This window comes from Streptomyces sp. NPDC014006, assembly GCF_043088925.1.
Classification (GTDB): Bacteria; Actinomycetota; Actinomycetes; order Streptomycetales; family Streptomycetaceae; genus Streptomyces.
Genome location: NZ_JBICAJ010000010.1, coordinates 1 through 114048, shown reverse-complemented (window position 1 = coordinate 114048; position 114048 = coordinate 1). Strand labels below are relative to the sequence as shown.

The 114048-nt window shown below is 72.6% G+C and carries 96 protein-coding genes and 4 pseudogenes (1 of these 100 only partly in view); 37 read left to right on the top strand and 63 right to left on the bottom strand.

Annotation, left to right across the window (positions count from 1 at the left end; genetic code table 11):
• Positions 1 to 82 carry the 3' portion of an SDR family NAD(P)-dependent oxidoreductase gene (locus ACF1GV_RS30170; RefSeq protein ID WP_391686730.1) on the top strand. Its footprint begins 692 nt before the window's first position, so 82 of the gene's 774 nt are visible here — the last part of the coding sequence; its start codon lies off the left edge, out of view; the stop codon is at positions 80 to 82.
• An 86-nt stretch (positions 83 to 168) separates the two neighbouring features.
• On the opposite strand, the gene ACF1GV_RS30165 is transcribed toward ACF1GV_RS30170, so the two are convergent.
• Together ACF1GV_RS30165 and ACF1GV_RS30160 are read right to left on the bottom strand one after the other, a co-directional pair.
• Positions 169 to 1467 (bottom strand): phosphatase PAP2 family protein, encoded by a 1299-nt coding sequence (locus tag ACF1GV_RS30165; protein WP_391686727.1) that lies wholly within the window; start codon positions 1465 to 1467, stop codon positions 169 to 171.
• A gap of 211 nt (positions 1468 to 1678) precedes the next feature.
• Positions 1679 to 2224, bottom strand: coding sequence for a helix-turn-helix domain-containing protein (locus tag ACF1GV_RS30160; RefSeq protein WP_391686724.1), 546 nt, complete (start codon positions 2222 to 2224; stop codon positions 1679 to 1681).
• A gap of 156 nt (positions 2225 to 2380) precedes the next feature.
• Here ACF1GV_RS30160 and ACF1GV_RS30155 point away from each other — a divergent pair, with 156 nt between their 5' ends.
• The 3 genes from ACF1GV_RS30155 to ACF1GV_RS30145 all read left to right on the top strand — a co-directional run bounded on the left by ACF1GV_RS30155 (position 2381) and on the right by ACF1GV_RS30145 (position 7247).
• The gene (locus ACF1GV_RS30155; protein ID WP_391686721.1) at positions 2381 to 3655 is read left to right on the top strand and encodes a benzoate/H(+) symporter BenE family transporter; all 1275 of its coding nucleotides are present in this window, start codon (positions 2381 to 2383) and stop codon (positions 3653 to 3655) included.
• Between the two features lie 25 nt (positions 3656 to 3680).
• Positions 3681 to 4352 carry a 1,4-alpha-glucan branching protein gene (locus tag ACF1GV_RS30150; RefSeq protein WP_391686718.1) on the top strand — a complete coding sequence of 224 codons (672 nt, stop codon included), beginning with the start codon at positions 3681 to 3683 and terminating at the stop codon, positions 4350 to 4352.
• Positions 4353 to 4592: 240 nt separating this feature from the next.
• Positions 4593 to 7247: a WD40/YVTN/BNR-like repeat-containing protein gene (locus ACF1GV_RS30145; protein ID WP_391686715.1), complete on the top strand. Its 2655-nt coding sequence runs from the start codon at positions 4593 to 4595 to the stop codon at positions 7245 to 7247.
• Between the two features lie 71 nt (positions 7248 to 7318).
• Here ACF1GV_RS30145 and ACF1GV_RS30140 read toward each other — a convergent pair whose 3' ends face one another.
• The 4 genes and pseudogenes from ACF1GV_RS30140 to ACF1GV_RS30125 form a co-directional block, all read right to left on the bottom strand.
• The gene (locus ACF1GV_RS30140) at positions 7319 to 8425 is read right to left on the bottom strand and encodes an XdhC family protein (RefSeq protein ID WP_391686712.1); all 1107 of its coding nucleotides are present in this window, start codon (positions 8423 to 8425) and stop codon (positions 7319 to 7321) included.
• Positions 8426 to 8941: 516 nt separating this feature from the next.
• Positions 8942 to 9097, bottom strand: coding sequence for a hypothetical protein (locus tag ACF1GV_RS30135; protein WP_391687335.1), 156 nt, complete (start codon positions 9095 to 9097; stop codon positions 8942 to 8944).
• A gap of 101 nt (positions 9098 to 9198) precedes the next feature.
• Positions 9199 to 9809 (bottom strand): annotated as a pseudogene (locus tag ACF1GV_RS30130) (MFS transporter); the annotation flags it as partial.
• Positions 9810 to 10002: 193 nt separating this feature from the next.
• A complete protein-coding gene (locus ACF1GV_RS30125) occupies positions 10003 to 10419 on the bottom strand; it encodes a hypothetical protein (protein WP_391686709.1) in 417 nt (138 codons plus the stop codon).
• Between the two features lie 641 nt (positions 10420 to 11060).
• Between ACF1GV_RS30125 and ACF1GV_RS30120 the strand changes: the two genes are divergently transcribed.
• On the top strand, positions 11061 to 11399 hold the full coding sequence (locus tag ACF1GV_RS30120) for a hypothetical protein (RefSeq protein ID WP_391686706.1): 339 nt from the start codon (positions 11061 to 11063) through the stop codon (positions 11397 to 11399).
• Positions 11400 to 11652: 253 nt separating this feature from the next.
• Here the strand turns inward: ACF1GV_RS30120 and ACF1GV_RS30115 are convergent.
• From ACF1GV_RS30115 to ACF1GV_RS30075, 9 genes and pseudogenes are all read right to left on the bottom strand, one after another.
• Positions 11653 to 11872: pseudogene (locus ACF1GV_RS30115) on the bottom strand (hypothetical protein); the annotation flags it as partial.
• Between the two features lie 134 nt (positions 11873 to 12006).
• Positions 12007 to 13167 (bottom strand): enolase C-terminal domain-like protein, encoded by a 1161-nt coding sequence (locus tag ACF1GV_RS30110; protein WP_391686703.1) that lies wholly within the window; start codon positions 13165 to 13167, stop codon positions 12007 to 12009.
• A 129-nt stretch (positions 13168 to 13296) separates the two neighbouring features.
• Positions 13297 to 14160: an alpha/beta hydrolase gene (locus ACF1GV_RS30105; protein WP_391687287.1), complete on the bottom strand. Its 864-nt coding sequence runs from the start codon at positions 14158 to 14160 to the stop codon at positions 13297 to 13299.
• A gap of 205 nt (positions 14161 to 14365) precedes the next feature.
• Complete coding sequence (gene mshA, locus ACF1GV_RS30100) at positions 14366 to 15616, bottom strand: D-inositol-3-phosphate glycosyltransferase (RefSeq protein ID WP_391687285.1); 1251 nt, start codon at positions 15614 to 15616, stop codon at positions 14366 to 14368.
• A gap of 56 nt (positions 15617 to 15672) precedes the next feature.
• A complete protein-coding gene (locus ACF1GV_RS30095; RefSeq protein ID WP_391686701.1) occupies positions 15673 to 17055 on the bottom strand; it encodes an L-serine ammonia-lyase in 1383 nt (460 codons plus the stop codon).
• 79 nt (positions 17056 to 17134) lie between these two features.
• Positions 17135 to 18310, bottom strand: a complete 1176-nt coding sequence (locus ACF1GV_RS30090; protein WP_391686698.1) for an NAD(P)/FAD-dependent oxidoreductase — start codon at positions 18308 to 18310, stop codon at positions 17135 to 17137.
• 260 nt (positions 18311 to 18570) lie between these two features.
• Positions 18571 to 19704, bottom strand: coding sequence for an aromatic ring-hydroxylating dioxygenase subunit alpha (locus tag ACF1GV_RS30085; RefSeq protein ID WP_391686695.1), 1134 nt, complete (start codon positions 19702 to 19704; stop codon positions 18571 to 18573).
• A 23-nt stretch (positions 19705 to 19727) separates the two neighbouring features.
• On the bottom strand, positions 19728 to 20876 hold the full coding sequence (solA, locus tag ACF1GV_RS30080; RefSeq protein WP_391686692.1) for an N-methyl-L-tryptophan oxidase: 1149 nt from the start codon (positions 20874 to 20876) through the stop codon (positions 19728 to 19730).
• Positions 20877 to 20981: 105 nt separating this feature from the next.
• Positions 20982 to 22070 carry an S-(hydroxymethyl)mycothiol dehydrogenase gene (locus tag ACF1GV_RS30075; RefSeq protein ID WP_391686689.1) on the bottom strand — a complete coding sequence of 363 codons (1089 nt, stop codon included), beginning with the start codon at positions 22068 to 22070 and terminating at the stop codon, positions 20982 to 20984.
• A gap of 344 nt (positions 22071 to 22414) precedes the next feature.
• On the opposite strand from ACF1GV_RS30075, the gene purU reads away from it, so the two are divergent.
• Positions 22415 to 23287 carry a formyltetrahydrofolate deformylase gene (gene purU / locus ACF1GV_RS30070; protein WP_391686686.1) on the top strand — a complete coding sequence of 291 codons (873 nt, stop codon included), beginning with the start codon at positions 22415 to 22417 and terminating at the stop codon, positions 23285 to 23287.
• A 99-nt stretch (positions 23288 to 23386) separates the two neighbouring features.
• Positions 23387 to 24184 (top strand): IclR family transcriptional regulator, encoded by a 798-nt coding sequence (locus ACF1GV_RS30065; protein ID WP_391686683.1) that lies wholly within the window; start codon positions 23387 to 23389, stop codon positions 24182 to 24184.
• Positions 24185 to 24253: 69 nt separating this feature from the next.
• On the opposite strand, the gene ACF1GV_RS30060 is transcribed toward ACF1GV_RS30065, so the two are convergent.
• From ACF1GV_RS30060 to betA, 14 genes are all read right to left on the bottom strand, one after another.
• Positions 24254 to 25504 (bottom strand): MalY/PatB family protein, encoded by a 1251-nt coding sequence (locus tag ACF1GV_RS30060; protein ID WP_391686680.1) that lies wholly within the window; start codon positions 25502 to 25504, stop codon positions 24254 to 24256.
• A gap of 148 nt (positions 25505 to 25652) precedes the next feature.
• Entirely contained in the window at positions 25653 to 26498 is an 846-nt protein-coding gene (folP, locus tag ACF1GV_RS30055; RefSeq protein WP_391687282.1) for a dihydropteroate synthase, read from the bottom strand.
• Between the two features lie 79 nt (positions 26499 to 26577).
• On the bottom strand, positions 26578 to 27180 hold the full coding sequence (locus ACF1GV_RS30050) for a sarcosine oxidase subunit gamma (protein ID WP_391686678.1): 603 nt from the start codon (positions 27178 to 27180) through the stop codon (positions 26578 to 26580).
• Entirely contained in the window at positions 27173 to 30514 is a 3342-nt protein-coding gene (locus ACF1GV_RS30045; protein ID WP_391686675.1) for a sarcosine oxidase subunit delta family protein, read from the bottom strand. Before ACF1GV_RS30045 ends, ACF1GV_RS30050 begins: the two co-directional genes overlap by 8 nt.
• Before the next feature lie 10 nt (positions 30515 to 30524).
• The gene (locus ACF1GV_RS30040) at positions 30525 to 31757 is read right to left on the bottom strand and encodes a sarcosine oxidase subunit beta family protein (protein ID WP_391686672.1); all 1233 of its coding nucleotides are present in this window, start codon (positions 31755 to 31757) and stop codon (positions 30525 to 30527) included.
• Positions 31754 to 33037: a serine hydroxymethyltransferase gene (gene glyA, locus ACF1GV_RS30035; RefSeq protein ID WP_391686669.1), complete on the bottom strand. Its 1284-nt coding sequence runs from the start codon at positions 33035 to 33037 to the stop codon at positions 31754 to 31756. The genes ACF1GV_RS30040 and glyA overlap by 4 nt, the downstream gene beginning before the upstream one ends.
• Complete coding sequence (locus ACF1GV_RS30030) at positions 33034 to 33894, bottom strand: bifunctional methylenetetrahydrofolate dehydrogenase/methenyltetrahydrofolate cyclohydrolase (protein ID WP_391686666.1); 861 nt, start codon at positions 33892 to 33894, stop codon at positions 33034 to 33036. The genes glyA and ACF1GV_RS30030 overlap by 4 nt, the downstream gene beginning before the upstream one ends.
• A gap of 22 nt (positions 33895 to 33916) precedes the next feature.
• Entirely contained in the window at positions 33917 to 36355 is a 2439-nt protein-coding gene (locus ACF1GV_RS30025; RefSeq protein WP_391686663.1) for an FAD-dependent oxidoreductase, read from the bottom strand.
• 217 nt (positions 36356 to 36572) lie between these two features.
• Complete coding sequence (locus ACF1GV_RS30020; protein WP_391686659.1) at positions 36573 to 37535, bottom strand: ABC transporter substrate-binding protein; 963 nt, start codon at positions 37533 to 37535, stop codon at positions 36573 to 36575.
• Between the two features lie 13 nt (positions 37536 to 37548).
• Positions 37549 to 39525, bottom strand: coding sequence for an ABC transporter permease (locus tag ACF1GV_RS30015; RefSeq protein ID WP_391686656.1), 1977 nt, complete (start codon positions 39523 to 39525; stop codon positions 37549 to 37551).
• The gene (locus ACF1GV_RS30010) at positions 39525 to 40616 is read right to left on the bottom strand and encodes a glycine betaine/L-proline ABC transporter ATP-binding protein (RefSeq protein WP_391686653.1); all 1092 of its coding nucleotides are present in this window, start codon (positions 40614 to 40616) and stop codon (positions 39525 to 39527) included. Before ACF1GV_RS30010 ends, ACF1GV_RS30015 begins: the two co-directional genes overlap by 1 nt.
• A gap of 20 nt (positions 40617 to 40636) precedes the next feature.
• Positions 40637 to 42106: an aldehyde dehydrogenase family protein gene (locus tag ACF1GV_RS30005; RefSeq protein ID WP_391686650.1), complete on the bottom strand. Its 1470-nt coding sequence runs from the start codon at positions 42104 to 42106 to the stop codon at positions 40637 to 40639.
• A gap of 147 nt (positions 42107 to 42253) precedes the next feature.
• On the bottom strand, positions 42254 to 43087 hold the full coding sequence (locus tag ACF1GV_RS30000) for a 5,10-methylenetetrahydrofolate reductase (protein ID WP_391686648.1): 834 nt from the start codon (positions 43085 to 43087) through the stop codon (positions 42254 to 42256).
• A 3-nt stretch (positions 43088 to 43090) separates the two neighbouring features.
• The gene (gene betA, locus ACF1GV_RS29995) at positions 43091 to 44761 is read right to left on the bottom strand and encodes a choline dehydrogenase (RefSeq protein ID WP_391686644.1); all 1671 of its coding nucleotides are present in this window, start codon (positions 44759 to 44761) and stop codon (positions 43091 to 43093) included.
• 155 nt (positions 44762 to 44916) lie between these two features.
• Here betA and ACF1GV_RS29990 point away from each other — a divergent pair, with 155 nt between their 5' ends.
• A complete protein-coding gene (locus tag ACF1GV_RS29990; RefSeq protein ID WP_391686641.1) occupies positions 44917 to 45714 on the top strand; it encodes an IclR family transcriptional regulator in 798 nt (265 codons plus the stop codon).
• A gap of 130 nt (positions 45715 to 45844) precedes the next feature.
• Here ACF1GV_RS29990 and ACF1GV_RS29985 read toward each other — a convergent pair whose 3' ends face one another.
• The 5 genes from ACF1GV_RS29985 to ACF1GV_RS29965 form a co-directional block, all read right to left on the bottom strand.
• Positions 45845 to 46978: an aromatic ring-hydroxylating dioxygenase subunit alpha gene (locus ACF1GV_RS29985; RefSeq protein WP_391686638.1), complete on the bottom strand. Its 1134-nt coding sequence runs from the start codon at positions 46976 to 46978 to the stop codon at positions 45845 to 45847.
• A 160-nt stretch (positions 46979 to 47138) separates the two neighbouring features.
• Positions 47139 to 48299 carry an NAD(P)/FAD-dependent oxidoreductase gene (locus tag ACF1GV_RS29980; RefSeq protein ID WP_391686636.1) on the bottom strand — a complete coding sequence of 387 codons (1161 nt, stop codon included), beginning with the start codon at positions 48297 to 48299 and terminating at the stop codon, positions 47139 to 47141.
• A complete protein-coding gene (locus tag ACF1GV_RS29975) occupies positions 48296 to 48658 on the bottom strand; it encodes a bifunctional 3-phenylpropionate/cinnamic acid dioxygenase ferredoxin subunit (protein WP_103782795.1) in 363 nt (120 codons plus the stop codon). The genes ACF1GV_RS29980 and ACF1GV_RS29975 overlap by 4 nt, the downstream gene beginning before the upstream one ends.
• Before the next feature lie 286 nt (positions 48659 to 48944).
• The gene (locus ACF1GV_RS29970) at positions 48945 to 49580 is read right to left on the bottom strand and encodes an MBL fold metallo-hydrolase (RefSeq protein ID WP_391686633.1); all 636 of its coding nucleotides are present in this window, start codon (positions 49578 to 49580) and stop codon (positions 48945 to 48947) included.
• Positions 49577 to 50662 (bottom strand): S-(hydroxymethyl)mycothiol dehydrogenase, encoded by a 1086-nt coding sequence (locus ACF1GV_RS29965; RefSeq protein WP_363262814.1) that lies wholly within the window; start codon positions 50660 to 50662, stop codon positions 49577 to 49579. The genes ACF1GV_RS29970 and ACF1GV_RS29965 overlap by 4 nt, the downstream gene beginning before the upstream one ends.
• 416 nt (positions 50663 to 51078) lie before the next feature.
• Between ACF1GV_RS29965 and ACF1GV_RS29960 the strand changes: the two genes are divergently transcribed.
• The 3 genes from ACF1GV_RS29960 to ACF1GV_RS29950 all read left to right on the top strand — a co-directional run bounded on the left by ACF1GV_RS29960 (position 51079) and on the right by ACF1GV_RS29950 (position 53473).
• Positions 51079 to 51804 (top strand): GNAT family N-acetyltransferase, encoded by a 726-nt coding sequence (locus ACF1GV_RS29960; protein ID WP_391686630.1) that lies wholly within the window; start codon positions 51079 to 51081, stop codon positions 51802 to 51804.
• 69 nt (positions 51805 to 51873) lie between these two features.
• Entirely contained in the window at positions 51874 to 52968 is a 1095-nt protein-coding gene (locus ACF1GV_RS29955) for a PP2C family protein-serine/threonine phosphatase (protein WP_391687279.1), read from the top strand.
• A gap of 187 nt (positions 52969 to 53155) precedes the next feature.
• Complete coding sequence (locus ACF1GV_RS29950; RefSeq protein WP_391686627.1) at positions 53156 to 53473, top strand: ANTAR domain-containing protein; 318 nt, start codon at positions 53156 to 53158, stop codon at positions 53471 to 53473.
• A gap of 22 nt (positions 53474 to 53495) precedes the next feature.
• On the opposite strand, the gene ACF1GV_RS29945 is transcribed toward ACF1GV_RS29950, so the two are convergent.
• Complete coding sequence (locus ACF1GV_RS29945) at positions 53496 to 54449, bottom strand: helix-turn-helix transcriptional regulator (protein ID WP_391686624.1); 954 nt, start codon at positions 54447 to 54449, stop codon at positions 53496 to 53498.
• Between the two features lie 278 nt (positions 54450 to 54727).
• Here ACF1GV_RS29945 and ACF1GV_RS29940 point away from each other — a divergent pair, with 278 nt between their 5' ends.
• Entirely contained in the window at positions 54728 to 55081 is a 354-nt protein-coding gene (locus tag ACF1GV_RS29940; RefSeq protein ID WP_391686621.1) for an STAS domain-containing protein, read from the top strand.
• Positions 55082 to 55112: 31 nt separating this feature from the next.
• Here the strand turns inward: ACF1GV_RS29940 and wrbA are convergent, their stop codons facing one another.
• Positions 55113 to 55721 (bottom strand): NAD(P)H:quinone oxidoreductase, encoded by a 609-nt coding sequence (wrbA, locus tag ACF1GV_RS29935; protein WP_391686617.1) that lies wholly within the window; start codon positions 55719 to 55721, stop codon positions 55113 to 55115.
• Between the two features lie 141 nt (positions 55722 to 55862).
• Between wrbA and sigJ the strand changes: the two genes are divergently transcribed.
• Together sigJ and ACF1GV_RS29925 are read left to right on the top strand one after the other, a co-directional pair.
• Positions 55863 to 56798: an RNA polymerase sigma factor SigJ gene (gene sigJ, locus ACF1GV_RS29930; RefSeq protein WP_391686614.1), complete on the top strand. Its 936-nt coding sequence runs from the start codon at positions 55863 to 55865 to the stop codon at positions 56796 to 56798.
• A gap of 54 nt (positions 56799 to 56852) precedes the next feature.
• Entirely contained in the window at positions 56853 to 57044 is a 192-nt protein-coding gene (locus tag ACF1GV_RS29925; RefSeq protein ID WP_391686611.1) for a hypothetical protein, read from the top strand.
• 153 nt (positions 57045 to 57197) lie between these two features.
• On the opposite strand, the gene ACF1GV_RS29920 is transcribed toward ACF1GV_RS29925, so the two are convergent.
• Positions 57198 to 57674, bottom strand: coding sequence for a (2Fe-2S)-binding protein (locus ACF1GV_RS29920; protein ID WP_391686608.1), 477 nt, complete (start codon positions 57672 to 57674; stop codon positions 57198 to 57200).
• 9 nt (positions 57675 to 57683) lie between these two features.
• Positions 57684 to 60014 (bottom strand): molybdopterin cofactor-binding domain-containing protein, encoded by a 2331-nt coding sequence (locus ACF1GV_RS29915; RefSeq protein WP_391686605.1) that lies wholly within the window; start codon positions 60012 to 60014, stop codon positions 57684 to 57686.
• A 174-nt stretch (positions 60015 to 60188) separates the two neighbouring features.
• On the opposite strand from ACF1GV_RS29915, the gene ACF1GV_RS29910 reads away from it, so the two are divergent.
• A complete protein-coding gene (locus tag ACF1GV_RS29910) occupies positions 60189 to 61397 on the top strand; it encodes a PucR family transcriptional regulator (RefSeq protein WP_391686603.1) in 1209 nt (402 codons plus the stop codon).
• Between the two features lie 99 nt (positions 61398 to 61496).
• Entirely contained in the window at positions 61497 to 62246 is a 750-nt protein-coding gene (locus ACF1GV_RS29905; RefSeq protein ID WP_391686600.1) for a hypothetical protein, read from the top strand.
• Positions 62247 to 62254: 8 nt separating this feature from the next.
• On the opposite strand, the gene ACF1GV_RS29900 is transcribed toward ACF1GV_RS29905, so the two are convergent.
• Complete coding sequence (locus tag ACF1GV_RS29900) at positions 62255 to 63892, bottom strand: sigma-70 family RNA polymerase sigma factor (protein ID WP_391686596.1); 1638 nt, start codon at positions 63890 to 63892, stop codon at positions 62255 to 62257.
• Between the two features lie 479 nt (positions 63893 to 64371).
• On the opposite strand from ACF1GV_RS29900, the gene ACF1GV_RS29895 reads away from it, so the two are divergent.
• Positions 64372 to 65880: an MFS transporter gene (locus ACF1GV_RS29895; protein WP_391686593.1), complete on the top strand. Its 1509-nt coding sequence runs from the start codon at positions 64372 to 64374 to the stop codon at positions 65878 to 65880.
• A gap of 82 nt (positions 65881 to 65962) precedes the next feature.
• Here ACF1GV_RS29895 and ACF1GV_RS29890 read toward each other — a convergent pair whose 3' ends face one another.
• The 6 genes from ACF1GV_RS29890 to rpmG form a co-directional block, all read right to left on the bottom strand.
• Positions 65963 to 68719: an alkaline phosphatase family protein gene (locus ACF1GV_RS29890; RefSeq protein WP_391686590.1), complete on the bottom strand. Its 2757-nt coding sequence runs from the start codon at positions 68717 to 68719 to the stop codon at positions 65963 to 65965.
• 4 nt (positions 68720 to 68723) lie between these two features.
• Entirely contained in the window at positions 68724 to 70082 is a 1359-nt protein-coding gene (locus ACF1GV_RS29885) for an ABC transporter permease (protein WP_391686587.1), read from the bottom strand.
• Positions 70079 to 71023, bottom strand: coding sequence for an ABC transporter ATP-binding protein (locus ACF1GV_RS29880; RefSeq protein WP_391686585.1), 945 nt, complete (start codon positions 71021 to 71023; stop codon positions 70079 to 70081). Before ACF1GV_RS29880 ends, ACF1GV_RS29885 begins: the two co-directional genes overlap by 4 nt.
• Positions 71024 to 71370: 347 nt before the next feature.
• Complete coding sequence (locus ACF1GV_RS29875; RefSeq protein ID WP_391686582.1) at positions 71371 to 72318, bottom strand: hypothetical protein; 948 nt, start codon at positions 72316 to 72318, stop codon at positions 71371 to 71373.
• A gap of 288 nt (positions 72319 to 72606) precedes the next feature.
• Positions 72607 to 73140, bottom strand: coding sequence for a VOC family protein (locus ACF1GV_RS29870; protein WP_391686579.1), 534 nt, complete (start codon positions 73138 to 73140; stop codon positions 72607 to 72609).
• A 210-nt stretch (positions 73141 to 73350) separates the two neighbouring features.
• Entirely contained in the window at positions 73351 to 73515 is a 165-nt protein-coding gene (rpmG, locus tag ACF1GV_RS29865; protein WP_366841512.1) for a 50S ribosomal protein L33, read from the bottom strand.
• Between the two features lie 43 nt (positions 73516 to 73558).
• Here rpmG and ACF1GV_RS29860 point away from each other — a divergent pair, with 43 nt between their 5' ends.
• Positions 73559 to 74464: a tetratricopeptide repeat protein gene (locus ACF1GV_RS29860; protein ID WP_391686576.1), complete on the top strand. Its 906-nt coding sequence runs from the start codon at positions 73559 to 73561 to the stop codon at positions 74462 to 74464.
• On the opposite strand, the gene ACF1GV_RS29855 is transcribed toward ACF1GV_RS29860, so the two are convergent.
• Complete coding sequence (locus ACF1GV_RS29855; RefSeq protein ID WP_391686573.1) at positions 74410 to 74967, bottom strand: pyridoxamine 5'-phosphate oxidase family protein; 558 nt, start codon at positions 74965 to 74967, stop codon at positions 74410 to 74412. The genes ACF1GV_RS29860 and ACF1GV_RS29855 overlap by 55 nt on opposite strands.
• 155 nt (positions 74968 to 75122) lie before the next feature.
• On the opposite strand from ACF1GV_RS29855, the gene ACF1GV_RS29850 reads away from it, so the two are divergent.
• The 5 genes from ACF1GV_RS29850 to ACF1GV_RS29830 all read left to right on the top strand — a co-directional run bounded on the left by ACF1GV_RS29850 (position 75123) and on the right by ACF1GV_RS29830 (position 81001).
• Complete coding sequence (locus tag ACF1GV_RS29850; protein ID WP_391686570.1) at positions 75123 to 76382, top strand: MFS transporter; 1260 nt, start codon at positions 75123 to 75125, stop codon at positions 76380 to 76382.
• Between the two features lie 202 nt (positions 76383 to 76584).
• A complete protein-coding gene (locus ACF1GV_RS29845; protein ID WP_391687277.1) occupies positions 76585 to 77187 on the top strand; it encodes a phosphatase PAP2 family protein in 603 nt (200 codons plus the stop codon).
• A 303-nt stretch (positions 77188 to 77490) separates the two neighbouring features.
• Positions 77491 to 78819 carry a uracil-xanthine permease family protein gene (locus ACF1GV_RS29840; protein WP_391687274.1) on the top strand — a complete coding sequence of 443 codons (1329 nt, stop codon included), beginning with the start codon at positions 77491 to 77493 and terminating at the stop codon, positions 78817 to 78819.
• A 30-nt stretch (positions 78820 to 78849) separates the two neighbouring features.
• The gene (locus ACF1GV_RS29835) at positions 78850 to 80259 is read left to right on the top strand and encodes an amidohydrolase family protein (protein WP_391686567.1); all 1410 of its coding nucleotides are present in this window, start codon (positions 78850 to 78852) and stop codon (positions 80257 to 80259) included.
• Positions 80260 to 80290: 31 nt separating this feature from the next.
• The gene (locus ACF1GV_RS29830; protein ID WP_391686564.1) at positions 80291 to 81001 is read left to right on the top strand and encodes a TSUP family transporter; all 711 of its coding nucleotides are present in this window, start codon (positions 80291 to 80293) and stop codon (positions 80999 to 81001) included.
• A gap of 109 nt (positions 81002 to 81110) precedes the next feature.
• Here the strand turns inward: ACF1GV_RS29830 and ACF1GV_RS29825 are convergent, their stop codons facing one another.
• The 3 genes from ACF1GV_RS29825 to ACF1GV_RS29815 form a co-directional block, all read right to left on the bottom strand.
• Positions 81111 to 82172: a LacI family DNA-binding transcriptional regulator gene (locus ACF1GV_RS29825; protein ID WP_391686561.1), complete on the bottom strand. Its 1062-nt coding sequence runs from the start codon at positions 82170 to 82172 to the stop codon at positions 81111 to 81113.
• 122 nt (positions 82173 to 82294) lie between these two features.
• Positions 82295 to 82801, bottom strand: a complete 507-nt coding sequence (locus tag ACF1GV_RS29820; protein WP_391686558.1) for a GNAT family N-acetyltransferase — start codon at positions 82799 to 82801, stop codon at positions 82295 to 82297.
• A 404-nt stretch (positions 82802 to 83205) separates the two neighbouring features.
• Positions 83206 to 84867, bottom strand: a complete 1662-nt coding sequence (locus tag ACF1GV_RS29815; RefSeq protein WP_391686555.1) for a glycosyltransferase family 2 protein — start codon at positions 84865 to 84867, stop codon at positions 83206 to 83208.
• Between the two features lie 469 nt (positions 84868 to 85336).
• On the opposite strand from ACF1GV_RS29815, the gene ACF1GV_RS29810 reads away from it, so the two are divergent.
• From ACF1GV_RS29810 to helR, 3 genes are all read left to right on the top strand, one after another.
• The gene (locus ACF1GV_RS29810; protein WP_391686552.1) at positions 85337 to 85696 is read left to right on the top strand and encodes a hypothetical protein; all 360 of its coding nucleotides are present in this window, start codon (positions 85337 to 85339) and stop codon (positions 85694 to 85696) included.
• A gap of 34 nt (positions 85697 to 85730) precedes the next feature.
• A complete protein-coding gene (locus tag ACF1GV_RS29805) occupies positions 85731 to 86015 on the top strand; it encodes a hypothetical protein (RefSeq protein WP_391686549.1) in 285 nt (94 codons plus the stop codon).
• Positions 86016 to 86245: 230 nt separating this feature from the next.
• Complete coding sequence (helR, locus tag ACF1GV_RS29800; protein ID WP_391686545.1) at positions 86246 to 88438, top strand: RNA polymerase recycling motor ATPase HelR; 2193 nt, start codon at positions 86246 to 86248, stop codon at positions 88436 to 88438.
• A 289-nt stretch (positions 88439 to 88727) separates the two neighbouring features.
• On the opposite strand, the gene rox is transcribed toward helR, so the two are convergent.
• Complete coding sequence (gene rox, locus ACF1GV_RS29795; protein ID WP_391686542.1) at positions 88728 to 90155, bottom strand: rifampin monooxygenase; 1428 nt, start codon at positions 90153 to 90155, stop codon at positions 88728 to 88730.
• Between the two features lie 164 nt (positions 90156 to 90319).
• Positions 90320 to 90508 carry a hypothetical protein gene (locus ACF1GV_RS29790; RefSeq protein ID WP_391686539.1) on the bottom strand — a complete coding sequence of 63 codons (189 nt, stop codon included), beginning with the start codon at positions 90506 to 90508 and terminating at the stop codon, positions 90320 to 90322.
• 95 nt (positions 90509 to 90603) lie between these two features.
• On the opposite strand from ACF1GV_RS29790, the gene ACF1GV_RS29785 reads away from it, so the two are divergent.
• The 3 genes from ACF1GV_RS29785 (at position 90604) to ACF1GV_RS29775 (ending at position 95007) form a co-directional block, all read left to right on the top strand.
• On the top strand, positions 90604 to 91401 hold the full coding sequence (locus tag ACF1GV_RS29785) for an SAM-dependent methyltransferase (protein WP_391686536.1): 798 nt from the start codon (positions 90604 to 90606) through the stop codon (positions 91399 to 91401).
• A 276-nt stretch (positions 91402 to 91677) separates the two neighbouring features.
• On the top strand, positions 91678 to 92772 hold the full coding sequence (trpS, locus tag ACF1GV_RS29780) for a tryptophan--tRNA ligase (RefSeq protein ID WP_391686533.1): 1095 nt from the start codon (positions 91678 to 91680) through the stop codon (positions 92770 to 92772).
• Between the two features lie 81 nt (positions 92773 to 92853).
• Positions 92854 to 95007, top strand: coding sequence for an FUSC family protein (locus ACF1GV_RS29775; RefSeq protein ID WP_391686530.1), 2154 nt, complete (start codon positions 92854 to 92856; stop codon positions 95005 to 95007).
• Between the two features lie 149 nt (positions 95008 to 95156).
• Here the strand turns inward: ACF1GV_RS29775 and ACF1GV_RS29770 are convergent, their stop codons facing one another.
• Positions 95157 to 96164, bottom strand: coding sequence for a hypothetical protein (locus tag ACF1GV_RS29770; protein ID WP_391686527.1), 1008 nt, complete (start codon positions 96162 to 96164; stop codon positions 95157 to 95159).
• 88 nt (positions 96165 to 96252) lie between these two features.
• Between ACF1GV_RS29770 and ACF1GV_RS29765 the strand changes: the two genes are divergently transcribed.
• Together ACF1GV_RS29765 and ACF1GV_RS29760 are read left to right on the top strand one after the other, a co-directional pair.
• Positions 96253 to 96612, top strand: coding sequence for a DUF6233 domain-containing protein (locus tag ACF1GV_RS29765; protein ID WP_391686524.1), 360 nt, complete (start codon positions 96253 to 96255; stop codon positions 96610 to 96612).
• Positions 96613 to 96723: 111 nt separating this feature from the next.
• Positions 96724 to 97910 (top strand): annotated as a pseudogene (locus tag ACF1GV_RS29760) (Ku protein).
• 43 nt (positions 97911 to 97953) lie between these two features.
• On the opposite strand, the gene ACF1GV_RS29755 reads toward ACF1GV_RS29760, so the two are convergent.
• Positions 97954 to 100404 (bottom strand): ATP-binding protein, encoded by a 2451-nt coding sequence (locus tag ACF1GV_RS29755; protein WP_391686521.1) that lies wholly within the window; start codon positions 100402 to 100404, stop codon positions 97954 to 97956.
• 181 nt (positions 100405 to 100585) lie between these two features.
• Here ACF1GV_RS29755 and ACF1GV_RS29750 point away from each other — a divergent pair, with 181 nt between their 5' ends.
• Both ACF1GV_RS29750 and ACF1GV_RS29745 read left to right on the top strand, forming a co-directional pair.
• Positions 100586 to 101041, top strand: a complete 456-nt coding sequence (locus tag ACF1GV_RS29750; protein WP_391686517.1) for a carboxymuconolactone decarboxylase family protein — start codon at positions 100586 to 100588, stop codon at positions 101039 to 101041.
• A gap of 165 nt (positions 101042 to 101206) precedes the next feature.
• Complete coding sequence (locus ACF1GV_RS29745; protein WP_363263204.1) at positions 101207 to 101602, top strand: DUF1801 domain-containing protein; 396 nt, start codon at positions 101207 to 101209, stop codon at positions 101600 to 101602.
• A gap of 57 nt (positions 101603 to 101659) precedes the next feature.
• Here the strand turns inward: ACF1GV_RS29745 and ACF1GV_RS29740 are convergent, their stop codons facing one another.
• The 3 genes from ACF1GV_RS29740 to ACF1GV_RS29730 form a co-directional block, all read right to left on the bottom strand.
• Positions 101660 to 102934, bottom strand: coding sequence for a hypothetical protein (locus tag ACF1GV_RS29740; RefSeq protein ID WP_391686514.1), 1275 nt, complete (start codon positions 102932 to 102934; stop codon positions 101660 to 101662).
• 77 nt (positions 102935 to 103011) lie between these two features.
• Positions 103012 to 103584 (bottom strand): dihydrofolate reductase family protein, encoded by a 573-nt coding sequence (locus tag ACF1GV_RS29735; RefSeq protein WP_391686511.1) that lies wholly within the window; start codon positions 103582 to 103584, stop codon positions 103012 to 103014.
• A 140-nt stretch (positions 103585 to 103724) separates the two neighbouring features.
• Positions 103725 to 104150: an OsmC family protein gene (locus tag ACF1GV_RS29730; RefSeq protein ID WP_391686508.1), complete on the bottom strand. Its 426-nt coding sequence runs from the start codon at positions 104148 to 104150 to the stop codon at positions 103725 to 103727.
• A 244-nt stretch (positions 104151 to 104394) separates the two neighbouring features.
• Between ACF1GV_RS29730 and ACF1GV_RS29725 the strand changes: the two genes are divergently transcribed.
• Entirely contained in the window at positions 104395 to 105315 is a 921-nt protein-coding gene (locus ACF1GV_RS29725; RefSeq protein ID WP_391686505.1) for an LLM class F420-dependent oxidoreductase, read from the top strand.
• Between the two features lie 7 nt (positions 105316 to 105322).
• On the opposite strand, the gene ACF1GV_RS29720 is transcribed toward ACF1GV_RS29725, so the two are convergent.
• Positions 105323 to 105781, bottom strand: a complete 459-nt coding sequence (locus tag ACF1GV_RS29720; RefSeq protein ID WP_391686502.1) for a GNAT family N-acetyltransferase — start codon at positions 105779 to 105781, stop codon at positions 105323 to 105325.
• A gap of 57 nt (positions 105782 to 105838) precedes the next feature.
• Between ACF1GV_RS29720 and ACF1GV_RS29715 the strand changes: the two genes are divergently transcribed.
• On the top strand, positions 105839 to 106756 hold the full coding sequence (locus ACF1GV_RS29715) for an aminoglycoside phosphotransferase family protein (protein WP_391686499.1): 918 nt from the start codon (positions 105839 to 105841) through the stop codon (positions 106754 to 106756).
• Between the two features lie 114 nt (positions 106757 to 106870).
• Here the strand turns inward: ACF1GV_RS29715 and ACF1GV_RS29710 are convergent, their stop codons facing one another.
• Positions 106871 to 108319 carry an MFS transporter gene (locus ACF1GV_RS29710; RefSeq protein ID WP_391686496.1) on the bottom strand — a complete coding sequence of 483 codons (1449 nt, stop codon included), beginning with the start codon at positions 108317 to 108319 and terminating at the stop codon, positions 106871 to 106873.
• 140 nt (positions 108320 to 108459) lie between these two features.
• On the opposite strand from ACF1GV_RS29710, the gene ACF1GV_RS29705 reads away from it, so the two are divergent.
• Positions 108460 to 109074 (top strand): hypothetical protein, encoded by a 615-nt coding sequence (locus ACF1GV_RS29705; RefSeq protein ID WP_391686493.1) that lies wholly within the window; start codon positions 108460 to 108462, stop codon positions 109072 to 109074.
• On the opposite strand, the gene ACF1GV_RS29700 is transcribed toward ACF1GV_RS29705, so the two are convergent.
• From ACF1GV_RS29700 to ACF1GV_RS29690, 3 genes are all read right to left on the bottom strand, one after another.
• The gene (locus ACF1GV_RS29700; protein WP_391686490.1) at positions 109059 to 110294 is read right to left on the bottom strand and encodes an NUDIX domain-containing protein; all 1236 of its coding nucleotides are present in this window, start codon (positions 110292 to 110294) and stop codon (positions 109059 to 109061) included. The two genes, ACF1GV_RS29705 and ACF1GV_RS29700, sit on opposite strands and share 16 nt — an antisense overlap.
• Entirely contained in the window at positions 110291 to 110542 is a 252-nt protein-coding gene (locus ACF1GV_RS29695) for a hypothetical protein (protein WP_391686487.1), read from the bottom strand. The genes ACF1GV_RS29700 and ACF1GV_RS29695 overlap by 4 nt, the downstream gene beginning before the upstream one ends.
• A gap of 62 nt (positions 110543 to 110604) precedes the next feature.
• Positions 110605 to 111345, bottom strand: coding sequence for an SDR family NAD(P)-dependent oxidoreductase (locus ACF1GV_RS29690; protein ID WP_391686484.1), 741 nt, complete (start codon positions 111343 to 111345; stop codon positions 110605 to 110607).
• Positions 111346 to 111521: 176 nt separating this feature from the next.
• Here ACF1GV_RS29690 and ppk2 point away from each other — a divergent pair, with 176 nt between their 5' ends.
• The gene (gene ppk2 / locus ACF1GV_RS29685; RefSeq protein ID WP_391686481.1) at positions 111522 to 112325 is read left to right on the top strand and encodes a polyphosphate kinase 2; all 804 of its coding nucleotides are present in this window, start codon (positions 111522 to 111524) and stop codon (positions 112323 to 112325) included.
• 79 nt (positions 112326 to 112404) lie between these two features.
• On the opposite strand, the gene ACF1GV_RS29680 is transcribed toward ppk2, so the two are convergent.
• Positions 112405 to 113304 (bottom strand): universal stress protein, encoded by a 900-nt coding sequence (locus ACF1GV_RS29680; protein ID WP_391686478.1) that lies wholly within the window; start codon positions 113302 to 113304, stop codon positions 112405 to 112407.
• A 177-nt stretch (positions 113305 to 113481) separates the two neighbouring features.
• Positions 113482 to 114048 (bottom strand): annotated as a pseudogene (locus ACF1GV_RS29675) (hypothetical protein); the annotation flags it as partial.

Sequence of the window (114048 nt, the reverse complement as noted above, 5' to 3'; positions counted from 1 at the left end):
CGTCTGGCTCGCCTCCCCGGCCGCCGAATGGGCGTCGGGCACGATCCTCGACCTCAACGGGGCGTCGCATCTGCGGACGTGACCGTCACGGCCGCCGTTTCCGTCTGCGCCCACCCATACGTGAGCGGCGCCCCGGGTCTCCCCGTGGCGCCGCTCGGACAACGTGTCTCACACCAACTCCGGTTGCGGCTGGGGCTGCTGGGCCGGCGCGGCCTTCGGTTCCCACAGACCGGTGGTGCGTACATAGCCGTAGACCACGGACGCCATGGCCGCGAGGAGAAGCGGGCCGCTCACCCAGGGGTGCCGCGCCATCTGCATCGGCAGATAGCGATACGACGCGAGGAGCGCCACGAAGACGACTGTGCCGTGGACGACCAGCTGGATTCCCGCACGGTCCCATCCACGGTCGAACGCGCGCAGGGCCGCCTCGACGGTGAATGCGAACACCACACCGGCCACGAGATCCACGCCGTAGTGGTAACCGAATCCCAGGGTCGCGGTGAGGGTGGCGATCAGCCAGAACGTGCCCGCGTATCGCAGGAGTTTCGGGCCCTTGCGGGAATGGAGGAAAATCGCCGTGGCCCACGCGGTGTGCAGGCTGGGCATGCAGTTGCGCGGGGTGATCTCGTCGTAGGGCATCCAGTGCGGGGCGCTCAGCGCCGGCACGGTGTGGGGCCACAGGTCGGCCACCGCCCAGTGCAGACCGCCGGTGCCGAACGCGCCGGTGCCGTAGGCGAAGACCGGCCCGACCGTCGGGAAGATCATGTAGACGGCCGGCCCGACCAGACCGATGACCAGGAAGGTGCGCACCAGATGGTGGGCCGGGAAGCGGCGGTCACGGGCGACGTGGCGCAGCTGGTACAGCGCGACGACGACCGCTGCCACCGCGAGCTGGACGTAGACGTAGTCGAGGACGTGTGCGCCGATCGGGCCGGTGGCTTCGACCATGCGTCCCACCAGCCAGGACGGGCTGCCCAGCGCCCGATCGGCCACGGCCACGTACTGGTCGAGCACCGTCGGGCGGGTCTTCGACGTGATCAGCAGCCAGGTGTCGCCCGTCTTGCGGCCCGCCACCAGCAGCAGGCCCAGTCCGACGCCCTTCAGCAACAGCACCCGCTCCGGGCCGGTGCGACGCGTGACGGCTATGACCCCATACCCCAGTACGACCCACAACGCGCCGGTGCCGAAGGGATGGCCGTGGGTCGCCTCCGCGCCGGCCGCCCAGCGCACCAGCCACAGGACGACGTCGACACCGATCGCCACGCCGGCCGCTGCCAACCGTTCCCGCCGACTGAGCACCACCATCATCAACGCCATACCGGCGTACAGCAGTGGCCCCGATTTGGGCGCGAACAACAGCTCTCGCGCCTGATCGGTGATCGGCCCCGGCTCCCCGTAGTGACGTGCGGCGATCTCCAGGGTGATGAGGAAGGCGAAGGTCACCACGCCCATCGCGGTCCACAGCATCGCCGGTCCCGGACGCCACGCGGCGGACTCTATTGTGTTGTTTCTTTGCGAAGGAATCCGCGATGGTCTGGATATCAATTTTTCAGCCGTTTTGTCAGATATAAAAGCGATCGTTTTCAGTTCGATCATGTTAGCGGAGTAGGTGCCTTTCGTGGCCCCTACGGCGGAAATGCGCGAAGCGGCCGTTCCCACCGGGCCCTTCACCGGCACCTCACAGTGCGGCGGCCGAATAGCGCACGAAGAGTATGCCGTGGACGTCGCCGTGCGGGGCGCTGTAGAGGTGCGGGGTGTCGGCCGGCCAGGACACCGGCATGCCCGGTCCGGCCGTGACCGGATCGTCCAGGACGCCGACGACGGCCGTGCCGCTGAGGATCATCAGGGTCTCGCTCGTGCCCGCGACGTGCGCGGCCGACTCCTGCGTGGCGCCCGCGGCAATGGTGACCCGGAAGATGTCGGTGACCGCGTCGGCGTCCTCGTGCCGTTCGATCAGGGCCGCCGTGACCGCGCTGCCGGAGACCGCGCCCTCGTGCTCCTCGGCCCGTGCGGGCGGGGCGTCGCTGAGAACCGCGCTGAGCGGCCGGTTCAGTGCCGTGGTCAGCGCATAGAGGGTCTCCAGGGTGGGGTTGCGGGTGCCGCTCTCGAGTTCGGAGAGGGTGCCCTTGCCCACTCCCGAGCGACGCGCCAGCTCGGAGAGCGAAAGGCCCCGCTCCCCGCGCAGTTCCCGGAGCCTGCGCCCCACCTCGTCGTTCAGCCCCATCGCCGGATCCCGCTCCCGCTCTCGTCCGCCGCGGTTGACGGCCTCGGCGCTCCTCCCTAGTGTTCCACATACAGAACGTTCCGTTTACAGAACGCTCCGAACTGCAGAACGTTCCGTCAGAACGCCGGAACACCCCTCCTCCCTGAGAAGTCGCCCATGCTCTCCTTCACCACCCGCCTGCGCGCGGCCGCGCCGCCGTCGGCCGTGGCCGCCGGGCTGATCGCCGTCACCGTGGGCGTCACCAGTTCCGCCGCGCTCGTGTTCACCGCTGCCAGGGCCGCGGGGGCGGGCCCGCGGGAGATCGGCTCCTGGATGCTCGCGCTCGGCGTCGGGCTCGCCGTCACCTGCGTCGGTCTCTCCCTGCGGTATCGCGCCCCCGTCGTCACCGCCTGGTCGACGCCCGGCGCGGCCCTGCTGTCGACGAGTCTCGCCGGGGTGCCGATGCGGCAGGCGGTCGGCGCGTTCGTGTTCTCGGCGCTGCTCGTCCTTGTCACCGGCCTGACGGGCTGGTTCGCCCGCGCCATGGACCGCATCCCGGTGCCGCTCGCCTCGGCTCTGCTCGCCGGGGTGCTGCTGCGGTTCGGCACCGGTCTCTTCAGCACGATGCACGGCCATTTCGCGATCGCCTTCCCCGTGTTGGCGCTGTATCTCCTGGCGCGCCGTTTCGCAGCCCGGTACGCGGTGCTTCTCGCGCTCGCCGGCGGTGTCCTCGCCTCGGTCGTCACCGGCGGCTGGCACATGGACAGGCTGCGGGTCTCGCTGGCCGCACCGGTCTTCGTCGCGCCGGACTTCGACTGGAAGATCCTCGTCAGCGTCGGTGTGCCGCTGTTCGTCGTCACCATGGCCTCGCAGAACCTGCCCGGAGTCGCCGTCCTGCGCGCCTCGGGCTACGACGTCCCCGTGTCCCCCCTGATGTCCTGGACCGGTGCGGTCAACGTCCTGCTGGCCCCGTTCGGCGCGTTCGGACTGAACCTCGCCGCCATCACCGCCGCCATCTGCACCGGCCCGCAGGCGCATCCGGACCGCGCCAAGCGGTACGTCGCCGGCGTGTGGGCCGGGATCTTCTACCTCTGCGTCGGTGTCTTCGGCGCCACGGTCGCCTCGCTGCTCACCGCCATGCCGCAGGCGCTGGTCCTCGCCACCGCGGGCGTCGGCCTGCTGGCCACGATCGAGAACTCGCTGACCACGGCCCTGTCCGACAAGGAGTCGCGGGAAGCCGCCGTCATCACCTTCCTCGCCACCGCGTCCGGAGTCACCCTCCTCGGCATCGGCTCCGCCTTCTGGGGCCTGCTCGCGGGCGCCCTGACCACCGTCATCGCCCGCGCCGGGCGGCGTGGCAGACCCGCACCGGCAAACCCGTCGCCGGCTCCCGCTGACGAGCGCACATCCGACGCCCCGGCGCCGCTCCGGTGCGAGGATGTCGGGACTTGATCACCTCACGGAGGGAGACCTCGGCATGGCCGTCATCCACAAGACATTCGTGAAGCCGACCAAACTGGAACTGCTCACCTCCTGGCTGCCCTCCCGTCCGTGGTACCGCGGCGCCGCGGCCGCACCGGACCTGGCCAAGGCCGGAGGCTTCCGGCTGGACGACCCCGACGGCGCGGTCGGGATGGAGTTCATGGTGGTCACCGACGTCTCGGCTTCCGGACCGACCACCTACCTGGTGCCGCTCACCTACCGCGGCGGCCCGCTCGACGGGGCCGAGCACGCCCTCGTCGGCACCATGGAACACGGAGTGCTCGGCCGCCGCTGGGTCTACGACGGCTGCCACGACCCCGTTCTGGGCGCGCAGTTGCTCGCCCTGGTCCAGGGCGCGGCACAGGCCCAGGACCAGAACCTTACCGACACTCCCGACCCGACGGTCATCGGCTCCTACACCGGCGAGGGCCCGCTCGCCATCGACCCCGCCCAGGCTCCCGCCGACGACCGGGACGGCACCGAACTGCCCCTGCCGCAGGGCGCGACGCTTCGTCTGCACCGGATCCTGCGGCCGGCGCCGGACGGCACGCCCGTCGCCCCGCAGGGAGCGATCGGCCACGTCGCCGCGCCCTACCACCTGCCGGACGGCACCCGAGTCCAGGGGCTGTTCGCCGTCCTGCACACCGGTCTTCGGGCCCAGGGGTGACACATCCCGGACCGCGCGCGCTGTAACCCATAGGGGGCGACGGCCCCTTGAGAGGTATGAGCGGTGACGCGCCGAACGAGCCTGTTTTTGCCAATCATTACGATTGTCAGACTCTAAAGTCGCTGTAAACCCCTGTGATCGGTACACGCCACAGGAGTACGGTTCCGGCGCTCGGCAGTAAGAGATCCCGCGGCCGTAGGGGCGGCCGCCCCTTACTCCGAAGAACCCGGAGACAAGTCCATGGGTGTGTTTTCCGCACGGCGCAGACCGCGCCGCGCCGCGGAGGGTGGTGGCAGACCGGTGATCGCCGTCGCCGCCGCCGCGCTTCTGCTGGCGGGGGCGATACCGGTCGCCGCCTACGGGGTGGACGCCGACACGGGGTCCGGCCGCCATGACGTGGCGGGCGAGGAGTCCCACGAACTGATGGAGTCCCTCGACTCGTTCAACGAGCCGAGGCTCTCCCCCGACGGCCGCATCGCACCGGGCGCCTACGCCGACGCCTGGGCTCACATCAAGAACATGCCGGTCAGGCCGGGCAGTTGGAGCGAGGTCACCACCGCGCCGTACAACGAGGACGCGCTGCACTACCGGGACCGGTCCGCCTCCAACTCCGGTGGGGGCGCAGGCTACTCGGCGGGCCGGATCGCCGCCCTGGCCACCGACCCGACGCACCAGGGCGTGGTCTACGCTGGCGCCGCGGGCGGCGGTGTGTTCCGCTCCACGGACGACGGACGGACCTGGACGCCGATCGCCGACCGGCTGCCCGCCCTGTCCGTGGGCGCCCTCTCCGTCGCACCCGACGGCTCGCTGTGGCTGGCCACCGGTGAGGCGACCACCGCCTCCGACAACTACCTGGGCAGCGGCGTCTACCGGCTCGCGGACCCGGTCACCGGCGCCTTCACCGAGACCGACAAGGTGGGCGGCACCGAACTGGACAGCAGCTCCGTCCACACCCTCACCTTCGACAAGGCCGCCGGCTACGTCTTCGCCGCCTCCTCGCACGGCGTCTTCCGGCGCCCGCTGTCGGCGGGGCAGTCCACCGCCTGGACGAAGGTCCTGGCCCCGTGCGCGGGCGTCGGCATCAGCGGCGTCAGCTGCGGGGTGGACAGCCACTACGCGGACATCGCCAACGACATCGCCGTACAGCCCGGCAGCGACGGCAGGAAGCTGCTCGCCAACGTGGCCTGGCGCAGCGGCGCCGGCTACAACGGCTTCTACTACTCCGACGACGCGGGCACCACCTGGAAGCGCGCCAACCCGACCGGCGCGATCAACCCCGCCGAGATCGGCAACACCGCCTTCGCGTACGCGGCCGACGGCAGCCGGCTGTACGTCTCCATGGAGTCCCCGAAGCTGCTGAACAAGTCCTCCGGCTCGGGCGTGTACTCGGTGCTGGCGGGTGTGTACGTCAGCGGGAGCGGCAACGCGAGCGGCTCGTTCAAGCAGCTCGCCACGTCCTCGGCGCTGTCGGCGGCCGGTTCCGCGATGAGGATCAACGAGATCGGCAGCGGCTACCAGCCCGGCTCCCAGGCCTGGTACGACCAGGTCATCGCCGTCGACCCGAGCGACCCGGACCACGTCTACCTCGGCCTCGAGGAGATGTTCGAGTCCCGGAACGGCGGCGCGACCTGGAAGGCGATCGGCCGCTACTGGGACTTCGGCATGCCGTGCTTCTCGTACGACCCGGCCGAGAACTCCTGCGACGGCGACGTGATGCACTCCGACCAGCACGCCCTCGCCTTCTCACAGTGGAAGAGCGGTACGCCGGAGGTGTTCGTCGGCAACGACGGCGGCGCCTACGCCCGCCCGACCACGCAGACGACGGCCGGCTGGCGCAACCTCAACGAGTCCGGCACCCTGCGCAATCTCCAGTACTACTCGGTGCGCGCGGGCCGGATGACCGACGGCAGCGGCGACGCCGTCTGGGGCGGTCTGCAGGACAACGGCGTCTCGCTGCTCACCCCCAAGGGCGCCACCTACCAGGGGCAGCGGCTGAACCCGGACGGTGAGATGGTCTCGCCGTTCGGCGGAGACGGCGGCGACCAGCTGGTCAACCCCGCCAACGGCTGCCAGACCGTCGGGGAGTACGTCGACCTCGCGCTGCAGATCACCGGCAACTGCGGCTACACCGCGAGCGACGACGGCTCCGAGAACGTGATCACCGACATCGCGCCCGGCGACCCGGGGGCCCGCTTCATCGCCCCGTTCGCCGCGGACGAGACCGACCCGAACGGTCTGTGGGTCGCGGGCGGCCAGTACGTCTGGGGCAACACCAGGACCTGGCAGAGCACCTCGGGCGCCGACTGGACGCGGCTGTTCGACCTGGGCGCCGGTCATTCCGCCTCGGCCGTCGCCAGCCGGGGCCACGTGACATGGGCGGCATGGTGCGGCCCCTGCTCCGCGGTCGACGGGACCTTCGGACGCGGTGTCGCCACCAACTACGGCGGCGCCTGGCACCAGGTGAGCCTGCCCGCCGCCTTCCCGAACCGCTACATCTCCGGTCTGACCATCGACCCGTCCGACGCCTCCGGCAAGACGGTCTACGCGGTCGTCAACGGCTTCTCCCGGCACTGGAACGAGGGCCCCGGGGCCGGATACGGCCACGTCTGGAAGACCACCGACGGCGGCACGACCTGGACGGACGTCAGCGGTGACCCCGCGGCCGCGGACTCCTTCCCGGACGCCCCGGCCAACGCGGCGCTCATCACCCGGGACGGCACCCTCGTGGTGGCCACCGACCTGGGCGTGTTCACCAGCACCTCGGCGGGCCACTGGACGCGCCTGGGCACGAACCTGCCCACCGCGCCGGCGGTCTACCTCGCCCCGAGTCCCGACGGCGGCCAGGTGTACGTGGCCACGCACGGCCGTGGCATCTGGAGGACGCCGACGCCGTGACCCCCTGCCGGCCGGGCGAGCCCTCTCCGGCCTCGCCCGGCCGGCAGCCCGCCCGCTGAGCCGGCTCGCCGTCAGGTGGCCGCGGGCGGGTGGATGGCCCCGCTCGTCGCGGTGAGCGGTGTCCCGGTGCCGCCCCAGCGCAGGGCGACGATCTCGGCGGCGACGGACACCGCGACCTCCTCGGGGGTGCGGGCCCCCAGGTCGAGGCCGAGCGGCGAGCGCAGCCGGGACAGTTCCCGCGCCGTGACACCGGCCTCCATGAGCCTCGCCAGCCGGTCGTCGTGGGTACGGCGGCTGCCCATCGCGCCGATGTAGGCGGCCGGCCGGCGCAGCGCCTCCTCGAGAAGCGGCACGTCGAACTTGGGGTCGTGGGTGACCACGCAGATCACCGTGCGCTCGTCGGTGACGGTCCCGGCGAGATAGCGGTGCGGCCAGTCCACGACGACCTCGACGCCGGCCGGGAAGCGCTTGGGTGTGGCGAAGACGGGGCGGGCGTCGCACACGGTGACCCGGTAGCCCAGGAAGTCGCCGATCCGGGCCACGGCGGCCGCGTAGTCGATGGCGCCGAAGACCAGCATGCGCGGCGGCGGCGCGTAGGACTGCAGGAAGACGGTGACCTCGTCCTCGCGGCGCTCTCCGCGCGGCCCGTAGTGCCGCTGGACCGTGGCACCGAGGGCGAGTTCGCCGCGCGCGTCGGCGGTGACGGCCGCGTCGAGGCCCGGTGTGCCCAGCGTGCCGGCCACGCGATCCGCCCACACCGCGAGAGTGGCCCCGCGCGGGGCAGGGCCGTCGACGACCATGGCCAGGGTCACCGGTTCCCGGGCGGCGACGGACGCGGCGAGCGCCCCGAACACCGGGTCCGCCGCCGGGGTCACGGGCCGCACCAGCAGGGTGATCTCGCCGCCGCAGGTCAGCCCGACCGCGAAGGCGTCCTCGTCGCTGTATCCGAAGGTCGCCAGGCGGGCCTCGCCGCTCGCGACGACCTCCTGCGCGAGTTCGAACACCGCGCCTTCCACACAGCCGCCGGACACGCTCCCCACGACCTCGTCGTCCGGCCCCACGGCCATGGCGGCGCCGGGCTCGCGCGGCGCACTGCGGCTGACCGCGACGACCGTGGCGAGCCCGAACGGGACACCGGAGGCGTACCAGCGTTCCAGCGCCGGCAGGATGTCACGCACGCTGCACTCCTTGGGGAGGAGACCGACCGGTCCGGTTCGACGTAGGTCACTGTAGAGCCGCCTCCCGCACGCAGCGAGCGCTCGTCCCAGGCCCTCGTCGCGGAGTGCGCCGGCACGCATCGCCACGCCGGCACCGCGGCGGTCAGACAAGCGAGCGCTCCGATGGCCATGCTGTGCCGCAGCCCGGCCGCGTGGTCGGCGGTGGCGAGCAGGCTGCCGCCGAACGCGACGCCGGTGGCGCTGCCGATCTGCCGGGTGGTGTTGAACCGGGCAGAGGCCGTCCCGGCATGGTCCGGGGGCGCGGCGGCCATCACGGTGGTGGTGCAGCCGGTGAGGGCGAAGGAGGTGCCGAAGCCGGCGGCCGACATCGGGGGCGATCAGCAGCGCGTAGGCGGGATGGTCGCCCGCCGCCGCCCATCCGGCCAGCCCCAGGGAGGCCAGGAGCATGCCACAGACCACCAGTGGGCGGTCCCCGGTACGGCGGGCCGGCCGCCCGGACAGGACGGACGAACATGGTCATCGCCGCCGCCGGGAACAGCGCGGGACCGGTGCCGAGGGCGCTGTAACCGCGCTGTTGCTGAACTCCAGGCTGGCGGTGAACACCATGCCGTAGAAGGCGAAGTTGAACAGCAGGCCGATGACGGCGGCGCCGCCCATCGGGCGGGAGCGCATGCCCGGCGGAAGGGCGGGCAAGCGGGCCGGCCGCTCAGTACCGCGAACGCCGCGGCGGCCGCCCCGGCCAGGAGGAGTCCGGCGAGAACGGCCGGGTCGGACCAGCCGCGCCGGCCCGCCTCGTTGAGTGCCGCGGTCAGCAGGACCACCGTCGACACCACCGCGCACTGCGCCGGCCGGTCCAGGGACCGGGTGGCGCGCCGGGGCGAGGGCGCGACGTACCGCAGGGTCAGCAGCAGGCAGGCTGCTCCGACGGGCAGGTTGACGAGGAACACCCAGCGCCGGCCGACCGTGGCGGCCAGCGGGCCGCCCAGCAACGGTCCGGCGGACGCGGCGATGCCAGCCATGGAACCCCACAGCCCGAAGGCGCGCGAGCGTGCCGCCGGCCGGGGGTAGGCCTGCTGGAGCAGGGCCAGGGAGCCGGCACGATCAGCGCCGCACCGAGGCCCTCCACCAGCCGTGCGGCCACCAGGAACAGGGTGCCCGGCGCCGGCGCGCACGCGGGGGAGGACACGGTGAACACCGCCACACCCGCGCAGAAGACGCGGCGGTTGCCGAGCCGGTCACCGAGTGCGCCGGCGGTGAGCAGGAACCCGGCGAAGACCAGGGTGTAGCCATCGGTGATCCACTGGACGCCGGTGAGGGACGCCGACAGCTCCCGTCCGATCACCGGCACGGCGACGTTGATGACGGTCAGGTCGAGGATGACCATGAAGTACCCGGCGCACACTGCGAGCAGCGGTGCCCAGGACCGCCGCCCGCTTTCGCGGGACGGTACGTTCTCGCCGCCGGCCTCCGCGAACGCCACGGTGCCCACCCCTTTTCGTTCACGGACGTACGGCGGCGATCGTCACCGTAAGGGACACCGTGCTCACGCACCGGGCATCGGCTCCGCGGCGCTCCAGTCATCCCTGCCGCGGCTCGCCGTCCCGTGTCTCGTCGAGGGCGTCCCGCAGCAGTCGCAGGCGGTCGGCGGGCCGTCCCAGGCCGTTCAGTTCCAGCCGTGCCGCCTCGGTGCGGGCGTCGGGGTGGATGGTGAACGCCAGGTTCAGGGCCTGGTGCACCATCCACTGGTGGTAGGCCAGCAGCCTGCCCGCGTCGTCCCGCGCGTCCACCAGATCGGGCTCGCTGATCGGCAGCTCGTCCAGGCGTGCGCGCAGCCGGTGGAAGCCCCGGGCGGCTCGTCCGCAGCCCTGAGCGGCCTGCCACGTCGCACCGTCCGGCGCCCCGCACGCGGCGACCGCGACGTCGGCAGACGACAGCGCCGCCACGGCGTCGTCCAGCACCGCGACCAGCATGCGCAGCTGTGACGCGCGGGGCACCCGGCCGACGGGCACAGGGCGGCGGCGCCTGAGACGGCGCAGGGTGCGACGCCACGGGCCGGCGGTCCGGGCGGACCCAGGTGGGGCGGGCGAGCCGGGATCGGGCATGGCACCTCCGCGGTCGGCCCGGCCGCCGCCTTCCGCGGGACCGGCACCGCTCTGGGACCCCTACGGGTGGATGTACTCCAGTGTGCAGCGCCCTGCACGTGAGGACGGCGGCCGGGCCCGGGCGGAGGTGGTGCCCGGCGATCGCCGCGGTACGGGATCGGGACACGGTGTACCCGTAGGGGGTATCGAACGGTGCTCGTCGGGCCGTTCCGCGATCTTCGCGACCGGTCCGCTGCCGTGCGCGCCCGGCATCGAGTCCGGCCGTGGGCCGGCGCGCCGCCCCGCGGGCCGTGCAGGGGGCAACCCACCGCCTCCGTACGAGGGTTGGCCCCAGCGGCGAGCCGCCTGCCAGCCGAGTGAGCGGCGCCGGGCCCCGCTCTAGCGTGAAGGTCCCTTGACGAACCGGGTCCCGGACGCGCTGCCCGCCGGACTCGGCTTCCTCGACACCGTCCAGGCCCCGTTCCGCGCGGACCGGCCCCCGGACGACACCGAAAGGACCCGACCGTGACCAAGTCCCCGTTACCCGCCCGAGGTTGGCGTGCCAGGGCGGCCACCGTCGGTGCGGCGGCCACCCGCTGACCGGTCACCGGGTCCCGAGCGTCGACCCGGCGCTGTTCCGGTCGGGCAGGCCCGTCCTGCTCGACCTCGCCGGGATCCTCCCGCCCGGTCTCGGCGCCGTCCGCGCGGAGCCGGTGGACGGGCTGCCCGGTGCCGTGCTGGTCCGCCCCGACGGCTACGCGGCCTGGGCGGCGGACACGGACCCCGACCTGGACGCCCTCACCGGCGATCCCTGCTTCTCCCTCCTGCGGGCGGCCTGGCAGGTCGCACCGCCCCTGCGGCGGGGACCGCGTGCCCTCAGAGGACCGTGGTGAGCCCGGGCGTGGGTGGCAGTGTGGACGGATGGCCTAGGGCCTCTCGTTTGGATCATGCCGGGCTCGCGGGGTCTGGCACCGCGCCTCGCCGCGTTGTCGTCGGTTGCCATGGCGCCCTCCTCCGCCTTGCGATCCACGGCTGCCAGACCCCGCTCCCTGATCCGGCCTGATCCAAACGAAAGACCCTGGGGCCACGTGCAGGAGTCGGGCGGCGCCCCGGACGGCCGCGGTGTGCGGGGCCGGGACCACGCGCGGCGGTGCCCCGCGCGGTGGGGACGGTCAGCACGGTCTGCGGGCGCAGTGCCTCGACCGCGGTGCGGGCCTGGGCGCGGTAGGCGACGCCGTCCAGGCCGGGGGGTGGTGACGAGGACCATCGGGCGGACGGAACGGGTCAGATGGTCGCCCAGCAGGCGCTGCACGATCCGCGCGCGGCCCGGGGTGTCGATGATGGCGCCGCGCTGGATGGGATGCATCGCCCCGGTGCCGGGACGGGTGACGGTCGGCACCTGCTCCGTCTTCACCGCGGCTCCGGCCGCGCTCGTGCTCCAGCGGCGCGGCGCCGGGGCGCGTCCGGGTGATCGCGGCTCCGGTTCTCGGGGACCTGGGATCAGGCCTTCCGGGACCCGTACACGCGGTAGCGCTCGGCGTCGGGCCACTTGACCTCCAGGCCGAGGCCGGGGCGGGAGGGGTCGGGGCGCAGGGCGCCGCCGTCGGGGGACAGCGTGCCGTCGAACAGCAGGTGCTCGACACGGACGTGGTCGTGGAAGTACTCCAGGTGCCGCAGCCGGCGTACGGCGCAGAACGCGTGGGCCGAGAGCGCCGGCGCGCAGTGGGCCGACAGGTCCAGGTGGTGGGCGGCTGCCAGGCCGGCCGTCTCGAGGACGCCGGTGATGCCGCCGCAGCGGGTGACGTCGGCCTGGAGGCAGTCCACGGCGGGGCCCTCGACGAGGTTGGTGAAGTCCTGGGTGGTGTAGGCGTACTCCCCCGCCGCGATCTCCAGCCGTCCGGGGCCCTGTTCGCGCAGCCTGCGCAGGCCCTCCAGGTCGGCGGAGGAGACGGGCTCCTCGAACCACCGCACGTCCCACTCCTCGTGGAACCGGCGGGCCCAGTACAGCGCCTCCTTGCGGCTCAGCGCCCCGTTGGCGTCGGTGAAGATCTCGGGTGCGTCGCCCACCGCCTTGCGTACGGCCGTCAGCCGCTGCGGGTCGCGCTCCGGCTCCCGCGAGGTCTTCAGCTTGACCCGCGGGATGCCCTGGTCGGTCCACGCGCCGAGTTGCTCGGCGAGCCGGTCCAGGGGGTAGTTGGTGAAGCCGCCGCTGCCGTACACCGGGACACGGTCGTGGAATGCGGGCAGCACGTGCAGGAGCGGCAGGTCCAGCAGCCGTGCCTTGAGGTCCCACAGGGCGACGTCCACGGCGGAGAGGGCCATGGCACCGACGCCGGGGCGGCCGGCGTTGCGGATCTGCCGCCCCATGCGGTGCCACAGCGCCGGCGGTGAGGTGACCTGCTGCTCCTTCAGGAGGGGAGCGAGGAGGGACTCGACGAACGCGGCGACCGACACGTCCCCGTAGGTGTAGCCGAGGCCGCAGGTGCCGCCGGCGTGCACCCTGACCAGCACCATCGTCGTGGAGTCCCACTCCAGGGTGCCGTCCTGCTCCGTGCCGTCGGGGCCGTCGGTGGGCACCTCGAAGGCGTGTACGTCGACGGCGTCGACGCGGCACTCGTCGAGCCCTGCCGGATCGTTCCCTGTGGCCGTGCTGTCCACCACGACGGACTCCCTCCACGCGCCTGTGTCCTCAAGGGGTGACCCGTGGGGCCGGCAGGTAAACGGCCGTTGGTCGCATCGCCCCGGCCGGTCGTCGGCCGGCGGCCTCGGGCAGGCCCTCGGCAGGACCGGTCAAGCGGTGCGCCTCAGGCACTCCTCCGCGAACGCCAAGGCCCTGAGGTGATACGTCCGCGCGGCCCAGCCGAGGCTGATGTTGTGGCCCGCGCCGGGCATCCGGTCCACGCGCACGCGGGGCGCGGCGGTCAGCCGGCCGACCATGTCGGCGACGTCCTCGTCGCCGTGCCGCCACCACGCCTCGTGCTCGGCGAACGTCAGCCGGACGGGCACCCTGACCCGGGGCAGCACATCGGCCGACAGCCGCTCCCAGTCGCCGGCCGACTCCGCCTCGCGCGGCGGCATCGGGGCGACGACCGTCGCGGCGGCCTGGAAGGTGGCGGGCGGGTACAGGCTCAGCGGCCCCCAGTTGAGCCGCCGCCCGTTCCGGCCGTGCCGCACCTGGTCGTAGGGCACGGCGAGTCGAGTGCCGCATCCCGACACGTCCAGGCCCAGCAGCATGCCCGGGGCGTGCTCGGCGGCGAGCAGGAAGGCCGGCTTGCCGGCGAAGGAGTGGGCGAGCAGCAGGACACCGCCGCCCACGGGGCCGTCGCAGGCCAACTGCCGTACCGCGGCCGCGATGTCGGCCGCCTGCTCGACGAGGGTCCGCCCCTCGGGCAGTTCGGCGGCGGACGCGCCGTATCCGGGGCGGTCGAGTGCGACCACCCGGTGTCCGAGGTCCGCGCCGAGGGTCAGCAGGGACAGGTCGGGGTGCGCCTGCCCGTCGAAGTACCCCGCGCTCGTGCCGCCGCCGTGCAGGGCGACGACGAGAGCGCGGGGCGGCCCGTGCGGGGGCTCGCTGCTGAGCCCGGAGAGGGTGACGGGGCCGGCCTGCACCGTGATGCGGCGCACGCCCCGCGAGACGGGAGCCGCCGGTGCCATACCGATGGGGGTGCCGGAGGGCACGGTGGTCTCCGAGAGGTCTGCCATGGGTCGGTCCTTGCTGTTCGCGGATGCGGCGCCCGAGGCGGGATGTCCAGAATCGGTCGGCAGGGGTGGCCGATCAAGCACCGCGGGCGCCGCGTTCAAGCCGCGGGTGACGCGTTCGAGCCGCGGGCGAGCCGGCGGCCGGAGCTCATGGTCGGCTTCAGCCGCGCGGACCGCGCTCCCGCAGGGCTTGCGTGTACACCTGTGCCGTCGCGGCCGCGGCCGCGTCCCAGCCGAAGGAGCGGGCGTGGCGGGCCGCGGCCGTGCCCATGCGGGTCGAGAGGGAGGGGTCGTCGGCGAAGCGGCTCAGTACGCGGGCGTAGTCCGCCGGGTCGTGGCCCGGTACGAGGACGCCGCTCACGCCGTCGCGCACGGCCACCGGCAGGCCGCCGACGCGGGCGGCGATCACCGGGGTGCCGCAGGCCTGGGCTTCGAGGGCCACCAGGCCGAAGGACTCGCTGTGGGAGGGCATGACCAGGACGGACGCCGCCCGGTACCAGTCGGCGAGGCGGTCCTGGCCGACCGGTGGCCGGAACAGCACGACGTCGGAGATGCCGAGCGCGGCCGCCAGTTTGTGCAGTCCCTCAGGCCGGGCCAGGCCGCTGCCGCTCGGCCCGCCCACGACCGGTACGACGATCCCCTCGCGCAGCCGCGGCCGCTCCCGCAGCAGCCGGGCCACCGCGCGCAGCAGCACGTCCGGTGCCTTCAACGGCTGGATGCGCCCCGCGAACAGCGGGATCAGCGCGTCCTGCGGCAGCCCCAGGCGCGCCCGGGCCGAGGCCCGGGCCCGGGCCGCATCGAATGCGCCGGGCCGAAAGCGGTCCAGGTCGACGCCGGGGTGGACGACGGCGACCCGGCCGGTGTCGGCGCCGTAGTGGCGCAGCAGGTCGTCCGCCTCCTGCTCGGTGTTGGCTATCAGCCGGTCGGCGGCCCGTACGACCTGACTCTCGCCGGTCACCCGGATCGCGGGCTCGGGGGTGTCGCCGTCGGCGAGGCCGGCGTTCTTGACCTTCGCCATGGTGTGCATGGAGTGCACCAGCGGCACGCCCCAGCGCGCTGCGGCGAGGCGGCCGACGTGACCGGAGAGCCAGTAGTGGGAGTGGAGCAGGTCGTAGTGGCCGGGGCGGTGGCCGGCCCACGCACGGATCACCCCGTGCGTGAAGGCACAGAGCTGGGCCGGCAGATCCTCCTTGGCCAGGCCCTCGTACGGGCCGGCGGTCACGTGCCGCACCAGCACGCCGGGGGTGAGGGTGACGTCGGCCGGGAGGTCGGCTGAGGTGGCCCGGGTGAAGATCTCCACCTCGATGCCGCGGGCGGCGAGGCGTTGGGCGAGCTCGACGACGTAGACGTTCATGCCGCCGGCGTCCCCGGTGCCGGGCTGGTGCAGCGGCGAGGTGTGCACACTGAGCATCGCGACGCGGCGGGGGCGGCGTCCGGGAGAAGCTCTCACGCGCGTGCCTCGGTTCCTCAGCACTCGATGACGTTGACGGCGAGGCCGCCGCGGGCGGTCTCCTTGTACTTGACCTTCATGTCGGCGCCGGTCTCCTTCATCGTCTTGATGACCTTGTCGAGGGAGACGTGGTGCCGGCCGTCGCCGCGCAGGGCCATGCGGGCGGCGGTGACCGCCTTGACCGCGGCCATGCCGTTGCGTTCGATGCACGGGATCTGCACCAGGCCGCCGACCGGGTCGCAGGTCAGGCCGAGGTTGTGCTCCATGCCGATCTCGGCGGCGTTCTCCACCTGCGCGGGCGTGCCGCCCAGCACTTCGGCGAGACCGCCGGCGGCCATGGAGCAGGCGGCGCCGACCTCGCCCTGGCAGCCGACCTCGGCGCCGGAGATCGAGGCGTTCTCCTTGAAGAGCAGGCCGATGGCGCCGGCCGCGAGCAGGAAGCGGACGACGCCGTCCTCGTCCGCGCCGGGCACGAAGGTCAGGTAGTAGTGCAGGACCGCGGGGATGATGCCGGCCGCGCCGTTGGTCGGGGCGGTGACGACCCGGCCGCCGGCGGCGTTCTCCTCGTTCACCGCCATCGCGTACAAGGTCACCCACTCCATCGCGCGAGCCGCCGGGTCGCCCTCGCTGCGCAGCGCCCGGGCCGCCGCCGCGGCGCGCCGGCGCACCTTCAGCCCGCCGGGCAGGATGCCCTCGCGGGACAGGCCGGTGGCGACACAGCCCTCCATCACCCGCCAGATCTCCAGCAGTCCGGCGCGGATCTGTGCCTCGGTGCGCCAGGCCTTCTCGTTCTGAAGCATCAGCGCGGAGATCGACAGCCCGGTCTCCTTCGTCAGCTCCAGCAGTTCGTCTCCGGTGCGGAAGGGGTGGGTGAGCGGTGTGTCGTCGGGTCTGATCCGGTCGGCGCCCACGGCGTCCTCGTCGACGACGAAGCCACCGCCGACGGAGTAGTACGTCTTCTCCAGCAGCGGCACGCCGTCGGCGTCGTAGGCGAAGAGGGTCATGCCGTTGGCGTGGTACGGCAGGGAGCGGCGGCGGTGCAGGACGAGCTGGGTCGCGGGGTCGAAGCCGATCTCGTGGGCGGGGCCGATCTCCGCGCCGAGCAGGCGGATGCGGCCGGTGGCGCGGATGCGCTCGACGTCCAGGTCGGCCTGGCCGACGTCGACCGTGTGCGGCCTGTTGCCCTCCAGGCCGAGCAGGACGGCCTTCGGGGTGCCGTGGCCGTGGCCGGTGGCGCCGAGCGAGCCGAACAACTCCGCGCGTACGGCGGCGGTCTGGGCGAGCAGGCCGTCGGTCTTCAGCCGTGCGGCGAACATCGCGGCGGCGCGCATGGGGCCGACGGTGTGCGAGCTGGACGGGCCGATGCCGATGGAGAACAGGTCGAAGACGCTGATAGCCACGCCATACTCCGGGGGACGGGCGGGGCGTGTCACGGGGCACGCCCCTGCGGGGTGGGGTTGTCGCTTGCGGGCCCGCGACTCAGACGGCAGCGGGCGCGGCGGCGGGGACGAGGGTGCGGCGCAGGCGGTTGAACAGCTTCGTCTGGTTCAGGGAGAGCACCGCGACCGGAGTGTTCTCGCGCCGGTAGACGGCGGTGAAGCAGCGGCTGTCGACGTCGCCGTCGACGACCTCGGGTACGGCGCCGGGCGCGACATGTCCCGCGAGCTGGATGCGCACCTGGTACTGGTCGGACCAGAAGTAGGGCGCGGGGCGCGGGACGGACGCCGAGACCCCGGTCAGCAGGGTGCGGGCGGCGGCCGTCGCCTGTTCGGTGGCGTTGCTCCAGTGCTCGATGCGGGCGTAGCGGCCGGTGAAGGGGTGCGGGCAGCGGGCCACGTCACCGACGGCGACGACGCCGGGGACACTCGTGGCGCAGCCGGCGTCGCACACCACGCCGTCGTCGGCCTGGACGCCTGAGCCGGCGAGCCAGTCGGTGGCGGGCCGCACGCCGACGCCGACCACGACGATGTCGGCGGGCAGTTCACGCCCGTCCGTCAGCCGGACCCCGGTGACCCGGCCGTCGCCGGTGAGTCCGGCCACGCCGGTCCCGGTGAGCAGGCGCACTCCGTGATCGGTGTGCAGGGAGGAGCACACCCGGCCCATGGTGCGGCCCAGTTGGCGTTCCAGCGGTACGTCGAGCGCCTCGACGACGGTGACGTCGAGGCCGAGCCCGCGGGCGGTGGAGGCCACCTCGGCGCCGATGAAACCGGCCCCGATCACCACCAGCCGTCCGCCGAGGGCCAGTTCGTCCCGCAGGGCGCGGGCGTCGTCCAGGGTGCGCAGCGTGTGGACGCCGGCCAGGCCGTCCGAGCCGGGCAGGGCGCGGGGGCTCGCGCCGGTCGCGACGACGACGCCGTCGGTGTGCAGCCGGCGCCCCGAGGCGAGGGTCACCGAGCGGTCCGCGGGATCGAGGCGCACCGCGCGCTCGCCGAGCAGCCACCGCACGTCCAGGTCGTCGTACTCCGCGGGGTCGCCGAGCGCGAGCGCGTCCGCGTCGAGGGTGCCCTTGAGGAAGTCCTTGGACAACGGCGGCCGGTCGTAGGGAAGGTGGCGCTCCTCCCCCACGACGGCGATCCCGCCGTCGTATCCCTCCGCGCGCAGGGCCCGGACCGTGCTCAGTCCCGCCAGCGACGCTCCGACGACGGTGATGCTCATGGGGACCTCCGGGGTGCCGTTCAGGCAATATGTTTCAGATAGCACAACGACGATCGTTATACGCAACATGCTTTCGGCGTCGACGGAGGCCTGTCAAGAGGAGGGGCGCCATCAGTTCCGAATGGCGCAAGTCGTTGCGCCTGTCGCATCACACCGGTCACAGTTCCGCGTCGCCCGTTCGCTCCGGATGACCTTGCCGCGGACCGTGCGGCGCACGCACCAGCGCCGGGCGAGCGGGGCGGTACGAGGAGCGGCCGGGGTCAGCCCACCGGGTGGACGTCGAGCCTGTCCTGCAGCCAGGTGTGGAAGGCACCGATATGGTGCTCGCTGGGCACCAGCACGCCACCCTTGGCGTACGCCCGCGAGCTCATCCCCGGCTGGGTGCGCTCACAGGCGTCGAAGTCCTGCTGGTTGACCCGGTGGAACAGTTCCACCGAGCGGTCGACGTCCGTGCCGCTCTCCACGACGTGCGGCAGGTACAGCCAGTCGCACTCGACGACCGTGCGGTCGTGCGCCAGCGGGTACATCCGGTGGAAGATCACATGGTCGGGCACCAGGTTGATGAACACCTGGGGCTTGACCGTGATCGCGTAGTAGCGGCGGTCCTGCTCGTCCGCGACCCCGGGGATGCGGTCCAGGCCCTCGCCGCCGTCGACGGTGAAGCCCTTGACCTCGTCACCGAACTCGGCGCCGTGGCCGACGTAGTACTGCGCGGCGTAGCCGTCGGCGAACTCCGGCAGGACCTCGGTCAGTTCGGGATGGATGGTCGCGCAGTGGTAGCACTCCATGAAGTTCTCGATGATGAGCTTCCAGTTGGCCTTCACGTCGTACGTGATGCGCCGGCCGACCCGCAGGTCCTCGATCCCGTAGTTGTCGATCGACTCGGTGTCACCGAGCCGCTCGACCACCGCGCCGATGACGTCCTGTTCGAAGGACGGCGGCGTGTCGGCGAGGCACACCCACACATAGCCGAGCCACTCGCGCACATGGACGTTGATCAGGCCGTACGCGGTGCGGTCGAGGTCCGGCATCGAGGTCAGGTTGGGTGCGGCGACCAGCTTGCCGTCCAGGCCGTAGGTCCAGGCGTGGTACGGGCACTGGAAGGCGCGCCTGACCTCGCCGGACTCCTCTGTGCACAGCTTGGCGCCGCGGTGCCGGCAGACGTTCAGGAACGCCTTGGCGGAGCCGTCCCGGGAGCGGGAGACCAGGACGCTCTCCCGGCCCACCTGGACGGTGCGGAACTGGCCGGGCTTCGCCAGCTCCGAGGCGCGGGCCACGCAGAACCACATGGTCTCGAAGACGCGTTCCTGCTCCAGGGCGAAGACCTCTGGATCGGTGTAGTACTCCCCCGACAGGGTGGCGATCAGGCTGGACGGAAGGCTGGTGGTCGTCATGGCGGTCACCTCGGAAGTGGGCGTCAGACCCGCACACGGCGCGGGTCGAAGAGGGCGATGGGGTGTTCGGTGGTGCCGGCGGTGGCCAGGTCTGCGATGATCTCGCCGATCACGGGGACGAACTTGAACCCGTGTCCGGAGAAGCCGCAGGCCACGGTCACCTGCGGGTGGTCCGGGTGCTGGGCGAGGACGAAGTGCTCGTCCGGGGTGGTGCTGTACATGCAGGCCGCACCCTTGAGGAAGCGGCCGGGCAGAGAGGGGATGCGCGAACGCAGGTACGCGGCCATCGCCGCGACCTCCTCCGCGTGGATCTCCCGGTCGAGGGTGTCGGGGTCGGCGGCGCCGCCCTTGCGGAAGAAGGCGACCTTGGCGCCGCCGCCGGGGCCGTCCAGCGCGGGAAAGCCGTAGATCTGGGTGCCGTCGGGGTCTTCCCAGATGTAGACCGGGTGCCGGTCGGTGGTGAACGGGCCGGTGCCGCCCTCGGGCTGGAACCAGTACATGACCTGACGCTCCACCGTCACCGGCACGCCCAGGCCGGACAGCAGCCTGGGCGCCCAGGCGCCGGGTGCGAACACCAGTCGGTCGGCGGTGTAGGCGCCGCGGTCGGTGACCACCCACGCCTTGCGGCCGGGGCCGTCGGCCTCCCAGCCGAGGACGAGTTCGGCGAAGTGCAGGTCGGCGCCGTGGGCCCGCGCCAGCTCCAGGTGGGCAGTGACGGTGGCCTCCGGCCGGGCCACGCCGGCCCCGCGCTCGAAGAAGGCGACGTCCTCGGGCGCCGGCGTGAACGTCGGGAAGCGGCGCCGGAGGTCGGCGGCGCCGAGGACCTCGTGGTCCAGGCCCCACTCGTGCGCGCTGCGCAGGGTGCCGGCGAAGGCGGCGCTGTCCTCCCGGCCGATCATCAGACCGCCGGTCTCGGTGAAGACCTCGCGGCCGGAGTCGACGGCCAGCTTCTCCCACAGGTCACGGGCGCGCAGCAGCAGCGGCACATAGGCCGGGTCCTCGAAGTAGGCCTGCCGGTAGATCCGGGAGCCGCCGTGACTGGAGCCGAGGTCGTGGGCGGGGCCGAAGCGTTCCAGGCCGAGCACGCGCTGCCCGCGGGCGGCCAGGTGGTAGGCGGCCGCGCTGCCCATCCCGCCCAGACCGACGACGATCACATCGTAGGAAGTGGCCATCTGTCCCTCTCCTGAAGTCGTGCCGATGGTGGGGTCTTTGCTCGTGCCCGGCTCAGCGCCGGACGCGGTGCCGGCGGACGGTGGCGGGGCGCCCGGTCCGCGCCGTCACAGGACGACCACCGAGCGCAGGACGTCACCGCGGCGCATGCTGTCGAACGCGGCTTCGACGTCGTCCAGGACGATCGTCTCGGTGACGAAGTCCTTCAGATCGAAGCGGCCCTGCAGATAGAGGCCGATCAGTGCGGGGAAGTCCCGGGAGGGCAGGCAGTCGCCGTACCAGGAGGACTTCAGTGCCCCACCGCGGCCGAAGACGTCCAGCAGGGGCAGTTCGACGGCCGACCCCGGCGCGGGCACACCGACCAGCACGACGGTGCCGGCGAGGTCGCGGGCGTAGAAGGCCTGCCGGTACGTCTCGGGGCGGCCGACCGCGTCCACGACGACATCGGCGCCGAAGCCGCCGGTGAGGCCGCGGACGGCCTCGACGGCGTCGGTCCTGGAGGAGTCGACGGTGTCGGTGGCGCCGAACCGCTCGGCCCACTTCAGCTTCCGCTCGTCGACGTCGACGGCGATGATGCGGCGCGCTCCGGCGGCCCTTGCGCCCGCGATCGCCGCCATGCCCACGCCGCCGCAGCCGATCACGGCGACCGAGTCGCCACGGCCGACGCCGCCGGTGTGGACGGCGGCACCGAAACCGGCCATCACCCCGCAGCCGAGCAGCCCGGCGACGGCCGGGGAGACGGCCGGGTCGACCTTGGTGCACTGGCCGGCGGCGACGAGGGTCATCTCCGCGAACGCGCCGATGCCGAGCGTCGGGGAGAGCTCCTGGCCGGTGGCGGCGAGGGTCATCTTCTGCGAGGCGTTGTGGGTGGCGAAGCGGTACCAGGGCCGGCCACGCAGACAGGCCCGGCACTGGCCGCACACCGCACGCCGGTTGAGGACCACGAAGTCGCCGGGCGCGACGTGGGTGACACCGTCGCCGACGGACTCGACCACGCCGGCCGCCTCGTGCCCGAGCAGGAAGGGGAAGTCGTCACTGATCCCGCCCTGCTTGTAGTGCAGGTCGGTGTGGCAGACGCCGCAGGCCTCGACCTCGACCAGGACCTCACCGGGGCCGGGGTCCGGCACCAGGACGGTCTCCACCGAGACCGGGGCGCCCTTGTGCAGGGCGACGGCGGCGCGTACCTCGTGTGTCACTTGCCGATCTCCTCGTTGGCGTCGCCTTGTTGCGCAATAAGGAATGAACTTCGCCATAAGAAACAGCCACACTGTCGTCCCTGTGGCTGAGCAGTGTCAAGTGATGAGCGGGGCCGGGTTCAGAGCCGAGCACAGGCCGCCGATGAAGATGCCGACCGGGGCGGCGGCGCCGTGTTCCCCGTGGTCAGGTCGGGTTGTCGTGACTTCTGCGTCGCCGCCAGTTGTTGCGCACTGTGCATCGCAGCGCACTCTGCAGGACGTACCCCTTGACCGCCACCCGCCCCCACGGGACGATGTTGCGTATCACTCTCACTGTTGCGTATTACGCACCCTCGGAGGATGCCATGTCTCCTCGCCCGCAGCCCGGCCGCGAGTTCGTCCTCACCCTCTCGTGCCCCGACCGGGCCGGCCTCGTCCACGCCGTCACCAGCTTTCTGGTCCGGCACTCCGGCAACATCCTGGAGAGCCGGCAGTTCGACGACCGTCTCCAGGACCGCTTCTTCATGCGGGTGCACTTCGACGTCTCACATCCGGGCGTCAGTCTTGACCAGCTGCGCACCGGCTTCGGCCCGGTCGCCGAGGCCTACCGGATCACCTGGCAGCTGCACGACGCGGCGACCCCGCCCCGGACGCTGATCATGGTGTCGAAGTTCGGCCACTGCCTGAACGACCTGCTCTTCCGCCAGTCCACGGGCGCGCTCAACATCGAGATCCCGGCGATCGTCTCCAACCACCGCGACTTCGAGCCGCTGGCCCGTAACTACGGCATCCCCTTCCATCACATCCCGGTCACCAAGGACACCAAGGCGCAGGCGGAGGCCAGGCTGCTGGAGCTGGTCGGCGAACTCGGCATCGACCTGGTGGTGCTCGCCCGCTACATGCAGATCCTCTCCGACGACCTGTGCAAGCAGCTCGACGGGCGGGCCATCAACATCCACCACTCGTTCCTGCCGAGCTTCAAGGGCGCGCGGCCCTACGTCCAGGCCCATGAACGCGGCGTCAAGCTCGTGGGCGCTACGGCGCACTACGTCACCCCGGACCTCGACGAGGGCCCGATCATCGAGCAGGACGTGGTCCGCGTCGACCACTCCCACGCGCCGGACGACCTGGTCACCATGGGCCGCGACGTCGAGGCCCGGGTCCTCGCGCGCGCCGTGAAGTGGCACAGTGAGAACCGTGTCCTGGTGAACGGCCGCTGCACGGTCGTCTTCGGCTGAAGCCGGCCGCCATGGACGGCCCCCACGGACCCCGGAGTCGTCGTATTCTCCCTGTGCGAAGCCGGGTTCACGGCGCCCTGCCGTGCGTATAGTTGCGTCATGAGCAACTACATCGCAGAGAGCGAAACGGCGGCTCCGGCGGTGAGCGGGGTGCAGTCCGTCGACCGTGCCGTCAGCGTCCTGGAGATCCTCGCCCACCGCGGGGAGGCAGGCGTCAGCGAGGTGGCCGCCGAGATAGACGTCCACAAGTCGACCGCGTTCCGCCTGCTCGGCGCCCTGGAGGCGCGCGGTCTCGTGGAGCAGTCGGGCGAGCGCGGCAAGTACCGGCTCGGCTTCGGGATCGTCCGCCTGGCCGGCGCGGTCACGGGCCGCCTCGACATCACCCAGCAGGGCCGGGAGGTGTGCGAGCGGCTCAGCGAGGAGATCGGCGAGACCGTCAACATCGCCGTCCTGCAGGAGCACTACGCCGTCAACCTGTACCAGGTGCGCGGACCGGGCGCCGTCGGCACCCACAACTGGGTCGGGCAGCTCACCCCGGTGCACGCCACGTCCAGCGGCAAGATCCTCCTCGCCCATCTGCCGGCCGCGCGGCGCGACGAGGTGCTCGAGACATCCGGGCTGCCGAAGCTCACGCCGCGCACGCTGACCGCCCGGACGAAGCTGGAGAAGGATCTCGCCGAGGCACGGGAGCGCGGGTACGCGGTGACGCTGGAGGAGCTGGAGATAGGGCTGCATGCCGTGGCGGCCCCGATCCGCGCCCACCACGGCGAGGTCGTCGCCGCGCTCAGCGCCTCCGGACCCGCGTACCGCTTCACCGAGGAACGGATGCACGAGCTGGCACCCCTGCTGGTCAAGGGCGCGCAGGAGATCAGCCACCGTATGGGATACGTCGGCTGAGTCCGGCCCTGTCTCCTGGCAGGGGTGGCCGGCGGCACGCCGTCGGTGGTCATCGCCTCCGGTGGCGCCTCAGGCCGTACCGGTGACCGCCGTGAGCAGGCGCCGGATCGCCTCGTCGACCGTGGCGCGGGGGCAGCCGAGGTTCACCCGCATGTAGCCGTGGCCCTCGACGCCGAACTTCTGTCCCTTGTCCAGCCACAGCCGTGCCCGGGTGAGCATGAACGAGTCCAGGGACTCGGCGTCCATCCCCAGACCCCGGCAGTCCATCCACGCCAGATAGAGGGAGTCCGCCGGCAGGACCCGGACCTTCGAGGTGCCGTGGTTCACCGCCTGCGCGAAGCGGGCGTGGTTGCCGCGCAGATAGGTCAGCAGCTCCTCCAGCCACGGCTCGCCGTACGCGTAGGCCGCCTCGGCGGCGACCATGCCGAGCACGTTGACCAGCGGGAACGCATTGCGTTCGTACTGCCGGGCCAGTTCCCCGCGCAGCCTCGCGTCGGGCACGAAGACGTTGGCGCTCTGCAGGCCCGGGAGGTTGAAGGTCTTGCTGGGGGCGGTGCACGTGATGCTGTTGCGCGCGAAGCCCGGGCCGAGCGAGGCGAAGGGGACGTGCCTCTTGTCCGGGTTGATGACGAGGTCCTGGTGGACCTCGTCGGAGACGACCAGGACTCCGTGGCGGGCACAGATCTCACCCATGGCCGTCAGCTCGTCCTCGGTCCAGACGTTGCCGGTGGGGTTGTGGGGGTGGCTCAGGACGAACAGTCTCGTGTCGGGCCGTATCGCGGCCTCGAAGGTCCGGGCGTCGAACCGGTAACCGTTGTCGGTCCGCTCCAGTGGGGCAAACGCGAGGTGCCGGCCGTTGAGCCGTACGTCGTCGTGGAAGTGCGCGTACACCGGCGGCTGGATCAGGACCGAGTCGCCGGGCGCGGAGAACGCCTGCACGGCCGTCTTGAGCGTGGTGATGATGCCCGCCGTCTGCAGCACCCACTCGCGGGGCACCTCCCAGCCGAAACGCTTCGCCTGCCAGCCGGTCACGGCGTCGAGGTAGCTGTCGGTGGCACCTCCGGGGTACCCGAAGACACCGTGGTCCACGGCCTCGTGCAGCGCGTCGAGCACGGCCTGGGGAGCCCGGAAGTCCATGTCGGCGACCCACATCGGCAGCGGGTCCGCCGCGGCCTCGCCGGGGTCGAGGAACTGGTCGGCGCAGGCCCACTTCATCGAGTTGGAGGACCTGCGGTCCACGACGGTGTCGAAGACCGACCCCGTCGGGCCGTCGGCGGGATCCGGCCGGTTCGGGCCGCACGCGCTCGGTTCCGTTGCCATGACTGGATGCTAGCGAGGACTCACGCCCGCCGACCGGCCGAGCAGGTCCGCGGGCCCGGGGGGGGCGGCGTGCTCGTCAGGGCCGACGCCCTGCCCGCGCCGGCAGTGCGGAGTGGCCGGTGGGCACCCCTCGCGGCGCGGGCCCGGCCTAGGCGCCCCAGCGGGCCGTCACCAGTACCGCGTCGAGCGTGGAGGTCACGTCGTGCACGCGCAGGCACCAGACACCCTGTGCGGCGGCGAGCACGGAGACCGCGGCCGTCGCCGTGTCCCGCAAGGGCGCCGGGCGCGGCCGTCCCGTTACCGGATCGGCCAGCACCTGGCCCAGGAAGGACTTGCGGGACGCGCCCACGAGGACGGGCAGGCCCAGCGCCCGGATCTCGTCGAGACGGCCCAGCAGCTGCCAGTTGTGCTCGGCCGTCTTGGCGAAGCCCAGCCCGGGGTCGACGACCAGGCGGTCCGGCCGGATCCCCGCCTCCAGCGCGGCGTCGATCCGCAGGCGCAGCTCGTCGGCCACATCGGTCACGACGTCGTCGTACACGGCATTGGCCTGCATGCCGGCGGAGTGGCCGCGCCAGTGCATGACGACGTACGGCACCTGCGCCCGGGCCATCAGCGCCGGCAGCGCCGGGTCGGCGAGGCCGCCGGAGACGTCGTTGACCAGCCGCGCTCCCGCCTCCAGGGCGCGGGCGGCGACCTCGGCCCGCATGGTGTCGACGCTGACGGTCGCCCCGGCCCCGGCCAGCTCCCGCACGACCGGCAGGACGCGCCGCAGCTCCTCCTCCACCGTCGGGCGGGCCGCGCCGGGCCGGGTGGACTCCCCGCCCACGTCCACGATGTCGGCGCCCTGCTCCAGCAGGACCATCCCGTGCGCGACCGCCGCGTCAGAAGCGTGGCAGAGCCCGCCGTCGGAGAACGAGTCCGGGGTGACGTTGACGACGCCCATCACCAGCGTCCGCCCGGGCCGCGGCAGCCCGGACGGGTACAGCTGCGGCATGCCCGGGCGGGACGCGGTGAGGGAAGGGGCCGTGGCGGTCACGGGGACCCCGCCGGGGGCGTCGTGGCCACCGTGCCCCTCACCGGTGCTCCACGGCCGCGTCCAGCAGCCAGTCCGTCAGATAGCCGGCGAAGGAGGACCGCACCAGGACCCAGAAACCCGCCCTTGACTCGTCGCGGGCCACGAGGACGACCTGGGTGCGGGCCAGCGTCGTCTGGGCGCAGCGCCCGGGGCCGAAGGCCCGCGGGTGCAGGTCCAGCGAGCAGCCGTGGGCCAGCAGGTCGCGGGCGCGTGGCCCGCCGACCAGCAGGGTGGTGCGCTGGGCGGAGACGTCGGTGACGGACACGTGCTCGTCCCCGGCCGCCTCGCGGATCCGGCCCTCCAGCTCCCGCTGGGTGCCGGGCCGGCCCACCACGAGCCATTCGTCGGGGCCGAGCCACACCACGGTGACCTCCCCGGCGTGGACGACGGTGTTGGGCTCCAGGGGGAGTTGGAGGCCCAGGGCGAGCCCGACGGCGTCCGCGGCCGGGCCCTTGGCGTCGAGCCGCACGTCCACCTGCGCCAGCAGGGGCAGTTCGGCCAGGCGGATCGCTCCCCGGGAGGCACGGGTCGTGGCGGCCAGGCGTGCGGCGGCGTGCGCCAGGGGGCTGCGCTGCCGTGCGGTCAGGGCGGTGTCAGCCATCGCGGCGGGCTCCCTCGGGGTCGAAGAGGACGGGACTGGCGACGGTCACCGGGACCAGACGGTCACCGACGGGCGCGTAGAGGCGTTCGCCGATGCGTTCCCGGCCGCCCTTGATCAGGGCGAGCGCGAAGGCACGGCCGAGCGCCGCACTGCGGTAGCTGGAGGTGACGTGCCCGAGCATCGGCACCGGCGGGGCGGGCAGTTCGCTGTCGGCGACCAGGTGGGTGCCCTCGGGCAGGAAGTCGGCCGGGTCCTCGGGCAGCAGGCCGACGAGGTGCTTGCGGTCGGGGCGGACGGTGTCGGGGCGGGCGTAGGAGCGCTTGCCGATGAAGTCGGGCTTCTTCTTCGACACCGCCCAGCTCATGCCGAGGTCCTGCGGGGTGACCGTGCCGTCGGTGTCCTGGCCGATGATCGGGTAGCCCTTCTCGGCGCGCAGGACGTGCATGGTCTCCGTGCCGTACGGGGTGATGCCGTACGCGGCGCCGGCCTCGTACAGCGCCTCCCACAGGGCGAGTGCCTCCCAGGGCGAGACGTTGATCTCGTAGGCGAGTTCGCCGGAGAAGGAGATGCGGCAGACCCGCGCCCCGATGCCCGCCACGGTCGTCTCCCGCCACGCCATGAACGGGAAGTCGTCGTTGGAGACGGCCAGTTCGGGCGCGAGGGAACCGAGGACCTCGCGGGACTTCGGACCGACCAGGGCGACGGTGGCCCACTGCTCGGTGACGGAGGTGCAGTGCACCTTCAGGTCGGGCCACTCCGTCTGCAGCCACTCCTCCATCCAGTCCAGTACGGCGGCTGCGTTGCCGGTCGTGGTGGTGACCAGGAAGCGGTCCTGCTCGAGCCGGATGACCGTGCCGTCGTCGAAGACCATGCCGTCCGGACGGCACATCACGCCGTAGCGGATCATGCCGACCTTCAGGGTGCTCATCATGTTGGTGTAGAGCCGGTCGAGGAGGACCGCGGCGTCCGGCCCCTGTACGTCGATCTTGCCGAGGGTGGAGGCGTCCATGAAGGCGACGCCCTCGCGGGCGGCGCGGCACTCGCGCAGTACCGCGGTCTCCATGTCCTCGCCGGGCCGGGGGTAGTACCAGGGCCGCTTCCACTGGCCGACATTCTCGAACAGCGCGCCGTGCTCGGCATGCCAGGCGTGCAGGGCGGTGGTGCGGACCGGGTCGCTCAGCGCGCCGCGGTCGCGGCCGGCGAGGGCGGCGAAGGACACCGGTGTGTACGGCGGGCGGAAGGTCGGCAGGCCCAGCGCCGAGATGTCCACGCCGAGGAGTTCGGCGACGACCCCGCTCGCCAGCACGCCGGCCGTGCGACCCTGGTCACCGCCGGTGCCGGCGGTGGTGTAGCGCTTGGTGTGCTCCACCGAGCGCAGTCCCGCCCCGGTGGCGCGTGCCAGGTCGTCGACGGTGACGTCACGCTGGAGGTCGACGAACCGGGGCGCGCCGGTGGGGGCGGGGATCGTGAAGACCGGCAGGGGTGGGGTGTACGGCTGGACGGCCACGGCCGGCAGGGCGGGTGTGGCGGCGGTGTAGCCCTCCGCCTCGATGGCGCGGGCGCCGGCCGTCGCACCCTCGGTGAGGGCCGCGGCGAGGTCGAAGGCGCCGTTGGCGCTGCCCGCGGCCTCGACCGCCTGACGGGCGCTGTCGGGAACGAACGTGCCGAGCGTGTCGTCGTGGCGGAGCTTGCCGCCGGACTGGCTGAACAGGTGCGCGACCGGGTTCCAGCCGCCGGAGACCAGCAGCAGGTCGACGGCGAACTCCCGCTGCCCGGCGCTGTGTCCGTACGGGGCGACGGTCACGGCGGTGAGCCGGGCGGCGCCCTCCGTGCCGGTCACCGCGTGCCCGGCGAGCACCTCGATCCCCGCGGCCCCGGCCCGCCGCGCCCACTCTCCCGGCTCGGGCCGCGGGTCGACGATCGCCGCGATGTGCACGCCGGCTTCTGCGAGGTCGAGCGCGGCGGCGTAGGCGCTGTCGTTGGTGGTGAACACCACCGCGTGCCGGCCGGGGACGACCCCGTAGCGGTGCAGGTACGTCCGGGCCGAAGCCGCCAGCATCACACCGGGGCGGTCGTTGTCTCCGAACGCCAGCGAGCGTTCGTGCGCGCCGGTCGCGAGGACCACGCGCCGGGCGCGGATGCGCCAGACCCGCTCGCGGGAGACGTTCTCGGGGGCGTCGGCGCCGAGGTGGCTGGTGCGGCGCTCGACGGCGAGCAGGTGGTTGTCGTCGTAGTAGCCGAAGACGGTGGTACGGCGCAGGACGCGCACCTCGGGCGCGAGGTCGAGCCGGGCGCGGGTCTCGGCGACCCAGTCGAGGTGCTCGCCGGTGCCGAGCAGGCTGCCGCCCGGCTCGGGCTGGTCGTCGGCGAGGATGACGCGGGCGCCGCTGTCCGCTGCCGCCGCCGCGGCCGCGAGACCGGCCGGTCCGGCGCCGACGACCAGCAGGTCGCAGTGGGCGTGCACGGCGTCGTAGCGGGCGGGGTCGGGTTGGGTGGCGAGGCGGCCCTGGCCGGGCAGGCTGCTCGCGACCAGGCCGTCGTACAGCTCGACGGCGGGGGCGGGGAGCATGGGCTCGGGGAAGGGGGCCTCGATCTGGACGACCGCGTTCGGTTCCTCGACGCCGGCGGAGAAGATGCCGCGGGGGCGGCCGAGTCTGATGCTGGTGCCGGCCTGGATGACGCCGTTGGCGAGGAGGGCGGAGGCGAGGGTGTCGCCTCGGTAGCCGCGGTACTCCTTGCCGTCGAAGGTGAAGGTGAGGGGTTCTTCGCGGTTGATGCGGCCGCCGGTGGGGGTGCGGAACGGTTGGGCTGCGCCCCCGCCGCTCCTACCCGTCCCCTCCTGAAGGGGCCCGGCTCCTTCGACCCCGCTGGGGGCTGCGCCCCCAGACCCCCCTTCGGCCTGAACGGCCTCGTCCTCAGTCGCCGGACGGGCTGATGGTGCCGGACCGGGCTGAGAAGCGACCGCGCTCGGCTGAGAGGTGACGGGACCCGGCTGAGACGTGGCCGGGCGCGGCTGGGAGGTGACCGGAGCCGACTGAGACATGGCCGGGCGCGGCTGGAACGTCTCCGGGCGCGGCTCGCCCGTCTTGTACACCGCCAGGATCTCGTTCGTCGCCGTGTTCCGTACCGCGTTGAACCACTTGCGGCAGCCCGCCGCGTGGCTCCAGCGTTCGGCGAAAGGTCCCTTGGGGTTGTCGCGGAAGAACAGGTAGCGGGCCCACTCCTCGTCGGTGAGGGCGGCCGGGTCCTCGGGGTAGGGCACGTGGGCCTGGCCGCCGTAGTGGAACTCGGCCTCGTCGCGGGGCCCGCACCACGGGCAGGAGATCAGCAGCATGGGTCGGCTCCTAGTGGGCCACCGCGGCCGCGCCGTGCTCGTCGACGAGCGCGCCGGTGGTGAAACGGTCGAGCGAGAACGGGGCGTTCAGGGCGTGGGGCGTGTCGTGGGCGATGGTGTGGGCGTAGACCCAGCCGACGCCCGGGGTCGCCTTGAAACCGCCGGTGCCCCAGCCGCAGTTGAGGTAGAGGTTGCCGACCGGGGAGAGGCCGACGATGGGCGAGGCGTCGGGGCTGACGTCGACGATGCCGCCCCAGGTGCGCAGCACGTGGGCGCGGGCGAACACCGGGAAGAGCTCCAGGGCGGCCGCCATCTGCTCCTCGATGATGTGGAACGCGCCGCGCTGGGTGTAGGAGTTGTACGCGTCGATGCCGGCGCCCATCACCAGCTCGCCCTTGTGCGCCTGGCTGACGTACACATGGACGGCGTTGGACATGACGACCGTCGGATGCACCGGCTCCAGGAGTTCGGAGACGAGCGCCTGCAACGGGTGGCTCTGGAGGGGAAGTTCGATGCCGGCCATGGCGGCGAGGACCGAGGTGTGGCCGGCCGAGCACAGGGCGACCTTGCCGGCCGCGATGGGACCGCGGGTGGTCTGTACGCCGACGACCCGGCCGCCGATCACGTCGAGGCCGGTGACCTCGCAGTTCTGGATGATGTCGATGCCGGCGGCGTCCGCGGAGCGGGCGAAGCCCCAGGCCACGTAGTCGTGCTTGGCGATGCCTGCGCGCGGCTGGTAGGTGCCGCCGAGGACCGGGTAGCGCACGTCGGGCGAGGTGTTGACGATCGGGCAGACTTCCTTGACCCCGTCCGCGTCCAGCCATTCGGCGTCGACGCCGTTGAGCCGGTTGGCCTCGACGCGGCGGACGCTGTCGCGGACGTCCTGGAGGCTGTGGGCGAGGTTCAGCACCCCGCGCTGGGAGAAAAGGATCGGGTAGTCCAGCTCCTCCTCCAGCCCCTCCCACAGCTTCAGGGCGTGCTCGTAGATCCCGGCGCTCTCGTCCCACAGGTAGTTGGAGCGGATGATCGTGGTGTTGCGGGCCATGTTGCCGCCCGCGAGCCACCCCTTCTCCAGCACGGCGACGTTGGTGATGCCGTGGTTCTTCGCCAGGTAGTGGGCGGTGGCCAGGCCGTGTCCGCCGCCGCCCACGACGATCACGTCGTAGGACGGTTTGGGGTCGGGGTTGCGCCACAGGAACTCGGGGTGGTCGGGGAGGTCGGCGCCGGGGGTGCGGGGGCTCATCGGGCGTCTCCGTCGTGCGAGAGGTGCGGGTAGAGCGGGTGCTTGGCCGCGAGGGCCTCCGTGCGGGCGCGCAGGGAGGTGATGTCAGGCTCGGGCTGGAGGGCGAGTGCGATGACGTCGGCGACCTCGGCGAAGTCGGCCTCGGTGAAGCCGCGGGTGGCCAGGGCCGGGGTGCCGATGCGCAGGCCGGAGGTGACCATGGGCGGGCGCGGGTCGAAGGGGACGGCGTTGCGGTTGACGGTGATGCCGATCCGGTGGAGGAGGTCCTCGGCCTGCTTGCCGTCCAGGGGCGAGTCGCGCAGATCGACCAGGACGAGGTGGACGTCGGTGCCTCCCGTCAGCACCTTCACGCCGGCCGCGGCCGCGTCGGGGCGGCCGAGGCGTTCGGCGAGGAGGTGGGCGCCGGCCAGGGTGCGGGCCTGGCGTTCGGCGAACGCGGGTGTGGCCGCGACCTTGAAGGCGACCGCCTTGGCGGCGATGACGTGCTCGAGCGGGCCGCCCTGCATGCCCGGGAACACCGCCGAGTTGACCTTCTTCGCGAGATCGGCGTCGTTGGTGAGGATCACGCCGCCGCGGGGGCCGCCGAGTGTCTTGTGCGTGGTGGTGGTGACGACGTGCGCGTGCGGGACGGGGCTCGGGTGCAGTCCGGCGGCGACCAGGCCCGCGAAGTGCGCCATGTCGACCATGAGGAGGGCGCCGACCTCGTCGGCGATCCGGCGGAAGGCGGCGAAGTCCAGCTGCCTCGGGTACGCCGACCAGCCCGCGATGATCATCTTGGGCCGGTGCTCCTTGGCGAGCCGCTCCACCTCGTCCATGTCGACGAGGTGGTCCCCCTCACAGACGTGGTAGGGCACGACGTTGAGCATCTTGCCGCTGTAGTTGAGGCGCATGCCGTGCGTGAGGTGGCCGCCGTGCGCGAGGTCCAGGCCGAGGACGGTGTCGCCGGGCTGGAGCAGGGCGAAGAAGACGGCCGTATTGGCCTGCGCGCCCGAGTGCGGCTGGACGTTGGCGTAGGACGCCCCGAAGAGGGACTTGACGCGTTCGATGGCGAGCCGCTCGGTGACGTCGACGTGTTCACAGCCGCCGTAGTAGCGGCGGCCGGGGTAGCCCTCGGCGTACTTGTTGGTCGCGACCGAGCCCTGGGCCTCCATCACCGCGGTGGGTGCGAAGTTCTCGGAGGCGATCATCTCCAGGGTGGACTGCTGGCGGTGCAGCTCGGCGCGGAGGGCTTCGTGGACCTCGGGGTCCAGCTCCGCCAGGGGCGTGTTCAGCGCGTTCATACGGTGTTCGCGTTCCTCTCGGCGGCCTCGACGACATTGGTGAGCAGCATCGCGCGGGTCATGGGGCCCACTCCCCCGGGCATGGGGGCGAGCCATCCGGCGACTTCGGCGGCGTCCGGGTGGATGTCGCCGACGAGCCCCTGCTCGGTGCGGGTGATGCCGACGTCCAGGACGGCGGCGCCGGGGCGCAGCATGTCCCGGGTGATCAGTCCAGGTGAGCCGGCCGCCGCGACGACGATGTCCGCCTCGCGGGTGTGCCGGGCCAGGTCCTTGGTTCCGGTGTGGCACAGGGTGACGGTGGCGTTCTCGGACCGGCGGGTCAGCAGCAGTCCGATGGGGCGGCCGACGGTGATGCCCCGGCCGATGACGCACACCCGCGCGCCGGCGAGCGGGACGTCGTACCGGCGCAGGAGTTCGACGATGCCGCGCGGGGTGCAGGGCAGCGGGGCGTCGGTGCCGAGGACGAGCCGGCCGAGGTTGACGGGGTGCAGTCCGTCGGCGTCCTTGGCCGGGTCCATGCGGGCGAGGACGGCGTTCGCGTCCAGGTGGCGCGGGAGGGGCAGCTGGACGATGTAGCCGGTGCAGGCGGGGTCGGCGTTGAGTTCGTCGATGACGTCCTCGACCTGCTGCCGGTCGGCGTCGGCGGGCAGTTCGCGGCGCAGGGAGGCGATGCCGGCCTGGGCACAGTCGCGGTGCTTCCCGGCGACGTAGGCGTGGCTGCCGGGGTCGTCGCCGACGAGGACGGTACCCAGTCCTGGCGGGCGCCCTTGAATCGCGGTCAGCTTGGCTGCTCTTTCGGCAAGTTCGCGGCGGATGGCGGCCGCGGTCGCCTTGCCGTCGAGGAGTCGTGCGGTCACCGGCGGTGCTCCTTCCGGAGGGTCAGCCACGCAGACGGGACATGGTCGGGTCGAACAGCGGCTCCTCGGCGACGACCGCCTCGATCCGCTGGTCGAAGTAGCCGATGTGCACGGTGGTGCCGGGGGTGGCGAGTTCGGCCGGGAGCCAGGCGTAGGCGATGCCCTTGCCGATGGTGTAGCCGTAGGCGGCGCTGGTGACGTAGCCCACGGCCCTCTCGCCCGCGTACACCGGCTCCTTGCCGAGGACGACGGCCTGCGGGTCGTCGATGGTGAGGCAGGTGAGCCTGCGCCGCACGTCGGCCTTGCGCAGTTCCAGCGCCGCCTTGCCGATGAAGTCGCCCTTGTCGGGCTTGACGGCGAAGCCGACGCCGGCCTCGTAGGGGTCGTGCTCGTAGGTCATGTCGGTGCCGAAGGAGCGGTAACCCTTCTCCAGGCGGAGGCTGTTGAAAGCGCCGCGGCCGGCGATGACGCCGCCGAGCGGTTCGGCCGCCGCCCACAGGGTGTCCCACAGCTTCAGCCCCTGGTCGGCGGTGGTGTACAGCTCCCAGCCGAGTTCGCCGACGTAACTCAGTCGCATGGCCGTCACGGGCACCGAACCGATGTAGGCGTGCCTGGCGCGGAAGTACTTCAGGCCCTCGTTGGAGAAGTCCTCGTCGGTGAGGGGCTGCAGGACTGTGCGGGCGAGCGGTCCCCACAGGCCGATGCAGCAGGTGCCGGCGGTGATGTCGCGGACCTGGACGGTGCCGGCGGCGGGCAGGTGCCGGGTGAACCAGTCCAGGTCGAGGTTGCCGTTGGCGCCGACCTGGAAGCGGTCGCGGGCGAGGCGGGCGACGGTGACGTCACTGCGGATGCCGCCGTCGTGGTCGAGGAGCAGCGTGTACGTCACCGAACCGACCGACTTGTCGATCTTGCCGGTGCACAGGCGTTCCAGGAAGGCCGCGGCACCCGGGCCGGTGACCTCCAGGCGCTTGAGGGCGGTCATGTCGTACAGGGCGACGGTCTCGCGGGTGACCTGGGCTTCGGCGCCGACGATCGGGGACCAGTAGCGCGCCGCCCAGTCGTTGGGGGTGGGGATCTTGCGCCCCTCGACCAGCGGTGCGTTGGCCTCGTACCACTGGGGGCGCTCCCAGCCGTTGGCCTCCAGGAAGAACGCGCCGTGGCCCTGCTGGCGGGCGTAGAAGGGGCTGGTGCGGATCGGGCGCGGTTCGCCGGACGGCTGGAGCGGGTGGAGGATGTCGTAGACCTCCTCGAAGTTCCGGCAGTCGCGGGCCAGCACGTACTCCGGGGAGAGCTGGTGCGGTTCAAAGCGGTTGACGTCGCACTCGTGCAGGTCGAAGGAGGAGCAGTAGCCGTCGACCAGCCATTCGGCGACGGCCCGGCCGACGCCCGCGGAGTGGGTGACCCACACGGCCTCGGCGACCCAGAAGCCCTTGACCTGAGGGGACTCGCCGAGCAGCGGGTAGCCGTCGGTGGTGAAGGAGAACAGGCCGTTGATGCCCTCCTCGACCTTCGCCTCCTGCGTCACCGGGAGCAGGGACTGCGTCTCGGCCCAGGCCGGCTCGAAGTCCTCCTCGGTGAACTTCAGCACCGAGGGCATCTCCTCGGCCTCGTCCACGGAGAGGATGTCGTCGGCGGAGACGGGCATGGGGCGGTGGCCGTAGGAGCCGATGCCGAGGCCGTCGTAGCGGTCGCGGTAGTACAGGTCGGCGTCCTGGTGGCGCAGGATCGGGCGGATCGCCTCCTCGGTCTGGCCGGCGAGGGCGGGGACCGGGCCGGTCCAGGCGAGCTGGTGGGCGAGCGGGGTCAGCGGCAGGTTCATGCCGACCATGCGGGCGATCCTCGGGCCCCAGATGCCGGCGCAGCACACGACGATGTCGGCGTCGAGTTCGCCGTGGTCGGTGACGACGCCGGTGACGCGGCCCTCGCTCTGCTTGATGTCGAGGACCTCGTGGCGGGCGAGGAAGCGCACGCCACGCTCGGTGGCCCGGCGGATCTGCGCCTCCACGGCGAGGACGGCCTTGGCCAGGCCGTCGGTGGGGATCAGCAGACCGCCGAGGATCCTGTCGCGGTCGAGGAGGGGGTGCTGCTCCACGCACTCGTCGGGGGTGAGCAGGTGCCCCTCGATGCCCCAGGAGGTGATCCAGCCGTGCCGGCGCCGCAGCTCGGTGAGGCGCTCGGGGCTGGTCGCCACTTCCAGGCCGCCGACCTGGAGGAAGCAGGGCTCGCCGTCCACGTCCAGGGAGCAGAACTTCTCGACGGTGTAGCGGGCCAGCTCCGTCATGGTCTTCGAGGCGTTCGTCTGGAAGACCAGGCCCGGGGCGTGCGAGGAGGAACCCCCGGTGGCCGGCAGAGGGCCCTGGTCGACCACGGTCACTTCGGTCCAGCCGCGCGCGGAGATCTCATCCGCGAGGGCCGCTCCCACGACACCCGCTCCGATGATGACCACTCGGGGTCCCGCCATCGCCCAACCTCCGAACTCGAAACCGCCTAGTTGCCTTCTACGCAACTCGCTTCAGGTTGCGCAACTCAATCTGCCTGTCCCCGTGATGAGTGTCAAGGGGTGCGTGACGTCGGAAAACAGCCCGGAAAAAGGCTGGACGCGGCGATGCCCGGCGGGCGGCACGCAGGTGTGCGCGCCGCCCGCCGGGCATCATCAACAGCTCTGCCGTACGGCCTCGTTACTTCAGCCAGGCCTCCACCGTGCCGCGGTTCGCCTCCACCCACTTCTTGGCCGCCGCGTCGTCGGACATCTTGTCCACGGCGATGTACTTGGCGACGGTGTTCTGGTCCTCGTTGGTCCAGTGGAAGTTCTTCACCAGCTTGTACGCCGGGCTGCCCGACTTGGCGAACTGGGCACTGACGATCTTGTCCAGATCGTAGACGGGGTAGTCACAGGCGATCTTGGCCGCGTCGGCGTCACAGCCGCTCCTGTACGCCGGCAGACCGACCTTGACCAGCGGCACCTCCGTCATGAACCACTGCGGCTCGTAGAAGTAGCCGATCAGCCACTGCTTGTTCTTCTCAGCGTTGCGGAACGCCTGGATGAGTGCGGTCTCGCTGCCCGCGTACACCACCTTGAAGTCCAGCTTCAGATTCGTCACCAGCGCCGCGTCGTTGGTGACGTAGGAGGGGTCGCCGTCGAGGAGCTGGCCCTTGCCGCCGGACTCGGAGGTCTTGAAGTTGGCGGCGTACTTGTTCAGGTTCCGCCAGTCCTTGATGTCCGGGTGCGCCTTGGCCAGCCACGGCGGCACCCACCAGCCGATGACACCCTTGTTGCCGGTCTGCCCGGCCAGGACGGCGGTCTTCTGACCGGTGACGTACTTCTTCTTCAGGTCGTCGTGACCCCAGTTCTCCAGGACCGCGTCGACCTCGCCGGTGCCGAAGCCCTGCCAGGCGATCTCCTCCTTCAGGTCCTTCTTGGTGACCTTGCAGCCGAGATCGTGCTGCGCCACGTACGCGACGACCGCCGCGTCCGCCTGGTAACCCACCCACGGGTTGACGGCCAGGTTGAAGGTGCCGCAGGTGCCGTCCGCGTTCTTCGCGGCGGAGGTGTCCTCGCCGACCTTCGCTCCCACGCAACCCGTGAGCGTGAGGCCGAGAACGGTCAGGCCGGCCGCGCCGGTTCTCCAGTGTCGTGCCATGGTGTGGTGCTCCTTATGCCCGGGTGCGTCGCGCCGCAGCCTGAGTGATCCGGTCGAACATGACTCCCAGCAGGACGATGGCGAGCCCGGCCGCCAGGCCCTTGCCGTACAGCTGTCCCTGCGAGAACCCGGCCACGACGTCGTAGCCGAGGGCGCCGGCCCCGACCAGACCGCCCACCACGACCATCGACAGCACGTAGATCAGGCCCTGGTTGGTGGCGAGCGTCAGGGCGCTGCGGGCCATGGGCAGCTGGACCTTGGTGATGATCTGCCAGGTGTTGCAGCCGGCCGAGGTGGCCGCCTCCACGGTGGACTCGGGCACGGTCCGCACCCCGTCCGCGATGATCTTGATCGCCACGGGTGCCGCGTAGACGACGGCCGCGACGATCGCGGTGAACCGGGTCGCCCCGAACAGGGCGAGGAACGGCACCAGATAGACGAACGGCGGCATGACCTGCGCGGCGTCCAGTGTGGGCCGCACCAGCCGGTCCACCAGGGCACTGCGTCCCATCCACACGCCGAAGACCGCACCGAGCAGCATGACCAGCACCGTGGCCACCGCGGTGGAGGCCAGCGTGGTCATGCCGTCCGACCACAGCCCCGTCGCGACGAGCAGCCCGACACACACGGCCGCCGTGGCCGCCGCGCGCCGGCCGCCGAGCACCGCGCCGAGCGCGACCAGGGTGAGGCCGACGAGCCACCACGGGGAGTCGGTGAGCAGCGTCTGGAAGGGGTTGAGCAGCACGGTGGTGATGACGTCCCGCAGCGCGTTGGTCAGCCCCGACAAGTGGTCCTGCAGCCAGGTGGTCGCGGTGTCCGCCGCGCGCGCGATGTGCGTGCCGACGGTGCCGTCACCGGGGAACTCGGCGGCGTAGACGTAGGTGTGGGAGACGTAGAGCAGGAAGGCGGTGCCGACGCCGCCCGCCGCGAGCAGCGGCCGGCGCCACCGGGCCAGTCGTCCGCTCGTGCGCCGGGCCGTCTCGGCGCGGCCGGCGGCCGCCGTGGTGACACGGTCGAGCACGATGGCCATGACGACGATGGCGAGACCGGCGTTGAAGGCGGTGCCCACGTCGAGCGACTGCAGGGCCTGGACGACGGTCTTGCCGAGGCCGGGCGCGTCGATCAGGGCGGCGATGGTCACCATGGCGAGGGCGGCCATGATGGTCTGGTTGACGCCCATGACCACCGTGCGCTTCGACATCGGCAGCAGCACCTTCCGCAGTTGCTGTCCGCGAGTGGTGCCGAGCGAGTCCGCCGCCTCCACGGTGGTCTCCGGCACGGAGCGGATGGCGTGCGCGGTGATGCGGATGGCGGGCGGGGCGGCGTAGATCACCGTGGTGATCACGGCGGAGGCGCCGCCGATGAGGAACACCAGGGTCAGCGGGGCGAGGTAGACGAAGGTCGGCATCGTCTGCATGAAGTCCAGGAACGGCGTCATGACCTTGTTGAACCGGTCGGAAAGACCCGCCCAGACGCCGAGCGGGATGCCGATGAGCAGTGCCACGAGGACCGCCGCCAGGGTCAGCGCCAGCGTGTCCATGCTCTCCTGCCACAGGCCCTGCAGCCCGAAGAAGGTGAAGCCGGCCACCGCCAGCAGGGCGACCCGCCAGTTGCCGACGGCCCAGGAGAGGTAACCGGCGAGGCCGACCACGCCGAGCCAGCCGATCTGCGGGACCGGGCGGCCGGCGGTGGGCTGGGAGATCAGGGACTGGACGAAGGTGACCAGGTTGTCGATGCCCAGCCGGATCTCGTTGAAGAAGTACAGGAAGAGCGGGTTGGAGTTGCGGTTGGCTCCGATGGTGTCGTTGACGTCGTTCAGCCAGCGGTGCAGTCCCGTGAGGTCGGCCGCGGCCAGGGTGAGGGTCTGCCGGCCGCGCAGCACGGCGAAGATGACCAGCCAGGCCAGGAAGATCGCCCCCACCACCATGGGGCGGCTGATCTTCTCCCGCAGGGTCGTGACCGGTGCGGTCGTGTCGGCGACGGCGGCCATCAGGCACCGCCCTCCTGCCCGGCGACGACGGCGAGGATCTCCTCGTCGCCGACGATGCCGAGCAGCTTGCCGTTCTCGACGACCTTGACCGGCTTCTCCGCCGCCAGCACCGCCCGGGTGGCCTCGCGCACCACGACGTCCGGGCCCAGCTCGGGGCCGTCGAGGGCGTCGTCGGGCTGCGGCGGGCGCATGATCCAGCGCAGGGTGAGGACGTCGCCGCGCGGCACGTCCTGCACGAAGTCGCGTACGTAGTCGTCGGCGGGGGCGCCGACCAGTTCGTCGCCGGTGCCGCACTGGACCATCTTGCCGTCGCGCATGATGAGGATGCGGTCGCCCAGCTTGAGGGCCTCGGAGAGGTCGTGGGTGATGAACACCATCGTCTTGCCGACCTCGTGGTGCAGCCGGATGACCTCGTTCTGCATGTCCCGGCGGATCAGCGGGTCGAGCGCGGAGAACGGCTCGTCGAAGAAGAGGACTTCGGGGTCGCCGGCCAGGGCGCGGGCGAGGCCGACGCGCTGCTGCATACCGCCGGAGAGCTGATCGGGGTAGGAGTTCTCGTATCCGGCCAGGCCGACGAGTTCGACGACCTCCATGGCCTTTCTCATGCGCTCCGAGCGGCCCATGCCGCGGATCTCCAGGCCGAACGCCACGTTCTCCACGACCTTGCGGTGCGGCAGCAGGCCGAAGTGCTGGAAGACCATGGAGAACTTGCTGCGCCGCAGTTCGCGCAGCCGCTTGGCGTCGGCGTCGCGGATGTCCTCGCCCTCGAAGACCACCTCGCCGGAGGTGGGTTCGATCAGCCGGGTCAGACAGCGCACCAGGGTCGACTTGCCGGAGCCGGACAGGCCCATGACGACGAAGACCTCACCGGGCGAGACGTCGAAGCTGACGTCGCGCACGGCGGCGGTGCATCCGGTGCGGTCCATGAGTTCGCGGCGGGTCAGCCCGCACAGCTCCTCGGACTGCGGCACCTGGTCGGCCTTGGGCCCGAACACCTTCCACAGCCGGCGCACGGAGATGACCGGGGTGCGCTCCTCGGGGTTCTGGGACGTGCCGCGCCGCTGCGGCACCTCGGTCTGTGCTGTGGTCACGTTCGACCTCTTTTCGGCGTTCAGCCGCTGAACCAGTGCTGCGGCCGGGGTTGGATGTTCTGCCAGACGTGCTTGGGCTCTCGGTACTCGGCGAGGCCGGTCGGCCCCAGTTCACGGCCCACGCCGGAGTAGCCGAAGCCACCCCATTCGGCTTGCGGTACATAGGGGTGGTAGTCGTTGATCCACACGGTGCCGTGGCGCAGCCGGCGCGCGACCCGCTGGGCCTTGCCGGCGTCCTGCGTCCAGACGGCACCGGCGAGTCCGTACTCGGTGTCGTTGGCGATGCGGACGGCGTCGTCCTCGTCGTGGAAGCGCTCGACGGTGAGGACGGGGCCGAAGGACTCCTCGTGCACCACGCGCATGTCCTGGCGGCATTCGTCGAGGACCGTGGGCAGGTAGTAGAAGCCCTGGGCGAGTGCGGGGTCGTCGGGGCGGCTCCCGCCGCAGCGCAGTACGGCGCCCTCGGCGAGGCCGGCGGCGACGTACGCCTCGACCTTCTCCCGGTGCTGTGCGGAGATCAGCGCGCCGGTCTCCGCCTCCGGGTCGAAGGGCCCGCCGAGCCGGATCCGGCGGGCGCGGCGGACGACCTCGTCGACGAAGGCGTCGTGGATCGAGTCCTCGACGACGAGCCGGGCGCCTGCCGAGCAGACCTGCCCGGAGTGCAGGAAGACCGCGGTGAGCGCGAAGTCGACGGCCGCCTCGAAGTCGGCGTCGGCGAAGACGACGTTGGGGTTCTTGCCGCCGAGTTCCAGCGCCACCTTCTTCACCGTCGCCGCGGCGGTGGCCATGATGTACCGGCCGGTGTCCAGGCCGCCGGTGAAGGACACCATGTCGACGTCCCGGTGCTCGGCCAGCGGGGCGCCCGCCTCGGCGCCGGCGCCCAGGATCAAGTTGCCCGCACCGGCCGGCAGCCCCGCCTCTTCGAGCGCCTTCATCAGCAGGACGGAGGTGGAGGGGGTGAGTTCGCTGGGCTTGAGCACGATCGTGTTGCCGGCGAGGAGGGCGGGGGCGACCTTCCAGGAGGCCTGGAGCAGCGGGTAGTTCCAGGGGGTGATCAGTGCGCAGACGCCGACCGGTTCGTAGGTGACCCGGCTGACGGCGTCGTCGCGGCTGGTGTCGACCACCCGCCCGGCGTCGCTGCCGGCGATGCCGCCGTAGTAGCGGAAGCAGGAGACGACGTCGGCGATGTCGTACTCGCTCTCCACGAGCCGCTTGCCGGTGTCGAGGGACTCGGCGCGGGCGAACTCCTTCGCGTCGCGCTCCAGGATGTCGGCGGTGCGCAGGAGCAGGGCGCCGCGATCACGTTCGGGGGTGTGGGGCCAGGGGCCGGCGTCGAAGGCCCGCCGTGCCGCGGCGATCGCCGCCTCGGTGTCGGGGCGCGTCGCCTCGGAGACCGTGGCGACGAGTGTGCCGTCCGCCGGGCAGCGGATCTCCCGGCTGCCACCGGCCACGGGGGTGCGCCATTCGCCGTCCACATACAGATCTGCCATGCGCCGACCCTTCAGGATTTCGTTGCGCATTGTGCATCGCATTGCTTGTGGTGGAACACCTTGTCCGACGGGGCGACCACCGTCAAGGGGTCTGCGGACCCCGATTCCCACAGCGTCGAGCGGCCGCGCGCGCACGGCGGCTCCGGCTCAGCCGAGGCGGTCGAGCAGCGCGCGGCGCCACCGTTCGGTCTCGGCGATCTGGTTGAAGGTGAACAGGTGCAGGCCCGCCACCTTGGCCGACGGCGCGGTGAGCGCGTCGGCACCGCGCCGAAGGAGCTTCTCCGGCGCATAGCCCCCGGGCGTGGCGAAACGCACGAACCACGAGGCGTGCCGGGTGAGGAAGCGCGTCGATTCCCCCACGCCGATCTTCGTCGCCATGGCCAGCAGCTTCGCCCGTTGCACGGGCCCGGCGACACCGACGTACAGGGGCAGCGTGACCCCCCGGTGCCGTATCCGGGCGATCCAGTGCCCGAGCACACGCGGGTCGAAGCAGAGATTGCTGACGATGTACGTGGCGTGGGCGCGCTTGTCCCACATCGCCTGGACGGTGATGTCGTCGCGCAGCAGCGGATGGCTCTCCGGATAGCCGGTGATGCCCCGGTGTGCGAAGGGGCCGCCCAGGTCGTCAAGACGGCGCAGCACCGGCAGCGCTCCTTCGTACGGCCCGGCCGGCGGGTCGGCGTCGCCCGCCGGCACGAAGACGTCGTCGACGCCCACCGCGCGCAGCCGCTCGGCCACGTCCTTGAGGTGCGCGTCGTCCCTCAGCAGCCGTGCGGGAACGTGCGGGGCGACCCGGTATCCGTGCGCCGCGAGCCGCTCGGTGAGGGCCAGTGTCGGCTCCAGGCCCTTGACCGGCGACGCCGTGACCGTGACCACGACGTCGCGCGGGACATGGGCGAGGACCTTCTCCTCGGTCGTGCGGGCGGGCAGCACCTCGTAGCGGACGCGGCCGAGCAGCGAGCGCAGTGCGTCGGCGGGCACGGGCTACCCGACCTGCTGCTGGGCGTCGCGGTGCCGGTAGTACGCGGCCTTGGACGGCTCCAGCGGCTGCTTGCCGAGGATGAGGTCGGCCGCCTTCTCGGCGACCATCATCACGGGTGCGTAGATGTTGCCGTTGGTGACGTACGGCATCACCGACGCGTCCACCACGCGCAGCCCCTCCATGCCGTGCACCTTCATGCTGAGCGGGTCGACGACCGACAGATCGTCGGTGCCCATCTTGCAGGTGCACGACGGGTGCAGGGCGGTCTCGCCCTCCTTGGCGACCCAGTCGAGGATCTCCTCGTCGGTCTCGACGGAGGGTCCGGGCGAGATCTCGCCGCCGTTGTAGGGGGAGAGCGCGGGCTGAGCGAGGATCTCGCGGGCGACCCGGACGGCCTCGACCCACTCCCGGCGGTCCTGCTCGGTGGAGAGGTAGTTGAAGCGCAGCGCCGGGTGCACCCGCGGGTCCCGGCTCTTGATCTTCACCGAGCCGATGGCGTCGGAGTACATGGGACCCACGTGCACCTGGTAGCCGTGGCCGCCGGCCGGCGAGGAGCCGTCGTAGCGGACCGCGACGGGCAGGAAGTGGAACATCAGGTTGGGGTACTCCACGTCCTCGTTGCTGCGCGCGAACCCGCCGGCCTCGAAGTGGTTGGTGGCGGCCGGGCCCTTGCGCATCAGCCACTGCAGCCCGATGAAGGGGGCACGCCACTTCGCCATGTACGGCTGCATGGAGACGGGCTGCTTGCAGGCGTACTGGACGTAGACCTCCAGGTGATCCTGGAGGTTCTCACCGACGCCCGGCAGATCGTGGACGACGTCGATGCCGAGGGCGGACAGCTCGGCGGCGTTGCCGACGCCCGACAGCTGCAGCAGCTGTGGGGAGTTGATCGCGCCGCCGCACAGGATGACCTCGCCGGCCCTGACCTGCTGCGGGGCGCCGCGCCCGCGCCGGTACTCGACGCCGACCGCGCGCTTGCCCTCGAACAGGACACGGGTGACGAAGGCGCGGGTGGTCACCGTGAGGTTCGGCCGCTTCATCACGGGCTTGAGGTAGGCCTTGGAGGCCGACAGCCGGCGCCCGCGGTGGACGTTGCGGTCGAACTTGGCGAAGCCCTCCTGCCGGTAGCCGTTGACGTCGTCGGTGGGGGCGTAGCCCGCTTCCTGGGTGGCCTTGAGGAAGGCGCCGAACAGCGGGTTCGTGGCCGGTCCGCGTTCGAGGACGAGGGGCCCGTCGTGGCCGCGGAACTCGTCGTCCGGGTCGGCCGCGAGACAGTTCTCCATCCGCTTGAAGTACGGCAGACAGTGGGCGTAGTCCCAGGTCTCCATGCCTGGGTCGGCGGCCCAGCGCTCGTAGTCCATGGGGTTGCCGCGCTGGAAGATCATGCCGTTGATGCTGCTGGATCCGCCGAGTACCTTGCCGCGGGCGTGGTAGATGCGCCGGCCGCCCATGTGGGGCTCGGGCTCGGACTCGTACTTCCAGTCGTAGAAGCGGCTGCCGATCGGGTAGGTCAGCGCCGCGGGCATCTGGATGAAGACGTCCCAGGGGTAGTCGGAGCGGCCCGCCTCCAGGACGAGCACCCGGTTGCCGGGGTCGGCCGAGAGCCGGTTCGCCAGTGCGCTGCCGGCCGATCCACCGCCGACGATGACGAAGTCGTAGTGCAGGACAGCCATGGGGCCTCGTCTCACTCGGTCGCGCCGTCGATACGCGACGGATGCTAGTACGGGTAGCGCTATACGCACTAGGTTGCGGACGGCGCAACTTGCAAAATTCTCGTTCACGTTGTGTTACTTGCAACGGCGTTGTTTACCGCGCGTATAGTTCCGCTATGAGCAACTACAGTCCGGATACCGAAACGAACGGCCCGCCGTCGGGCGGGGTGCAGTCCGTCGACCGCGCCATCAGCGTGCTCGAGATCCTCGCCCAGCGTGGCGAGGCGGGCGTCAGCGAGGTGGCCGGCGAGCTGGACGTGCACAAATCCACCGCGTTCCGCCTGCTGGGCGCCCTGGAGTCGCGGGGCCTGGCGGAGCAGGCCGGCGAGCGCGGCAAGTACCGGCTCGGCTTCGGCATCGTGCGCCTGGCCGGCGCCGTCACGGGGCGTATCGACATCACCCAGCAGGGCCGGCCGGTGTGCGAGCGTCTCGCAGAGGAGATCGGCGAGACGGTCAACATCGCCGTGCTGCAGGAGCACTACGCGATCAACCTGTACCAGGTGCGCGGCACGGCCGCCGTGACCGCCCACAACTGGGTCGGCCAGCTCACGCCGCTGCACGCCACCTCCAGCGGCAAGATCATGCTCGCGCATCTGCCCGCCAAGCAGCGCGCCACGCTGCTGACGGAGTCGGGCCTGAAGAAGGTGACCCCGCACACGATCTCCTCCAAGGCGAAGCTGGAGAAGGACCTCGCCGAGGCCCGGGAGCGCGGGTACGCCTGGACGCTGGAGGAGCTGGAGATCGGGTTGCACGCGATGGCCGCGCCGATCCGGGACCGCGAGGGCCAGGTGATCGCGTCGATCAGTGCCTCCGGCCCCGCCTACCGGTTCACCGAGGAGCGCATGCACGAGCTGGCTCCGGTACTGGTGAAGGGGGCGGACGAGATCAGCCACCGCATGGGGTACCTGGGCTGAGACCCGGGCCTTTTTCCGCGCCGAACGCCCGTGGTGGACCGCACGCCCCTGCCGGACGAAGCACCCGGAGCACGACCGCCGCACGGCCCGCGTACGCCCCCCGCGCGGGCCCCGGGCACCGGCCCCGGCCTCACTCCGGCTGCCGCGTGCCGAGCCGCTCGTTCACCCAGTCGTGGAAGGCGCCGATGTGGTGCTCGCTGGGCACCAGCACACCGCCCTTGGCGTACAGCCGCGAGCTCATGCCGGGCTGGGTGCGCTCGCAGGCGTCGAAGTCCTGGCGGTTGACCCGGTCGAACAGCTCCACGGACCGGCTGACGTCCTTGCCGCTCTCCACCACGCCGGGCAGGTACAGCCAGTCGCACTCGACGACCGTGCGGTCGACGGCGACCGGGTACATCCGGTGGAAGATCACATGGTCGGGCACGAGGTTGATGAAGACCTGCGGCTTGACGGTGATCGCGTAGTAGCGCCGGTCCTGGTCCTCGGACACCCCGGGGATGCGGTCCAGGCCCTCGGAGCCGTCCACGGTGAAGCCCTTGACCTCCTCGCCGAACTCCGCGCCGTGCCCGACGTAGTACTGGGCGGCGTACCCGTCGGCGAACTCCGGGAGCACCTCCGTGAGTTCGGGGTGGATCGTGGCGCAGTGGTAGCACTCCATGAAGTTCTCGATGATGAGCTTCCAGTTCGCCTGCACGTCGTAGACGATCCGCTTGCCCACCGCGAGGTCCTCGATGCCGTAGCGCTCGATCGCCGCCACGTCCCCGAGACGCTCGACGACCGCGCCGATCACCTCGTCCTCGAAGGAGGGCGGGTTCTCCGCCAGGCACACCCAGACATAGCCGAGCCATTCCCTCACGGCCACATCGGCCAGGCCGTATTCGGTGCGGCCGACGTCGGGCATCTTGGTGAGGTTGGGCGCCGCGACGAGCTTGCCGTTCAGGTCGTAGGTCCAGGCGTGGTACGGGCACTGGAAGGCGCGCTTGACCTCGCCGGACTCCTCGGTGCAGAGCTTGGCTCCGCGGTGCCGGCACACATTGAAGAACGCGCGGATCGAGGAGTCGCGTGCGCGAGTGAGGAGGATCGACTCGCGGCCCACGTCGACGGTGCGGAAGGCACCGGGCTTCGGCAGGTCGGAGGCGCGCGCGACGCAGAACCACATCGCCTCGAAGATGTGCTCCTGTTCCTGGGCGAAGATGCCCGGGTCGGTGTAGGAGGAGCCGGGGAGGGTGGCGATCAGACTGTCCGGCAGGCTGGTCGAGGTCACAGGTGCACTCCTCGGGAGAACGTCGTGGGTCGGTGGGTCACGCGCCGGGAAGAGCGGCCTTCGAACGGCGTTGTGAGAAGCGTGATGCGATAGCTCTGTTGCTCATTGCGCAATGTCGCGTGCGATGTGCAACGCAGCATCGGCGGCCGCGAGGGAGGTGTCAAGAGGTCGCGGCGAGCTGCTTGCGCCAGCGGGTGAACAGCCGCGGCTGGTTCATCCCGAGCGCGGCGACGGGCGTGCCGGCCCGCCGGTACACGGCGAGGAAGCTGCGCTCGTCGGTGCGGCCCGCCTCGACCGTCACGCTGTCGGCGCCGGCGGCGTGCCCGGTGAACTGGATCTTCACGCCGTACTGGTCGGACCAGAAGTACGGCGGCCGGGGCGTCCCCGGTTCGCGCGCGCCGTGTGCGAGCAGGGTGGCCACGGCGGCGTCGGGCCGTTCCAGCGCGCCGGTCCAGTGCTCGACGCGGCGGTGCGTGCCGGTGTGCGGGTCGTACCAGTTGGCGCAGTCTCCGACGGCGACCACCCCGGCAAGACTGGTGCGGCCGTCGGAGCCGCAGGTGACGCCGTTGTCCAGGGCGACGCCGGAACCCTCCAGCCAGTCCACGTCGGGGCGTGCCCCGACGCCTACGACGACGATGTCCGCGGGGACGGTGCGCCCGTCCTCCAGCAGGACGGCGTCGACGCGCCGCTCGCCGCTCAGCCCCTTGACGCCCACCCCGCACAGCAGCCGTACGCCGTGGTCGGCATGGAGGGCGGAGACGACCGCTCCCATGTCCGCGCCGAGCGGTCCGGCCAGCGGTGTCGGGGCCGCCTCGACCACGGTGACGTCGAGGCCGAGGGCGTACGCCGTGGAGGCGACCTCGGCGCCGATGAAGCCGCCGCCGATCACCACCAGCCGTCCGCCGAGGGCCAGTTCGTCCCGCAGGGCGCGGGCGTCGTCCAGGGTACGCAGCGTGTGGACGCCGGCGAGGCCGTCGGTGCCGGGCAGGGTGCGGGCGGCGGCGCCGGTCGCGAGGACGAGGCCGTCGGCGCGGATCTCCCGGCCGTCGGCGAGCCGTACCGACCGCTCGGTGCGGTCCAGTGCGGTGGCGCGGGTGCCGAGCACCCACTCGGCCTGGAGTTCCTCACCGTCGCGTTCGAGGGCCAGGTCCGCCTCGCCGAGGGTTCCGGCGAGGAACTCCTTGGACAACGGCGGCCGGTCGTACGGACGGTGGGGCTCGTCGCCGATGACGACCAGCCGGCCGTCGTACCCCCGTTGCCGCAGCGAGCGCGCGGCCGACAGACCGGCCAGCGAGGCGCCCACGACGGCGACGGTCCTCACGCGGGGCCTCCGGCCAGGCGGGCGGCGACGCACGGGGGCAGGTTGGGTGCCTCGGTGGACAGCCGGACGAAGATCATGCCGTCCTCGACGACCACCTCGTGGGTGCGGACCGGGAGCTTGGCCGGCGGGGCGTCCACGGCCCCGGTCCTGAGGTCGAACTTCGAGGCGTGCAGCGGGCATTCGACCTCGCAGCCCTCCAGCCAGCCGTCGGCGAGCGAGGCGTCCTGGTGGGTGCAGGTGTCGTCGATGGCGTAGAGCTCGCCGTCGTCGGTGTGGAACACCGAGACCGGCGGGTCGATGTCGAGCCGGTGGGCCTCGCCTCGCGGCAGATCCGCGAGACGGCACGCGGGAATCATCATGACACCTCGGTGCGTATAGCGAAACGGATTGCGGTTAGCGCAACGTCAGTCTGCGGGCCGCCGAGAAGCGTTGTCAAGGCGTTCACCGGGCGGGTTGCGCGAGGTCCGGCGGCGTTTTCCGGGCACGCCGGAGCTCCTGCGAAAGCGCAGGTGGGAGGCAGGGTTGGCGCACATGCGCGCGCCGGTGAGGAGGTGCGGGCACACGGGTGGGGGCGCCTCGCACGGTGCGGCGACGGCCCTGCCGCCGGTGCCGGGGCAGGGCCGCCATCACGCCGGGGCGGCTTGCTCAGAAGCCGCGGTCGATCCACTCCTGACGATGCGGCGCCTCGGCGCCGACGGTGGTGGTGTCGCCGTGCCCGGTGTGCACGACGGTGTCGTGCGGCAGGGAGAGCAGACGCTCGCTGATGGAGTCGATGATGGTCGGGAAGTCGCTGTACGACCGTCCCGTCGCCCCCGGCCCGCCGGCGAACAGCGTGTCACCGCTGAACAGTGCGGACAGTGCGGGCGCGTACAGACAGACGGCTCCCGGCGCGTGGCCCGGGGTGTGCAGCACGGTCAGCTCCGTGCCCGCCACCGTGAGCCGCTGCCCGTCGGCCAGCTCGCCGTCGGGTTTGCGGTCCGGATGGGTCTGCCGCCACAGCGGCAGATCGTCCGGGTGCAGCAGGATCGGGGCGCCGGTGCGGTCGGCGAGGGCGGGGGCTGCGTCGATGTGGTCGTTGTGCGCGTGGGTGCACACGATGGCGCGCAGGGCGCGTCCGCCGAGGGCGCGTTCGATGGCGTCGGCGTCGTGCGCGGCGTCGATCACCACGGCCTCGTCGTCGTCACCCACGATCCAGACGTTGTTGTCGACGTCCCAGGTACCGCCGTCCAGGGAGAACGTCCCCGAGGTGACGAGGCCTTCGACGCGTGCCCCGGCGGTCACAGGACCACCACCGAGCGCAGGACGTCGCCGTGGTGCATGCGCTCGAAGGCCTTCTCGACGTCGTCGAGCGCGATCGTCTCGGTGACGAAGGCGTCCAGGTCGAGGCGGCCCTGGAGGTAGAGGTCGACGAGCATCGGGAAGTCCCGGGAGGGCAGGCAGTCGCCGTACCAGGACGACTTCAGTGCCCCGCCCCGGCCGAAGACGTCCAGCAGCGGCAGCTCCAGCTTCATCTCCGGGGTGGGCACGCCGACCAGCACCACCGTGCCGGCCAGATCACGGGCGTAGAAGGCCTGCTGGTAGGTCTCCGGGCGGCCGACGGCCTCGATGACGACGTCGGCGCCGAAGCCGCCGGTCAGCTCGCGCACCGCCTCCACCGCGTCGGTCGCCTTGGAGTTGACCGTGTGCGTGGCGCCCAGCTTCTCGGCCGTGGCGAGCTTGCGGTCGTCGATGTCGACGGCGATGACCTTCGCGGCGCCCGCCAGCTTGGACCCGACGATCGCCGCGTCGCCGACACCGCCGCAGCCGATCACGGCGACGGTGTCGCCGCGGCCGACGTTGCCGGTGTTGATCGCCGCGCCGATGCCCGCCATCACGCCGCACCCCAGCAGACCGACGGCGGCCGCGGAGGCGGCCGGGTCGACCTTGGTGCACTGCCCGGCGGCGACCAGGGTCTTCTCGGCGAAGGCGCCGATGCCGAGGGCCGGCGAGAGCTCGGTGCCGTCGGTCAGGGTCATCTTCTGCCGGGCGTTGTGGGTGTTGAAGCAGTACCAGGGCCGGCCGCGCAGACACGCGCGGCACTGGCCGCACACCGCACGCCAGTTCAGGACGACGAAGTCGCCGGGTGCCACGTCGGTGACGCCCTCCCCCACCGCCTCCACGACACCGGCGGCCTCGTGCCCCAGCAGGAAGGGGAAGTCGTCGCTGATGCCGCCCTCGCGGTAGTGCAGATCGGTGTGGCAGACGCCGCAGGCCTCGATCTTGACCACGGCCTCGCCCGGACCGGGATCGGGCACGATGATCGTTTCCAGACTGACGGGGGCACCCTTGCTGCGTGCGACGACCGCGCGGACCTGCTGAGCCATGGCCACTCCTCGGCTGACAGAGGATCGAGATGTTGCCTATTGCGATACGCATCTCGCATTTCGCAACACAGCATCGCGGAGAGGGGGTCGGGGGTCAAGGAATCCGACGAAGCACGTTGCGGGTCGCGGACGCCGACGGACCCTCCGGGTCACCGTAGGAGGAGAACGCGCCGGCCTCCGTCGGGAACGGGCCGCCGAGGACACCGGTTTCGCGTTGCCCGATACGCCCGGCTTCCCGTACGTGACCTGCAACGACACATGGCCCGCGCCTTGCGGAATCACGTCATCCGGCCGTCTACTGTCCTTCACGTCTTCGTTGCTCGCACAACGGGACCTCTGACGCATCCTGTCTCTCCCCCCTTCGCGCCGGGCCACCGGTGACCGGGAGGGCCCCATCACCAGAAAGACCGAAGGTCGTGCCCGTTGCCGTCGTTCTCGCCGGTCGCCTGACGCGGCTGGAGCCCCTCGCGACGCACCATGTCGAGGGTCTGGCTCAAGCCGCAGCCGAGGACCGCAGCTCCTATGCGTTCACCCCCGTCCCGCACGGCCTCGACGGGGCCGCCCATTACGTCGACCGCGCGCTCGCCGAGCAGGCGGCGGGCCGGGCGCTGCCGTTCGCCGTGGTCCGCGCCGACGACGGACGTGTCGTCGGATCGACCCGGTTCGTCGAACTCGACTACTGGCAGGGCCCCCTGGTGTGGCCCGCCGTGCCCGGCCTCCCGCACGGCGACCCGGTCACCGCCGTGCCGGACGCCGCCGAGATCGGCAACACCTGGCTGTCAGCGCGGGCCCAGGGCACCGGGATCAATGCCGAGGCGAAGCTGCTCATGCTGCGCCACGCCTTCGAGACCTGGCGGCTGCGCCGGGTGTGCTTCCGCGCCGATGCCCGCAACCTCCGCTCGCGCGCCGCGATCGAACGCCTCGGCGCCACCTGCGAGGGCGTGCGCCGGGCCCACTCCCGCGGGCTGGACGGGGTCGTGCGCGACACCGCGTTCTACTCGATCCTGGACGAGGAATGGCCCGCCGTCCGCGCCATCATCGAGCTACGGCTCACTTCGCCGCGCACCCGGCCCGCCCTCGGCGCCCTGCACGGCGGCGGACCCCAGCCGGGCGGCCTCGACGACCGGCTCGTTCCCGCCTGAACCCCGTCCCGGCGGCACCCGGCGGCATGTGGTGGCACGGCGGGAGAGGTGAGATCATGGCGTGTGCCCCTGCAGGAGTTGCGGCGGACGCGATCCGGGCGGGCGTTGGTCCTCATCCCGATCGGGCTGATCGTCGTGGTGTACCTGGTGGACGTCCTGGCACCGTCGGACGTCCATCTGGGACCGCTGCTGGTGGCGGCGCCGGCGCTCACCGCCGCGTTCGCCGGCCCCCGGCTCACCGCGCTGATCGGGCTGCTGGCCGTCGCCGCCCAGATGCTCATCGGAGTGTCGCGGGGCGTCCTCGGCACCGAGAACCTCTTCGCGCAGATCGGGGCCCTGGTCCTGGTCTCCGGCCTCATCGTGCTGTTCTGCCTGGTCCGGGAGAGACGCGAGCGGCAGCTCTCGCACAGCCGCACGGTCGCCCAGGCCGTCCAGGAGGTGCTCTTTCCCGGACTGCCCCGGCGCAGCGGCCCCCTGGACCTGGCCTGTCTCTATCTCGCCGCGCAGGACGAGGCGACCATGGGCGGGGACCTCTACGCCGCCGTCCGCACCCTGGACAGCACCCGGCTGCTGCTCGCGGACGTGCGCGGCAAGGGCCTGCCGGCGATCACCCATGCCGCGCTGCTGCTCGGGGCCTTCCGGGCGGCGGCGCACGGGCGGCCCAGCCTGCCCCGGCTCGCCACGCACCTCGACGGCAGCATGCGCTGGGAGTCCCGCCAGTGGAGCCCGCCGGGGACACCCGACACCGAGGAGGCGTTCGCCACCGCCCTGGTGCTGGACCTCCCCGACACGGAGCCCGTCGTGCACCTCGTGGCGTGCGGGCACCCCTCTCCTCTGTTGCTGAGCGACGGGCGCGCCGAGCCGCTGCGCGTCCGGCGGATCGCGCCACCGCTGGGCCTCGGCGGACTGTCCGGCGACGACGCGTACACCGTGGAGTCGTTTCCGTTCCGCCCCGGTGACGTGCTGCTGCTGTGCACCGACGGCATCCTGGAGGCCCGCGACGAGCGGGGTGTCTTCTTCCCACTGTCCGACCGGGTCGAGGCCTGGGCCGCCGAAGGACCCGACGACCTGCTGCGCTGCCTGCGCGAAGAACTCATGGCGTACGCCCCAGGCCGCCTCGGCGACGACGCGGCGGCCGTGACGATCAGACGCCGGGCGGAGTGAGACGGCGCCGCAGCCCCGTTCCCGGGACGCCGGATGGCGGGGCAGGTACCGCCGCCGGCGGAATCAATCATTTCGTTTTCTGGACCGCCGCCCCGGCAGGTCTTCGTTTCCTGCGTTCCGCAGTGCGCCCGGCCCGGGCAGGAGGACGGTGACCAGCAGAGCGTCGCGTCAGGAGAGCAGCACCGCCATGTCCGAGCACGAGGACCAGGAACGTACGATCCTCGCCCTGCAGGAGGAGATCCTGCAGCTGAAGCAGGCCGTCGTCTCCCACGCCGTCGTCGACCAGGCCATCGGGGTCGTGATCGCCCGGGGCAGACTGCCGCCCGAGTCGGCCTGGGACGTACTGAAGGAAGTCTCCCAGCACACGAACACCAAACTGCGGGACGTGGCGGAACACCTGGTGCAGTGGCCCCGCTGCGGCTGGCTGCCGCCGGAGATCGGCCGGGCTCTGCGCACCGCGCTGGAGCGGCGAACGCACGCCGCCGGGCACGAGCAGCGGGGCTGAGGCCCCGCCGGCGTCTTCCGGCTCAGCCGTGCAGGGTGCTCGACGGGCTGGTGCCGTACGCCTCGCGGTAGAGGGCGGCGAACCGGCCGGGGTGGGCGAACCCCCAGCGGGCGGCGATGTCCCCGACGGTCGTCTCCGCGGGGTCGGCGGCCCGCAGTTCCTGGTGGACATGGGCCAGACGCACGCGGCGCAGGTAGCCGAGCGGGGTGGTGTCGAGGTGGCGGCGGAAGGCGTACTGCAGGGCACGGACGGTGACATGGGCGGCTGCAGCGATGTCGGCGACGGTGAGGGGCTGGTGGGCGTGGTCCTCGATGTGGGCGACGGCCCGCCGCAGGGTGGTGGAGTGGGCGTCGGTCCGGTCCTGCGCGGTCGGATCGGTGTGGGCGGTGTTCGGGAAGGCCGCCAGGACACTCGCCGCGAGCAGCTGGCCGCTGGTCGAGGCGATCAGCGGCTGGGCGGCGACGGCCGGGTCGGCGAGGACGTTGTCGCGCAGATGGACGATCGTGCTCTTGAGGTGGCGGGCGGCGGCCGGCGAGTGCGGCCGGTGACCGGTCAGCCGGACGGGTTCCAGGGCCGGTTTCGGGCCGGTGGCGGCGACCTGGTCCAGCAGGGCGCTGTCCAGCATCGTGATGTTGTAGCGGGCGGTGCAGATGCGTCCGGCGTAGGGCAGGTCCGGGGGTGCGAAGAGCACCATGTCGCCGGGGCCGAAGTCGTCCCGCACGCCCTGGTAGACGTGGTCCTGGATGGTGCCCTCGTGGACCATGCACAGGCAGATCTTGCCGAGCGGGGTCACGGCGTAGCTCATGTCGAAGCCGAGGTCCAGCTCGTCGACGCTGACCGAGGGCATGGCGTCGCGGCGGATGTGCGTCCTGCTGTGCTGCGGGGTGTTGCTGCCTATGGTCATGCGGGCGTAGGCCCGGCACAGGAAGTCCTCGGTCTCGGCCAGGTCCTGGCTGTCGAACACCAGCGAGTCCATCGCGTCACCGCCCCGGCAAGATGAGAAGCCCTGTACGGCCCGGTCGCGGGAACGCGCAGGTCGGCGACCGGGTATGTCCTTCGACGCTACCCCGTCGCCGCGCGGCGATGCGCCAGGGGGTGCCCCGCGTTGCGTTTTCCGGACAGCCGCGCACCGGCGTTTCGCCCGGTGGGCTTTGCCTGGGGCCCGCACAGGGAACATACACGCGGCAGCGTTGCTGCTCCGGGACCGCGTTGCGTCATGGGCAACCGGGGTGGGAGACAACAGAAGGAGCCACCGTGAACACCGAGGTGCGCATCCAGGTGACGGAAGAGCCCGGCCATGTGCCGCTGATCACCGTGACCGGCCCGCTGGACCTGTACAGCGGCCCCCAGCTGTACCGCCGGGCCACGCGCGTGCTGGAACGGCACGCGTCGCTCGTCGTGGACCTGGCAGGCGTCACCGCCTGCGACTCCTCCGGCCTGAACACGGTCCTGCGGCTGTGCCGCCGCGCCGGCGAGGCCCGCGGCCGCCTGGTCGTGGTCTCCCCGCCGGCGCTGCTGGACCGGCTCGCACCGCTCACCCTCCGGGAGAGCGCGCTGGTGGTGTACGGCAGTGCCGAGGAGGCGCGCACGACGGATCTCGCCGCCTGACCACCCGGCCGCGGCGGTCCCGGCCCGGGCCTCAGCCGGCGTGGCCCGCCTTGAGTGCGGCGGCGGTCTCCGCGACCCGGCGGGCCTGGTGGCGGGCCGCCTGCAGCACCACCTCACCGGGCGGACCGTCGCCGGCCACGTGGGACGTCCCGTACGGGTTGCCCGACCGGAACTGGACGGGGTCGGTGTAGCCGGGCGGCACGATGACACCGCCCCAGTGGTAGAAGGTGTTCGCCAGCGCGAGCAGGGTGGATTCCTGTCCGCCGTGGGCGGTGTTGGAGGCGGTGAAGGCCGAGTAGACCTTGTCGGCGAGCTTGCCCTGGAACCAGAGCGGTCCGGTGGTGTCGATGAACGCCCTGAGCTGGCCGGCCGGGTTGCCGAAGCGGGTCGGGGTGCCGAAGAGCACCGCGTCGGCCCACTCCAGGTCGCCGTGGGTGGCCTCGGGGACGTCGGCGGTGTCCTCGAGGTGTCGGGCCCACTCCGGCCTGGCGCCGACCGCTTCCGGCGGTGCCGTTTCGGCGACCTTGCGCAGGCGCACCTCGGCGCCGGCCTTCTCGGCGCCCTCGGCGGCGGCCTGCGCGAGGGTGTGCACGGTGCCGGTGGAGCTGTAGTAGATGATCGCGACGTTCACGGATCGCATGATCGGTCTTCCTCCCTGTCGGGTTCCGATCGTTACGACGGAACAGCCCCGCGGGAGGTGAGGCGGCAGGCCCGCCTCACACTTCGGGGCTCCGCTTCGTCGTAGGGGGTGAGAGGGAGTTCCGAGAGAGCCGGGGAGATCATGACCAACCACCCGTCCGCGCCGGGAGAAGACGGCCGGCCCGACGCGGCCCTGAGCGCGATCATGAGCGAGCGGCGCCGGCTGACCAATCTCGCCTACCGGCTGCTGGGCTCGCTCACCGAGGCGGAGGACGTCGTCCAGGAGACCTACGCCCGCTGGTGCGCGCTGTCTCCCGGGCAGCGGGAGGCCGTCGACTCCCCCGGCGCCTGGCTGACGACCGTCGCCGGCCGGATCTGTCTGGATCTGCTCGGCTCGGCGCGGGTGCGGCGCGAGCGCTATGTGGGCGAGTGGATTCCGGAGCCGCTGCCCGACCGCACGGAGTGGATCGGCGGGCGGCCGGGCCCCGACATGGGTGACCCGGCCGACCGGGTCACCCTCGACGAGTCGGTCACGATGGCCTTCCTCGTCGTGCTCGAGGCGATGACGCCCGCCGAGCGGGTCGCGTTCGTCCTGCACGATGTCTTCCGCTGTCCGTTCGGTGACATCGCCGAGATCGTCGGCCGCAGCCCGGCGGCCTGCCGTCAGCTGGCCTCCTCCGCGCGCCGCCGCCTGCGCACGTCACCGCCCGGCGAGCGTCCGGCGGACCGGCCAAGCGGCGTGGTCAGAGCGTTCCGGCGCGCCTGGGAGGCGCAGGACATCGACGCCCTCGTCGGGCTGCTGGCCCCCGACGTCACGGCGACCGGTGACGGCGGCGGACTCGTCACGGCCGCGCTCCGCCCGGTCGAGGGCGCCGAGCAGGTCGCCGGCTTCTTCACCGAACGGCCCCCCGCCGAGGTGACGCTCGTGGAGCGCACGGTCAACGGCCGCCCGGGGCTGATCGCTCAACGGGACGGCGTCACGGTGTCCGTGATGGCCTTCGAGATGTCCGACGACCGCATTCACCGCATCTGGGCGGTACTGAACCCGGAAAAACTCCGCGCCTGGACGACGGGGTGACGGCGGCGGGAGTGAACGTGATGCCTCACATGACCCAAGCGAGGGGGCGACCTCTTGGCGCTGCGGGCGCTGCGCGCCCACGCCGAGCGCGTCGGGCAGGCGCCGTCCGCCGTCCGGGGCGGCGCCGTACGGCAGGGCTTCGTCATCGACGCCTTCCCCTGGCCGGACGGCACCCGGCCCGCTGCGCCGGCCGCCCAGGAGGGCGGGGCCCCGCCAACGCCCAGGCCCTGCTTCCGAGTCACGTGACCTGCGGGATCGCCCCCGCGCCGTCCGTGTCCGGACCGTCCGCAACACCTGGGCAGCGCCCGGCCCGAGGTAAGGGACGGGGTCCTGGACACGTTCCTCACGGCCGCGGCCGGGCAGGTGCGCCCGCGGCCGGCAACGGGCGCCCGCCGGGGCTCAGTACTTCTTCGCGCCGGCCACGATCGCCTCGCGGATGCGGTGATAGGTGCCGCAGCGGCAGACGTTGCGGATCTCGTCGAGGTCGGCCTCGGTGATCTCGCGGCCCTCCTCACGGGCCTTGCGCACCTTGGCGACGGCGGTCATGATCTGGCCGGGCTGGCAGTAGCCGCACTGCGCGACGTCGTACTCCAGCCAGGCCTCCTGCATCGGGTGCAGATCACGGCCGACGGTGGCGGGCAGGCCCTCGATGGTGGTGATCTCGTCGTCCGGGCCGATGTTCTCGACCGGCACCGAACACGGGTTGAACGCCTTGCCGTTGAGGTGGCTGGTGCAGGCCTGGCAGACGCCGAGCCCGCAGCCGTACTTGGGGCCGGTGACGCCGAGGACGTCTCTGAGCACCCACAGCAGCCGGACGTCGTCCTCGATGTCGACGGTCACCCGTTTGCCGTTGAGGATGAAGGTGTGTTCGGGCACGGGGTTCTCCTAGAAGGCGCGGTCGAGGCCGTCGGTGGGGGACGCGGGGATCGGCGGGGTGGTGGGCAGCGGCTCGAAGCCGAGCGGTCCGGTGTGGTTGACCGGGAAGGTCGTCGGCATGGTGCCGGTGGCGCGGCCGTAGGCGCAGGCCACCGCGGCGGCGGCGCCGGCCACGGCCAGCTCGCCGGCACCGCCGGGCTCACCGGTGGTGGGCGGCATGACGACGATCTCCAGCTCGGGCGGGGTGTTCCACTGCCGGGTGTAGAAATAGTTGTCCCAACTGCCCTCCAGGAAGTGCCCGTCCTGAAGGTGCATTCCTGAACTCAGTGTGATCGCGATGCCGTCCATGATGCCGCCCATCATCTGCGCCTGGAGTCCACGCGGGTTGACGGCCAGGCCCACGTCGACGGCGCAGACCACCTTGGTGACGCGCGGTCCGGTGCAACCGTCGCGAACCGTGCGGCCGGTGGTCTCGGGCCGGCAGTCGATCTCGGCGAGGACGGCGACACAGGCGTGGTACTCGGGGTGGAGCGCGATGCCCTGCGCCGTGCCGGCGGGCATGCTCCGGCCCCACTGCCCCACCTCGGCCACCTTGTCCAGCACGGCCCGCGCCCGGTCGTCCTTGAGGAACTCGCGACGGAACCGGTACGGATCCTTGCCCAGCCTCTTCGCCAGCTCGTCCACGACCAGCTCCTGCGCGCAGCGCACGTTGGGCGAGTAGATGTTGCGCATGGAGCCGGTGTGGAAACCCTTGTCCGTCTCGCTGAGCAGCTGGGTGACGACGCCGAAGTGGTACGGCGTCTGCTGGGTGAGCGCGAAGATCGTCTCGGAGAAGGTGAGGTCGCCGACCGGCAACCGGGCGGCCTCGGCGGTGATGATCTCGCCGACGCCGTGGCCGAATTCGGTGGCGACGGAGGTGTGCCGCTGGTCGTAGGTGAGCACCTGGCCGAGCGCATACGTGGCGCGTACCCGGGAGGTGGCCATGGGGTGGGCGCGGCCGTGGCGGAAGTCGTCGGTGCGGTGCCACATCAGCTTGACCGGCTTGCCCATGGCCCGGGAGATCTCGGCGGCCTCGGCGGCGGAGTCGTGGAAGAGTTTGCGGCCGAACGACCCCCCGCCTTCGGTGACATGGACCTTCACCGCGGACACGGGCAGCCCGAGCTGCGCCGCGATCTGTTCCTGCGCGACGATCGGGGACTTCAGGCTCCCCCAGATCTCCGCCGTGTCCGCCCGTACGTCGGCGATGGCGCAGTTGGTCTCCAGGGCGCTGTTGCTCGCGAAGTGGAAGGTGAAGCGCGCGTCGACCGACTTGGTCAGCAAGTCCAGTGCAGGCAGTGGGAGTTCGGCTTTGCGCAGCTCGTCGCGGACGGTGTCGTCGCTTCGGCCCTCGACCGGTCCCGGGTTCCAGGAGACCTTCAGCGCGCGCACGGCGTCGATGCACTGCCCGAACGTGCGCCCGCGGACGGCGACCCCGGTGGAGACGGTGGCGACGTCGGTGATGCCGGGCATCGACCGCACCTCGGCCAGGTTGTCCACCGCGCCGACCGTACCGTTGACGGTCGGCGGCCGGCACACCATGGTCGGCAGGGCACCGGGGACGTGCAGGTCCATGGCGAACCGCTTGCGCCCGGTGACCGCCTCCAGCGCGTCGATGCGCCGCTGCGCGGTGCCGATGACCCGGAACTCGGCGGCCTCCTTCAGCGTGACCGGAACCTGTGCCGTCGTCACCGCGGCGGCCTTCTGCGCCAGGTCGCCGTAGGTCAGGCTGCGCCCGGACGCCGTCGAGGTGACGACCCCGGCCTTGGCGGTCAGGGTGTCCACGGCCTCGCCCAGTTCCAGGGCGGCCGCCCGCAGCAGCCGGCCCCGGGCGACGGCGGCCGCCACCCGGATCGGGATGAAGGTGGAGATCGTGGTGTTGGAGCCGCCGGTGAGCTGGTTGAACAGCAGCTCCGGCCGGGCGTCGGCGAGCGTGACCCGGATCCGCTCCAGCGGCAGGTCCAGCTCCTCGGCGATCAGCATGGCGCTGGACGTCGTGATGCCCTGCCCGACCTCCGCGCGGGGCAGCGCGAAGGAGGCCGTGCCGTCGGCGTCGACGCGGATCGTGATCAGGTTCGCCGTGGGCAGGGCGGCGTGGGTGAGCATGTCGTTGAGGTCGTAGATCTCCGCGGGCCCCGGCACGGAGGGGACGACCGCCGCCGCCTCGTCGGGGGCGATGACGGCGTCACCGAGCTCCGCGGCGACGGTCAGGGTCGAGGCGGCCAGCACATAGCCGAGAAATCTCCGGCGTGCGATCCCCGCGCGCGCAGGACGCTCCTCCGGGTCCGTCACCTGTCCTCCCACGGGTTTCTCCTTCACTCCGCCACGACTTGTGCACACGCACCGTGCGCGCGACGACCATGCGGCACACTGCCGGTGATTCCACCGCTCAGCACCGGTTTCGGCCATGGGCGGGCGGCGGGAAAAGACGGCCCGCGTTTGTGCCGGCGCACAAACACGCGCGGCTACACTGCGCCCGTGACGCCACAGCTGAGGGCAGGCGGCCGGGTCGTCGAACTCGTGGGCCGCCTGCTGACCGAGGTCGACCGGCTCGCGGAGGACCTCACCGACCAGATCCTCGGCGGTGAACACGCCTACGCCGAGAGCACGCTGCTGGGCCGCGCACAGTTGCGCGCCGTCGTACGCGACAACCTGTCCACCATGTTCACCGCCCTGCAGGGGCGGCCCACGACGCTGGACGCGCCCCGCGCCGCGGGCCGGCTGAAGGCCGAACAGGGCATCCCGCTGGCCGCGCTGCTGCACGCCTACCGGCTGGCCGGCCGCTTCATCTGGGACCGGCTGCTCGCCGTCGCCGTGGACGAGGAGAGCACCGTCCAGCTGCTGCACCTGGCCTCGGACATGTGGGCGGCCATCGACGACTACTCCGGCGCGGCCGCGGACGCCTACCGGGCCGCCGTCGAGGAGCGCTCGCGGCGCGACGCCGTGGCCCGGAGCATGATGCTCACCACCCTGCTCGAGGGCCGGGCCGGTACGCATGCGAGCGCGTGGGAGATCGCCCGCGTCCTGGACCTGGACCGGCAGGGCCCGTTCGTGGTGGTCTGCGCGGAGGTCCACGACCGGGTCGAGCCGCTGCCCAGCGTCCGCGGCCGCCTGGGCGCCGCCGGGATCGGCTCCGAGTGGCTGCAGCAGATAGGGGCCTGGGTGGGCCTGCTGTCCCTCCCCCACGAACAGGCCCTCGCAGTGGCCGCCGACCAGCTGACCGCGATCGCCCTGTCCCGGGTCGGCCTCAGCCGTGCCTTCACCTCCCCCGTCAACGCCCCGGCGGCCTGGCGGCAGGCCCAACTGGCCGTGCAGTGCCTGCCGTACGGCACCCACGGCACCCATCTGTACGGCAGCGCGCCCGTGTCACTGCTGGCCGCCGCCTCCCCCGAGACCGCCCAGGAGGTCGCCGGGGCCGTGCTGGGGCCCGTCCTCGCCCTGCCTCCGCAGGAGCGGGCCACGCTGCTGGCGACCCTGCACGCCTGGTTCACCGCCGGCGGATCGACGACGGCGGCGGCCGACCGCCTGCACTGCCACCGCAACACCGTCCTGTACCGCCTGGGACGCATCGCCGACCTGACCGGCCGTCGCACCACCGACGCCGAGTCCTCCGCCGAGCTGTACATCGCCCTCGCCGCCGTGCGGCTGAGCGGGCAACCGGGGTCGCTCGGCGCACTGCCCCCGTAGGCCTCGGCGTGCCATACGGGGGAGGAATCACGGCCGGCGGGCAGGGCGGCGGACGAGGTGGTTATGCATCACTCGTCCACGCCCCCGTCGGAGGTCGCAGTGAACCGCAGTAAGGCCCTGGCCTTCCTGGTCGCCGCCGTGTGCGTCGCCGTGCCGGGCACCGCCGGGTGCGAGCGACCGGCAGGGCGCCCGTCCGCGCACGCCGCTTCGCCGGCCGACGGGGCCCCGGCCCACCCCGCTCCCCCGCGTGCCGTCTTCCGCCCGCTGCCGGGCGTCGGGCCGGCGATGCGAGCCCGTATCCCGGCGGCCGCGCGGCAGGCGCTGGTGGTCACCGGCGCGACCGCCGACACGAACGAGGCCCGGGTGGTGCTCTACGAGCAGACGCCCGGCCTGGGCTGGCACGCCGTGGCCGGTCCCTGGCCCGCCCGCAACGGGCTGCGCGGCTGGAGCGACGACCACGGCCTGAACGACCTGCGCACGCCGATCGGTGTCTTCCGGCTCAGCAACGCCGGCGGCCTGCTGCCCGACCCGGGAGCCCGGCTGCCGTACGACCAGGACGAGGGCTTCACCGCCTCCGGCACCGGTCATCTCGGGGAGCCGCTGGACGGCGCCTTCGACTATGTGATCGCCATCGACTACAACCGGGTCCCGGGCAGCAGCCCGCTGGACGAGACGCGGCCCCTGGGCGAGGACAAGGGCGGCGGGGTGTGGCTGCACGTGGACCACGGCGGCCCCACCAACGCGTGCATCGCGATGGACAAGGCCTACATGCTCGCCCTGCTGCGCGTCCTGGACGCGGCGAAGCAGCCGGTGGTGGTGATGGGGCCGCAGGCCGCGCTGATGAGCTGAAGGCGCCCCTAGAGTTGGCTGCCGAAGTCCTGGGTCCACCACGGGCCGCCGTCGCCCTGGTGGATTCCGACGCCCAGGTTCCGGAAGGAGCAGTTGAGGATGTTGGCCCGGTGGCCGGGGCTGTTCATCCAGGACGTCATCACCGCGTCGGGCGTCTGCTGCCCCTTGGCTATGTTCTCGCCGTACGTCGACCAGCGGTATCCGGCGGCCGTGATCCGCTGACCGGGGTCGGTGCCGTCGGGCGAGTTGTGCTCGAAGTAGTTCCGGGCGGCCATGTCGTCGGAGTGGGCCTGTGCGGCGTTCGTCAGCCGGCTGTCCTGGGTGACGGGGGCGCAGCCCGCCGCCTGCCGTTCCCTGTTGACCAGGGCGATCACTTGCGAGGCCGGGTCGGAGCCGGCCGGCTGGGCGGCCGCGCCGCGTGCCGGGGCCGGCTTCGACGGGGTCGGCCGCGGCGCACGGCGCGTGGGCGCCGCCTTGCCGGAACCGCCAGTGGCGCTCGCGCTCGGCGAAGCCGAAGCCGAGGCCGACGCGGACGGGGTCGGGGTCGCCCTGGGGCTCGCGGAGAGGGACGGCGAGGTGTGCGCGCCGGGGGCGGCCGTGGCCTGCTCCGGCACGATCGCCGGCTCCACGCTCCGGGCCGACGCGGCCCCCTCCCGCGTACCGCCGCCGGGCAGGATGGTGAGGTACACCAGGCCGCCGCCGGCCAGGCACGCCGCCACGACCGCGCCGCCGACCGCCCGTCGGCGCAGCCGCCGCCTGCGACGCGCCGCACCACGGGAGCCGGGCCTCGTCCCGCCGTGCCCGCCCGGACGCACGGACACCGTGTCGGCCGCCGCGGCCAGGGCGACGGTGTCCCCGGCGGCGCGGATCCGGTCCAGGAGCACGGGGGCGACCGGGACGAGCGCCAGACCCGCCAGCAGGCCCTCCGCGGGCATCAGACCGCTCCACAGGCCCGAGCAGCGCGCACAGCCGCGGGCGTGCCGGGCGATGCGCTTGCGCCACAGCGCCGAGGGCAGGCCGTCCCAGCCGGTCAGGTCGGTGTGCAGCTGCGGGCAGCGCGGCCGCGCGTCCAGCGCCCGCACCACCACCCGTGCCGCCTCCAGCTGGGCCTTCATCCGCTGCACCCGCACCGCCGCGTGCTGCGGGGACAGTTCCAGCGCCGCGGCGACCTCGGCCCGGGTCAGTTCACCGGCGGTCTCCAGCCACCACAGCGACAGCAGCCCCCGGTCGTCGGGCTCCAGCCAGCGTGTGGCGCGCGCGGTCTCCTGCCGCTGGCCGGACAGCTGCAACCGCACGATCGTCAGGTCGACGAAGTCGGCGCCCGGGTCGGCGACGTCCCAGGCGTCCTCCACCGGCCCCTGGGCGGGCTGCCGCGTGTGCCAGTGGGCACGCACCTGGTTCATCGCGATGGCGACCAGCCAGGAGCGGAAGCGCGCGGGGTCGCGCAGGTCGTCCAGGGCGTCGAGCGCCCGGAGCATCGTGTCCTGGACGACGTCGTCCACGTCCACCGAACCGTTCAGCGCCCGGCCCACGATGTTGTAGACCAGCGGCAGGAACGCGCCGACCAGCGCGTCCTGGGCCGCCTGATCGCCGTCCCGGGCGGCGGTCACCAGTGCCGCGGGATCGATCGTGTGCCGTGTGTTCATGCCCAGCTCCCCTGTCGTCGACGTCGAACGTCGTGGTCCGTCACATGGGAGATCCCGGAGGGAGCGCCAGATAACGGTTTTCGCCCAGACGTGCGAAGAGAGGTCACCGCATCGAACGCCCCGCGTGCAAGGAAGCAGGTCACATCGGGCTGCGCCGCCCGGCGGACGGCGGGCCCGAACGGCGTCCGTTCGAGTGGAGGCCGCCGCCGCGGCGATGCGGGACGGCCGGGACCGGCGTTGTGCAGGTCCGGCACCTCCCCTGCCCCTCACCAGGAAGGAACCCGTCCATGCGACGTACCGCACTGCTCGCCGTCTGCGCCCTGATCTCCGCCGCGGCCACCGGCTTTTTCACCACCGCGGCCATCCACAGCCGATGACCGGGAAGTCGGCGTCCCGGGTTGCGGGCACCGGTGTGTGCCCGTACTCCGGTGGGGGAACCTGATTCGTCTCCGACACGGCCCCCGGTGAGAGGAGCCCTTGTGACAGCGCAGGTGTCAGCGGCGAGCGACCGGAACCCGGACGCCGGGTACCGGCCGGACCCGCACCGCTGGCGGGCCCTGTGGGTCACTCTGGTGGCCGGATTCATGAGTCTGCTCGACGTGACGATCGTGGCGGTCGCCCTGCCCACGATCCAGCACGACCTGCACGCCTCCCCGGCGCAGGTGCAGTGGGTCGTGTCCGGGTACGCCCTCACCTTCGCCCTCGCCCTCGTCACCGCCGGCCGCCTCGGCGACGCCCTGGACCGGCGCCGGATCTTCCTGCTGGCCCTGAGCGGCTTCGTCGTCTTCAGCGCGGCCTGCGGGGCGGCCCCCGACATCACGCTGCTGGTGGTGGCCCGCCTCGCCCAGGGCCTGGCGGCCGGCTTCATGGCGCCGCAGAACTCCGCGCTGATCCAGCAGATGTTCCGCGGCGCCGAACGCGGACGCGCCTTCGGCTTCTTCGGCGCGACCGTCGGTGTCTCGGCCGCCGCCGGCCCGATCACGGGCGGCGCCATCCTGGCCCTGGCGTCCGGCGCGCAGGGCTGGCGGTGGATCTTCTACGTCAACGTGCCCATCGGCATCCTCGCCGTGCTGCTCGGCCGCCGTCTGCTGCCGCGCACCCGCCGCTCGGGCCGGGGGCGGGTGGACTGGCCGGGAGTGGCGCTCCTCGGGCTCGGTGTGCTGGCGCTGATGTACCCGCTGGTGCAGGCGGACTCCGGCGGGATCGGCCGGGTGTGGTGGCTGTTCCCGGCCGGTGCCGCGGTCCTCGCCGTCTTCACCTGGTGGCAGCACCGGCTCGTGGCGCGGGGCGCCCAGCCGCTGCTCGATCCGCGGCTGTTCACGACCGTGCGCGGGTACGCCGCGGGCGCCGCCGTGGGCACGCTGTACTTCGTCGGCTTCAGCGGCGTCTTTCTGGTCTTCGCCCTCTTCTACCAGCGCGGACTCGGCTTCTCGCCGCTGCACTCGGGGCTGGCCGTGACGCCCTTCGCGTTCGGTTCGGCGTGCGCCGCGGTGGGCTCCGGCCGGCTGGTGGACCGGTTCGGGCGGCTGCTCACCGTGTGCGGCCTCGCCGGTGTGATCGTCGGCCTGGGCGGCACGGCGCTGCTGCTGCTCCTCGCTCCCCTGGACGTCGCTCCCTGGCTCGCCGCCCCGCTGCTGCTCGTCGGTGGCGTCGGCAGTGGTCTGGTCGTCTCCCCCAACATCACCCTGACCCTGCGGGACGTGCCGGTGCGGATGGCCGGTGCGGCGGGCGGAGCCCTCCAGACGGGACAGCGGCTCGGCGCGGCCGTGGGCACCGCCGCCCTGCCGGGCCTGTTCTACCTGGTTCTGGGCAAGAGCGACGACTACCGCCGTGCCGTGGTCACCGCGCTGGTCGCGGCCCTCACGGGCATGCTCGCGTCGCTGGCGCTGGCGACGGTCGACTGGCGGCGCGACCGGTGCACACGCGGGGCGCACGGGAAGTGCCCGGACGAGGTCGCCCACGACCCGGTGCACGCCCGGCACCCTTGACCGGCCCACCGCCCCCTTCGACGAGGCCCCCGGCCGGCAGTGCTGCCGCCCGGGGGCCTTGTTCGCAGGGGCGTGGACCGCGTCAGCCGTCGGACTCCGCCGACGGGATGAAGGCGCCGGGCACGTCCTGCGGGGCGTAGATCTTGCTCTCGCCCGGGTAGGGCTTCGTCCACTCGTGCGTCTGGTACCACGTGAAGTGGTTCATCTGCGCGGGGTTGGCGAAGTCCGGCACGGCGTGCGGGCCGGTCAGGCGCTGCTTCGCCTTCCAGGTGTCCCACTGGGCCGCGAGCTGCCGCTTGTCCGCCGGGACCTTCGCCGACGGCACGGCCGCCGCCTGCGGGTTCTGCGGTGCCGGGGTGTCCGTGCCGCAGGGCGGCGGGGTCTTCAGACCGTCGGTCAGCGACGCCCGGTTGGGCAGCGCCTTGAACGGCGTGCGGTCCGCGCGTGGGGTGAAGGCGCCGCGCATCGGGGTGGCCGCGCTGTCCTTCTGGTTCATCGGGTGGATCCCGAGGATCTGCTCGATGGTGCGGATCATGGTGATCTGGGTGTAGTAGTGGCTGTCGACCACACCGTGCCGGGCCCAGGGGCTGATGATCTGGATCGGGGCGCGGTGGCCGTCGACGTGGTCGAGGCCGGCCTGGGAGTCGTCCTCGACGACGAAGATCGCCGAGTCCTTCCAGTACTTGCTGTGGGAGATCTCGTCGACCATCCTGCCGACCGCGAGGTCGTTGTCGGCCACCTGCGCGGTCGCGCTCGCCGGGCCGCCGGTGTGGTCGTTGGAGAACCAGACCATGTTCAGGTCCGCCGGGCCGTTCTTCTCGAAGTCCTGCTTCCAGATCTCGTACTTGTAGACGTCGGGGACGTCGAGGTCGAACATCGGGAAGCCGGGCGCCGAGACGGCGTTCAGCGACGGGATCGCGGAGCCGGTCTGGATGGGGTACGCGGTGGGCTTGCCGGTGGCGGCCATGTCCTTGGCGTCGCAGTACAGGTTCTGCCAGGTCGCGCCGGCCGGCTTGCTCTCGACCGACTGGAACTCGCCGAAGTCGCGCACGGACTTGCCGGCCGCCTGCGCACCCGTCCAGAGGAATCCGGACTTCTGGTGGCCGAGGGCGTCGTTCTCGGTGTCGTAGCTGCGCTGGTACTCGCCGGCCGAGGACTCGGTGTACTCCGGGTCGTCGGCCTGCATCAGCCAGTTGTGGCCCTCGGCGGAGTTCGTGCCGATGTCGTAGGTGTTGTCGTACAGGCCGAACTGGCGGGCCAGGGCGTGCTGGTTCGGTGTCACGTTCTCGCCGAACTGGGTCACCGACGCGTCGCCGTTGCCCTGCGGCATGTCACCGAAGAGCTGGTCGTAGGTCCGGTTCTCCTTGACGATGAGGAAGACGTGCTTGATCGCCGAGGGTTCGCCGAGCCTCGTGGGCACCGGTATCGGCCGGGAACTGCTGCGGGGCCGGCTGAAGGCGACCCTGCCGCCGCTCCAGCCGTTCTGCCGGAACACCTTGGCCGTCTGCGCGCGGGTGACGCTGTCGTCGGGCAGCGTGAACCGCTGCACGCTCGACGTGGTGTCGTGGGTGGCGTGCCCGGCCTTGGTGGTGGGGCGGCGGGCGTCGATGCCGCGGGTGTTGGAGACGTACACCTGGTCGCCCACGGTGGCGATCTCGGAGGGGAAGTAGTCCGTCGGGAGCAGGCCGACGTAACTCACCGGCTCCTGCGCGGTGGTGTACCGGTACACGGCGACCGCGTTGGCGCGGCCGAGCGTCACCAGCAGGTGGCCGTCGTCGGTGAGGGTGACCGCGTCGGGCTCGTAGCCCACGGACGCCTCGGGCCACGGCTGGGTGGCGATGGTCTGGACGACCTTGTCACGGGCGGTGTCGATGACCGACACGTCGTTGGTGGCCGTGTTGGTGACGAACAGCGCGCCCTTCTTGGCGTACAGGGCGGTCGGGTGCAGGCCGACATCGATGCTGCCGGGGGCGGCGGCCGGGTGGGCCAGGTCGATGACGCTGACCGTGCCGGTGGTGGTGGCGCCGGTCTTCGGGTCGGCGGGCACCTGGGTGCCGTAGGAGTTCATGGTCGTCTCGCCGGGCTTCGCCGGGCGTCCGCCCTCGTTGCCGACATAGAGCTTGTCGCCGACCCGGACCATGTCGCGCGGCGCGTTGCCCACGGCCCAGCTCTGCCGGATCGCACCGGTCGCCGCGTCGAGAGCGACCACCCGGTTCTGGCCGTTGACCGCGGCGTACACGGTGGAGCCGTCGGGCGAGAAGACCGGCTCCCCGACGAGCGCGTGCTGGGCGCCGTCCGCCGGGACGGGGACGGACGTCGGGGCCGCGACGGTGCCGTCCGGGTTCACCGTGAAGCGGGTGTAGCCGTCGGTCTGGCCCAGCCACAGCTGCTTGCCGTCGGGTGAGTAGGTGGGGCCTTCCTGGCCCACGCTGTTGCTCTTCAGGCGCGGGTTCGAGGCGGCGGCGGTGCCGACGACCTGCTGGACCTTGTAGGTCTTCAGATCGACGAGCGCCAGCGCGCTGCCGCCGTCGGTGACGGCGGCGGCGAGGTGGGTGCCGTCCGGGCTGAGGACCGACGACATGATCTTGCCGTCGTTGATGACGAGACGGTCGCCGTAGGGGGCGATGTACTGGTCGCTGGAGATGACCTGGCCCTGGTCGGTGTTCTGGCCGACCTGGTCGGTGCCGAACTGGTGGGTCTGGGCGTAGGCGACGCCCGCGGCCACGACGGCGAGCGCGGTGGTGCCTGCGGTGACCAGGGGTATGCGGCGGCCGAGGCGTCTGGCGAGAAGGCCGGGGGCGCCCTTCTCGACACGCCGACGACGGCGCGTTACCTGCATGGAGTCATCCCTTCGAGGTGGCGGGGAGAAGCTCGACGTTGCCGTCGAACTGCCAGAGGGGGTTCGGCGCGTCACCGGTCTCGGTGCGCACCAGGAAGTAGCCGTTGACTTCCTTCGGTCCGTCGCCGTCGGCCATGAAGCGGCCGTCCGCGGTGACGTCGAGTTGGTAGACGGCCGTGCCTGCGGCCTGGATGCCGGGCAGGTGCCAGGTGACGACGCAGCGCCAGTCGTTGCCGGGCCCCTCGGCGGCCTCCTTGAGGCTGCCCTTGGCGCAGGCCGCGGTGGCCTTCAGCGCGGCCTCGGTGACGTCGGGCCGGTTGAGCTGCTCGGTCTGCATCCGGTACAGATGCGCGAACTCGGTGGCCAGGGAGCGCTGCAGCTTGTCCTGGTCGATGCCGGAGCCGGTGGCGCCGGTCGTCGCGGCGACGACGGCCGCGCCCGCGGCGACCAGCAGGGCGAGCGGCAGGACACCGGCGGTGACCGCGCGGCGTGCCGATCCGTCGTAGGCCGGGTTGGTGAAGTCCCGCCGTACGAACAGGGCATGGGCCAGCACCGTCGCGGTCACCGCCCACACCAGGCTGACGGCGACGCCGATGAGCAGCGGGGCCGGCTGGGTGGGGCTGGTGAACAGGCCGCTGAAGGAGATGAAGGCGTAACCGGGCAGGGCGAGGCGTACCGCCACGGGCAGCGGGAGCATCTGGGCGAGCTGCATCGCCAGGGCGACCAGCGCGGGCAGCAGGAGGCCCATCGGGGACCGGCCCAGCAGGACGGAGCCGAGCAGCCCGATCGCCGCGAGGGCCAGGGTCGGTGCGAGGGCGCAGGCCCAGGCGAGCAGGACCTTGACGGCGGCGTCGCCCGGGGTCAGCAGATGGCCGTCGAGGCCGACCAGCGGCTGGTTGCCGACCGCCGGCAGCCCGCCGAGAACGCTGGAGGCGACCAGCCCGGCCGCCGTCAGCAGGATGACGCTGAGACCGGCCAGTGCCTTGGCGGCGAAGATCCGCCGGGGGGAGCGCACGGCCACGAGCAGATGGCGCCAGGTGCCGAGCCGGTCCTCGGCGGCGAACACGTCGCCGGCGACGACGGAGGTCAGCAGCGGCAGCACCCAGGTGCCCGCGAATCCGAGCACGACCAAGGGCCCGGCCCAGCCGGTGGCGTGCATCCAGCGGCCGAAGAGGGTGTCGACGGGGAGGGTGCTCTGCCGGCTCACCGCGGCGACGAAGAGCCCCGGCGCCAGCCAGCAGGCGAGGACGAGCAGGCGGATCCGCCACTGCGAGAGGAGTTTGACCAGTTCGAAGCGGTAGGCGCGCGGCACGGACACACGGGCGGTGATGGCAACGCTGTCACGGACGACGGTCGCGGTCATCGTCCGGCCTCCTGCTGCTGCTCGGTCAGGGCGAGGAACGCGGCTTCCAGCGGCGAGACCACGGGGGCGAGTTCGCGTACCGCGACGCCGGCGTGCACGAGGGCCGAGACCAGCGCGTCCAGGGCGGGCACGGCGGCGCGCACGACGATCGCCTCCCCGTCGGGCCGGACCACGGCGTCGTCGGCGACGTGGACCCCGGCGGTCGCGGCGGCCAGCCGGCGGGCGGTGCGCGGGTCGGAGGTCAGCAGCCGGTGGTCGAGGGCGCTGTTCTCGGCGGCGAGTTTGCCGAGCGGGCCGGAGAAGACGACGCGTCCGGTGGCGAGGATGCTGACCTCGGAGCACAGGGCTTCCAGGTCGTCGATGCGATGGCTGGAGAGGACGACGGCGGTGCCCCCGGCCGCGAGGGCGGTGAGCACGCCGCGCACGTGCCGGGTGCCCGCCGGGTCGAGGCCGTTGGCGGGTTCGTCGAGCACCAGGAGCCGGGGGCGGGTGAGCAGGGCGGCGGCGAGCCCGAGCCGTTGCCGCATCCCGAGGGAGAAGCCGCGGACCCGGTCGTCGGCGACATCGGCCAGCCCGACCTGGTCCAGGACGTCGGTGATGCCTGCCGTCCGGGCGCCCTGGCCGCGCAGGGCGGCCAGGGCGGCGAGGTTCTGCCGTGCGGTGAGCGACGGGTAGAGCCCGGGCCCGTCCACGAAGCCGGCGACCCCGTCGGGTGCGGCGAGCGCCCGGCCGACGGGTGTGCCGAGGATGCGCAGGCTGCCGCTGTCGGCGACGGCCAGGCCCAGCAGGAGGCCGAGCAGGGTCGTCTTGCCGGCGCCGTTCGGTCCGACCATGCCGTGGATCTGACCTTGCGTCACATCGAGGTCGACGCCGTCGAGGGCGACGACATCGCCGAAGCACTTGGTGATCCCGCGAGCCTGGACCACGAGGTGTGTGCCCATGAGTCCCTTCTTCCGCAACGCTCAGGGACCTTAGGGACGGCACACGGCTCAGGCGGGGGCAGCTGGTTGAACCTCCACCGAACAGATGTCAAAGCATCGGCAAGAGGCCAGGGGCAAAGGCGGCGACAACCGCCCGAAACGGCCCATCGGCACCATGACGGCACTCGGGACGGACGACGGTGTCCGACCACGGCGCACCGGGTAGCGCCGCTACAACTGCCGGATGGCGCGCTTCCTCACCCGCCTGCTGTCTTCACAAAGCTGGGTGACCCGGTGGCCTGGAGACGCCGACGAGGAAGGCCCGGACCGGTGCGGGTCCGGGCCTTGCGGCTGCTCGCGGCAGCGGTTCAGCGTGCCTTGCTGCGGGCCGTCTCGAACGCGAGGACGGGGTCGCCGTCGACGCGCCAGGGCCAGCTGGTGACCTTTCCGCCGATGGCGTCGAACACCGGGGCGGTCTCCCGGGGACCGCCGGCCGCGGTCAGGGCGTAGGCGAGCAGGTTGAGGTCGGCGACGGCCGCGGCGTGGGAGAAGAACGCCGGGCTGGGCCAAGTGGCCAGCGCGCGGTCCAGGAACTGCGCCGCCCGCTCGCCGTTCCAGTGGTTGCGCGCCAGCAGCGCCTCCGTCCCGCCGCGCGCCACGGCGGAGTGGTACTGCATGACGTGCGCCGCGAGTTCGACGGACGCGCAGGGGGCGTTCGCCGGCATCCGGGTGCGCAGCGAGCCGACGAATTCGAGGACCTGGGCGAGAGAGCCCGCCTCCTGCGGGCTGAGATGGGCCAGCATGCTGAGATACGCCTCGCGGTTCCAGCGGTCCCGGGCCACGATCTCGTTCCAGACGGCGAAGACCTCACGCTCGGCATAGCGCTCCAGTCGGGCGACGCCCAGCATGACCACCCAGGGCGAGGGGTCCGCCGGATCGAGTTCGGCGGCCAGCAGGCACGCCTTCCAGGTGGCCGCGGCATCGGTCATACGGCCGTTGCCGCGGCCCCGTTCGAGTTGCGACCAGGCCTGGAGCGCCAGCGCGCGGGCGTTGCGCGGCTCCTGTTTCGCCCAGGCGCCCGGCAGATGGGACTCCGCGAGGAACTCGGCGAGGACGGACAGACGGTGTGCCCTGCGGTCGGTGTTCTGGGAGTCCTGTTCCAGGAGCTGGGCGATCTGGGCCACGCAGATCTCCGTTTCCCCGGGCATGCTCGACCTCGAAGCGGAAAGCAGGCGTTTCAGCAGCTTGCCGAGGACGGCGTCGTCGAGTTCGGGAGCGAGACGCGGGGTGCGGCCGCGAGTCGAGAAGAAGGGCATGGTCGGATGCTAGAAGGGGGGCAACCTGCCACAAGGTGCGCAGGTGGATCGTTACCGGATGCTTGTCTCAGGTGCCACCACCGGTTCCGCCGCGGCCGGCCGGTGCCCGCCTCCCCGTCCATGCTCAGTTGGGGTCCGGTACGCCTGAACCCCCTTGTACGCCAGAGCAGTTGGGCGCCGTCGCTCCGAAGGCGCTGCACGACACGGCCGTGGAGGCCGTGGTCGCGGCGGTGGAACGGGCCGCGGCCCGACCCGGGCGGGAGCCGGGACCGCCCGCGGCCCCGGCGGTCAGCCGGTCGTCCGTACCGGCGCGCTGCTGCGCCCCTGCGGCCGCCCGCTCAGCTCGGCGTCGAGGGTCTCCTGCGCCACCCGCATGGACTCGGCGTACCGGGGCTCTTGCAGCCGCTTCCACATCTCGTCCTCGGGTACGTCCTCCATGCGGGCGACGACCCACCACACGTTGCCGAAGGGGTCCTTGACGCGTCCGCCACGCCGGCCGAACGCGTCGTCCGACACAGGTGTGACCACGTGGGCGCCGGCCGCGACCGCCCGCGCGAACACCTCGTCCGCGTCGGCGACGAACACGCGCAACAGGCTCGGCAGGACCGGCCAGTCCGCGTGCCGGTCGAAGGCGAGGACGACGGTGTCGCCGACCCGGATCTCGCCGTGCCCGACCAACCCGTCCCCGGTGCGCACCCGGGCCAGTTCCACGCCGCCGAACACCTCCGCGACAAAGTCGAGAAACGCCCCCGTGTCCTCGGTGACGACCCAGGGCGCGACGGTGGTGTAGCCGTCCGGTGCGGGGCTGCTCTGCTGGGACATGGGCTTCCTCTCGTCGATGACGCCGATGGAAGGACGGTACGCAGGATCTAGGACGGTTTCCGTCCTAGATCGGGCACGGCAGCAGTGTCTTGCCGGTGATGCAGGATGTCGCCTCGGTCGCCTCGAGCCCCTGTAGGGATCGTAAGAAACGTCGACGGGCCCGGGCCTCGTGTGAGACCCCGGCCCGTCGGCGCCTGCCGCGCGCTGGTGCTAGCGCTCTTCGCGGAACAGGACGTGCTGCCCGGCCACCGGGTCGTACTTGCGCAGGACCAGCCGGTCGGGGTCGTTCTGCCGGTTCTTGCGCGTCACGTAGGTGACACCGGTCCCGGCCGTCGACTTCAGCCGGACGACGGGACGCACGGTGCTGCGTGCCATGGGGGTCTCCTTTCCCGGACCGACACCACCGCGATCTTGGTCAGTGCATGTCAGCCACGAGAGCTGTAACCGTGGTGGCCGCCCGGGCATTCCCGCCGGTGCCCCGGCCAGGGAAACCCACTGCCGGGCGGAGCTGGCCGCAGCCGTCGAGGACGGCGGTTCCCTGAGGAACGTACTGGCGCAGTCCTACCTCAACTTCCTCGACGGCGACATGGACACCGCGGCGCTGGCCATCGGATCGGTCACGGGGGTGCGACCGGACATCGCCTGGGCCGGCGGCCCGTGGTTCGGTGACGAGCGCTTTCTCGGCGCGGTGAGCGCCGAGGCCCTGGCCGAGGCCGCGATGCGGACGATGGACCACGGCCACGACCTGGACGGCGACACCATGCGGGAGCGGTTCCGGCCCTGGTTCCTCGCCGTCGACGCCGTCGCCTCCCGCCGGCCCACCCCGCCACCCGGACCGCTGGCCAAGATGGCGATACTGCTGCGGGCCTGCGGTCTCACGGACGCGTCCTTCGCCCTCTGCGACCGCGCGAACTCCGTCGAGCCGAGCATGCCGACGGAGGCCGTGCGCGCGGGCACCTGGAGCAAGCTGGGTGATCGCCACCGGGCCGCGGCGGCGTTCGAGCGGGCACTCGCCCTGGACCCCGGCAACTGGTCGCTGCACCTCGACCTCGCGGACCTGCGGGCCGAGCAGGGTGATTTCGCCGCCGCGGTGCGGCTGGCGGACCAAGGGCTGATGTGCGAGCCGACCGAGCCCACCCTGCGGGCCGCCGGCGCCGCCTACCGCGCACGGCTCAACGGTTCGCCGGCCGACCTGCGCGAACTACTCGCGCTGGCGCCGCAACTCCCCAGCTCCCCGTACCGGAACCTGCTGCTCGGCGTCGCCTGCGTTCAGAACGACCACCGTGTGTGGGAGTACACCCCGCCGTCGCGCCCGAAGCCGTAAGCCGTCGCCGGGGCGACCGCGAACGCCGTGGCGTCGCCCTTGCGCAGGGCGTCGCCCAGGCCGTGGAAGGTGCCCTCGGCCGAGGTGATGTGCGCGCCGTACTTCTCCTCGTACGCCGCGATCACCTCCTCCAGCAGCGCCTGACCGGCGACCCGCTCCGCCCTGCCCTCGACGACGAGGTCGAGGCCCGAGGTGAGGGAGTTGCCGCCGGTGGTGAGCGCGCAGTGCGCGTGATGGGCGAGGTTGCGCGCCTTCTGCTCCGCCGGACCGGTGGCGAAGTACAGCACTCCGTCGTGCCAGGCGGCGATCACGGGGGTGACGTGCAGCCGGCCGTCCGGGCGCACCGTGGACAGCCAGAAGATCTCGGCGGCCTCCAGACGCTGCTCGGCTTCGGCCCACTCGGTGGCGGTGACGTCCGCGGCGCCCGGGCGGGGGTTGAGCGCGGAGCTGTAGCGGGCGTCGAGTTCGGTGACGGGCGGCCGGGCGGCCCTGTGTTCCGGCATGACGGATCTCCCTTCGCTTCCTTCAGACGAAGGGATGACCGGCTGGCAGCCGGCGAATCATCGCTTCGGCCGTACGGGTCCGGGTGAGCGCCCGGCGTGGTGGCGCAGCGTGTACCTCGAGCCGCGCTCATGAGCCCTCCCGCACGATGACGGGCGTGATCGCTGCCCTGGCTTACCGCTTCCGCGCCCTGCGCACCCGCAACTTCCGTCTCTTCGCGGCCGGGCAGATCGTGTCCGTGGCCGGCACCTGGATGATGGTCGTCGCGCAGGACTGGCTCGTGCTCGGTCTGACCGGTGACTCCGCCGTCGCCCTGGGGACGGTGACGGCGCTGCAGTTCACGCCCATGCTGTTCACGCTGTACGGCGGCCGGCTGGCCGACAGCCGCGACAAGCGGACGCTGCTGACCGTGGCCAATCTCGTGTCGGCGGTGCTCGCGCTGGTGCTGTCGCTGATGGTGTTCGCGGACGCGGTGGCCCTGTGGCACATCCACCTGTTCGCGCTCGGCGTCGGCCTGGTGAACGCCGTGGAGGTGCCGGCCCGCCTCGCGTTCATCAGCGAGCTCGTCGCCCCGAGCGCTGTGCCGAACGCCTCGGCGATGAGCGCCGCGTACTTCAACGTGGCCCGGGTGCTCGGGCCGGCGCTCGCCGGGCTGCTCCTCACCGCGTTCGGCACCGGCTGGGTGATGCTGGCCAATGCCCTCAGCTATCTGGCGGCCGTGGCCGGGCTGCGGTTGATGCGGCCCGCCGAACTGCTGCGGGCGCCCCGCGAGGAAGGCCGCGCCCGGGTGGTCGACGGGCTGCGCTACACGCTGGGCAGGCCCGACCTGGCCGTCCCCATGGCGCTCGTCGCCGTGATCGGCTTGGTCGGGCTGAACTTCCAGCTCACCCTGCCGCTGCTGGCGAAGACGGTGTTCCACACCGGCGCCTCCTCCTTCGCCCTGCTGACCACGGTCTTCGCGGCCGGGTCCCTGCTCGGTGCCCTCGCCACCAGTGGGCGCAGCGGCCGGCCGTCCGCGCGGCTCGTCACGGGCGCCGCGATCGGGTTCGGGCTGCTGGAGGCGGCGGTCGGCTGGGCGCCCGCGCCCTCCGCCGCCGTCGTCCTGCTCTTCCTCACCGGCCTCGCCACGATCTACTTCGCGCAGGCCGCCAATCACCGCATCCAGCTGGGCAGCGACCCGCGCTACCGCGGCCGGGTGCTGGCGCTGTACACGCTGGTGATGCAGGGCTCGACACCGCTCGGCGCGCTGGGCGTCGGCTGGCTGAGCGAGCGCTGGGGTGCCCGCGCCGGGTTCGTCGTCGGTGGTGTGCTGTCGCTGACCGCGGGCCTGGTCGCCCTCGCCGTGGACCGGGAGGGCCGCCGCCCGGCCGGCCGGGCGGCGGACCACACGCCGGCCCGGGAGGACGTACGGCCGTGACGGGTCACCAGGGGGTTCCCCTGCCGCGGGCGCGGCGGGGGTGCGGTGCGTGACTCACCCGTACGGACCGGCCGGGGCGCTCTGCGCCGCGGCGGTGCGCAGGCTGGGCACGGCAGCGCCCACGCCGGGCGACGATGCGAGCGGTGCGCGGGCCGGGCAGAGCGCCGCGCACCGGAGTGAGGAGACGACCGTGGCCGACCGTATCCACGTCCCGCCCGCCGCAGCGGTCCGCCGGACCGTGGCGCGGGCCGACGCCGCCGTGCTCGGCGACCTGCGCGCGGTCGACGGGGCGCTGTACGCGGCGGTGGCCGCCACTCCCACGCCCACTCTGGACCGCGCGCTGCGGCGGCTGTCGTACGCGGCCGACCACTCGAAGATCTCGCTCACTGTCGCAGGGCTCCTCGCGCTCGGTCCGGGCCGCTCCCGTCGGGCGGCGCTGGCCGGGGTGGGCGCGGTCGCGCTGGCGTCGGCGGCGGCGAACCTGTGCGGCAAGCGGATGGTCCGCCGGCGGCGGCCCGACCGCGAAGAGGCCCGGGTGATCCTGGACCGGCACGTCCCCATGCCGAAGTCGGCGTCCTTCCCGTCGGGTCACACGGCGTCGGCGACCGCGTTCGCCACCGCCGTGGGCGTCGTGCTGCCCGCCGCGGCGGTGCCGCTCGGGGCCTTGGCGGTCGCCGTCGGTTACGCCCGGGTCCACACCGGCGTGCACTACCCCGGCGACGTGGCGGCCGGCGGGGTCCTCGGCTTCGCCGCCGCGGCGGCCTCCCTCGCGGTCGTCCACATGCCGCAGCGGCGGCGTTCCTGAAGGCTGCGGCAGGCCAGGAGCGGAACGCGCGCCCGCCTGACCGCGCACCCCCACCGGACCGCCGCACCCTCTTGACTCCCCCGGCCGCCCCTTCCATACTGGCGGCCAAATCGATTTGGCCAAATCGATTTGGCCGCCGTCCGGGCCCATCGTGAAGGCCGAACCACCGAGCGAGTCGACCCCGAAACGGAGTCCCCCGTGTCGCTACGCACCGCTCCACTCCCCGCCCCGGACCCCGACACCAGCACGCACGCCGACGACCGGCGCCGCCACCCCGTCGACGCCTGCCGTCCCGTGCACCGGATGCTGCTGTTCGGCATCCAGCACGTGCTGGTGATGGCCGCCACCCCGATCTCCAGCGTCTTCCTGGTCAGCACGACGCTGCACCTCACGCCCGCCCTGACCGCCAACCTCCTGGCCGCCGCCTTCGTGCTCTCCGGCCTCGGCTCCCTGCTGCAGTCCCTGGGACCGTGGGGCATCGGGGCACGGCTGCCGTTCGTCATGCTGCCCGGCGGCGCGCCGCTCGTGCTGTTCCTCTCCATCGCCGACCAGCACGGAGTGCGGACGGCGACCGGGGCGGTGATCATCACGGCCGCCTTCTACTTCGTCGTCCTGCCGGTGTTCTCACGGCTGCTGAGGTTCTTCCCCACCCTGGTCATCGGCACGATGATCACCATCGTCGGCGTGAACCTGGTGAAGGTCGGCGCCCTGCTGGTCACCGGCCGCCCCGGAACCAGCGGCTTCGGCGAACCGCGCGCCCTGCTGCTGGGTCTGGCCACCGTCGGCTTCACCGTCGTCGCGTACGGGCTGCTGCGCGGCACCCTGCGCCAACTCTCCGTCATGCTCGGCCTGCTGGCCGGCACCGTGCTCGCCGCTCTGCTCGGCCGCGTGCATGTGGCGGGCGGCGGCGGACTGCTGCACGCGCCGGAGCTGATGCCGTTCGGCACCCCGCAGTTCAACCTCGTCGCCGCGCTCCCCCTGCTGGTCTACAGCCTGGCCTCGATGGCCGAGGCGACGGGGCAGACCGTGGTCAACAGCGAGGCCGTCGGCCTGGAATCCGACGCCCGCCGGGACGCGCCCCGGACCATCCGCGGTGACGCGCTCGTCTCGCTGGCGGGCGGCTTCTTCGGCCTGCCTCTGATGGTGACCAGCGGCGAGAACATCGGCATCGTCAAACTCACCGGTGTACGCAGCCGCTTCGTCACGGTGGCCGCCGGACTCGTTCTGATCGTCATCGGGTTCCTCGCACCCGTGGCCCGGCTCGTCAACGCCATCCCGGCGCCCGTGGTGGGCGGCACCGCGCTGGTCGTCTTCGGCGTCATCACGGTGCTCGGCATCCAACTCCTCGGCCGCAGCGGCCTGGACGACCACACCGACACCTTCATCGTCGCCGTGGCCCTGGCCGCCGGACTGCTCCCGATCCTCGTGCCCGGCGTCTACGCCCAGCTCCCGCCCACCCCGCGCATCCTCCTGGAGAGCGGCGTCGCCGTGGGGGCGTTCACCGCGGCCCTGCTGCACGCGCTCTTCCACCGGACGCCGTGGGTCTCGCGTTCCCTGATGCCGGCCCCCGCCGGGCCCGTCCCCGCGGCAGCCCCGGCAGGTGACGCTCCCCCGGACCAGCACCGCCCCTGAGCCCCCCACAACCTCAACGACAAGGACACCATGCACCCCCTGCCCAGCCCCGACCCCGGGCCTCTGCTGCGCGACGACGCACCGCTGCTGCTGGTCCCCGACACCGTGCTGCTGCCCGACGGGCCCGCCGAGGACCATGCCGTCGTGGTGACCGGCACCGCCTTCACCGACGTGGGACCGACCGCCCGCGTGCTGCGCGACCATCCCGCACTCAGCCCCGTGCGGCTGCCCGGCCGCGCCCTGCTGCCCGGCTTCGTCGACGCCCACCACCACCTCACCCAGAGCTTCGGCGCCGCGCTGGCCTTCGGTGAACCCTCGGAGATCTTCCGGCGGGTGTGGGTGCCGCTGGAGAACGCGCTCGACGAGGAGTCGGCGTACGTGGCGGCGAAACTCGCCGCGTGGGAAGCGCTGCGCGGCGGCTTCACGACCGTCGCCGACGCCGGAACACGCGCGCCGATCGACGTGGAGGCCGTGGCGAGCGCCGCACGCGACGCGGGCCTGCGCTGCGTCCTGGGCGCGATCTGCAACGACGTCGACGTCAGCGCCGCGGACGACGCGATCGCCCGCGCCGGCAAGCACCTCTCCCGCTACGCGGGCGACCCACTGGTGCACCCCTCCCTCGCCGTCTCCATCCCGGAGGCGGCCACGGAGGCAACCCTCGCAGGTCTGGCCCGACTCGCCGCCGAGGCGGGCGCGGTCCTCCAGATCCACGTCAACGAACACCTGGCCTCCGTCGAGCGCTCTCTCGTACGGCACGGCCTGCGCCCGCTGGAGCATCTGCACCGGCTCGGGGTCCTCGGGCCGCACCTGCTCGCCGCCCACGCCACCCTGCTGACGCCCCGTGAACTCGCCCTGCTGCGTGACACCGGCACCGCCGTCAGCTACAACCCGGTGGCCAGCGCCTGGAAGGGCAACGCCGTGGCGCCCGCGCTGCTCATGGCCGAGGAGGGCATCCGCTTCGGCCTCGGCACCGACGGCACGCGGGGCGACGCCTTCCGGCTGCTCGACGCCGCCGAGACCGCCCAGCGCCTCACCCACGGGATGGCCACCGGCGACTCCTCGTGCGGCGGCGGCTGGACCTGGCTGGAGCACGGCACCCGGCTGGGCGCCGACGCGGTCGGCCTGGGGTCCAAGGCCGGTGTCGCGGGCGTGAGTACGGGGGTGGTGGCCACGGGCGCGGCGGCCGACTTCCTGCTCGTCGACCTCACCGTCCCCGAACTGGCCGCCTCGCACGATCTGCCCTGGGAGCTGCTGCGCCGCGGCAACCGCGACCAGATCACGGCGGTGTTCACGGCCGGGCGCCTGCGGCTGTGGCACGGCTCGCCCCTGACCTGGGACGGCCGGGCCCTCGTGGCGCGGGCCCGGGAACTCGCCGCCGAGGTCGTGCGGCGGGCCCCCATCGTCCGGGTGCACCGGCCCTCCACGGAGGCCGCCCGATGATCGGCGCCGAGATCGCGCGGGAGGTGAGCGCATGAGCGGCGACACCCTCGCCCTGCTCGCCGTGACCGTGGCCGTCGCCGCCTTCGTGCAGGGTTCCAGCGGCCTCGGTTACGCCCTCATCGTCGCGCCGGTGGCCGGGCTCGCGGACCCGGCGCTCCTGCCCGTCTTCCTGCTCGCGTCGATGATCCCCCTGAACCTGTACGTGGCCTGGCGGGAACGCTCCAGCATCGATTTGCGCGGCGCCGGATGGATCACCGGCGCCCGCCTCGCGGCCACCCCCGCGGGGCTGGTGCTGCTCGCCGCCGTCCCCGAGCACGATCTCGGACTCCTGGTGGGCGTCGCGACCGTGCTCGCCGCGCTGGTGAGCCTCGCCGCGCCGGCGTTCGCCCCGGGCCGTGCCGCGTACGTGGGCGCCGGTCTGGTCACCGGGATCACCGAGACGGCCACCGGCGTGGGCGGCCCGCCGCTCGCGCTGGTCTACCAGCACCGGCCGCCGCCGGAGCTGCGCGCCACGGTCGCCGTGTGCTTCCTGCTCGGCGAGGCCGCCTCCCTGGTCCTGCTGTTCTGCACGGGACGCGCCCACCTGGACCACGTGGGTACGGCGCTGTGGATGCTGCCGGCGCTGGCCGCCGGGGCGGCTCTGAGCCGGCTGGTGCACCACCGGCTCGACGCGCGGCGCCTGCGGCTGGGGGTGCTGGTGTTCGCGCTGGTTTCGGGCCTGGTGCTGATGCTGGGGATCTGAACCCCCTGCGCCTTCGCTGCCCGCGTGTGCCGGTCTTTCGGGTGCGGGCCGGTGGGAGGCCGGTCGCGCAGTCCCCGCGCCCCTTGCGGGTGGGCCACGGCGCCCGGCGTCAGGGGGTCCCCTCCGGCGCCCGCACGGAGGACGCGCGGGGCACCAGGCGCGGGGCCGGCACTGACGGGTACGGGTCCGCGCCCGAGTCGTCCGCGCCGCCGCGCAGCCGCCGCAGCAGGAGGTCGAGCGCCTGCGCGGCGGCCTGTTCCAGGTGCAGGTCCACCGCGGTCAGCGGGGGCATGCAGGTCCGCGCCCGCACCCCGTCGTAGCGCGTGACGACCAGGACGTCGTCCGGCACCGCGCGGCCGCTGTCGTGCAGGGCGCGCACCGCGCCCACCGCGAACGCGTCGACCATGACGCACAGCGCGTCGATGCCGGGGTGTTCGCGCAGCAGGGCGGCGCACGCCTCGTATCCCGCCTGTTCCCCGCCGGACTCCTCAGCGACGGCCGTCACCGGCGGCCAGCCGTGCCGTTCGGCGGCCCGGGCGTAGGCCGCCCGCGCGTCCACGGCCGAGGAGCGGGTGCCCGGCGCGGTGAGCAGCGCGGGCCGGCGGGCGCCCGCACGCGCCAGGTGGTCCAGCAGCAGTTCGGTGACCGCCTCGCCGTTGAGGTCGACGTACGGCGCCTGCGCGGCGTCCGGCACCGGCCGGCCGAGCGCCACCCATGGCAGGCCGCGTTCGCGCAGCTCGGCGACGACCGGATCGTCCTCCCGCGGCTCCACCACGATGGCGCCGTCGACGTCGACGGTGCGCAGTCCCGCGCCGGACTCCCCCGGCGGCAGCAGCACCAGCGCGAATCCGTGCGCCAGCGCGTGTTCGGCGGCGGCGGCCGCGACCTCCATGTAGAAGCCCAGCCGGGACGGTCCCCCGGCCACGGCCAGCGGCATCGACGACAGCAGGGCGATCGCCCTGGCCTCGCCGCGCCGCAGCCGCTGGGCCCGCAGGTTGGGGCGGTAACCCAGTTCCCCGGCGACTCGCTTGACGCGTTCACGGGTGCGCGGGTCGACCTTGCCCAGCCCGTTGAGCGCGTGCGAGACGGTCGTACGCGACACACCGGCGGCGCGTGCCACATCGGCGATCGTCGGCTGACGGGACGCGGAGGCCGGGCGGGGTTCGGTCATCGGCGGCTGTTCTCCTCCTACGCTGCGTGCGCCCAGTCTTCCCGATGTCCCGGCGGTCCGGCACGCCGCCTCCCCGAAGTCGCCACAGAGTGGGGCCAGCGGTGCGTCCGCCGGCCCCGGGGTCACTGCTGCTGGTGGTCAGGGGCGGTGAGCAGGAAACGGGCGATGCCGTCCTCGGTGGCGTGCCGGCGGAAGCCGGCCTTCTCCAGGACGCGCAGGGAGGCGGGGTTGGCGATCTCCGCGCCCGCCGCCACGGTGTGCACCTCGGGTGCCGCGAGAGCGAAGGCGGCCAGGGCCCGGGTCGCCTCGGTGGCGTAGCCCCGGCCCCGGCGGGAGGCCACGACGCCGTAGCCGATCTCGACGGTTGCGTCCGTGGGCGGCCAGAACAGGCCGATGGAGCCCACCACCTGGCCGCTGTCGCGTTCGACGATCAGCCGGTGGCCGTGCGCGCCGAGCCAGGCCGGGTTCTGCTCGAGGAGGCCGGCGATGACGTGGTCGCCTTCGGCGGGGAAGTCCTCCGCCCAGTGCGCCGGGCGGGTGCCGGTGAGGACCGCGGTGACCTCGGGCGGGGTCCAGGGCCGCAGGGCGAGACGGTCGGTGGTCAGCGGCAGGGAGGTTGAGGAAGACACGGGTGACTCCTGGTCGTGGGGACGACCGGCTCCGGGCGTGTCAGCACGCGGGCCGGATGAGGGCATGCCGAAGACAGCCGGTGACGGCCATATTCGTCAACCTCCCGCATCCCGTGGGCGCATGTGTCCCGCGCCGTGGCAACCCTAGCAAGTGCGCGCGGAACGACAGCAGTTGCCGCGGTATCGGTGGACCGGTCGGACCGTCGCCCGTGACTGCCCTGGATCGACTCGTCAGCCCCGACCGGTAGCCGCGTTCCTCCCGTTACGACCCGGTGCGACGGGCCGTTGCGGACGCAGGCGGGCGCCGGGCACCGGCCGGTGCTCGACATGCTCACCACGGACGGGGGCGCGTTCCTCTCCTTCGCGCCGGTGACCGAGCGGAGGAACGGCAGACGACGGGGCCGCTAGGTGAGGCGGGCGCGCAGTGCGCGGGCGGCCTTGCCGGTGACGCTGAAGGCGTAGGCCGTGACGGCCGACGGGGCGGGCCGCAGTTGCAGGACGAGCTGCCCGTCGTCGGGCCGGATCCGGGCGGTGTGGACGCGTTTGCCGTTCCCGGGCAGAGACAGGGCGTGCGGGCCGCGGGGGCCGACGCCGTTGCCGAGCGCTCCGCCGAGAGCGCCGCGCGCGCTCATGCCGTGCGCGGCGCAGCGCAGCGACAGATGCCAGTCGCCGCAGGGCAGGGCACGTCCGTCGTCGACGCTCGCCAGGTCGATACGGGCCCGGAAGCAGGCCCGCCCGTAGTCGTACGTCTCCTTGCCGCGGGCGACGGTCAGGTGCGGGGAGGGCACCTGCTCGCACCGGACGGCGATCTCCTTGCCGCTGCGGGCGTGGCGCAGGACCAGTTCGGTGACCAGGTCGTCGGTGTCCACCTGGTCGAGGTAGCCGTAGCCGCCCAGTTCGAGAACGCTGCCCTGCCAGAGGAGGTGGTCGAGCCGGCGGCGCGGGCTGACCCTGAGCATGTCGGAGGTGATCTCGCAGAGGTCCTCGTACACGGGGGAATCCGCGGTGGGGTACGGCGGCGCGGCGTACAGCCTGCCGTTCCTCGTGAGCGCCTTGCCGGGGCGGTCGGCGAGCTCCCACTCGACGACCGCGGCGAGTTCGTCCGCCAGCCCCTCGCGCAGGCAGTGGCTGACGAGCCGCTCGTGGAGGACGAACTCGGCCAGCACCGCGGGCGTGATCCACTTGCGGGCGTACGGGCGGGCCAGCTCGACCAGTTCCCTGCGGGTCGCGGCGTCGGCGTCGAGGAATCGGCGGTCGAAGCGGCGCACCATCTCCACCCGTACGTGACGTGTGATCAGATGGTTGCGCAGCGGCCCCGGTTCGGTCATGTCAGTGACCAACCGGACCATCTCGTCGGCCTGTTGCAGGACGGCGCTCAGCTCCAGGCCCTTCGCGGTGATGTTCCCCTCGTCGCCCCGCTTGACGACGTAGTAGCAGTCGTAGTCGCCGACGATCGAGATGACCTTGCTGTGCAGATAGGCGCGGGCGACGAAGTGCTGATCCTCGCTGATGCGCATGTGCTCCGGGAAGCGGATGCCGTGCGCCTCGAGCATGCTGCGCCGGAACAGCTTGAACGGCATCAGGGTGTAGTAGACGCCGCCCTTCGACAGGTCGGCCTTGTCGACGTTCTTGGCGAACACCTGCCGCGGCACGCGCCGTCCGACGCCGACGAGTTTGGCGAGGACCACGTCGGAGTGGTTCTTCTCCGCCATGGCGACCAGCCGCTCCAGCGCCTCGGGGCCGAGGCAGTCGTCGCCGTCGAGGAAGAACACATAGGTGCCACTGGCGTGGTCGAGTCCGACATTGCGCGGCCGGCTCGGGCCGCCCGACGCCTCTTGGTGGATCACCTTCATCCGCCAGGGCCGGTCCGTCGACCAGGCGTCGAGCCGCTCGCCGCTGCCGTCCGTGCTGCCGTCGTCGACGGCGATGATTTCTAGCGCGTCCATGCCAATCGATTGCTGGGCGATCGAGGCGAGTGTCTGCTCCAGATAGGGCAGCGCGTTGTAGACCGGTAATACGACGGATACCAGTGGCGTGTACGACCCCTTCACGGGATTCCCCCCCATGCAGATCATATGAAAAGCATTGTGGGTCCGACCGGATTGCGGTCGATGTCCGCCCTGGTCAGGCCCCCAACAGGCTGATTCAACGATCGAGCATAAATGATGGACGGTGTGCGCGATTCACGACTTGCCGGGGGAAAAGCGGAGTTCCGTGGTCCGGAAGGGGCGTGAAGGCGCAAACAGGGGAGTCACGCGTACAGGAAAGGGGGCTGCGCGCTCCGGAACGAGCGTTGCGCGCTGGGCGCACAAAAAAGGAAAGGACGCCGTCAGCTCCTTTCCACTCTCAACCTATAGCGCATCGGGGGGCTTGCCGCAAGGCCCCCCTCCTGGCGCAGAATCGACGGCCGAAGCCAGGAGCGGTCGAAACAGGGGGAGTCGCGCAGTGCGTGTGGTGTTGTCTACGTATGGGTCCCGACGGGACGTGGAACCGCCGGCGAGGCTCGCGGTCCGGCTGAGGGAACACGATGCTCAGGTGCCGGTCTGCGCGCCGCCTGACGAGGCCTTCGCACAGCGGCCGGGCGGTGTCGGTGTGCCGCTGGTGCCCCTCGCCCCGTCGGCACGCGCCCCGACGAGGGCGGCGGCGCCCGCCTCACCCCTGCCCCGGCGCGCGGCCCAAGTGATCGCCGCTCGGACGGAGTCGGTGATCTCGGCGGCCGGGGGAGGTGACGTTGTGGTGGCGACCGGCATGCGTCCGGCGGCGTCCGACGGCATCGACGCGCTCTTCGGCGAGGCGCCGAACACCCACCGGACGGTGATCGGCCTGCCCCCGGCGGGGCACGTACGCGACCACGCCGTGGACGGCCGGGCCGGCGGCGTTCCTGGAGGCCGGTGAGCCGCCGGTCCACGGGGGCTTCGGCAGCACGCCGATGCACGCGTCGGCGGACGTCGCCCGGGTGGCGGGGGAGGCGATCCGGGCGCAGGGGCGCCGCGTGCTCGTCGTCGGCGGCCGGGCCGACCTGACATCGATCGACGACGAGCGCGTCGGCACGGTGCACGACGGTCCGGCGCCGGCCGTAGCGACCACGTCGGCCGCACCGGACACGGCCCCTGCCCCCACGACCCGCGCCAAGGCGAGCGAGGTGGCCGCAGTGGTCCGCACCGACGACGGTACGGTGGGGGCGGCGAAGCTCCTGCTCGACGCGATCGGCTGAGACAGCCGGGGCACCGTCCGCCCCACGAGCAACCACCAACGCCCGGTGCACCCACCCGGCGGCCCGCCACGCCCAGGCGAAGGCACCAGCCGCCCGGGCCCCGCCCACCACACGAGCAACCACCGACGCCCGGTGCCCCCCGGCCCGGCGGCGCACCCTGCCGCGGCCGGGCAGCGACCGGCGCGGGCCGACCGGCACACCCCGCGCGCCAGCATGTGAACGGAGCTGACTTGACCCCCCTGACCAGCAGTGCCTTCGACCTGCCCGAGCGGCTGTCCGCGAAGGCCGACCCGGAACTGATCGCCGACGACGAGCGGCACTTCGCGGCCGTCGCCGCCTGCCTCGAGCAGTCGATCGCCGAACTGTCCGACCGACTCGCCGCCATGCGCAGGGCGCCCGGAGGCATGGGCCGGTCGGCGATGGACCGGGACACCGAGATCCACCGGCTGACCACCCGCCTGCGCACCCTGCACCGCTTCGGCCTGGACCTGTGCCTGGGCCGCATGGTCGGCGCGGACGGCGGCGAGCCGGTGTACGTCGGACGGCTCGGGCTGACCGACAGCACCGGCCACCGGCTGCTGCTCGACTGGCGCTCCCCGGCGGCCAAGCCGTTCTTCGGGGCCACCCACGCCGACCCGATGGGGCTGGCCGCCCGGCGCCGCTACCGCTGGACCGGTGGCCGGATCAGCGACTACTGGGACGAGGTGTTCACCGCCGACGGGCTGGAAGGGCACGCGGCGCTGGACGATCAGTCGGCGTTCATCGTCGCTCTGGGCGGCGCCCGGTCGTCGCGGATGCGGGACGTGCTCGCCACCCTCCAGGCCGACCAGGACGCCATCATCCGCGCCGGATCCCGTGGCGCCCTCGTCGTCGACGGCGGGCCGGGCACCGGCAAGACCGTCGTCGCCCTGCACCGCTCCGCCTACCTGCTCCACTCCGATCCTCGTCTCGGTCACCGCCGCGGCGGTGTGCTGTTCGTCGGCCCGCACCGGCCCTATCTGTCGTACGTCTCCGACGTCCTGCCCAGTCTCGGCGAGGAGGGGGTGCAGACCTGCATCCTGCGGGACCTGGTCACCGAGGGAGCGACGGCGGGTGTCGAGGCCGATCCCGAGGTGGCCCGGCTGAAGTCGTCCGCGGAAATGGTCGGCGCGATCGAGAAGGCCGTCCGGTTCTACGAGGAGCCGCCGACCGAGGGCATGACGGTCACCACGCCCTGGTCCGACATCCGGCTCACGGCCGGTGACTGGGCGGCCGCGTTCGACGCGGCGGAACCGGGCACACCGCACAACGAGGCCCGCGAGCAGGTCCGGGAGGAACTGCTCAGCATCCTGGTGGACAAGCACGAGGGCGACGCCTCCCCCGACGAGCTGCGCACATGGCTGCGCAAGCACCGGGAGCTGCTGACGGCCTTCCATCGCGCGTGGCCGCTGCTGGAGGCCGCCGACCTGGTCGCGGACCTGTGGTCGGTGCCCGCCTATCTGCGCATGTGCGCGCCCTGGCTCAGCCGCGACGAGGTGCGCACGCTGCAGCGCGCCGACCCGCAGGCCTGGACGGTGTCGGATCTGCCGCTGCTGGACGCGGCACGCCAGCGCCTGGGCGACCCTGAGGCGGCCCGGCGCGCACAGCGGCGCGTGGCCGTGCTCGCCGCCCAGCGCGAGCGCATGGCGCGGGTCGTGGACAACCTGATCGCGGCCGTGGCCGACTCGGGCGCCGACGGTGACGACGGCGAGGGACTGGTGCGGATGCTCGGGGGCGAGGACGCCCGGGTCAGCCTGGTCGACGAGTCGGAACTGGCGACCGCCGACCCGGATCTGCTGGCCGGCCCGTTCGCGCACGTCGTCGTGGACGAGGCGCAGGAACTGACCGACGCGGAGTGGCAGATGCTGCTCCTGCGGTGCCCTTCGCGCAGCTTCACCATCGTCGGGGACCGCGCCCAGGCCCGGCACGGCTTCACCGAGTCGTGGCGGGAGCGGCTGGAGCGGGTCGGGCTGGACCGGGTCACCCTGGCCTCCCTGACCATCAACTACCGCACGCCGCGGGAGATCATGGCGGAGGCGGAGCCGGTCATCCGGGCCGCGCTGCCGGACGCCAACGTGCCGGTGTCGGTGCGCAGCAACGGCCTGCCCGTCGTGCACGGCTCGACGTCGGAGCTGGAGTCGGTCCTGAAGGGCTGGCTCGCCGCCCATGCCGAGGGGATCGCCTGCGTGATCGGGGCCCCTTCGTTCCGTGAGCGGCCGCGTGTGCGGTCGCTGACGCCGGAGCTGGCGAAGGGGCTGGAGTTCGACCTGGTCGTCCTCGTCGACCCGGAGGAGTTCGGCACGGGCGTCACAGGGGCGGTCGACCGCTATGTGGCCATGACCCGGGCCACGGGGCAGCTCGTCGTCCTCACGGGCTCGGGCCCGGTCACCAGCGCACGGCCGTGAAGTCGACGGGCCGGGGCCGCAGCAGTCGGGTGCGTCCGGCCGGCGCGTGCAGCCGCGCGCCGGCCGGACATCTCGCGGATCACCTGGTCGGCGTCCGTGCCCCTGCCGGAAGGGCGCAGGAGCCCGTAGGAGTCGGTCCCCCATGGGGGACCCCTCTCATGGGCAACGGCGCCCGGACGGGGCGCCGTTGCAGGGATGTCCCGCGTGCGGACGGAAACGGCAGGCCGGTCCGGTCTGGTAGGTCCGCCGGCCCGACGCTCCGGCGAATAGCCTGTAACCGACCGATTGATCAGTCGGTAGGGTCGCCGAACCACGTCCGCAGCGGGCCGAGAAGGGCCTGCTGGTCCTCGCCGGCCCACGCGACGTGGCCGTCCGGCCTCAACAGCACGGCGGACACGTCCAGCTCCTCGCTGACGTCGACGACGTGGTCGACGCGGTCCTCCCAGCCGGCCACCGACAGCGTGCCGGTACCGTCGAGCAGCAGCCCCCGGCCGCGGTGCATCAGCTCGTACAGGCGGCCTCCCTTCAACTGCACGTCCCGCAGCCGCCGGCCGAGCAGCTCGTGGCCCTCGCCGAGGTCGTAGCGCACGCCGACCGCGAAGGCCGTCTCGGTCATGTACCGGTTCACCTCGTTGAAGTCCATGAGCTTCGACAGCAGCTCGCGCAGCGCCACGGCCCCCGCGTCGGTCCCCAGCAGCGTCATCTGGGCACGGGTGTTGGCCACCACGGCCGCGCCGACCGGATGCCGTTCGGCGTGGTAGCTGTCCAGCAGTCCCCGCGGCGCCCAGCCGTGCACCTCGGCTGCCAGCTTCCAGCCGAGGTTGAACGCGTCCTGGATGCCCAGGTTCAGCCCCTGCCCGCCGGTCGGCGGGTGGATGTGAGCGGCGTCGCCGGCCAGCAGCACCCGGCCGACCCGGTAGCGCTCGGCCTGCCGGGTGGCGTCGCCGAACCGGGAGAGCCAGCGCGGCGAATGCACGCCGAAGTCGGTGCCCGCGACGGCCCGCAGCTGCGCCTTGAACTCCTCCAGAGTCGGCGGGCCCGCGTCGTCCACGGACACCTTCGCCGCGGGCATGCCGACGCGGAACACCCCGTCGCCGTTGGGGATGACGCCGAACCGCAGCTGCGTCTTGCGGACTTCGGCGACGACGGCGGCGACCGTGTCCGGGTCCGCCGTCATCTCCATGTCGCCCAGCAGCGTCTCGACCTTGGCGGGTTCGCCGGGGAACGCGACGCCGAGCTGCCTGCGCACGGTACTGCGACCACCGTCGCAGCCGACCAGATAGCGCGAGCGCAGCCGCGTACCGCCGGCCAGTTCGGCGGTCACCCCGTCCGCGTCCTGGCTCACCCCGACCACTTCGCAGCCGAGCCTCAGCTCGGCGCCGAGTTCGAGCGCCCGCTCGCGCAGCAGCCGCTCGGTGACCGGCTGCAGGGTGGAGAGGCCGTACGGGTGGGCCGTGTCCATGCCCTGCGGCCACGGCTTGTGGATACCCCCGAAGAAGCCGCCGACCTGGAACTTCTCACCGACCGCGAGGAACCGGTCGAGCAGGCCGCGCTGGTCCATCATCTCGACGCTGCGCACATGCAGGCCACGCCCGCGGGACTCCTCGGTCGGCTCGGGCAGCTTCTCCAGCACGACCACCCGCACATCGTGCAGCCGCAGCTCGGCGGCGAGCATCAGGCCGGTCGGGCCACCGCCGGCAATGAGCACATCGATCATCAAAAATCCCCGTTTCCGCTGGTTGTGGCTTCGCCGGGCGATTCTGCGGCACGAGGGGGGCCTTGCCGCAAGCCCCCCTGTGCGCTATACCTTGAGAGTGGCAAGGAGTGGTTTTCTCCTCCTTGCCTTCGTCTTTTCCCCCGTCTTTTTCTCAGCTCTTTTCCTCAGCGGATCACCACGGTCTCGCGGTCGACGCGCGACAGCTTGGCGGGGTTGCGCACGGCGTACAGGCCGGCGATGAGGCCGTCCCCGACGCGCACCCCGACGACCGTGTCGACCCGGCCGTCCCGGCTGAGCAGCGGGCCCGGAATCGGTGCTCCGGGCCGGGTCGCGTCCGCCGGGCGATCCGCCATCACGGGAAAGTCGAACTGGCGGGTGAGAGGGGGAGGTTCGGACGTAGGTTGTGCGGTGAATGATCCACGCCTCGGCTGAAAGACGGTTAGGACCCATGACCGACCCCGCGACGACGCACCAGAAGATCGACACGTCGGTGCCGCACTCCGCCCGCATCTGGAACTACTGGCTCGGCGGCAAGGACAACTACCCCGTCGACGAGGAGGCCGGCGACGCCTACACCGCCGTCTTCCCCGGCATCGTCATCATCGCCCGCAGCAGCCGAGCGTTCCTGCGCCGCACCATCACGTATCTGGTCCGCGAGGCGGGTATCCGGCAGTTCCTGGACGTCGGCACGGGTCTGCCGACCGCCGAGAACACCCATGAGGTGGCCCAGCGGCTCGCCCCCGAGGCGCGGATCGTCTACGTCGACAACGACCCGCTGGTCCTGGCCCACGCCCGTGCCCTGCTGTACTCCTCCCCCGAGGGCGCGACCTCCTACATCGACGCCGATGTGACGGACCCGGAGCGCATCCTCGCGGCCGCCGAGAAGACGCTGGACCTCAGTCGGCCCACCGCGCTCATCCTCAGCAACATCCTGGGCCACGTCGGTGACCACGAGCAGGCGCGCGCCATCGTCACGCGGCTGATGGCAGCCCTGCCGTCGGGCAGCTACCTCGCCGTCAACGACGGTTCGCTCGGCATCGACCCCGTCTTCGAGGCGGCCCAGGACGCGTACAACAGCAGCGGCGCCGTGCCGTACAACCTGCGTACGGTCGACGAGATCGCCGCGTACTTCGACGGTCTCGAGCTGGTCGAGCCCGGCGTGGTGCCGGTCACGCAGTGGCGTCCGGAGCCGGGCAGCACCCCGGAGATCGTCGCCGAGCACGGTGGGCTCGCCCGCAAGCCGTAGCCCCCGCCGGCCGTGGGATTCACCGGCCGCACCAGCCGTCCCCTCCCCGCACCGCGTCGGAGGGGACGCCGGTCGTGTCGAAGTCCCCTCGGACCGGCGCGGCCGACGGTATGCTGTGCGCATGCATCGTTTCGCGTGTCTGAGCTGGTGGCGCTCCCCCTAGGAGCGGCCGCCTCACACGCACGACAAGGGCCGTTCGGACGAACGGCCCTTTTCGTGTCCCCTGGAACAGGGCTGGTGTCGTCGGACGGCGTCCAGCAATCACCAGGAGACCTCATGGACACCATCCTTCCCACCACCACCGCTCCCTCCCCCGACGCTCTCGGGGTGTCCGCCGCCCGGGCCCGCAGCGCGGTGCTGGAGGAGCTGATCCGCAAGGAACCCGGGCAGTTCCGGGTCCTGACCGGCGACCGCCCCACCGGACGGCTGCATCTGGGGCACTACTTCGGCACGCTGCACAACCGGGTCCGGCTCCAGGACCTCGGCGTGGAGCTGTTCGTACTGGTCGCGGACTACCAGGTGCTGACCGACCGTGATGTGGCGGACAACCTGGCCGGGCACGTCGAGGACCTGGTCCTGGACCATCTCGCCATCGGCGTCGACCCGGCCCGCAGCACGATCTTCACGCACAGCGCGGTGCCCGCCCTCAACCAGCTGATGCTGCCCTTTCTCAGCCTCGTCTCCGTCGCGGAACTGGGCCGCAACCCCACCGTCAAGGACGAGATCGCGCACTCGCGCCAGTCCGCGGTCAGCGGCCTGATGTTCACCTATCCCGTCCACCAGGCGGCCGACATCCTCTTCTGCAAGGCCAACCTGGTACCGGTCGGCCAGGACCAGCTCCCCCACCTGGAGATCACCCGCACGATCGCCCGCCGCTTCAACGACCGCTACGGCGACGGCGCCGCCGTCCTCCCGCAGCCGGAGGCGCTGCTGTCGAGCGCGCCGCTGCTGCTCGGCACGGACGGCACCAAGATGAGCAAGAGCCGCCGCAACGCCATCGCCCTGGCCGCCGACGCCGACGAGACCGCCCGCCTGATCAAGGGCGCCAAGACCGACTCCGAGCGCCACATCGCCTACGACCCGGTCATGCGCCCCGAGGTGTCCTCCCTCCTGCTGCTGGCGGCCCTCTGCCAGCAGCGCACCCCCGAGGAGGTCGCCGACGACATCGGCTCGGCGGGTGCCGCCGCGCTGAAGAAGACGGTGACCGAGGCGGTCAACGAGTACCTGGCCCCGATCAGGGCGCGGCGAGCCGCCTACGCCCGGGACCGCGCCCATGTCCGCGAGATCCTGCGCGAGGGCAACGAGCGCGCCCGGGCCGTGGCCGACGCCACGCTCGCCGAGGTACGCGCGGCCATGAACAGCCGGTACTGAGCGGCCGGCAGCGGCCGGCCTTCCAAGCGGTGCGGGCCGCGGGCGGGTGCCGGGTCCGGTGGTGTGCGTGATGCTGAAGGGGTGCGGGGTGTCGTTGCCCGGTGGTGGAGCCCGGCGGCCTACGCCGCCCCGGGCCGCCGAGCCGTGCGGGTGTCGCTGGTCGCGGCGACCGGCTTCTACGTCTTCCGCTACGGCCTGGACCGCCCCGTGGCGGCGACCTACGCGCTGTTCACCGCCATCGCGCTGGGCGGGCTGTCGCGGATCCCCGGCACCGGGCGGCAGCGCGCGGCCGTACTGCTGCGGGCCGTGCCACTGTGCTGGGTCCTGGTGGTGGTCGGCACCGCTCTGTCGGTCCGCACCTGGAGCGCCGCCGCCGGCATGCTGGTGGTCGGCTTCACCCTGGCCTTCTCCGCCGTGGGCGGGCCGCGCGCGGCGGGGGTGGCACCGGGCCTGCAACTGCTGTACATCCTGCCGTCGTTCCCTCCGTACGATCCGGGGTCGCTCGGCGACCGTCTGATCGGGACGAGCGCCGGTGTCGCCCTGCTCGTCGCGGCGGAGGCGCTGCTCCTGGCCGAGCGCGCCCCGCCGTCCTACGAGGAGCGGGCCGCGGGGGCCGCGCGGACCGCCGCGCAGTGCGCTCGGCGCCTCGCCGCACCGCCGCACGCCCTGACCGGCGCGGACCGGGCGGCGGCGTGGGAGGCCGGGCAGGCGCTGCGGCCGCTGCACGTGCCCGAGGCGGAACGCCCGGCGGGGCCGGGCAGGCGGGCGCGCGCCCTCGCGCACACCGGCCTGGCCACCCGCACCCTGCTGAGCCGTCTGACGGCGCTGGGCACCGGCCGCGGCGAGCCCGACCCGGAGGTCACGGCCGTGCTGCGCGCGGTGGCGGAGCTGGCCGGGGCGACCGCCGGCTGTCTGCGGTCCGGGCCGTCGCCCCTGGCGCCGTACGAGGCGCTGGTCGCTGCGCGCGCCCGCCTGTCGGCCCTCTCCGCCGGGCCGTGCCGCGGCACCGGCGTGCTGAGGTTCGCTCCGGCGGTGCTGCGCGGCCACGCCGCCGTGCTGGAGGTCGCCGACGCGGCGCTGGCCATGGGGGTCGCCGCCGATCTGGCCGTACGGGGCCGGCATGCGGCTCTGCCGGTGCCGCCGGGCCGTTTCTGGTACGCCACGACGTGGGCGCCGCTGCTGTGGGGGCACCGGCTGCGCGGGCACGCAGGCCGCCGGTCGGTCTTCTTCCAGAACGCGGTGCGCATCGCCCTGGCGCTGACGGCCGCGCGGGTCGTGGCCGGGGTGGACACACTGCCCCACGGCTTCTGGGCCATGCTGGCGACGCTCACGCTCACCAGGACGACCATGGACGCGACCTGGCACACCGTCCGCCTGGCACTGTCGGGCACCTTGGCCGGTGCGCTGGTGACCGCCGGCATCTTGGCGCTGGCCGGGACGGACACCCGTTTCTACGCGGTGCTGCTGCCGGTGTGGATGCTGATCGCCTTCACCGTCGGGCCGGTCCGGGGCGTCGGCTGGGCGCAGGGCCTGTTCACCGTCCTCGTGGCGCTGGTCTTCGCACAGCTCGCGCCGCCGACGTGGCACCTGGCGGAGGTGCGGATGCTGGACGTACTGGTCGGCAGCGTGATCGGCGCGGTCTTCGGGGTGCTGGCGTGGCCGCGCGGCGCCCATGACGAGCTGCGCTACGCGGCCGCGGAGCTGTTGCGCAGGGCGGCGGAGATCGTCGTGGCGACCAGTGCCTCGGCCGCGCACGGCACAGCGGTGGCCGCTCCGTCGGGAGTGCCGGCCGGGCACCGGTCGCTGCATCGCTCGGTCATCCTCGCGGAGTCCGCGTACGCGCAGTTCCAGAGCGAGCCGACGCACTTCGGGGGCCGGGCCCCCGTGGCGGCGCCGGCCGCGGTGGACTGGCAGGCGACGCTGATGGCCGGCCATCACACCTTGTGGGGGTCGCAGCGCCTGCTGGAGCCGCCGCACGCCGTGCTGGGCCCGGTGGCGGCCGAGGCGCTCGCCGGGGTCGGGGAGCGCGTGGCCGGGCGGATGCTGCTGGTCTCGGCGGCGCTGGATCCCGGCGGGGACACACCGAGCGCGCCTGTGCCGTCGATCGATGTGACCTTCGCGGAGTTCGCCGCCGAGCCGCCGGACGCGCCGCGGCTGTACTACGCGACGGTGTCGTGGCTGGAGTCGCTGACCGCGGACCTGGCGCGCATCAGCTCCGGACCTCGGGCGAGGTGAGGCCACGCCCTGCCGCCGGCTCAGCATCACCCCGGCCGGTGCCAGGCGTGGCGGGAGGCCGACGAGCAGCCCGGCCGCGCGCTGAGGCACGTCGGTCGGCCGGTGCGACCCGGGCGGGGGCCGCCCGGGTGAGCGGCCCGCGTGGCCGGTCAGGAGGCGTTGCGGAAGATCGCCGCGGGGCCGATGACGCCGGGGCCGAACCGGTCGCGGATGCGGTCGATCGCGCCCTCGGCCATCAGCCGCGCTTCACGGCCGGTCTCCAGGCTGAGCTGCCGGGCGACCCGGTCGGCGTCGACGAGGTCCTCGCCCTTGAGCGTGATCCGAGTGAGCCGGCCCCTTTGCAGGCCGGCGGCGTCCATCAGCTGGTAGGCGAGGACGCGCAGGTCGTCGTCGTGCGCGGAGGGTTCGGCCAAGCGGCGGGTCTTCTCCCAGCTGCCGCCGGCGGCGAAGGACAGCTGCAGGGTCAGGGCGCGGGCGGCCTGGCCCCGGCGGCGCAGCAGCATCCCGAGGCGGATGACCAGTTCCAGGAGGGCGGAGCGGACGTCGGCGCCGTCCAGCGCCTCGCGCGGGAAGGTGTGCCGCACGCTCGCCGAGGCGGGCAGTGCGCGCGGGACGACGGGGCGCGGGTCGACGCCGCGGGCGCGGTCCGCCGCCAGCCGGCCGGCGCGGCCGCCGAGCAGCCGCTGCACGGTGGCGGGCGGGGCGGCGGCGAGCAGGCCGACGCAGTGGATGCCGTAGTCGCGCAGCACCTGCGCCTGGCGGGGGCCGATGCCGTGCAGGGCCCCGACGGGGAGCGGGCCGAGCCAGTCGGTCACCTGTGCCTCAGCGACGGCGAGGACGCCGCCGGGTGGGGAGATCTGTCCGGAGGCGGTGGCGGCGACGGTGATGGACGGTCCGATGCCGACGCGGACGTCGACACCGAGGCGGGAGATGGTCCGCACACGCAGCATCTCGCCGAGCCGGCGCGGGTCGGCGCCGTGGTAACGCAGCGCGCCCTTGAGTTCGACCAGGGCCGCGGACGGCGGCAGGGCCTGCACGACCGGCGACAGCTCCGTGAGCTGCTCCAGGACCTGCCGGTAGGTCTCCTCCGGCAGCCGGTCCGGACAGCGCACGTGCATGACCGTCGCCGTCTGACGTGCGGGAACGTCGGCGTTCATGGATCTCACCTCCCACCCACCACGATATCGAACGAAAAATCGAACACGCGAGTGCGTAAGGGTGGATCTTGGGCCTAGAATCAAAACTGTGTTCGATGACCTGCCGCCCGACCTCGACCGCCTGCACACCCTGCGGGTGTGGCACGCCATGTGGCTGGAGCGCATCGACCGCAAGATCGCGGCGCTCCAGCGGCGCCAGGCCGAACAGGAACGCGGCCGGCGCAACCGGCCCGCGCGGCCGGATTGGATCGTCCAGCTCGGCATCGGCACCGGGCGCCCGCCTCTTCAGGTGCACACCGGCGACTGCCGGATGGCCGGCTCGCGCCACCGCCCGGTCGGCCGGGACGAGGCCCGCCGCCTGCTGGCCGGCGGCCTGCCCGCCTGCATCCACTGCCGCCCCGACGCGCAGCTGGAGATCATCGACTTAGATCCGGCCGCCGCGGCGTGACATACGGCCCACACTCGGCGCGCGCCGCGGGCCCGGCGGTGTCAGCGTGGACGGCAGAAGCCACCGTGGCACAGACACCCGGTGGAGCGGTCCGGGACGGAAGGGTCGGTCATGGCGCGCGCGATCTGGACGGGTGTGATCACGTTCGGGCTGGTCACCGTGCCCGTCGGCCTGTACTCCGCGACCGAGGACCACACCGTCCACTTCCACCAGCTCCAGCGCGGACAGCGGACCGCATCCGCAACCGGCGGGTGAACGAGCGCACCGGCAAGGAGGTCGACACCGACGACATCGTCAAGGGGTACGAGGTGTCCGAGGGCGAGTATGTGATCGTCGAGCCCGACGAACTGGACGAGATCGCGCCGGGCCGCTACCAGGTGATCGAGATCAGTGACTTCGTCGACCTGGACGCCATCGAGCCGGTGTACTTCGCCCGTACCTACTACGTCGGCCCGCGCGGCAAGGAGTACCAAAAGGTGTACGAGCTGCTGCGCGCCGCGCTCGCCGAGGCGAACAAGGCCGGCATCGCGACCTTCGTCATGCGTGGCAAGGAGTATCTGACCGCGCTGCGGGCCGAGGACAAGGCCGTGGTGCTGCAGACCCTGCACTGGGCCGACGAGGTGCGCGACCCCCGCAAGGAGCTGCCGGAACTGCCGTCCGGGCGAGCCGCGCGCGGCAAGGAGCTGGATGTCGCGCTGCAGCTCGTCGACGCCCTGAGCTCCCCGTGGGAGCCGGGCCGCTATCACGACACGTACCAGTAGAAGGTACGGGAGCTGGTGCACGCCAAGGCGCAGGGCGAGGAGGTCGCCCTCGCCGAGGAGGCGCCCACGGCGACCAACGTCATCGACCTGATGAAGGTGCTGGAGAGCAGCCTGGACAACGCCCGCTCGTCCGGGAGCGGCAGCGGCAGCGGCAGCGGCAGCGGCCGTAAACGGCAGGGCGGGGCCGGCGGGTCCCGCCGGGCGCCGTCCGGCCGCGACAAGGCGTCGGGGAGCGGTGGCCGCGGCGCGGGCGCCAGGAGCACCGGCCCCAAGAGCACCGGCGGCGGCACGCGCGCGACGAGCACCGGCGGCGGCACGCGCGCGACGAGCGCCGGCCGCGGCGCTGGCGCGAAGGGCACCGGCCGCAGCACCGGGGCCGGGAGCACCCGCCGCTCCCAGGGCTCGAAGCGCGAGCTGGCCGGGCTGAGCAAGGCCGAGCTCTACCAGCGGGCCACCGACCGGGACATCCCGGGCCGCTCGAAGATGAGCCGCGACCAGCTCATCGACGCCCTCGCCTCCCGTACGACAGCCGCCTGACCGGCCGGCCCGTACCTCTGGCACGGCAGCCGCCCGCCCTCCGTCACCCCGCCCGCAGCTCCCGCAGCAGTGTCCGTCCCGCCGCGCGGTGTTCCGCGGCCGCTGTCGGGTCGGTCCCCTCGAGCAGAGCCGCGATGCCGTCGTGGGCCAGCGCCTCCTCGTAGCGTTTGCCGAGCCGCGGGGCCAGTTCCAGGGCCTGCCGGTGCAGCCGCAGGGCCTCCTCGGGCAGGCCCGCGCGCCAGCAGGTCTCGGCGTAACCGTTGAGGAAGTGGATCTTCCAGTGCTCCTCGAACAACTCGTCGAGCAGCGCGAACGCCTCCCGATGGCTGGCCAGTGCCTCCTCGTAGCGGCCCATACGCCGCAGCGCGACACCCCGGCAGTTCAGGCACCAGGCCTGATTGTGCAGATGTCCGTCGGCGCGGGCCACCGCGAGCGCCTGCTCCAGGTGTGCGGCCGCCTCGTCGGGCGCTTCCTCGGCGATGGCCACGCCGAGGGTGATGCGAGCGGTCAGGGCGGGTGGCCAGGCCGGGTCGGCGTGCGGGACGGCGAGCACGTCGCGGGCGCGCCGCGTGGCCTCCTCGCGGTGTCCCAGCTGGAGCATCGCCCAGGCCTCCGCCGCGGCGGCGTCGGCGGCGCCGGTCGGGAAACCGGCCTGCTCGTACAACGTCCCGGCGCGCCGGAAGAGTTCGACCGGTTCCTCGACATCCCCGGCGTCCCAGCTCAAGTAGCCGCGACGCAGGGCGAGTTCTGCCTCGGTGCGGGGATCGCCGGCCCGGGCCACCAGGGTGCGGGCGGTTTCGTAGGCGTCGGCGGCCTCCGGCAGCCGGCCGGCGTTGTAGCGCGCGAAGCCCAGGTCGCTGTGGGCTTCGGCGAGTTGCAGCGGGTCGCCGAGGCGCTCGGCGGCGGCCAGTGACCGCTCGAAGAGGAAGTTGAGGTGCATGGTGCCGCAGCGGCGGGCGAAGTAGGCGCGCAGGAAGCGCGGCAGCTCGCGCACATGGACGTCGGCGCCGACGGCGGCCGCCGTTTCGAAGACGGCGACCAGGTTGGCGTACTCCGTCACCAGCCAGGCGAAGGCGGCGTTCTTGTCCGCGAACCGGGGCAGCACGGCCGGGGGCGGGCCGGCGGTGGCCGCCCGGCCGGGCGACAGGAACGGCATCGCGGCGTCGGCGGCGGCCGCCGCGTGCACGTAGTACCCGAGCACGCGGCCGAGGGCCCGTTCCCGCTCGGCCGCCGAGTCCTGTTCGGCGGCGGCGCGGCGCGCGTGCTGGTGCACCAGGTCGTGCAGCCGGTAGCGGCCGGCCGTCGGCTGCTGGACGAGGTGGGCGTCGAGCAGGTCCTCGAGCATCCCCTGCGCGGTGCCCAGCGGCACGTCGGCCAGCGCGGCCGCCACGTACTCGTCGAAGGACTCGCCGGGCAGCAGGCCCAGCATGCGGAACAGGCGGGCCTGCGCGCGGTCGAGCTGCCGTACGGACATGGCGAACGCGGTGTCGAACTCGCTCGTACCCTCGGCCATCCGCTCGACGAGGATGCCCACGGTCCAGCCCGGCCGGTGCCGCAGCCGTGCTCCGGCGAGCCGCAGGGCGAGCGGCAGATGGCCGCACAGCCGCAGCACTTCGGCGGCCGACTCGGGGTCGCGGGCGAGGCGCCCGTCGGGGCCGCCCCCGTCGCCGCTGGCGCGGGCGAGCAGTTCGGCGCTCTCCTCGGGGCTGAGCACGTCGAGCGAGAGCGGGGGCACCTCGTCCAGGCCGAGGAGCCGGTTGCGGCTGGTGATCAGCGCGACGGAGTCTCCGGCGCCGGGCAGGAGCGGGCGGACCTGCTCGGCGTCGGCGGCGTTGTCGAGGACCACGACGACCCTGCGGTGGGCGAGTTCGGACCGCCAGCAGGCGGCGAGTTGTTCCAGGCCGTCCTGCGGGACGCGCTCGGAGGGGACGTCGAGGGCGCCGAGCAGCATGCGCAGCGCGGAGTCGGGGTCGAGCGGGGGCCGGCCCTCGGTGAAGCCGTGCAGGTCGACATAGAGCTGGGCGTCGGGGAAGTCGGCGGCGAGCCGGTGGGCGGCGTGCACCGCGAGGGAGGTCTTGCCGACCCCCGCCATGCCGTCGACGCAGACCGCGCGGTGGGTGGCGATCGCGTCGAGCAGGGCGGTGAGCTGGCCCTGGCGTCCGGTGAAGTCGGGGACGTCGCGCGGCAGGTCGTTGCGGGGCCGCGGCCGGCCGTGGCGGCTGCTCTTCGGGGGCGCCGGCAGCGGGTTGGAGGTGCGCTCCCACAGGGGGCGCAGGGGGCGCGGGTCGCGCTTGACGAGACGGCACAGCGCGACCACGGCGGGCCAGGGCGGCACGGTCTGTCCGTTGAGGTAGCGCGAGAGAGAGGAGGAGCTGAGGCCGGTGTCGCGGGCGAGGGCCCGCACGCCGAGTCCGGACAGTTCCTGCAGCAGGCGCAGCCGTGCCGCCAGTTCGTCCGGCGGTTCGGCCTGCGCCGCCCGTTCGCGTACCTCCACCGTGTTCCCCCCGCCTTCGCGTCCCGTGGCCGCAGAAGTCTTCCCGGCCAAGTAGCCGCTGGTCAAGGCTGTTTCAGCTGTCCCATGGTGTCCCATCGCCGTGGTCGCGACGCACGGGCCGGGCTGTGATGGAGTCACGCCCCGACGCCAGCGGGGTACCGAACCGGCGAAGGAGCCCGAGATGCAGCCCCGTATGCAGAACCCCGCCGTCGTCCTGTCCGATGCCATGCAGCCCGTCCAGCAGCTCTTCGAGGCCGTGCACACCGGTGGTGTGGACGGGCAGATCCTGGAGCTGGTGCATCTGCGGGTCAGCCAGATCAACGGCTGCAGCGCCTGCGTCGACGGCGGCGCCAGGACCGCCCGCAAGGCGGGCCTGAGCGACGAGCGGCTGGCCACGGTCGTGGCCTGGCGGGAGGCGCCGTATTTCTCCGACGAGGAGCGGGCGGCCCTCGCCCTGGCCGAGGCGGCGACGCGCCTGGCCGACCGTCCCGACGCGGTGAGCGACGAGATCTGGGACACGGCCGCCACCTACTTCGACGAGAAGCAGCTGGCCGCGATCGTGCTGATGATCGGCGTCACGAACCTGTTCAACCGGCTCAACGCCACGACCCGGCAGATCGCCGGCGCCTGGGGATGACGTCGCTCGCCGGCCGGGACGGGCCGGCAACTCCCCCCATACTGAGGTCAATCGTGATCCATGTTCCAGGAGGAAACCGCAGTGAATGACACCCAGAAGTCCGCGAGGAGCGCCTCGGCCGCCGACGAGCCGGCGGAGGGGTTCACGGCCGCGGAGCGGGCCGCGATGAAGGAGCGCGCCAAGGAGGTCAGGGCCTCCGGGCGCCGCGCCTCCAAGGCCGCGAAGGCCGCCGAGGACGAGGCCGCGGTGCTGGCGAAGATCGCCGAGATGCAGGAGTCGGACCGGGTCATGGCCGAGCGGGTGCACGCCGTCGTCAAGGAGAGCGCGCCACAGCTCGCGCCGAAGCTCTGGTACGGGATGCCCGCGTACGCCCTGGACGGCAAGGTGGTCTGTTTCTTCCAGAGCGCGGAGAAGTTCAAGTCCCGGTACGCGACGTTCGGCTTCAGCGACCAGGCGCACCTCGACGAGGGCAGCATGTGGCCGGCGTCGTACGCCCTGACCGGGCTGAGCGCCGCCGACGAGGCGCGTCTCGCCGAGCTGGTGAAGCGGGCGGTGCACTGACGCGACGACGCCCCGACGGGGTGGCGCGGGCCGCGCCACCCCAGGACGGAACCGTGGTTACGAGCCGTCGGCGTGGACGGCGTACACGTACCGCTTTCCGGCGTACTCGCTGAGGTTCCAGATCACCGACTCGCTGTAGGCCCAGCCGGTGGTGGCGCTGCTGTGGAAGCTGAGGTCCTCGCAGCCGACGGCCAGGTTGCACACGGCGCTCGCGGTGGAGGCGCCGGAGGTGAAGGTGCGCAGGGATCCCGCGGAGGAGCCGTTGCTGGCCGCGAGGTAGTGGTTGCTGTTCTGCGACACGACGCCCTGGATCTTCTGCTGGGCGACGGTCACGGCCTCGGACGCGGTGGGCGAGGAGATCTGCCGGTTGGTGTAGTCGAGGTTCCAGCGCACCACCTTGGGCGTGGTCGTGGCGACGCCGGTGCCGCTGAAGGTGCCGTCCGTGTAGTCGACGCTGCCGGAGACGGAGTACTCGCTCACCACGAGGGAGTCGGGGCTGCTGGCGCGGTCGAGGCCGATCGCGCTGTAGCGCACGTACTTGCCGGTGTTGTCGTAGGCGGCTGCCTGCGGCAGGACGTACTGGTAGGAGTAGCCGTAGTACTTGCCGTCGGTGTGCAGGCCGCACACGTCCTTCTCGGCGGTGTCGACCGTGAACATCTTGGTCAGGTCGAAGACCCGCAGCCCCTTGAAGGTGTCGACCATGTAGAGCAGGTCACCGTACCACATGATGCCGCCGGCGTGCCGGCGGACGGGGTTGAAGGTGTACTCCCCGGATGACGTCTTGGCCGGCTCGACCAGCAGGACGTGACGGTAGGTGGGTGCGGAGGCGTTGGTGGTGTCGACGAACGACAGCCGTACGCCCTTGTCGATCGGGTACTCGTCGACGCCGTCGCCGTCCGGGTCGGTCTCGAAGTACCAGGAGACCGCGACCACGCGCTTGGAGCCGTTCGACGGGTAGAGGCCGTCGGCGTAGGCGTCGGCGCTGGTGGTGACGCCCTGGGGGATCCAGTAGTCGACGGTCTGGTCGCCGCTCTCCCAGGTGAAGCCGGCCGCGAACGCCTGCACGGTGCCGGGCGCGCTGGTGAGGCGGGTGGCGCTGCGGTTGGTGTCGGCGATGACGGCCGTTGCGTCGACGGTGGGGAGCTTGGCGGCGAGCCCGGCCACGAGGTCGGCGTAGGCGCCGTGGCTGTTGCCGGTCCGGTAGGTGAGCCCGAACTGGCTCGCGTCGATGGTGGCCGCCTGAGCGACGGCCGGGAAGAGCGCGCTGCCCGCGGCGGTGACGAACGGCGCCGCGGCCATGCCCTTGAGAATCGCCCTGCGTGTCATGTCCATGGGCGGAACCTATGCGCACGTGATCACGTGGCACAACTCCGCCCACGTCACAGGATGACAGCCGACCCGACGGCCCGTCAGCGGACGACGTCGAAGATCTGCTTCTGCAGCCCGTTGGCGTACGCCTCGTGCTCGACCAGCTTCAGCTTCTGGGCGTCCTTGTCGGTGGCGCTGAACAGGCGCTTGCCGGCACCGAGCAGCAGCGGGAAGACGAGCAGGTGGTAGCGGTCGATCAGGCCGGCGTCCGACAGGCTGTGGTTCAGTTCGGCGCTGCCGTGGACGATGATCGGGCCGCCCTCGGTCTCCTTCAGCGCGGCGACCTCGTCGAGCGAGCGCAGGATCGTGGTCTCACCCCAGTTGGTGACGAGGTCGCCCTCGGTGAGAGTGGTGGAGACGACGTACTTGGGCATCACCTTGTAGCCGGCGAAGTCCGCCATGTCCGGCCACACCGGGCTGAACGCCTGGTAGCTGACCCGGCCCAGCAGCATCGCGGTGGCCTCCTGCTGCTCCTGGCCCTTGAGGGCGTACGCCTCGGGGACGAACTCGACGTCCTTGAAGGTCCAGCCGGCGTTGCGGTAGCCGGACTCGCCACCGGGGGCCTCCACGACACCGTCGAGCGAGATGAAGGCGGTGCTGATCAGGGTACGCATGGTCGTTCCTTCGGGTCGTGTGCTCAGCGGTTGCGTGCGGTGCGCGCGCCGCGTTCGCGGAGGCCGTGCGCACCAGCCGTCTTCTTCGACTGCCGATCGCGGGAAAACTCATCGGCCGTCGCGGGGATCCCTTTCCGCGGTCACGCCTCCTGGATCGTCGCGGTGACGGGCGTGCCGGTCTCGACCGTGCGGCTGACCGTGCAGAGCCGGTCGTGGGAGGCCTTGACCGCGCGCGGCAGGATCGCGCGGGCGCGCTCGGCCTCCTCGCAGTCCGGGAAGGCGACGGAGAACGTGACGGCGAGATCGGTCAGGCGGTTGCCCTGCTCGTCGCTGACCTTGTGACCCGTCACGGTGACGGCGAAGCGGTCCGGCTCGGCGTGGCGGGTGGTGGCGACATCGACGTCGACCGCCGTGCAGCCGCCGATCGCGGCGAGCAGCAGCTCGACCGGGGTGAAAGCGCCGCCCTCGGTGGCGAAGCTGATCGTCCCGCCGCGGGCGTTCGTCGCGGTGAAGTGCCCGGTGCCGGTTCGCTCGACGGTGACGGAGCGCAGGGAGTCTTCGGTCATGACACGGACCCTAGTACTCCTGCACACCGGACGAGGTCCGGGACATGGGCGCTTCACCGGGTACGACCGTGCCGGGGGCCTGGGGCACGGCGGACCGCGTCGCGCGAACCGGGCCGCCGCGGCGCGGACATCCATCTGCCTGCGTTACGGCGGCACCATCCCTACGCCCGAGGCGGCCCGGGACGACACACGGAGTTCATGACCGTCACGGAATTCGTTGCAGGGAAGGGAAGTTGACGCCGTCATGACTGTAGGAGTGACCATCGACACGCCCGGTGCCGCGCTGACCGTCGACGAGGTGGTGCGGCAGGCCCGCGAGGCACGGGCGTCCGGCGTCAAGAGCGTCTGGTTCGGCCAGACCTTCGGCTACGACTCCCCCACGCTCGCGGCGGTGGTGGGCCGCGAGGTGCCCGACATCCACCTCGGCAGTTCCGCGCTTCCGGTGTTCGGCCGGCATCCGCTGCTCGTCTCCAGCCAGGCGCAGACGGTGCAGGCCGCCACCGGCGGGCGCTACCACCTCGGCCTGGGCCTCGGCACGAAACTGTTCACGGAGGGGGCCTTCGGGCTGCCCTTCGAACGGCCCGTCGGCCGGCTGCGGGAATTCCTGCTCGCGCTGCGGCAGTTGACCGAGACCGGGCGGGCGGACTTCGAGGGCGAACTGATCACGGCGCGCACGCCGCTGCCCGCGTCCGTGCCGGGTGCCGAGCCCGTCGTACCGCTGCTCGTGGCCGCGATGGGGCCGCAGGCGCTGCGCGTCGCCGGCCGGCTCGCCGACGGGATCCTGCCGTATCTGGCCGGGCCGCGGGCTCTGGAGCAGCACCTCGTGCCGGCGCTCACCCGCGCCGCCGAGGAGGCGGGACGGCCCCGCCCGCGGGTCGTCGCGTTCGTGCCGGGTGTCGTCACCGGCGACCCCGACCGGGTCCGCGCCACCGCGCACGAGGCGCTCGGCTTCTACCAGCAGATCCCGTCCTACGCCCGGGTCATCGAGCAGTCCGGCGCCGCGCACCCCGTGGACCTCGCGGCCATCGGCGACGACAAGCACCTCGCCGAGACGGTACGCCGTTACCGCGACGCCGGGGCCACGGAGGTCGTCGTCACCGCCAGTGAGCTCGGCGGCCCGGACGACAGGCTGCGCACCTGGGAGGTCCTGGGCGAGCTCGCCTGACGTCCTGTCAGGGGCGGACCGGGATCTGGGCGGGCCGGCGCACCATCCAGACGTCCACGGCGTCCTCGCTCTCCACGGTGAACCCGTGCCGCTCGTACAGCCGTCTAGCCGCGCTGCCCCGCAGCACGTTCAGCCGGACGAGGGCGCCCGCGCGGTCGGTCCGCTCCAGCAACCGTCGCAGCACGGCGGAGCCCATGCCGTGACCGTGCAGATCCGGGGCGAGGAAGAAGTGCTCCAGCCAGTGGGCGTCCTCGGCCGGCCGCAGCGCCACGCAGCCGGCCATGGCGCCGCCCACCTCGATGACCCAGGTGTGCGCAGGCTCGAACCGGTCGCGCAGTCGTTGCCGCACCCGGTGCTCGTCGTACCGCCCGAGGCGCTCCAGATCCGGCCTCATCGCCGCCGCACGCAGTTCCGCCGCCGCGTCGATGTCCGCCGTCGACGCCGGGCGCAGCACCCAGTCCACCATGATCACCACGCTACCGTGCCGGGTCCTCGTCACCTCCACGCCCTAGGGTGGGCCCGCATGACGCACCTCATGCCGGAGATCACGGCGGACTTGGTACGCAGTCTGCTGCGCGACCAGCACCCCGACCTCGCCGAACACCCCGTGCGGCTGGGCGCGCGCGGCTGGGACAACCAGCTGTGGCGGCTCGGCGACGACCTCGCCGTGCGGATGCCCTGGGCGACGCCGAGAGCGGATGTGCTGCTGCGCAAGGAGCACGCCTGGCTGCCCGCCCTGGCGCCGCACCTTCCGCTGCCGGTCCCGGTCCCGCAGCGGCTCGGCGAGCCCTCCGAGCGCTTCCCCCGGCACTGGATCGTCACCACCTGGGTGCCGGGCACGCCCGCCGACCTCGCCCCCGCCACCCGTGCCGCGGAGGCGGCCCGCACCTTGGCCGGCTTCCTGACGGCGCTGCACCGGCCGGCCCCCGCCGGGGCACCGGCCGGCCATCACCGCGGTGGACCGCTGGCCGACCTGGCCGAGCAGGTCACCGAGGGTCTGGCCTCGGCCACCGAACTGGGGCTGCTGCCCGACCCGGACGCGGTCCGCGCCGTCTGGGAGGACGCCCTTGCCGCACCCGTCTGGACGGGCCCGGCCCTGTGGCTCCACGGCGACCTGCATCCGGCCAACGTCCTTACCGCGGACGGCACTTTCTGCGGTGTCATCGACTTCGGTGATCTCTGCGCGGGCGATCCGGCCTGCGATCTCGCGGCGGCGTGGATCCTGCTGCCGGACGGCGCCGTGGACCTCTGCTACGACGCCTACCGCCCGGCCCCGGACACGGCGACCCTGCGCCGTGCCCGCGGCTGGGCCGTGATGCGCGCCCTGGGCGGCGTCCTCATCGGCGAGGCGGGTGTGCGCGGGCGCCCCGGCGGCAAGCCCACCTGGGGACCACCGGCCCAGGCCGCGCTCCGCCGCCTCACCGCGACGGCCCACCGCTGACCACGCGCCGCGCGGGGGCGGTTGCCGTCCGCCAGGTGAACTCCCCTGCGGGCACGGAGCCCTGGCTCGGACGCCTGGGAGCACGTACCCCGCCGGCCGACGCCCGGGAAGGCGTCATGACGGCGTTCCTTCCAGTCGGTTCTCCGTGGTGGGGGCGGGTTGCGGGGCAGGTGTCCCGGCCTGGCGGCGTGGCAGTACGCCGATGGCCACGACCGCCGCGAGCAGGAAAAGCGCGGCGGCGATGGCCAGGCCCAGGGCGTAGCCGGCGTTGAGCGCGGCGGGGCCGGTGGCCGTGCCGGTCCGGTGCGCGGCGATGGTGGCCAGGGCGGCCAGGCCGACGCAGCCGCCGAGCTGGCGGGAACTGTTCATGAGGCCGGAGGCCATACCGGCCTCATGGGGGGCGACGCCGGTGGTCGCGGCGGCGACGATCGGGGCGATGACCAGTCCGACGCCGACTCCGGTGATGACGCAGGGGCCGAGCACGTCCGTGAGGAAGCGGCCGTCGGGGCTGATGCAGGCGAACCATGCCAGACCCGCGGCGGCCAGCAGGGCGCCGGGGACCAGGGACGCACGGGGGGTTCGTGCCGTGGTGACCCGGGTCGCGACGACGCTGCCCGCGACCAGGCTCACGGAGAAGGGCAAGAACGCGGCACCGGTTGCTGCGGCACCCATGCCCAGAACCTGCTGCATGTACAGGGACACGAAGTAGAAGGCCGCGAACTGCCCGGCCGTGGAGAAGAAGACCAGCACGTTGGCGCCGGCGACCCAGCGGCTGCGCAGCAGGCCGAGGCGCAACAGCGGTGCGGCAGCACGGGATTCGGCGTGAACGAAAGCGGCCAGGAGCGTGGCCGCGGCGACGAGCATGGCCCACGTGGCCGGTGAGCCCCACCCTTGGGTGTCGGTGCGCACGACACCGATCACCAGCAGCCCGGTTCCACCCGTGGCCAGGACGGCACCGAGCACATCCAGCCTCTCGCGCCGGGCGGGACGTGCGTCGACGGGCACGCCTGCGAGAACCAGCGCGAGTGCCGTCGCCACGATGGGCAGATTGATCAGCATCACCCCGCGCCAGCCCGCGTACTGGGTCAGCAGACCACCCGCCAGCACGCCCAGTGCTCCTCCTGCGGCGTTCACCCCGCTCCACACCCCGAGCGCGCGTACGCGCCGCGGCCCCTCGGGGAACGTGGTGGTGAGCATCGCCAGCGTGGCCGGGGTGGCAGCGGCGGCTCCCAAGCCCTGACCGGCGCGGGCGGCGATCAGCTGCCAGGGCGCCTGGGCCAGCCCGCCCGCCAGTGAGCACAGCCCGAAGACGGCCAGGCCCGCCAAAAAGAGCCGGCGCCGGCCGTACAGGTCGCATGCGCGGCCACCCAGCAGCAGAAATCCGCCGAGCGTGAGCGCGTAGACGTGCACGACCCACGCCAGGTCGAGTGGTGCGAACCCCAGCGCGGTGCGGATCGCGGGCAGGGCGACGTTGACCACCGACAGGTCCAGGGCGACGGCGAACTGGGCGACGGCCACGGCTGCCAGCACCACTCCCGGCTGCCCTCGCGTTTTTTTATACATGTAAGAAAAATAGCCGCAGGGGAGCGCCGCTGTCGACACCGGGCGGATCACGGCCGGCGCGGAGATCGGCGGGCGTGGGAGGCGGGCCGTTCGTTCGGCTAGGGTCCTGACGATCATGTCTCCGACAAAGAACGGACATCATGCACGTCAAGCGAGCACTCGCGGCCGCCGCCTCCCTGATGGCGCTCGCGGCGACGGCGGGGTGCGGCGGCGGCACCTCCGCCGCTTCGGGCGCCGAGCGGGCCGTGCCCGGGTCGTCCTCGGCCGGCCCGGCCGGGGCGGACGGCGGGGGTGCGACCGAGCAGGGCTTCGGCGGTGATCTGCCCGAGGCCTCGGACATGGACACCCTCTCCCGCTACATCGACCTGTTCACCTCCTGCAAGGACGTGGTGCCGGGCGCGGAGTACGACGCCGGCCACGGCGCCGAGGACACCGCCTGGGGTACGCAGGAGGCGGCGGACCCCTCCTGGGGCATCAAGGAGCGCGCGGTCTGCAAGGACTTCCGGCATCCCATCGCCCTGCTGCTGGTGTCGGACATGCGGAAGTTCCAGACCGCGGCCAAGAAGAACAACGACCTGTTCGCCATCGGCAGGAACTACGCGGTCGTACCCGTCGGCGACGACCAGATCGAGGCCCTGTCACCGTCCGGACTCGCCTTCCTGACCTGCGATCCGGACTTCTCGCCGCCGAGCGGCCACCGCACGGAGAAGGCGCTCGTCGACGGCTGCGTGCTGAGCGACTACTTCCCGGCCTGACCGAGGGCGTCCGGACCGGGGCGGTGCGGCTCGCCGCCGTGCGGCTGGGCGAAGGGCGTGAAGCGGGCGGGCGGATGGTCGATGGGCAGGTCAGGGCGCCAGGCGGTGAGGATCTGGGCGCTGCACTCGAACAGGCTCGGTGGCAGCGCGTCCAGCGGCCACCAGCCCCAGTCACCGACGCGCTCGCCCGGCTGGTCGGCGGGCTCGCCGCGCCACCGCGTGACGAGCGCGCCGAACGTGATGCGGACGACGCCGCCGACCCGGTCCAGGAGCATGCCCAGCAGGCGGACGTCGGCCGGGTCCGCGTGCAGGCCGGTCTCCTCGGCCAGTTCGCGCACGACCGTCTCCTCCAGCGACTCGCCCGGCTCCACCGTGCCGCCGGGCAGCTCGACGGTCCCCCGCCGGTGGCGGCCCAGCAGCAGACCGCGCGGTCCCACCAGCACGGCGCCGACCCCGGCCGCCGCGTGCGCGACGGGCGGCTGGGCCGTACGGGGACGGGACGTGATCCGAGCGGGCCTGCGGACCTGGAGGAGCCGGTAGGAGGCCTGGTTGCCGTCCTCGGGCGCGTCCAGCGCGGTGACCTCCTCGACGCGCAGCCCGTGGTGTGCGAGCAGCTCCGTCCACAGCTCCGGGGTGAGCACCCACATGTGTACGGTCAGTTCACCGCCGCCGGCCAGGCGCAGGATCTCCGGGCGCGGTGTCACCTCCGAAGAGGGGCCGTGTCCGGACGAGTTGGTGTGCAGCACGGTGAAGTACAGCCGCCCACCGGGCTTGAGGGCCGCGGACAGGGCGGGCAGCAGTCGGTGCGGGTCGATGAAGTGGACGGCGGACAGGGAGTAGATCACGTCGTACGGTGCCGATGCGCGCAGATGCGCGACGGCGTCGGCCTGGATCAACCGCAGGCCCGGCAGGTCGCCGTAGCGCGCCCGCGCGCGGTCGATCTGGGTCGGTGAGACGTCGACGGCGTCCACGGCGGCGCGGTGGGTGCGGGCGAGGTGGGCGGCGTGCCGGCCCGGACCGCAGCCGAGGTCGAGCATGCGCAGGCCGGTGAGGTCACCGAGAACACCGTCCCCCGGCCCGGTCCCCGACGGGCCCCAGTCGATGCCGTCCACCTCGGGCAGTGGCATGGCCCGACCGAGGTGGTGCGCCCCGTAGGCGTGCCACATTTCGGCGTTGACCTGCTCGGCATCGGCCGCACCGGCTCCGTCGGGTGCCGTCATCGCGTCACCTCCTCGGACTCGTCGCGGAGCGTGGCCTGCCCGGCGCGCGCTTCGGCGGTGGCCATCGTCTTGCGGGAGTACGGCGTCCGCGCGATCTGTGCGGCGGCCTGGGAGGCTCCCCTGCGCAGCCGGGCGCCGACCGCCTCGTGGACCGTCCCCGGCGTGACACCGGCCGACTCCGCGCCGACGCCGGTCCACGAACTGCCGTGCGTCCGGCAGTTCTCGCCGTAGTCCTCGACCAGAGGCATGGGGCAAGTACGCCTTGACGACTTCCAACTGTCAAGGCCCACTTGCCTCTTGTCTTCTCCCGTCAGGTCAGGTTCAGGCCGCCGTCGAGCACGATGACCTCGCCGGTGAGATAGCTGTGGGCGATCACCGATGCCACCAGGTCGGCCACGTCGGCGGGCCGGGCCGGCCGCCCCATGGGCGCGCGGTCCCGCCAGAGTGCGTGGGCGTCGGCCCAGTCCTTCGTCATCGGTGTGTCCACCAGGCCCGGCGCCACCGCGTTGACCCGCACGCCGGGGGCGAGCGCGGCCGCGAGCAGCCGGGTCACGTGGTTCAGCGCGGCCTTGCTCGCCGCGTACGGCACCGACGAGCCCTTGGGGCGCACTCCGGCGTGGCTGGTGATGTTCACGATGCTGCCGCCGCCCGGTGACGCCCGCAGCGCCGGAAGCGCCGCGGTGCACAGCACCCACGGTGCGATCAGATTGACCTCGAGCACCTCCCGCCATTCCTCCGGGGCGGCCGCGGCCAGGTCGTGGTGCGGGACGGGCCGGCTGATGCCGGCGTTGTTCACCAGCACGTCCAGCCGCCCGTACCGGTCGAGGGCCGCCTCCACCAGGCCCCGGGCCTCGTGCTCCACGGCCAGGTCGGCGCGCAGATACGTCCCGCCGAGCCCGGCCGCCAGCTCCTCCCCCGCCCGTGTGCTGCGCCGTGAGTGCACCACGACCCGCATGCCGTCCGCCGCCAGCCTGCGCGCGACGGCCTCCCCGATCCCCGACGTGGACCCGGTGACCAGGGCGACGGGCCGATCCTCTTGATCCTTGCTCATCCGGCCGATCCTGCCATCGCCGCCGCCCGCGGCGCGCACCACCGGCCGCGCCCCCACAGGCGGGTCGCCGACCCGAGGTTCCGATGGCCTCCGGCGGGCGCCGGCGCGGCCCGGGTGCCTACACTGCGAGCGTCCACGGCAGCGGGTCCCGGGCAGGGGCCAGGAAGGCGGGCGACATGGCCGGCGGGCAGACGGCGAAGGTGCCGCGCAAGGTCTACGAGCAGGAACTGCTCCGTTTGCAGACGGAGTTGGTGCGGCTGCAGGAGTGGGTGCGGGCGCAGGGCGCCCGGCTGGTGGTCGTCTTCGAGGGCCGGGACGCGGCCGGCAAGGGCGGCACCATCAAACGGGTCACCGAGCATCTCAACCCGCGCGTCGCCCGCATCGCGGCCCTGCCGACGCCGACCGAACGCGAGCGCACCCAGTGGTACTTCCAGCGGTACGTGGCGCAGCTGCCCGCCGCCGGGGAGATCGTCCTGTTCGACCGGTCCTGGTACAACCGCGCCGGTGTGGAGCATGTGATGGGCTTCTGCACCAAGGAGGAGCACCAGCGCTTCCTGCACCAGTGCCCCATCTTCGAGCGGATGCTGGTGGAGGACGGCATCCTGCTGCGCAAGTACTGGTTCTCGGTGAGCGACACCGAGCAGCAGGAGCGGTTCCGCAAGCGGCTGGAGGACCCGCTGCGCCGGTGGAAGCTCTCCCCGATGGATCTGGAGTCCATCACGCACTGGGAGGCGTACTCACGGGCCAAGGACGACATGATGGTGCACACCGACATCCCGGAGGCGCCCTGGTACGTCGTCGAGAGCGACGACAAGCGGCGGGCCCGGCTGAACATGATCGCCCACCTGCTCGACTCGGTGCCGTACCACGGCGTGCCGGAGCCCTCGGTCGAACTGCCCCAGCGGCCACCGTCCACCGGGTACGAGCGCCCGCCACGCGACTTGCAGACCTACGTCCCCGATCACGCGGCCCGCCTGTGACGCGCGGACCGTGGCCGAGAGCGGCGGCGCTCGTCCGGGGAGCCACGCGCCGGGGGTTCGGCGCAGGCCGCGGCGGCGCTCAGGCGTGCGGGACCAGCGCGACGGGGCACCGCACGTGGTGGATCAGCGCGTGCGTGACCGGCCCGGTGCGCGGGGGGCCGGGGGTGCGGCTCCTGCGGATGCCAGCGACGACCAGTCCCGCTCCGCCCGCGGCCCGGACGAGCACATGGGCCGGCCGCCCTTCGTGGAGGTTCTCCCGGACGGCCACCGCCGGATACTTCGTCCGCCAGGGCGCGAGCAGCCGCGTCAGTTCCTCTTCGGCGACCGCCCTGACACGGGCGCGTTGCTCGGTGGCCGCGAGGCCCGGGGAGTACGGCACGTGCCAGGCGTGCACCGCCCGCAGCGGCGCCCGGCGCAGCTCGGCGGCGCGGAAGGCGAAGTCCAGCACTTCGTCGTAGGACCCCTCGACGTCGACGGCGACGGCGACGTCGCGGAACGGGGTGCGGACCGACGGCTGCCCGTCGGCGTCGCGCAGATGCTCGGTCTCCGCGGTCTCGTCGGACCGGACCAGCACGATCGGCCGCTCCATACGGGCCGCGGCGGCCATGGCGACCGCCCCGGAGACGAACCCGCTCAGCCCGCTGCTTCCCTGGCTGCCGATGACGAGGAGATCGGCGCCCTGAGCCTCGGCGAGCAGTGCGGGAACGGGCGGCCCGGCGACCTGCTCGGCGGAGACGGCCAGTCCCGGATACCGCCGGCCCAGCTGCGCCAGCACGGTGTGCAGGACCTGGCGGGCGTGCTGTTGCGGAGCCCGCAGTCCGGGCACGGCGGTCTCGGTGCCGCCCTCCGGCAGGCCCCTTTCCCAGGCGCACACGAGGCGGAGCGGCATGTCTCGCCGCAGGGCCTCCCGGGCCGCCCAGTCCGCCGCCGCGCTGCCCTCCCGTGAATCGTCCACGCCGGCCACGACCGACCTGATCACGGCCCTCACCTCCCTGGTCATCCGGTGCGTGCGCGCAGGGCAGGCCTGCCTCGGCCCGCTCGGCGCTCGGCTCGGGCGCAGGGCGCGCCTCTCCGCCCGTCACCAGGGTCCCTCTGTGAGCGACTGCGGGAAAGGCCGGCCGGTCCGGCCGGGTCGCTCCCCCGCCGTGGTGGAGGACTACCGCCGGGCCTCGGCGTAGGCGAGATGGTGTCCGGCGGGCGCCGTGGCCGCTGGGGTACCGGGCGCCGTGTCCTCGGGGGAAGCCCCGTGGCGTCGGCGCAGGACCTGCAGCAGCGGGCCCAGGGACGCCTCCGGGAACGGGCTGCCCGACGTGGTGGACGTGCCGTACCGGTCGTGCAGCCAGAAGGCCCACTGTGCGGTGGTCGGTGCGACCCGGAACTGGTCGACGAAGGCCCGGTAGGCGTCCGCGAACCGGTCCGCTGCCGCTTCCGGCGTCTCCCGCGGACGCAGCGGCGACTCGGGCTGCGCGGGCTCGTCGACCGGGCCGGCGTCGGCCGGCGGCTCGGGCATCGCGATCCGGAGGTCGGCCGCGCCCCGGCGGACGCGGCGTACCGCCTGGGCCACGGGGACGGCGGGCGCCGGGCCCTCGGCTTCGGCGCGGCCGGCCCCTGCGCCGATCCCGGCCGCAGCGAGGCCTGCCGGGGCGGTCTCCGACAGCGGTACGCCGTAGCGGGCGAGGCGCAGCGGCATCAGGGATTCCACCGGGGCCTTGCGGCGCCAGGC

Excerpts from the sequence above, each read along its gene's own strand:
- ACF1GV_RS30165 (WP_391686727.1), bottom strand. The coding sequence starts at position 1,467 with ATGCTGTGGACCGCGATGGGCGTGGTGACCTTCGCCTTCCTCATCACC.
- ACF1GV_RS30160 (WP_391686724.1), bottom strand. The coding sequence starts at position 2,224 with ATGGGGCTGAACGACGAGGTGGGGCGCAGGCTCCGGGAACTGCGCGGG.
- ACF1GV_RS30155 (WP_391686721.1), top strand. The coding sequence starts at position 2,381 with ATGCTCTCCTTCACCACCCGCCTGCGCGCGGCCGCGCCGCCGTCGGCC.
- ACF1GV_RS30150 (WP_391686718.1), top strand. The coding sequence starts at position 3,681 with ATGGCCGTCATCCACAAGACATTCGTGAAGCCGACCAAACTGGAACTG.
- ACF1GV_RS30145 (WP_391686715.1), top strand. The coding sequence starts at position 4,593 with ATGGGTGTGTTTTCCGCACGGCGCAGACCGCGCCGCGCCGCGGAGGGT.
- ACF1GV_RS30135 (WP_391687335.1), bottom strand. The coding sequence starts at position 9,097 with ATGCGCTCCCGCCCGATGGGCGGCGCCGCCGTCATCGGCCTGCTGTTC.
- ACF1GV_RS30105 (WP_391687287.1), bottom strand. The coding sequence starts at position 14,160 with ATGGCACCGGCGGCTCCCGTCTCGCGGGGCGTGCGCCGCATCACGGTG.
- mshA (WP_391687285.1), bottom strand. The coding sequence starts at position 15,616 with ATGCTCAGTGTGCACACCTCGCCGCTGCACCAGCCCGGCACCGGGGAC.
- ACF1GV_RS30090 (WP_391686698.1), bottom strand. The coding sequence starts at position 18,310 with ATGAGCATCACCGTCGTCGGAGCGTCGCTGGCGGGACTGAGCACGGTC.
- ACF1GV_RS30085 (WP_391686695.1), bottom strand. The coding sequence starts at position 19,704 with ATGACGACCACCAGCCTTCCGTCCAGCCTGATCGCCACCCTGTCGGGG.
- solA (WP_391686692.1), bottom strand. The coding sequence starts at position 20,876 with ATGGCCACTTCCTACGATGTGATCGTCGTCGGTCTGGGCGGGATGGGC.
- purU (WP_391686686.1), top strand. The coding sequence starts at position 22,415 with ATGTCTCCTCGCCCGCAGCCCGGCCGCGAGTTCGTCCTCACCCTCTCG.
- ACF1GV_RS30065 (WP_391686683.1), top strand. The coding sequence starts at position 23,387 with ATGAGCAACTACATCGCAGAGAGCGAAACGGCGGCTCCGGCGGTGAGC.
- ACF1GV_RS30060 (WP_391686680.1), bottom strand. The coding sequence starts at position 25,504 with ATGGCAACGGAACCGAGCGCGTGCGGCCCGAACCGGCCGGATCCCGCC.
- folP (WP_391687282.1), bottom strand. The coding sequence starts at position 26,498 with ATGCCGCAGCTGTACCCGTCCGGGCTGCCGCGGCCCGGGCGGACGCTG.
- ACF1GV_RS30050 (WP_391686678.1), bottom strand. The coding sequence starts at position 27,180 with ATGGCTGACACCGCCCTGACCGCACGGCAGCGCAGCCCCCTGGCGCAC.
- ACF1GV_RS30045 (WP_391686675.1), bottom strand. The coding sequence starts at position 30,514 with ATGCTGCTGATCTCCTGCCCGTGGTGCGGGCCCCGCGACGAGGCCGAG.
- ACF1GV_RS30040 (WP_391686672.1), bottom strand. The coding sequence starts at position 31,757 with ATGAGCCCCCGCACCCCCGGCGCCGACCTCCCCGACCACCCCGAGTTC.
- glyA (WP_391686669.1), bottom strand. The coding sequence starts at position 33,037 with ATGAACGCGCTGAACACGCCCCTGGCGGAGCTGGACCCCGAGGTCCAC.
- ACF1GV_RS30025 (WP_391686663.1), bottom strand. The coding sequence starts at position 36,355 with ATGGCGGGACCCCGAGTGGTCATCATCGGAGCGGGTGTCGTGGGAGCG.
- ACF1GV_RS30020 (WP_391686659.1), bottom strand. The coding sequence starts at position 37,535 with ATGGCACGACACTGGAGAACCGGCGCGGCCGGCCTGACCGTTCTCGGC.
- ACF1GV_RS30015 (WP_391686656.1), bottom strand. The coding sequence starts at position 39,525 with ATGGCCGCCGTCGCCGACACGACCGCACCGGTCACGACCCTGCGGGAG.
- ACF1GV_RS30005 (WP_391686650.1), bottom strand. The coding sequence starts at position 42,106 with ATGGCAGATCTGTATGTGGACGGCGAATGGCGCACCCCCGTGGCCGGT.
- betA (WP_391686644.1), bottom strand. The coding sequence starts at position 44,761 with ATGGCTGTCCTGCACTACGACTTCGTCATCGTCGGCGGTGGATCGGCC.
- ACF1GV_RS29990 (WP_391686641.1), top strand. The coding sequence starts at position 44,917 with ATGAGCAACTACAGTCCGGATACCGAAACGAACGGCCCGCCGTCGGGC.
- ACF1GV_RS29975 (WP_103782795.1), bottom strand. The coding sequence starts at position 48,658 with ATGATGATTCCCGCGTGCCGTCTCGCGGATCTGCCGCGAGGCGAGGCC.
- ACF1GV_RS29965 (WP_363262814.1), bottom strand. The coding sequence starts at position 50,662 with ATGGCTCAGCAGGTCCGCGCGGTCGTCGCACGCAGCAAGGGTGCCCCC.
- ACF1GV_RS29950 (WP_391686627.1), top strand. The coding sequence starts at position 53,156 with ATGTCCGAGCACGAGGACCAGGAACGTACGATCCTCGCCCTGCAGGAG.
- ACF1GV_RS29945 (WP_391686624.1), bottom strand. The coding sequence starts at position 54,449 with ATGGACTCGCTGGTGTTCGACAGCCAGGACCTGGCCGAGACCGAGGAC.
- wrbA (WP_391686617.1), bottom strand. The coding sequence starts at position 55,721 with ATGCGATCCGTGAACGTCGCGATCATCTACTACAGCTCCACCGGCACC.
- sigJ (WP_391686614.1), top strand. The coding sequence starts at position 55,863 with ATGACCAACCACCCGTCCGCGCCGGGAGAAGACGGCCGGCCCGACGCG.
- ACF1GV_RS29900 (WP_391686596.1), bottom strand. The coding sequence starts at position 63,892 with ATGAACACACGGCACACGATCGATCCCGCGGCACTGGTGACCGCCGCC.
- ACF1GV_RS29890 (WP_391686590.1), bottom strand. The coding sequence starts at position 68,719 with ATGCAGGTAACGCGCCGTCGTCGGCGTGTCGAGAAGGGCGCCCCCGGC.
- ACF1GV_RS29885 (WP_391686587.1), bottom strand. The coding sequence starts at position 70,082 with ATGACCGCGACCGTCGTCCGTGACAGCGTTGCCATCACCGCCCGTGTG.
- ACF1GV_RS29880 (WP_391686585.1), bottom strand. The coding sequence starts at position 71,023 with ATGGGCACACACCTCGTGGTCCAGGCTCGCGGGATCACCAAGTGCTTC.
- ACF1GV_RS29875 (WP_391686582.1), bottom strand. The coding sequence starts at position 72,318 with ATGCCCTTCTTCTCGACTCGCGGCCGCACCCCGCGTCTCGCTCCCGAA.
- ACF1GV_RS29870 (WP_391686579.1), bottom strand. The coding sequence starts at position 73,140 with ATGTCCCAGCAGAGCAGCCCCGCACCGGACGGCTACACCACCGTCGCG.
- rpmG (WP_366841512.1), bottom strand. The coding sequence starts at position 73,515 with ATGGCACGCAGCACCGTGCGTCCCGTCGTCCGGCTGAAGTCGACGGCC.
- ACF1GV_RS29855 (WP_391686573.1), bottom strand. The coding sequence starts at position 74,967 with ATGCCGGAACACAGGGCCGCCCGGCCGCCCGTCACCGAACTCGACGCC.
- ACF1GV_RS29840 (WP_391687274.1), top strand. The coding sequence starts at position 77,491 with ATGCTGCTGTTCGGCATCCAGCACGTGCTGGTGATGGCCGCCACCCCG.
- ACF1GV_RS29835 (WP_391686567.1), top strand. The coding sequence starts at position 78,850 with ATGCACCCCCTGCCCAGCCCCGACCCCGGGCCTCTGCTGCGCGACGAC.
- ACF1GV_RS29830 (WP_391686564.1), top strand. The coding sequence starts at position 80,291 with ATGAGCGGCGACACCCTCGCCCTGCTCGCCGTGACCGTGGCCGTCGCC.
- ACF1GV_RS29825 (WP_391686561.1), bottom strand. The coding sequence starts at position 82,172 with ATGACCGAACCCCGCCCGGCCTCCGCGTCCCGTCAGCCGACGATCGCC.
- ACF1GV_RS29815 (WP_391686555.1), bottom strand. The coding sequence starts at position 84,867 with ATGGGGGGGAATCCCGTGAAGGGGTCGTACACGCCACTGGTATCCGTC.
- ACF1GV_RS29805 (WP_391686549.1), top strand. The coding sequence starts at position 85,731 with ATGCACGCGTCGGCGGACGTCGCCCGGGTGGCGGGGGAGGCGATCCGG.
- rox (WP_391686542.1), bottom strand. The coding sequence starts at position 90,155 with ATGATCGATGTGCTCATTGCCGGCGGTGGCCCGACCGGCCTGATGCTC.
- ACF1GV_RS29790 (WP_391686539.1), bottom strand. The coding sequence starts at position 90,508 with ATGGCGGATCGCCCGGCGGACGCGACCCGGCCCGGAGCACCGATTCCG.
- ACF1GV_RS29785 (WP_391686536.1), top strand. The coding sequence starts at position 90,604 with ATGACCGACCCCGCGACGACGCACCAGAAGATCGACACGTCGGTGCCG.
- trpS (WP_391686533.1), top strand. The coding sequence starts at position 91,678 with ATGGACACCATCCTTCCCACCACCACCGCTCCCTCCCCCGACGCTCTC.
- ACF1GV_RS29770 (WP_391686527.1), bottom strand. The coding sequence starts at position 96,164 with ATGAACGCCGACGTTCCCGCACGTCAGACGGCGACGGTCATGCACGTG.
- ACF1GV_RS29750 (WP_391686517.1), top strand. The coding sequence starts at position 100,586 with ATGCAGCCCCGTATGCAGAACCCCGCCGTCGTCCTGTCCGATGCCATG.
- ACF1GV_RS29745 (WP_363263204.1), top strand. The coding sequence starts at position 101,207 with ATGAAGGAGCGCGCCAAGGAGGTCAGGGCCTCCGGGCGCCGCGCCTCC.
- ACF1GV_RS29740 (WP_391686514.1), bottom strand. The coding sequence starts at position 102,934 with ATGGACATGACACGCAGGGCGATTCTCAAGGGCATGGCCGCGGCGCCG.
- ACF1GV_RS29735 (WP_391686511.1), bottom strand. The coding sequence starts at position 103,584 with ATGCGTACCCTGATCAGCACCGCCTTCATCTCGCTCGACGGTGTCGTG.
- ACF1GV_RS29730 (WP_391686508.1), bottom strand. The coding sequence starts at position 104,150 with ATGACCGAAGACTCCCTGCGCTCCGTCACCGTCGAGCGAACCGGCACC.
- ACF1GV_RS29725 (WP_391686505.1), top strand. The coding sequence starts at position 104,395 with ATGACTGTAGGAGTGACCATCGACACGCCCGGTGCCGCGCTGACCGTC.
- ACF1GV_RS29720 (WP_391686502.1), bottom strand. The coding sequence starts at position 105,781 with ATGGTGGACTGGGTGCTGCGCCCGGCGTCGACGGCGGACATCGACGCG.
- ACF1GV_RS29715 (WP_391686499.1), top strand. The coding sequence starts at position 105,839 with ATGACGCACCTCATGCCGGAGATCACGGCGGACTTGGTACGCAGTCTG.
- ACF1GV_RS29710 (WP_391686496.1), bottom strand. The coding sequence starts at position 108,319 with ATGTATAAAAAAACGCGAGGGCAGCCGGGAGTGGTGCTGGCAGCCGTG.
- ACF1GV_RS29705 (WP_391686493.1), top strand. The coding sequence starts at position 108,460 with ATGCACGTCAAGCGAGCACTCGCGGCCGCCGCCTCCCTGATGGCGCTC.
- ACF1GV_RS29700 (WP_391686490.1), bottom strand. The coding sequence starts at position 110,294 with ATGACGGCACCCGACGGAGCCGGTGCGGCCGATGCCGAGCAGGTCAAC.
- ACF1GV_RS29695 (WP_391686487.1), bottom strand. The coding sequence starts at position 110,542 with ATGCCTCTGGTCGAGGACTACGGCGAGAACTGCCGGACGCACGGCAGT.
- ACF1GV_RS29690 (WP_391686484.1), bottom strand. The coding sequence starts at position 111,345 with ATGAGCAAGGATCAAGAGGATCGGCCCGTCGCCCTGGTCACCGGGTCC.
- ppk2 (WP_391686481.1), top strand. The coding sequence starts at position 111,522 with ATGGCCGGCGGGCAGACGGCGAAGGTGCCGCGCAAGGTCTACGAGCAG.